Consider the following 112,416-nt stretch of genomic DNA (forward strand, 5'->3'; position numbering starts at 1 on the left):
CCGCGCAGGTGCTCGTGGCCGGTGACGGTCACGCGCACGAGGCGCCAGACGACGGGCCGCAGCAGTCCGCGCTGCGCGACGAAGCGCGCCGCGGTGAGGGCGGGTGATCGGAACCGGCGGACGGGGTCGTTCATCCGCGGGTCTGCTCGCTCGAATGCTCCACGGCAGATGATTCGGAGCGGCGAGCGGATGAGATGCGTCCCGAGATCGCGCGGATCGCACCGCGGGGCAGGTGACGGCAGAAGAACAGCAGCGTCTTGAACTTCGCGGACGGGGTGGAGATGACCCGGCCGCGCCGCGCATCCCGCAGCGCCGTCGAGATCAGCTGGTCCATGTCGACCCAGAGGATCGACGGGATCGACGAGGTGCCGATGCTGGCCCGCTCGTGGAACTCGGTGCGCACCCAGCCCGGGTTGAGCCCGGTGACCTGCACCCCCGTGCCGCGCAGCTCCACCGCGAGGCCCTCGCTGTAGGAGGCGACCCAGGCCTTGACGGCGGAGTAGGACCCCATGGTGATGTAACCGGCCACGCTGGCCACGTTGATGATGGTGCCGGCGCCGCGCGCCTTCATGGTGCGCCCGGCCGCGCCGCCGAGCACGAGCACCGCGCGGATCATCACGTCGATCGCCAGCTCGTGCACGCTCGTGTCCTTCGACAGCAGCGACTTGTGCACGCCGAAGCCGGCGTTGTTGACGAAGAGGTCGATGGGCCGGTCGGCCGACTCGAGCCGCTCGACGACGGTCTCGACGGCTGCACGATCGGCCAGATCGGCGGAGATCGTCTCGACCGCGACGCCGTGCTCTGCCCGCAGCCGCTCGGCGGTCTCGGCGAGCCGCTGCTCGTTGCGGGCGACCAGCACGAGGTCGTAGCCGTCGCGCGCCAGAGCGGCGGCGAACGCGGCGCCGATGCCCGATGTACCGCCGGTCACAAGAGCCGTTAGCATGTGGATAACCCTACGGCACGGCCCTCGTGCCGCCGTACGCGCACGCGGATGACCAATGCGGATCGCACGACGCCTCCGAAGCACCGTTGACCGACCAGGAGGAGGCCGGATGACCCAGCTCGGAGACGCGGACGCGCCCGATCGCCAGCACGACGACGCATCGCTCGTCCCCGCCGCCGAGTTCACGGTGCGCGAGTTCGCCCGCACCGCGGCGGGCAGCCACCGCGACAGCCTCGACCTCGCCGCCTACGAGCGCGAGCCGCTCGACGGCGCCACGCTCGAGCTCGTCGACTTCCTGGCGCGCCTCGAGCGCTCGACCATGGCGCAGCTGCGCAGCGTGCTCGTCACGCCCACGCACAAGGACGCCCGCATCACCGCGTTCCTCGTGACCTGGGCGTACGAGAAGTACTGGATCGCGGATGCGCTCGAGGCCGTGCTGAGTGCGCATCCCGGATACGCGCCCGCCGAGTCCCGCGGGCCGGGCAGGCTGACCGCGCTGCGGCGCTCGCTGGCCGACCGCTTCGAGCCCATCCGCGAATCCGTCGTCGCGAATCTCATCGGCGAGGACGTCGTCGCGGTGCACACCACCACCGGCGTCGTCGACGAGTGGACCACCCGCGCCGCCTTCGAGGCGCTGCGCGACGGCAGCGCCAACACCGAGTTCCGCGCCATGCTCGAACGCCTGCTGGGCGTGAAGGAGCGCCACGGCGCGTTCTTCGCGGCGCAGACCCGCGACCGCCTGCGGCGCTCGCCGAAGGCCGCGAAGCTCACCCGCAAGCGCCTCGCCCGCCAGCACTGGCCGCTCGGCGCGATCGACGAGGACCCGCAGCTGGCCGCCCGCTTCTTCGACGCGCTGCTGCCCGACGCGACCATCGCCGCGATCGACGCGCGCGTCGAGGCCTATCCCGGGCTCGCCGGGCTCGGGCTGCTGCGGCGCGCGAAGTCCGGCCAGCCCGCCATCACCCGCGCCGCTGAGGCGCTCGGCCGTACGGCCGCCGACGTGAGGAACCGCATCCGATGACGTCCACGAACACCGACCTCGGCGAAGCCCATGTGCTGCTCACCGGCGCCACCGGCTTCGTCGGCCAGGCGATCCTCGAACGCCTGCTGACCGACCACGCCGGCACCCGCATCTCGGTGCTGGTGCGCCGCAAGGGCGCCACCACGGCGCAGCAGCGCGTCGAGAACCTGCTGCGCAAGACCGTGTTCCAGCCGTGGCGCGACGCCGTCGGCGAGGAGGAGGCGCGCCGCATCCTGCGCGAGCGCGTGTCGGTGCTGGAGGGCGACCTCGGCTCGGTGCCCGCGCTGCCCGCCGACCTCGACCTCGTGCTGCACAGCGCCAGCACCGTGAGCTTCGACCCGCCGATCGACAAGGCCTTCGAGACCAACGTCGGCGGCGCCACCGGTCTCTACGGCGCGCTGCTCGCCGCCGGCGCCGACCCGCACGTCGTCCACATCTCGACCGCCTACGTGAACGGCGCCCGCAAGGGCATCGTCGCCGAGCGCGCCGTCGACCACGACGTCGACTGGCGGCTCGAGGAGGCCTCCAGCAAGCAGGCCCGCGAGCGGGTCGAGTTCTCGAGCCGCCGACCGGAGGCGCTGCGCCGCTTCCTGCACGAGGCCCGCGGCGAGGTCGGCAAGGTCGGCCCGCAGGCCGTCGCCGAGGCGGCGGAGGCCGCCCGCAAGCGCTGGGTCGACGCGCAGCTCGTCGACCGCGGCCGCCTGCGCGCCGAGAGCCTCGGCTGGACGGACGTCTACACGCTCACCAAGGCGCTCGCCGAGCGCGTCGCCGAGGAGCTCTGGGCCGGCGACGGCCACCGCCTCTCCGTGGTGCGCCCGTCCATCATCGAGAGCGCCGTCAGCCACCCGTATTCCGGATGGATCGATGGCTTCAAGGTCGCCGACCCGCTGATCCTGGCCTACGGACGCGGCCAGCTGCCCGAGTTCCCGGGCGTGCCCGACAGCGTGCTCGACATCATCCCCGTCGACTACGTGGTGAACGCGATCCTGGCCGCCGCGGCGAACCCGGCGCCCGCATCCGAGCCGCAGTACTTCCACGTGGCCAGCGGCAAGAGCAACCCGCTGCCGTTCCACGAGATGTACGAGAACGTCAACGAGTACTTCACCGCCAACCCGATCCCGGCGGAGGAGGGCCCGATCGCGGTGCCCAGCTGGCGCTTCCCGGGCGTGCGCCGCGTGGAGCGCGCGCTCGCGAGTCGCGAGCAGCGCACTGCGCAGGCGGAGCGGCTCGTCTCGCGCCTGCCCGCGACCACCCGTTCGCGCAAGTGGCTCGACCTCATCCAGTCGGCCAAGCACGAGCTCGAGACAATGCGCGGCTACACCGACCTGTACCGCGCCTACGTGCAGACCGAGATCATCTTCGACGACAGCCGCGCCAAGGCGCTGCACGCCGGCCTGCCCGACGCGCTGCGCGAGGATCGCGGCTTCGACGTCTCGGTGATCGACTGGCACCACTACTTCCAGCAGGTGCACTTCCCATCGATCACGACGCTGACGAGGGCCTTCGCCAACCGCAACGCCGGCGGCGCGAAGGCCCGCAAGGCGCTGCCCGAGCGCACCGACGTCGTCGCGGTCTTCGACCTCGAGGGCACGGTGCTCGAGGCCAACCTCGTCGAGCAGTACCTGTGGCTGCGCCTCGCGGACAAGGGCGCGGCGCTCTACCCGCGCGAGGCTGCGCGCATCCTCGCCACCTTCCCCACCTACCTGGCGGCGGAACGGCGAGCGCGCGGCGAGTTCATCCGCTCGTTCCTGCGCCTGTACAAGGGGATGCGCACCGCCGACATCCAGCGCCTGGTCGAGGGCCGCGTCGGCCGGCAGCTGCGCGCGCACCTGCTCACCGAGGCGCTGCAGCGCGTGGCCGAGCACCGCGCCGCCGGCCACCGCACCGTGCTGGTGACCGGCGGCATCGACCTGGTGACCGCATCCGTCGCCCCGTACTTCGACGAGGTCATCGCGGGACGGATGCACGAGCGCGACGGCGTGCTCACCGGCTACCTGGCGACCCCGCCGCTGGTCGACGAGGCGCGCGCGGCGTGGCTCAAGCACTACGCGGCCGAGCACGGGCTGAACCTGGGCAAGTCGTACGGCTACGGCGACAGCCACGCCGACCGGGCCTGGCTGTCGCTGGTCGGCAACCCGACGGCGGTCAACCCGGACGCGCATCTCTATCGATACGCTCGCAGCAAGCGCTGGGACGTCGCGGACTGGACCCGCAAGGGCGCCACCCCACCCGCCGCCGCCGCGGCTCCGAACAACGACTGACCCGCTCGCACGCCCGAAGGACCGCACACCATGGCATTCGACATCGACCAGTACACCGAGACCAGCGAGGGTGTGGGCTGGGACGATCTGGACTTCGACGCGTTCAAGACGCATCCGCTGCCGGAGCAGACGCTGCGCAGCCTGCGCTACATGTGCGACGTCGAGTACCACACGGTCTGCTACCTGCGCGATCTGCTGGTGACGCCATCGCACAAGGAGCGCGACGTGAGCGCGTTCATGACGATGTGGAACCGCGAGGAGTTCTGGCACGGCGAGGCGCTCGCCGCCGTGCTCGGCATGCACGGCATCACGGTCGACTTCGACCAGCTCAAGGCCACCCGCCTCAAGCTCGGTTGGCGCGACAAGATCGCCCCGCTGAAGCAGGCGATCGCGGGCAACCTCATCGGCGACGACTTCGTGGCCGTGCACATGAGCTGGGGCGCGGCCAACGAGTGGAGCGCGGTCGCGGCCTACCGCCGGCTGGCGAAGCTCGAGGACCACCCCGCGCTCTCCCCGCTGCTCAAGCGCATCGCGCAGCAGGAGACCCGCCACGTGGCGTTCTACGCCTCGCAGGCCCGCGAGCGGCTCGCCAAGAGCAAGGTCGCGCAGAAGCTGACCCGCCTCGCCCTGTCCAAGGCATGGGGCCCGGTCGGCTCGTCGATCAGCTCCGACGACGACGTCAAGCACGTGATGGGGCACCTCTTCGGCTCGGAGGAGGGCGTCAAGGAGGTCGCGCGCATCGATGCCAACATCGCCAAGCTGCCCGGCATGGAGGGGCTTACCATCGTGGGCGACTCGCTGCGCAAGCGCGGGGTCGTCGCGGCGTAGGTGGTTCCACCCGGCTCCCCTGGAACGGGGAGTTCGTCGTGCCCGCCGGCTCCGTAGCCTGAACCGGCGATACGAGCAGGGGGATGCACATGGCCGCTCAGGCTGGATGGTACGACGACGCGACGGTTCCGGGGCAGGAGCGCTACTGGGACGGCGAGGCCTGGACCGAGCAGGTTCAGCCGAAGGCGCAGCCGCACCCGCAGCGCCGCAAGCGCGCCGTGCGGCTGCCCTTCGTGATCGCGATCGGCGTCGGTGCCCTGCTGCTCGGCGTGGCGATCGGCGGCGCCGGCAGCGACCCGACCCGCAGCGCCGAGTACCTCGCGGTGTCCGAGGAGCTCGTCGTGGCCGAGGACGCCTCGGCGGAGCTCGCGGAGGAGACCGCGGCGCTCGAGGAGGAGCTCGACGCGCTCTCCGACGAGGTGGCGCAGCTGGCCGAGCAGCAGCAGGCGGTGGTCGACGCGGAGACTGCGGTGGCAGCGCGTGAGACGGCGGCCGACGAGCGCGACGCTGAGCTGCAGCAGCGCGAGAGCGACCTGCAGGGGCGGGAGACGGCGGTGCAGACCCGGGAGAGCTCCGTCTCGCAGCCTGCGCCCCCGGCGGCTCAGCCCAGCGCGTCCGCGCCCTCCGCGTACTACGAGAACTGCACCGCGGCGCGCAACGCCGGCGCTGCGCCCGTGCGGTCGGGTGACCCGGGCTACGGGCGGCATCTCGACCGCGACGGCGACGGCGTGGGCTGCGAGTAAGCTCAGCCGGCCTGCATGGGCCCGACCTCGAGCAGCTCGACGCCGGTCGTGCAGGCGATGAGGTCGTCGGTCTCGATGAACAGCGAACCCTCGTCGCCGGGCGGGTAGACGCGGAAACCGTCCGCGTCACGCGACTGGCAGTCGGCGTTGGAGTAGTTCAGCGCCTGCTCGACCATCAGGGGCGCGTAGGCGGAGCCGCCCGGTTCCAGCACGACGGTCGCATCGCCGTAGCGCCCGCTGCGGTCCTGCGTGGCCGGTTCGCCGAGCTGCGTGCCGTCGCCGCCCCCGACGAACGAGACGCCCGGCCAGCCCTGCAGGGAGCAGGAGGCTGCGCCCTCGTTGACGAGCACGAGGCGCAGGCCGAAGGAGCCTGCGGCGCCGCCGCCCTCGTCCGTCACGGCGGTACCGCTGAGGTCGCTCGCGAGGCAGCGGGGCGGCTCTCCCTGCGACGTCGCGCTGGGGGACGGTGTCGGACTCGCGGTCGGGGAGGTGCTCGCGGGCGGAGGGCTCGACGACGCAGTGGGTTGCGGAGCGGCGGCTCCCGAGCAACCTGCGAGGGCGAGGGCGAGCATCGTGGCGGCAGCGGCCGTCGGCAGCATTCTGCGCATGCTCCGACGCTGCCACCGCAGCGGATGCGCGCCGCCGGCTCCCGGCGCGCATCCACGCAGCGCCGATGCGGTGCTCAAGCAGCGCCTGGCGACGAGCTCGACTCGGTGGGCCCCACTTCGGCGATGCAGTACGCGGACGACTCTGGAGCATCGGCCGCGGTACGGCTTTGTCGTGGCGGTACTGCTTCCCGCGACTCGGCGGTGCTCGGGCCGCGGTGACCGTGCGGCGCGACTCGGCGGTCCTTGCTTCGGCGATGCAGTACGCGGACGACTCTGGAGCATCGGCCGCGGTACGGCTTCGTCGTCGCGGTACTGCTTCCCGCGACTCGGCGGTGCTCGGAGCGCCGTGACCGTGCGGCGCGACTCGGCGGTGCTCGGGGCGCGGTGACCGCGGGCACGGACGAGGGCGACGCGCGGTTCAGGCGAGCGCGTCGAGCGCCGCGCGCGTCGACGCGGTGAGCGGATGCGGCAGGTCGTCGAGCGCGAACCATCCGATCGCCGCGTGCTTGGCCGGCTCGAGGTTGCGCGGCTCGCCCTCGACCGCGGTCGCCAGCAGCACCGGCGAGACCCAGTGCGTGCCGCGCTCGGCGTCGATCTGATCGGTCACTGCCAGCAGCCGCAGCGGGCCGAGCCCGATCCCGAGCTCCTCGCGGATCTCGCGGCGCGCGGCCTGCTCGACCGTCTCGAAGAGCTCCACCTTGCCGCCGGGGATGCCCCAGCATCCGCTCTCCGGCTCGCGGAGACGTTGCAGCAGCAGGATACGGCCGTCCGCGACGATCGCGGCCCCGCATCCGCTCCTCGGCTCGACCTGGCTCACGCTGCGACGGTAGCAGCGCATCCGCTCCTCCCCAGGGGGTCGGGCGCAGGGAGGGACGAGTGCAGGGGGCCGGGCGCAGCGACGCCCCCTCGCCGCGGACGGCGAGGGGGCGTCGAGTGATGCCGGAGCGGGTCAGCCGCGGTTGCGGCGCTTGTTCCAGACGTCGAAGGCGACCGCGAGCAGCAGCACGAGGCCCTTGATGAACTGCTGGGTGTCGGTGCCGATGCCCATGAGCGACATACCGTTGTTGAGCACGCCCATGATCAGACCACCGGTGATGGCGCCGACGACCGTGCCGACGCCGCCCGAGACCGCCGCGCCGCCGATGAAGGCCGCGGCGATGGCGTCGAGCTCGAACAGGTTGCCCGCGCCCGGACCGGCCGAGTTCAGGCGTCCGGTGAAGACGAGGCCCGCGAGCGCGGCGAGCACGCCCATGTTGACGAAGAGGTAGAAGTCCACCTTCTTCACGTTGATGCCCGAGAGCTCCGCCGCGTGCTGGTTGCCGCCGCGGGCGTAGACGTGGCGGCCGAAGACGCTGCGGTTCATGACCGCGGTGTAGACGACGATGAGCACGCCGAGCACGACGAGCACGATCGGGGTGCCGCGGAAGCTCGCGAGCAGGAACGTGATGGCCAGGATGATGCCGCCGAGGAAGAGCAGCTTGATGAGGAACCAGGCCAAGGGCTCGTCCTCGAGGCCGAGCTTCACGCGGTGGGCGCGGGCGCGCACCTGCTGCGAGACGAGCAGCACGGTCGCGATCACACCGAGACCGACGGTGATCCACTCCATCGGCGAGGTCGCCGCGGGGAAGAGCTCCGGGAAGACGAAGCCGCCGCCGAGCTGGCGGTACTCGGTCGGGAACGGGGTGATCTGCTGGTTGCCGAGCACCATCTGGGTGAGGCCGCGGAAGAGCAGCATGCCCGCGAGCGTGACGATGAACGCCGGGATGCCGATGTACGCCACCCAGAAGCCCTGCCACGCGCCGACGAGGGCGCCGACGACGAGGCCGCCGAGGATGCCCGCCCACCAGGGCCAGCCCCACTGCGTGATCATCACACCGGACATGGCGCCGACGAAGGCCGCGACCGACCCGACCGACAGGTCGATGTGGCCGGCGATGATGATCATCACCATGCCGATCGCGAGGATCAGGATGTAGCTGTTCTGCACCACGATGTTCGTGACGTTGGCGGGCTGCAGCAGCGATCCGCCGGTCAGCACCTGGAACAGCGCGATGATCACGATCAACGCGAGGAAGATGCCGATCTGGCGGAGACGGCTCGCGAGGAAGTCCACGCCGTCCTTGATGGTAGCCATGGGCTGTCAGTCCTTTTCCTTGGTCATGTACTGCATGAGCACTTCGGGGTTGGCCTCGGCGATGGGGACGTCAGCGGTGATGCGTCCCTCCGAGAGGGTGTAGATGCGGTCGCAGATGCCGAGCAGCTCCGGCAGCTCGGAGGAGATGACGATGACCGCCTTCCCCTCGCTCGCGAGCTTGTTGATGATCGTGTAGATCTCGTACTTCGCCCCGACGTCGATGCCGCGGGTGGGCTCGTCGAGGATCAGCACGTCGGGGTCGCTGAACATCCACTTCGACAGCACGACCTTCTGCTGGTTGCCGCCGGAGAGCTTGCCCGTCACCGCTTCGACGTTGGGCGCCTTGATGTTCATGCTCTTGCGGTAGTCGTTCGCGACGACCGTCTCGCGGCCGGCGTCGACGAAGCCGCCGCGGGCGAGCTTGCCGAGGGCGGCCATCGAGATGTTCCGCTTGATGTCCTCGATGAGGTTGAGGCCGAACTGCTTGCGGTCCTCGGTCGCGTAGGCGAGGCCGTGGCCGATCGCCTCCTTGACGGAGTGGGCGCGGATCTCGGAGCCGTTCTTGTAGAGCTTGCCGGTGATGCCCTTGCCGTACGAGCGGCCGAAGACGCTCATGGCGAGCTCGGTGCGGCCGGCGCCCATGAGGCCCGCGATGCCGACGACTTCGCCGGCGCGCACGTTGAGGTTCGCGTGGTCGACGATCACGCGGTTCGGGTCCTGCGGGTGGTGCACGGTCCAGTCCTCGATGCGCAGCACCTCGTCGCCGATGGCGGGGGTGCGGTCGGGGTAGCGGCTCTCGAGGTCGCGGCCGACCATGCCCTTGATGATGCGTTCCTCCGAGATCTCGTCCTCCTGCAGGTCGAGCGTCTCGATGGTGCGGCCGTCGCGGATGATCGTGACCTTGTCGGCGATGGCTTTGATCTCGTTCAGCTTGTGGCTGATGATGATCGACGTGATCCCCTGCCCGCGCAGGTGCGAGATGAGGTCGAGCAGGTGGGCCGAGTCGTCGTCGTTGAGCGCAGCGGTCGGCTCGTCGAGGATGAGCAGCTTGACGTCCTTCGAGAGCGCCTTGGCGATCTCGACGAGCTGCTGCTTGCCGACGCCGATCTGCGAGACCGGGGTGATCGGGTTCTCCTTCAGGCCGACCCGGGCGAGCAGCTTGGCCGCCTCCTGGTTGGTGCTGTCCCAATCGATGAAGCCGCGCTTGGACTGCTCGTTGCCGAGGAAGATGTTCTCGGCGATCGACAGGTAGGGGCTCAGCGCGAGCTCCTGGTGGATGATGACGATGCCCGACTTCTCGCTGTCGCGGATGCCGCTGAACGACATGACGTCGTTCTCGAAGACGATGTCGCCCTCGTAGGTGCCGTGCGGGTAGACCCCGGAGAGCACCTTCATGAGGGTGGACTTGCCGGCGCCGTTCTCACCGCAGATGGCGTGGACCTCGCCGCGGTTCACCTGCAGGTTGACGTTCTGCAGCGCCTTGACGCCGGGGAACGTCTTGGTGATGTCCTTCATCTCGAGGATGGTGTGGGCCATGCCCTGCCTCACTTCGCTGTGTTCGGGTGATGCTGCTGGTCGGGATGCGTCCCGACCGGGGTCAGGCCCGGTCGCCGAGGGCGACCGGGCCCGCGAGGGAGCCGATTACTGCAGCTCGTCCTCGGTGTAGTAGCCGGAGTCGACGAGGACCTCGGTGATGTTGTCGGCGGTCACGACCACCGGGTCGAGCAGGAACGCCGGGACGACCTTCTCGCCGTTGTCGTAGTCCGTGTCGTTGTTGGTCTCGGGCTCCTCACCGTTGAGCAGGGCGTCCACCATCTCGACGGCCACGGTCGCGAGCTCGCGGGTGTCCTTGAAGATGGTCGAGTACTGCTCGCCCGCGAGGATGGACTTGACGGCGCCGAGGTCGGCGTCCTGACCGGTGACGATCGGGAAGTTGTCCGCGTTGTACTGGCCCGAGCTGTTCAGACCGGCGATGATGCCGACCGAGAGCACGTCGGCGGCCGAGAGCACGCCGTCGAGCTGGGCGCCGCCACCGGCGGTGACCAGGTTCTCCATGCGGTCCTGGGCGTTCTCCGGCAGCCAGCGCAGGATCGAGGCCTGCTCGAACTCCGTCTGGCCGCTGGGGACGACGAGGGTGCCGTCCTCGAGGTAGGGCTCGAGCACCGACATGGCGCCGTCCCAGAAGAAGGTGGCGTTGTTGTCGTCGTTGGAGCCGGCGAAGAGCTCGACGTTGTACGGGCCGGCCTCGCCGGTCTCGTTGCCCTCGGCGTCGAGCACGCCCAGGCCGGTCAGCAGCGAGGTGCCCTGCTGCACGCCGACGCGGAAGTTGTCGAAGCTCGCGTAGTAGTCGACGTTCTCGGTGCCGTTGATGAGGCGGTCGTAGGCGATGACCGGGATGCCCTGCGAGGCGGCCGACTCGAGCACGTCGGTGAGCGTGGTGCCGTCGATCGAGGCGACGATGAGCGCCTTGGCGCCCTGGGCGATCATGTTCTCGATCTGCGAGACCTGCGTGGGGATGTCGTCGTTCGCGTACTGCAGGTCGGTCTCGTAGCCGAGCTCCTCGAGCTGCGAGACGACGTTGTTGCCGTCGTCGATCCAGCGCTCGGAGGACTGGGTCGGCATGGCGATGCCGACGAGGGCTCCGTCGTTGCTGCCCGGCTCGGCCTCGGTGCCGGCGCCGCCACGGCCGCCGGAGCAGGCTGCGAGGGTCGTCGCGAGACCCAGCGCGGCGATGCCGATGAGGAGCTTGCGTGCTTTCACTGTGTGTCCTTCCAGACGTCGTTGTCATGCGGCACGGGATGCGATTCCTGGTGCGGAGCGCTCCGGTCGCCGGGTCGCCGTGAGGCTGGCGGTGCAGGGGAGGGGCGGAGATCGCATCCGAAGGGCGCGCGGTGATGCCGCTGCACTTCGTCGTGGTCTTCACCCCGGGTCTTCATCGCCCGGCCGTGTGATGCGGCCGGCCCAGTTGCAATGTGAACGGTCACATTGCGTGAGGCCACTTTACTCACGGCGTCGGGGGTGTCAAGCCGGGTGGCCGATCCGTGATAACCGACCGCTGGAAGGGGATGCGCGGCGGTCGGATCCCGCGCCGCAGGGGCGGCGGCGCAGCGGCGAGCTCAGCGCACTGCACCGCAGGGGCGGCGGCGCAGCGCCAAGCTCAGCGGAAGCGGCGGAAGGCGCGGTCGGGGTCGTGCGGCGGCGGGGGTGCGGTCGATCCGCGCACCACCAGCTCGGCGGCGATGAGCTCGTGATAGCGCTGCTCGTCGCCCTCGATCTGCCCCAGCAGCATGTCCACGCACCGCGCGCCGAGCAGCTCGAAGCGCTGCCGCACCGTCGTGAGCGGCGGCCAGAAGTGCCGCGCGTCGGGCACGTCGTCGAAGCCGACGACGCTGACGTCGCCCGGCACGTCGAGCCCGGCATCGCGGAAGGCATGCAGCACGCCCAGCGCCATCTGGTCGTTCGAGGCGAACACGGCCGTGAAGTCGAAGCGCCCCAGCATCTGCGTGCCGGCGTAGTAGCCGAAGTCCGCGGTCCAGTCGCCGAGGATCGGCGGCCGGGTGCCCAGGTCGTTCTCGCGGATCTCGGCGAGGAAGCCGTCCATCCGCGTCTGGGCCTCGATCCAGTCCTGCGGCCCGGCGAGGTGCTCGATCTCGGTGTGGCCGAGCTCGATGAGGTGCCGGGTCGCGAGGCGCGCGCCCTGCTCCTGGTCGATGGCGATCGTGTGCCCGTCCTTGCGACCGGAGGCCTCGAGGGTGACGAGGGGCAGGTCGGGCGAGAGCTGCTGGATCGCGTCGAACACCCGCGTCTGCGGCGCGATCACCACGAGCCCGTCGATGTTCTGCCGCATCAGGTGGTCGAGCGCCGAGCGGATGGAGGGCGGGTCGGGCAGCGCGATCGTGGCCGTGCTGACGAAGTAGTCCTTGGCGCGCGCGGCGACCTCGATGCTCTGCAGCGTGAACGACGGCCCGTAGCTGCGGGCGTCGGAGAGCAGCACGCCGATCACCCGGCTGCGGCTCGTCACGAGCGCGCGGGCCGCCTGGTTCGGCCGGTAGCCGAGCTCGTCGATGGCGTCGAGCACCTTCTGCCGCGTGGCGGGGCGGATGCTCGGACTGCCGTTGATCACGCGCGAGACGGTCTGGTAGCTGACCCCGGCCTCGCGGGCGACGTCGCGGATGTTCGGGGCGCGGCTCTGACCGGAGGTCGCGGGCGGGCCCGGATCGGTCATCAGCGTCGTCGCTCTCGTGGGGATGTGGCGGGATGTGTACGGTCACATCCGGTGGGGTGACCATCATCATGCCACCACCGACGCGCAGCGGGGACGACGGAGGAGCGGATGCCCTCTAGCGTGGTCTCACCCCCGCACCTCCATCCGCCCGCATCGCTGCGCGCCCGCATCCGCTCGAGGACACGATGACCCACGCCCCGCTCACGCGACCGGAACGCCTGGACCGGCTGCCGTTCACCCGTCGGCACGGCCGCCTGCTCGGCGGCTCGGGCATCGGATGGGCGCTGGACGCCCTCGACGTCGGGCTCATCTCGTTCGTCATCGCGGCGCTGCGCGTGCAGTGGCCCGAGAGCGTCGACCAGCTCGGGCTGGTCGCCTCGGCCGGCTTCGCGGGCATGGCGATCGGCGCCGCCGTCGGCGGTCTGCTGGCCGACCGGCTGGGCCGCAAGAACGTCTTCGCCATCACGCTGCTGGTCTTCGGACTGGCGACGGGCGCCTCGGCGCTGGCGATGAGCGTGCTGGCGCTGATCCTGCTGCGCTTCGTGGTGGGCCTCGGCCTCGGCGCCGAGCTGCCGGTGGCGTCCACGCTGATGAGCGAGTTCGCGCCCAAGCGCATCCGCGGGCGCGTGCTCGTGATCCTCGAGGCCTTCTGGGCGATCGGATGGATCGGCGCGGCCCTGGTCGGCTACCTCGTGATCCCGGCCGGGGGCGAGCACGGCTGGCGCTGGGCGCTGGCGATCGGCGCGCTGCCCGCGATCTGGGCCGCGGTGGTGCGCTTCGGGCTGCCCGAGTCGGTGCGCTTCCTCGAGAGCCGGGGGCGCAGCGACGAGGCGGAGCGCATCGTGCGCGACTTCGAGCGGTCGGCGGGTGTGGAGATCCCCGCCGAGACCGCCCCCATCCCGCCGGCGGCGAAGGCCGGCACGGTGGCGGAGCTGTTCCGCGAGCGACGCACCCGCCGCACGGTCGCGATCTGGACGGTCTGGTTCACCGTCAACTTCTCGTACTACGGCGCCTTCATCTGGCTGCCGTCGATCCTCGTCGCCGAGGGCTACAGCCTCGTGCAGTCCTTCGAGTACACGCTGCTCATCACCCTCGCGCAGCTGCCCGGCTACGCCGTCGCCGCGTGGCTCATCGAGGCGTGGGGGCGTCGCGCGACGCTTGCGACCTTCCTCGCCGGCTCGGTGCTCGCGGCGGTGCTGTTCGGCTACGGCGCGGTCAGCGGCAGCGAGACCCAGATCATCCTCAGCGGCATGCTCATGTCGTTCTTCAACCTCGGCGCCTGGGGCGCGCTGTACGCGGTCACGCCCGAGCTGTACCCGACGTCGCTGCGCGGCACGGGCAGCGGATGGGCGGCCGGCGTCGGCCGCATCGCCTCGATCATCGCGCCGCTGGTCGCCGGCGCGCTCATGGTGAGCGCGGGCCCGACTCCGCTCTTCCTGCTCTTCGGCGGCGTCTTCGCGGTCGCGGCGCTGGCGGCGCTGGCGCTGCCCGAGCTCAAGGGCAGGGCGCTGGCGGAGTAGCCCGTGGCGCGCGGCTCGTGGCCCGCGGCGCGCGGCGCGCAGCCCGCAGCCGTCGCCGAGCGTCGAGGCAGTACGCGAGCGACACGGCGGTACCGGGATGCGTGCGGCTTCGACGTTCGCGTACTGCATCGGCGGGTTGCGCGGCTGCTCGCCGGGTGCGGGTTGTGCGGCTGCCCGCCCGGCGCCGGCGTGCGGCTACTCGCCCGGCGCCGGCGTGCGGCTCGAAAAGCTGACCGGCTGCTCCAGCGAGCCGCCGACGCTGTTCTCGGTCGCGACCAGGAAGAGCACGCCGAGCACCGCGACCACGAGGATCGCGATGAGGATGCCGATCAGCCAGCGCAGGCCCTCGAAGGACGAGTGCGAGGCCTCCTCGGTCGGGTTGACCCCGCCCACGCGCAGCACGCCGGAGTCGACCGGGTCGCGCCGCGCACCGGTGCCCTGCTGCACCAGCGGGTCCTCATCCGCTCGTTCGTCGGGCGAGCTCATGTCAGGTGAGCATCCCGACGAGGCCCGAGCCGATCATGCCGACGCCGAGCAGGCCGATGATGATCCAGATCGCGATGCGCTGGATGCCGGGGCCCTTGTCCTTCGGGTCGAGGCTCACGGCAGCAGGCGGTTCGGTCCGCGGAAGAGGTAGGTGACCTCGCGGATGGAGGGCTGGTGCAGCATGAGCATCATCACGCGCTGCAGGCCCATGCCGAAACCGCCGTGCGGCGGCACGCCGTGGCGGAAGAAGTCGAGATAGAACTCGAGCTCCTTCGGGTCCATGCCCTTCTCCTCGGCCTGCGCGATGAGCACGTCGACGCGGTGCTCGCGCTGCGCGCCCGTCGAGATCTCGACGCCGTTGAACAGCAGGTCGTAGCTGTTGGTCAGCGACGCGTCGTCGTCGTGGCGGCGGTGGTAGAACGGCCGGATGCCCGTGGCGTAGTCGGTGACGAACACGAACTCGTGGCCGTACGTCTCCTTGACGTGCTCGCTGAGCTGGCGCTCGCCCTCGGGGTCGAGGTCGCCGTCGGCGCGGGGCACCTCGTAGCCGTGGGCCTTCAGGATCTCGTGCGCCTCGGCGAGCGGGATGCGCGGGAACGGCGCGGTGGGCACGACGATGTCGACGTCGAACGCGGCCTTGATCGCGTCGCCGTGCTTGTCCTTGACGGCCTGCAGGCCGGCGACGAGCAGCTGCTCGTGCATGGCCATGACGTCCTCGTGCGAGTCGACCCAGCTGATCTCGGCGTCGACCGAGGTGAACTCGGTGGCGTGCCGCGAGGTGAACGAGGGGTCGGCGCGGAAGGCGGGCGCGATCTCGAAGACCTTGCCGAAGCCGGCCGGCTGGGCCATCTGCTTGAAGAACTGGGGGCTCTGCGCGAGGTACGCCTTGCCCTCGAAGTACTCGATCTCGAAGAGCTCGGCGCGGCTCTCGCTGGCGCTGGCCATGAGCTTGGGGGTGTGGATCTCGATGAAGTCGTTGTCGACCCACCAGGTGCGCAGCGCGTGCTCGAAGGTGGTCTGCGCGCGGAAGACGAGGTTCTGCTCGGGGCGGCGCAGGTCGATGAAGCGCCAGTCGAGGCGCTTGTCGATCGAGCTGTCGTCGGCGATGGGAGGCTCGGGGAACGCGAGCGAGGCGACCTCGAGCGAGGCCAGCTTGACCTCGATGCCGCCGAGCTTGACGCGCTCGTCGTGCTTGAGCTCGCCGGTGACGCGCACGAAGGAGCCGGTGGTCAGGCCGGAGATCGCCTCGGTCGTCGCGACCGCGGCGTCGTTCGTGCCGTCGCTCTCGCGGGTGGCCGGGTTGACGACCTGCACGGAGCCGGTCTCGTCGCGCAGGATGACGAACTGCACCTTCTTCTGATCGCGCACCGTCTCGACCCATCCGGCGATGGTGACGGTGCCGTCTTCACGGGCGGCGAGGTTCTTGACGAGGGTGCGTTCGGTCACGGAGCACGAGTCTACGCGGGGGCCGTCGCGCCCGCTGAGCCGCTGCTCAGGGGCGCGATCGGCCGTCAGCGCCGCTTCGCCGGGGTCGGCTCGCCGAGCAGCGAGACGAGCTCGAAGCGCCGACGGCTGGGCCGGCGTCCGGCGCGGGCGGATGCGGGCGGCCCGACGAGCGCGGACTGCGCCGCCGCGAGGGAGCGGAAGCGGCCGAGCTCGCGAGCGACGTGGTCGGTGAGCCGGAAGCGGTCGGAGGCGGTGCGCTCGGCCATGCCGGCGAACTCGCCGTCGACGGTGGCCACCCAGACGCCGTCGTCGACGACGGACCAGGAGTGCGCGGGCAGGTTGGAGGGACGGAGGGATGAGGTCATGCGAGTACTGCAATCCGGGCGGCGCCCTCGGTGCATGAAGGGGGCCCGTTCGATGATGGAGCTGCTCTGCGAGCGACGTGTCACAGCCGACGATGCACGATCGGGGCGTCACGAGAACAGCGTGTTCGAACAAGTGTACGGCATGCCGCATCCGGCCTCTCAAGGAACGTCCAGGCATGGCGTACGCTCGCCACCATGGCGAGACGACGGACGGATGCGACGGGCCCGGCCCCGGAGCGTCGTGACCGCTTCGGCGACTTCTTCCGGGGCCTCGACGGACGCCTGCTGCCCTGGCTCGGACCGCCGCCCCTCGGCCCCTACGACGAGCCCGAGCCGCCCGCCGTCGCCGTGCGCGCCTGCCCGATGTGCGGCCAGCCGATGTCCGAGCACGAGTACGGCCAGGTGGGGCAGCGGGTGACGGTGCGCTGCCCTGCGCGTAACGATTCCGCCTGAGCTTCTACGCATGGTCGAACGCCCTCCGGGGCCGACCTACACTGGAGCGCGTGCCTGCCGACCGCCTCCATCTCGTGCGCCACGGCGAGGTCCACAACCCCGACGGCGTGCTCTACGGTCGGCTCGAGGGGTTCCGCCTCTCCGAGCGCGGGCAGGCCATGGCCGCCCGCAGCGCCGAAGCGCTCCTCGGGCGCGGCGCGTCCGTCACCCGGCTCTACGCCTCGCCGCTGCAGCGCGCGCAGGAGTCCGCTGCCCCCTGGGCCGAGCGCACGGGTCTCGAGATCCGCACCGAGCCGCGCATCATCGAGCCCACCAACGTCTTCGAGGGCAAGGCCTTCGGGTTCGGCCCCGGCCTGCTGAAGCACCCCGCGCACTGGCGGCACGTGCTCAACCCGTGGAAGCCGAGCTGGGGCGAGGCCTACGCCGACATCGCGCAGCGGATGCTCGCCGCGATGGCCGACGCGTGGGACGAGGCCGACGGCGGCGACGTCGTGATGGTCAGCCACCAGCAGCCGATCTGGATGGCGCACCGCTTCATCGCGGGCGAGCGGTTCATCCACGATCCGCGCAAGCGCCGCTGCGCGCTCAGCAGCATCACCTCGTTCGAGCGACCGGGGGCCGCTTCGCTGAGATCCGCTACCAGGATCCGAATGCAGACTCGGGCGACACCCCCATCGACCGAGGAGCAGTGTGAACGCACGCGCCCGTCTCGTCGCCGTGCTCGCGGCCGTCGCCCTCCTGGCGACCGGCTGCACGAGCGCCAACGACGAGCTCGCCGACCAGTACCGGTCCGGCGAGAACCTGAACTACATCTCCGGCGACGGCACCGTCACCGAGTTCGACGCCGAGGAGCGGCAGGAGCCCGTCACGTTCGAGGGCGTCGTCGAGGACGGCTCGGAGGTCTCGAGCGAGGACTACGCCGGCGAGGTGCTCGTCGTCAACTTCTGGTACGCCGAGTGCCCGCCCTGCCGCGCCGAGGCGGAGCTGCTCGAGCAGACCCACCAGGCCTACCGCGAGCAGGGCGTCGAGTTCCTCGGCGTCAACGTGCGCAACCAGGCCGACACGGCGCTCGCGTTCTCGCGCACCTTCGGCATCACCTACCCGTCGATCATGGATGCGGACACCGGATCCGCGCAGCTGGCCTTCGCGGGCACGGTCGCGCCGAACGCGGTGCCGACCACGCTCATCCTCGACCGCAAGGGGCGCGTCGCGGCCCGCATCCTCGGTCAGGTGACCGACGAGAGCACCTTCAACACCCTCATCCGCGACACCATCGCCGAGGACTGACCATGGGCGGCAACCCCTTCGCCGAGACGATGCTGCAGGGCTCGCTGCTCGTCGGCGTGCCGATCGCGCTGCTCGCGGGCCTCGCCGCCTTCCTCTCGCCCTGCGTGCTGCCGCTCGTGCCCGGCTACCTCGGCTTCGTCGGCGGGCTGAGCTCCGGCCGGAAGGACCGGCGCCGGCTGCTGCTCGGCGTCGCCCTCTTCGTGCTCGGCTTCTCGGTCGTCTTCGTCGCGATGAACACGGCCTCCGGCGCGGTCGGCTTCTGGCTGGGGCGCTGGGAGGAGGTGATCACGCGCGTGATGGGCGTGATCGTCATCCTCATGGGCTTCGTGTTCCTCGGCTTCTTCGGCCTGCTGCAGCGCACCGTCAAGCCGAACCTCTCGCCGCGCGCCGGGCTCATCGGCGCGCCGCTGCTCGGTTTCGTCTTCGGCATCGGCTGGGCGCCCTGCATGGGCCCGGTCCTCGCCACCATCGTGCTCATCAGCCTCGACGGCGGATCGCCCGCCGCGGGAGCCCTGCTCGGTCTCGCGTACTCGCTGGGGCTCGGCATCCCGTTCCTGCTCGTCGCGCTCGGCTTCGGCTGGGTCTCGAGCTCCGTCGCGTTCGTCAAGCGGCACATCCGCATCGTCAACATCATCGGAGGCGCGCTGCTCGTGGTCATCGGTCTGCTCATGGTCTCGGGGGTCTGGTCCGCGATCATGCGGAGCCTGCAGGGGGTGATGGCGAGCTATGGCACGATCCTCTGACGGTTCCAAGGCCACCGAGGGCGTGCTGCGGCCCTCGGACCACATCGACTCGACGCCGGCCGACGGCGGCGGGCTCAACGAGCCCAAGCTCGGCGTGCTCGGCTACCTGCGCTTCTTCTGGCGGCAGCTCACGAGCATGCGCACCGCGCTCGTGCTGCTGCTGCTGCTCGCGGTCGCGGCCGTGCCGGGCTCGCTCGTGCCCCAGCGCAGCGCCGACCCGAACGGCGTCGCGCAGTACTTCGTCACGAACCCCGACCTGGCGCCGATCCTCGACTCCATCCAGATGTTCGACGTCTACACGTCGGCGTGGTTCTCGGCCATCTACCTGCTGCTGTTCGTCTCGCTCGTGGGCTGCATCATCCCGCGCATCCGCCACCACTGGCAGGCGATGCGCGCGCGGCCGCCGCGCACGCCGAAGCGCCTGTCGCGCCTCGAGGGCTTCGTGCGCGACGAGCGCGCGGAGGGCACGGTGGCGGATGCGGTCGACGCCGCCGAGAGGACGCTCAAGCGGGCGGGCTACCGCACCGAGCGCTACGGCGACTCGGTCAGCGCCGAGCGCGGCTACCTGCGCGAGACCGGCAACCTGGTGTTCCACTCCGCCCTCGTCGGCGTGCTCGTGACGGTCGGCGTCGGCGGCGGCTTCGGCTACCAGGGCCAGAAGATCATCGTCGAGGGCCAGACCTTCGTGAACACCCTGCTGGCCTACGACTCGTTCAGCCCGGGGCGCTTCTTCGACCAGGACGCCCTCGACCCGTACTCGATCACCCTCGACCAGCTCGACGTCGTCTACGAGGAGGAGAACCTCGACGCGCTCGGGCAGCCCACCGACTTCACCGCGCACGTCGACCTGCTCGACCAGGACGGCACGACCAGCGACGGCGAGATCAAGGTCAACCACCCGCTGCGGGTGCACGGCAACGACGTGTTTCTGCTCGGCAACGGCTACGCGCCGGTCATCACGGTGCGCGACGGCGAGGGCAACATCGCCTTCAGCGAGGCCGTGCCCTTCCTGCCGCAGGACGCCAACCTCACCTCGCTCGGCGTCGTCAAGGTGCCGGATGCGCTGCCGGAGCAGCTGGGGCTCGTGGGCTTCGCGTACCCGACCCAGGGCTACCTCGACTCCGGAGCGATGACCTCCGTCTACCCGGACGACATCCGTCCCGTGGTGAGCTTCAACGTCTTCACGGGCGATCTCGGCGTGGACGACGGCATCCCACGCTCGGTCTACGAGCTCGACACCCGCGACATGACCCAGGTCGCGGGCCGTGGTACCGACGTCGACGCGATCATCCTCGAGCCCGGGCAGACGCAGGATCTGCCAAACGGTTTGGGCAGCGTGACCTTCGAGTCGATGCCGCGCTTCGTCTCGGTCGACGTGCACCACGACCCGAGCCAGCTGTGGGTGCTCGTGTTCGCCGTGCTCGTGCTGCTCGGCCTGCTGAGCTCGCTCTTCATCCCGCGCCGTCGCGTCTGGATCCGCGTGACCGCGGGTGCCGACGGCGGCATCGTCTCCGAGTACGCCGGGCTCGCCCGCGGGGAGGACCCCGGCCTGAGCGCCGCCGTCTCGGCCCTCGCGAAGCAGCACGCGGATAGGCTGTGACACCGTGACCCCATCGCTCGACACCGTCTCGGTGATCCTCGTCTACTCGGCCATCGCCGTGTACGCGCTGGCCTTCATCGCGTTCACCATGGACCTGGCGCGCCGTGCCGGCGAGGTGCGCACGGTCGCCGCAGCCTCGGTGGGCACCGCTGCCTCGAGCGGCTCGGGCGGCACCGCGCTGCTCGACCGCGAGCAGATCGAGGCGGGCGACGCCACGGCCTCGCGCGGGCGCCTCGTCTGGCTGCGCATCGGCCTCTCGCTGACGATCATCGGCTTCGTGGTGCACCTGGTCGCGACGGTGCTGCGCGGCCTCGCCGCCGAGCGCGTCCCGTGGGCCAACATGTACGAGTTCTCGCTCACGGCGACGCTCATCATCACCGCGGTGTTCCTCGGCGTGCAGCTGCGTCAGGACCTGCGCTTCCTCGGCACCTTCATCATCGGCCTCGTCACCGTGCTGCTCGGCCTCTCGACGGTCGGCTTCTACGTGAGCGTCGTGCCGCTGCCGCCATCGCTGCAGTCGATCTGGCTGATCATCCACGTCTTCGTCGCCTCGCTCGGCACGGCGTTCCTGGGCCTGGGCGCGGCGCTGTCGATCATGCAGCTGCTGCAGCACCGCCGCGAGGGTCTGCCGGTCGAGTCGCGCTTCACCCGGATGCGGGCCTTCGCCTCGCTGCCGGACGCGGAGAAGCTCGAGAACCTGGCGTACCGGCTCATCATCGTCGGCTTCGTGTTCTGGACCTTCACGCTCATCGCCGGCGCGATCTGGGCCGAGGCGGCCTGGGGCCGCTACTGGGGCTGGGACGTCAAGGAGGTCTGGACCTTCGTGATCTGGACCATCTTCGCCGGGTACATCCACGCCCGTTCCACCCGCGGCTGGCGCGGCGTGCCGAGCGCCTGGCTCGCGATCGTGGGCTTCAGCTCGGTGCTCTTCAACTACACGGTCGTGAACCTCTTCTTCAACGGCCTGCACTCCTACTCGGGGCTCACAGAGTAGGTCGCGCACGCTCCGCCGCGGGCCACGAACGGCACCTGCTTCCACCTCGGCACGAGCGTCTCCGGGCGGGAGAGTCCCGGGCGGGGCCCGAGCATCCCCGGGAGCGCGCGCCGGGTGCGCGAACCTAGAGCAGCGCGCGGGCGCGGCGCAGGCGCTCGCGCCACCAGGCGTCGCGCTCGGGCGAGGCCGCGTGCGCCGCGAGCAGCGCGGGGTCCGGGGTCACACGCGCGACCGGGATCGCGCCGGCGACGGGCACGAGCGGATGCGCGGTCACATCCGCCGCCAGGAGCGCCGCCGTGCCGAGTCCACAGGCCGCCGCCGTCTCGTGCGCGAGGCCGAGCGCCGCGGCGAGGTGCGCGCCCTGTGCAACGCCGACGGAGCTCTCCAACGCGCTCGACACCACGGCCGGCAGGCCGGCCTCGGCAACGATCGCGGCGGCCCGCCGGACGCCGCCGAGCGGCTGCGCCTTGATCACGAGCAGATCGGCCGCACCGGCACGGGCGACCGCCAGCGGGTCCTCGGCCTTGCGAACGCTCTCATCGGCCGCGATGCGCACGAGCCCGCCGAGCCGTTCGCGTACCGCTGCCAGCTCGGGCACGGTCGCGCAGGGCTGCTCCGCGTACTCGAGGCCGACCTCGGCCAGCTCGGTGAGCGCCGCCGTCGCCACGTCGACCGTCCATCCGCCGTTGGCGTCGACGCGGATGCGCCCCTCCGGGCCCAGCGCGATGCGCACCGCGCGCACTCGGGCCAGGTCGTCGGCGAGGGACTGGCCGCGTTCGGCCACCTTCACCTTCGCGGTGCGGCAGCCGGGGAAGCGCGCGAGCAGCTCCGGCACGTCGGCGGCGGGGATCGCGGGCACGGTGGCGTTGACGGGGACGGAAGCGGCCGCGGCTGGTGCGGGGGAGCCGTGCGCCGCATCCGCTCGTCCGTTCCCGCCCGGCGTCGCGATGCCGCCCCAGCCGAACTCGATCGCGGCGGCGAGCCAGTTCGCGGTCTCGGCGTCGCCGTACTCGACGAAGGGCGAGAACTCCGCCCAGCCGTCCGGGCCCTCCAGCAGCAGCAGCTCGCGGGTCACGATGCCGCGGAAGCGCGTGGTGAGGGGCAGCGAGACCACACGCGCTCGTTCGAGCAGGACGTCGGCGGAGGGCAGCATCCCACCAGTCTGCCCCGCGCGTTCCGCGCACCGCCCCGGGCACCCTGCAAGCGTGGGGCGGCCGAGCCGCGCGTAGGCTGGCCGCATGCCCGTCTCCGACCTCTTCGACGAGACGCAGTGGACCGAGGCGCCCGTCGCCGCGGACTTCACCGACGTCACGTACCACCTCGACACGACGGGCCGCATCGCCCGTATCGCCTTCGACCGCCCGGAGGTGCGCAACGCCTTCCGCCCGCACACGGTCGACGAGCTCTCCGCCGCGCTCGACGACGCCCGGCAGAACCCGCGGGTCGGCGTGGTGCTGCTCACCGGCAACGGGCCGAGCCCGAAGGACGGCGGATGGGCGTTCTGCTCCGGCGGCGACCAGCGCATCCGCGGGCGGGCCGGCTACCAGTACGCATCGTCCGACGAGGCGGCGGGCGTCGACCCCGGCAAGGCCAGCCGGCTGCACATCCTCGAGGTGCAGCGCCTCATCCGCTTCATGCCGAAGGTCGTCATCGCGGTCGTGCCGGGCTGGGCGGCCGGTGGCGGCCACTCGCTGCACGTCGTCTGCGACCTGACCGTCGCCAGCCGCGAGCACGGTCTGTTCAAGCAGACGGATGCGGACGTCGGCTCCTTCGACGCCGGCTACGGCAGCGCCTACTTCGCCCGCCAGATCGGGCAGAAGTTCTCCCGCGAGGTCTTCTTCCTCGCCGAGACCTACGACGCGCAGCGCGCCTACGAGATGGGCGCGGTCAACCGGGTCGTGCCGCACGCCGAGCTCGAGTCGACGGCGCTCGAGATGGCGCGGACCATCCTCACGAAGAGCCCCACGGCCATCCGCATGCTCAAGTTCGCGTTCAACGCCGTGGACGACGGGCTCGTCGGCCAGCAGGTCTTCGCGGGCGAGGCCACCAGGCTCGCCTACGGCACCGACGAGGCCGTCGAGGGTCGCGACTCGTTCCTCGAGAAGCGGGAGCCCGACTGGTCGCCGTTCCCCTGGCAGTACTGATGCTGCGGGTGCTGCCGGACGATCCGGCGGTGGTGCTGCCGGCGCTGCGCGAGGCGCTCGACGCCGGGCCGGCGATCATGGTGCGCCCGGCGCGCCTGCCGGCTGATGCCGCGCCGGCACCGGCCGAGGTGCCGGAGGGCGTCGCGGTCGTCGTCGAGACCAGCGGCAGCACGGGCCGCCCGAAGCGGGTGCTGCTGACGGCGGAGGCGCTGCTCGCCTCGGCCGCCGCATCCGCTGCGGTCATCGGCGAGGGCCGCTGGCTGCTCGCCCTGCCGCTCACCTACATCGCCGGGCTGCAGGTGCTCGTGCGCTCGATCGCGGCCGGTACCGACCCCGCCGTGCTCTCGGGCGGACCTTTCGATCCGCGCGTCTTCGCCGCGTCCGCGGAGGGCGCCCGCTACGTCTCGCTCGTGCCCGTGCAGCTGGCACGCCTCGTGCAGTCGGCGCAGTCCCGCCCCGAGGTCGCGGCGGCGCTCGTGGGCTTCGACCGCATCCTCGTCGGCGGCCAGCGCAGCGACCCGCGGGTGCTCGAGCAGGCCGCGGCCCTCGGCGCCCGGGTCACCCGCACCTACGGATCGAGCGAGACCGCCGGCGGCTGCGTCTACGACGGCGAGCCGCTGCCCGGCTACCGTGCCGAGGCGGTCGCGGGCGAGCTGCAACTGACCGGGCCGAGCCTCTTCGCCGGCTACCTCGACGATCCGGACCGCACCGGGGCCGCGCTCGTCGAGCGCGACGGTGCGCGCTGGTACCGCACCGGCGACGCGGGCTCCGTCGACGACGGTCGAGTCGCAGTGGTGGGCCGGATGGACGACGTCATCATCTCCGGCGGCGTGAAGGTGGCGCTCGGCGAGGTCGAGCAGGTCGTGCGCGAGGAGTTCCCCGCGCTCGGCGACGCCGTCGTGCTGCGCATCGAGGACGCCGAGTGGGGCGAGGGCTCGCTGGTGGTGGCGGATGCGCGCTTCTGCGGGCGCCGACCCTCCCTCTTCGCGGTGCGCGAGGCCGTCACGACGCGGCTCGGCCGGGCGGCTGCGCCGCGCCGCATCCACTGGCTGGAGCAGGACCTGCCGCGCCTCGCGAGCGGCAAGCCGGACCGCGTGGCCATCCGGGCGCTGGCCGGCGGCTGACCGGGCCGCCCGGTCGCGTCCGCTCGTCCGCTCGGCTACCCGCATCCGCTCGTCTGCTCGGCTTCCCGCGTCCGCTCGGTCGCTCGCGAAGACGTCCCCCTCGGCTTCGGGGCGCCTCGGCGACGATGGGGCATGCGCCCGCGCGCCCCGATGTCGCCGAGGCGCCCCGAAGACAGCGGCCGAGGCGAGCGGCGGCATCGCGGCACCGAAGCGCCGCGGCACCGCGGCCGGAGGCATCGCCGAAGGCCCGGCGAGCCCCGCTGCGGCCCGGAGCACCGCGCGAACGCTCCTAAGATCGATGACCGTGGCGCAGAAGCAGACCAAGAAGCCCAAGGGCAATCCCTCGAAGAGCGGCAACCCCGCGCTGCGCGGACGCATCGAGCAGGGCGCCCCGCCACGCCGCGACGCGAACGCCCGGGACTGGATCGCCGGCGCCCGGCTGCGCACGCTGCCGCTGGCGATCGCCCCCGTCGCGCTCGGCACCTCCGCTGCCTACGTCGCCAACAGCTTCGTCTGGAGTCTCGAGAACCGCGTGATCGCCGCGCTCTGCCTGGTGCTCGCGCTCTTCCTGCAGATCGGCGTCAACTACGCCAACGACTACTCGGACGGCGTGCGCGGCACCGACCGGCACCGCGTCGGCCCCGGCCGTCTGGTCGGCTCGCAGCTCGCGAAGCCGCGCACGGTGCTCACCGTGGCGCTCGTCTTCTTCGCCCTCGCCGCGGCGGCCGGCGTCGCCATCACCGTGCTGAGCGGGCACTGGTGGTTCCTGGCTGTCGGCGCCGCGAGCATCGTCGCGGCCTGGTTCTACACCGGCGGCAAGCGCCCCTACGGCTACATGGCGCTCGGCGAGCTCTTCGTCTTCGTGTTCTTCGGGCTCGTCGCCGTCGCGGGCACGACCTACGCGCAGGCCGACACCGTCAACTTCGAGGCCTGGGCGCTCGCGGTCGCCGCCGGCAGCTTCGCCACCGCCGTGCTGCTGGCCAACAACCTGCGCGACATCGAACAGGATCGCGAGGCCGGCAAGCGCACCCTCTCGGTGCTGATCGGCTCGGCGGCGACCCGTGCGCTGTACGGCGTGCTCATGGCCCTGCCGTACGGCGTGCTGGTCGTGCTCGGGTTCTTCTACACCGGCACCGGCTTCGTGTTCTTCACCCTGCTGCTCGCGCTGCCGGCGATCGTCATCACGGCCACGGCGCGCACGGCGAGGAGCTCGTCCTGGTGCTCAGCCTCACGAGCATCACGGCGCTCGTCTGGGCGATCGGCACCGCGGCGGCCATCGCGCTCTGAGCGGGACGGCATCACGCGCTGAGCACGGCGGCATCGCCGCGACGAGCGGATGCGGGCGGATGCGGTCCCGGCGTCCCCCCCGGGAGGGTTCAGCCCTCGCGTCGCCCCAGCTGCTCGTCCTCGACCTCGTCGTCGCTGCGCTCCGGCTCGCGCCGGCGGCGCGCGGCGATGCTGGCCGCCATGTCCTCGCGCGGCTTGCGCAGCACGAGCAGGCTGATGCCGAGTCCGGCCAGCGCGGCGACCAGCGCCGAGATCCAGACGTCGAGCCCTGCGACGAGGAGCACCGCCAGGATGACGCCGAAGATGATCACGCGCGCAGCGCTGTAGAGGATCCAGGACCGGGCGTTCACCCGCCCAGTGTACGGCCGCCTCCCGGGCCATTCGCACAGGCCCGAGCGCTAGAATCCGGGGATGGCCAGACTGCTCCTCATCCTCCCGGTGGTGGTGCTCGGCTTCATGATCTACGCCATCGCCGACCTGGTGCTCATCGATGAGAACCGGGTGCGCGCCCTGCCGAAGTGGGGCTGGGCCGTGCTCATCGTCCTGCTGCCCGGCATCGGCGCCGTGCTGTGGCTCGTGCTCGGTCGCGAGCGCCGTGGACGTGACCAGCCCGCCCGCCGCGGCCCCACCGCTCCCGACGACGACGCGGACTTCCTCGCCAAGCTGGGCAAGGACGCCGATCAGGACGAGCGCATCCGCCGCCTCGAGGAGCAGCTGTCGCTGCTCGACGACGACGAGGACCCGAACGGCGACGCCGACAAGCCCGGCCGCCGGTGACCGCGCGGGAGGACTCGCCCGCATCCGTCGCCGCGCTGACGCTGCTGGCGCAGCTGCGCGCGCAGGGACTGCGCGACGTGGTGGTGAGCCCCGGCTCGCGCTCGCAGGCGCTCGCGCTAGCCGCGGCCCAGCTGGCGGATGAGGGGCTGCTGCGCCTGAGCGTGCGCATGGACGAGCGCGTCGCCGGCTTCCTGGCCCTCGGCCTGGCCGTCGGCACGGAACGGCCCGTCGCGGTGGTGACGACCTCGGGCACCGCGGTCGCCAACCTGCATCCGGCCGTCCTCGAGGCGCGCCATGCCGGCGTGCCACTGCTGCTGCTCACCGCCGACCGTCCGCAGGAGGCGCGCGGCATCGGGGGCAACCAGACCACGGTGCAGCCCGGGCTGTTCGCGCCGGCGGTGCTCGCCGAGTGGGACGTGCCGGCGCCGACCGCGCAGGACGACCCGTCCGTGCTACGTGGGCTCGCCGCCGAGGCCTACGCCGTCGCCGAGCGCGGGCCCGGCCCGGTGCAGCTGAACCTGGCGTACCGCGAGCCGCTGAGCTCCGCGGGCCTGGCGACACCGCGGCTCGAGGCCGTCGCGGTGCCCGCGCCGCCGACGGATCCCGACTACGTGCGCCTCGCGCCCGAGGAGGGCACCGTCGTGATCGCCGGAGCGGATGCGGGACCGCGCGCCGAGCAGCTCGCCCACGAGCTCGCCGCCCCGCTGCTGGCCGAGATCTCGAGCGGCGCCCGCTTCGGCCCGAACCTCGTCGGCGCCTACCGCGAGCTGCTGGCGGATGCGGGCTTCGGTGGTCGGGTGCGCCGCGCCGTGGTGCTCGGTCACCCCACGCTGAGCCGCGAGGTGCCCGCCCTGCTCGCCCGCGACGACCTCGACGTCATCGTCGAGCGCGGCCGCGCCGGCGAGGACTACCGGCCGTCGGCGCACGCGATCGTCGTCGACGAGGTGCGCGTGCTCCAAGCCTCCCCGGAGCCGTGGATGCGCTCGTGGCCCGGACGCTGGACCCGCGCGAGCCGCGCCCTGCTCGATCGCCCGATCGCGGCGCCCGACCTCACCGCGGCGCGCTCGCTCGACAAGGAGGTGCGCAGCCGCTTCGCCCGCGAGGAGCTGGCGATCGCGCGTCGTCCCGTCGACCGCCGCGGGCTCGTCGAGAGCATCTGGGCCGCGACCTGGCCGCACGACCGCCTGGTGCTGGCGGCCAGCCGCCTCATCCGCGTGGCCGACGGGGCCGTGCCCGGCAAGAAGCTGGTCGTGCACGCCAACCGCGGGCTCGCCGGCATCGACGGCACCATCGCCACGGCGGTCGGCATCGCCACGGCGCAGCAGGCGGATGCGGGCCCCGGCGTCACGCGCGTGCTGGTCGGCGACCTCGCCCTGCTCCACGACGCGGGCGCGCTGCTGCTGCCGCCCGGCGAGCCGCGGCCGCGCATCCAGGTCATCGTGGGTGACGACCGCGGCGGCACCATCTTCGACGGACTCGAAGTGGCCGCATCCGCCCCCTCCGACGCCTTCGACCGCGTGCTGCGCACGCCGCACGAGGTCGACCTCGCCGCGCTCGCCGCGGCCTACGGCTGGAAGCACGTGCGCATCGCCCACCAGCGCGACCTCGACTCGGCGCTCACCGACACCGCGGGCCCGCTCCTCATCGAGGTACCCCTGCCCCGCTGACCCGCGCCGCGCGCCGCCGACGCGCGCCACGCGACGCCGCCCCGCTGACCCGCTGACCCGCGCCACGCGCCGCCGCCGTGCCGCTACCGCGCTGCCGTGCTGCCGTGCCGCTGCCGCTGCCGTGCCGCTGCCGCGCCGCTTCTCAGTCTCGAGGCGACGAGTCAGTCCCGTCGGCGGGCATGAGTTGTCGCTTGGGTACTGAGTCGGGCGCTGCGCTGCGTCCGGAGTCGGGCGCGGCGCGACCCGCGGCGTCACGCGAGGGCGCCGACTCGCGCGCGACCCGCGGTGCCACGAGCGGGCGGCGGCTCAGGCGAAGGCGTCCGCGATCGGGCGGAACTTCATCGCCGTCTCGGCCCGCTCCTGCACGGGCGACGACGCCGCGACGATGCCGGCGCCGGCGTGCGCGGTGATGCGGCCGTCGTCGTCGACCTGGGCGCCGCGCAGCGCGATGGCCCACTCGCCGTCGCCGTGCGCGCCGAGCCAGCCGACCGGGCCCGCGTAGCGTCCGCGGTCGCTCGGCTCGAGCTCGGCGATCAGCGCGCTCGCGACTTCGGTCGGCGAGCCCGCGACGGCCGCGGTCGGGTGCAGCGCGGCGACCAGGTCGAGCGCGGTCGTGCCGGGCTCCAGCGTGGCCTCGAGGTCGCTCGCCAGGTGCCACAGATTCGGCAGCTTCAGCGCGAAGGGCTGCTCGCTCACGGTGACGGTCGCGGCGCGGGCGCGCAGCGCGGTGAGCGCGCTCTGCACGGCGAAGCGGTGCTCGTCCTGATCCTTGGCGCTGGTCGCGAGGGCGACGGCCGCGGCCTGGTCCTGGCCCGCATCCGCTCCTCGCGCACTGCTGCCGGCGAGCACGCGGGTGCGGGCCAGGCCGTCGCGCGCCTCGACGAGGGTCTCGGGGCTGGCGCCGACGAGGCCGTCGACGGCGTAGGTCCAGCAGTCGGCGTAGCTCAGCGCGAGGTCGCAGAGCACGCGGCGCAGGTCGGCGCCGTCGGGCAGCTTGCCGACGAGGTCGCGCGCCAGCACCACCTTCTCGAGCTCGCCCGCGGTGATGCGGCCGATCGCATCCGCCACCGCCGCCTCGTAGCCCTCGCCGTCGAGCGCCCCGGGCAGCAGCGCGATGCGGTACTCCGCGCCGTACGGGCGCACGCGCGGCACGATGGGCGGCCCGGCGAACGGCTCGGTCGAGATCTCGGTGAGGAAGGCGCGGCCCTCGCGCACGCCGATGACGGTGCTCGGCACCTCGAGCACGCTCGGGCGGGCGGAGTCCGGCGAGAAGGCGAAGGCGCCGAAGGCGATCAGCCCCGAGCCGGGCAGCCGCACGGCGTCGTCGACGGTCGCGCCGGCCACGAGCGAGGCCCAGGCGGCGGCGGCCTCGGCGAAGCGGCGACGGCCGTGGAACTCCCAGCGCAGCGTGCGGCCCAGCCCGACGACGCCCTCGCCGCGGCGCTGCACGACGAGCGGATGCACGGGGTCGGCGAGCCCGATCAGCTGCGGGCGGATCTCGAGCGGCGTGGTGCGCACGTGCAGCGGGGGACGGGCAGGGCCTGAGTCACCGGGGGAGTCTACGCCGCCGCCGCCGCACGGGATCGCGGACGGGACGGATCATCCGGCCACGGCACAGCCGCCCGGGCATAGGATCATCCCTGTGAGTCAGGCGGACATGAGCAAGCGACCCGAGGAGGTCGCCGGCATGTTCGACGGCGTCGCCAAGGGCTACGACCGCACGAACAACGCCCTCTCGGGCGGCAACGCCGTGCTGTGGCGCGTGGCGACGGTCAAGGCCGTCGACCCGAAGCCCTCCGAGCGCGTGCTCGACATCGCCGCCGGCACCGGCACGAGCTCCGCGGCGCTCGCGAAGTCGGGTGCGGCCGTGACGGCCCTCGACTTCTCGGCGGGCATGGTCGCGGTGGGCCGCGAGCGCCACCCGGAGATCGAGTTCGTCGAGGCCGACGCCACCGAGCTGCCGTTCGAGGACGAGATCTTCGACGCCGTCACCATCAGCTTCGGCCTGCGCAACATCGTCGACGTGCCGAAGGCGCTCAGCGAGATGTACCGCGTGCTCAAGCCCGGCGGTCGCCTCGTGATCTGCGAGTTCTCCACCCCGCCGGCCCCGATCGTGCGCGCCGGCTACTGGGCCTACCTCGACGTCGTAATGCCGCTGGTCGCCAAGGTCACCAGCACCAACACCGGCGCCTACGACTACCTGGGCGAGTCCATCAAGGCCTGGCCCGACCAGCTCGAGTTGAGCGTGCTCATCCGCAGCGCCGGCTTCACCCGGGTGGCGTACCGCAACCTCACCGCGGGCGTCGTCGCCCTGCACCGCGGCCGCAAACCGGCCGCCTCCCTCCGTCGCTCCTGATCCCGAGCGGATGAGGCCGGAGCGGATGAGCGAACCGCGCGCGTGACGACGACGAACCACCACGGACATGAAGGCAGAACAGTGAACCCGAGCACGCCCCTCGCGCGCCGCAGCACGCTGAGCGGTTCGCTCGGGCTGGGCGAGAAGCTCTTCGCGTCCTCGGACGAGCGCCGCTTCGTGCGCGACATCGAGGACGGGCTCGAGCGGGTCGAGGCGGGGCTGGTCGAGGAGGTGCGCTTCGCCGACGACCTCGCCGACGTGACCACCCGCTACCTGCTCGAGGCTGGCGGCAAGCGCGTGCGCCCCACCCTGACGCTCCTGGTCGCGCAGCTCGGCACCGGGGTGAACGAGCGGGTGCTCCAGGCGGCCCGCGCCATCGAGCTCACCCACCTGGCCTCGCTGTACCACGACGACGTCATGGACGAGGCGCAGCAGCGTCGAGGCGTGCCGACCGCGCAGCACGTCTGGGGCAACTCGGTCGCGATCCTCACCGGCGACCTGCTCTTCGCCCGCGCCTCCAGCCTCATCGCCGGTCTCGGCGAGAAGGCCATGCTCATCCAGGCGAGCACCTTCGAGCGCCTCTGCCTCGGCCAGCTGCACGAGACGATCGGCCCCCGCGACGGCGAGGACCACATCGAGCACTACCTCGGCGTGCTCGCCGACAAGACCGGCTCGCTGATCGCGGCGGCCGCCCAGGTCGGCGTGCTCTTCTCCGACGCCGACGACGCCTACGAGGCCTGCGTCGTGGAGTTCGGCGAGAAGATCGGCATCGCCTTCCAGCTCGTCGACGACGTGATCGACCTCGCCGAGCGCAAGGACGGCACCGGCAAGACCGCGGGCACCGACCTGCGCGCCGGGGTCGCCACCCTGCCCGTGCTCTACCTGCGCCGCGATGCGCAGACGGATGCGGATGCGGCCGCCTTCCTCGAGCGCATCGAGGCGGGCATCGCCTCGGGTGACGACGCGCTGCTCGCGTCGCTCGTCGCCGAGCTGCGCGGGCACGAGGTGACGCAGCGGACGATGACGGATGCGCGCCGCTGGGCCGCGGAGGCCGTCGCCGCGCTCGACCCGCTGCCCGCCGGGCCGGTGAAGAAGGCGCTGACCCGCTTCGCCGACACCATCGTCGAACGATCCCGCTGAACCGCGCGCCCCATCCGCTCGGCTGGGGCACCACCCTGGAAGGAACTCCCGTGACCAAGCTGAGGCTTGCCATAGTCGGCGCCGGTCCCGCCGGCATCTACGCCGCCGACATCCTCATGAAGTCCGAGCGCGCCTTCGACGTGTCGATCGACCTCTTCGACCGGCTGCCCGCCCCGTACGGGCTCGTCCGCTACGGCGTCGCGCCCGACCACCCGCGCATCAAGGGCATCATCAACGCCCTGCGCGAGGTGCTCGACCGCGGCGACATCCGCATCTTCGGCGGCGTCGACTTCGGCACCGACATCACCATCGACGACCTGCGCGAGCACTACCACGCGGTCATCTTCACGACCGGCGCGATCCGCGACGCCGACCTCGAGATCCCGGGCATCGACCTCGACGGCAGCTACGGCGCCGCCGACTTCGTCAACTGGTTCGACGGGCACCCCGATGTGCCGCGCGAGTGGCCGCTCGAGGCGAAGGAGATCGCGGTCATCGGCAACGGGAACGTCGCGCTCGACGTCGCCCGCATGCTCGCCAAGCACGCCGACGACCTGCTGCCGACGGAGATCCCCGACAACGTCTACCGGGGGCTCAAGGCCTCGCCGGTCACCGACGTGCACGTCTTCGGACGCCGTGGCCCCATGCAGGTGAAGTTCACGCCGCTCGAGCTGCGCGAGCTCGGCGAGCAGCACGACGTCGACATGGTGCTCCACGACGAGGACTTCGACTACGACGAGGCCTCGAAGAACGCCATCGCCACGAACAAGCAGGTCATGGTCATCGACCGCATCCTGGGCAAGTGGCGGAAGGAGGCGGAGGAGGAGCGGACCCCTGCGAGCCGCCGCCTGCACCTGCACTTCTACGCGAAGCCCGTCGAGGTCGTCGGCGAGGACGGCAAGGTGGTCGGGTTCCGGTACGAGCGCACGCGTCCGGATGGGCAGGGCGGCGTGGAGGGCACGGGCGAGATCCGCGAGCTGCCGATCCAGGCGATCTACCGCGCGGTCGGCTACTTCGGCTCGCCGCTGCAGGGCATCCCGTTCGACGAGCACCGCGGCGTGATCCCCAACATCGAGGGTCGCGTGCAGCAGGAGGACGAGAGCTCGCCCGGCCAGTTCAACGAGCAGCTGCCCGGCGTCTACGCCAGCGGCTGGATCAAGCGCGGACCCGTCGGTCTCATCGGCGCCACCAAGAGCGACGCCATGGAGACGGTGCAGCACCTCATCCGCGACCAGGCGCACTGGTGGACCCCGGCGCACCCCGAGGAGCAGGCCGTCGTCGACCTGCTGGACTCGCGCGGCGTGCGCTACACCGACCTCGCCGGCTGGCAGCGTCTCGACGCGCACGAGATCGCGCTCGGCGCCGAGCAGGAGCGCGCGCGGGTCAAGGTCGTGCCGCGCGACGAGATGGTCGAGATCTCGCGCGGCGAGGCCTGAGCCTCAGCAGCGCAGCGAACGGCGGTCCCTCCGGGGGCCGCCGTTCCGCGTCAGTACGGGGTCAGCCGTACGACGATGCCGGGCGACTGCCACTGGAGGGCCAGCTGCACCTGCGCACCTCGGCCCAGGCGTGCGCGCGCGTCGTCGAGCAGGGCCGCGGCGACGCTGCCGAGCAGCGCGTCGGCGTTCGCCGCGATCGCGAATCGGTGGCCCTGGTCGGACGGCTGGACCAGCAGGCCGCCCTCGCGGGCGCGCTCCACCGCCTCCGGCACGGCGCGCAGCGGCCGCACCATGCCGACACCGGAGACCGTCGCGATCGACACGCTCGTCACCGGGCCGCGGGGGCCGTCGGTCGAGCTGAGGCTCGCCGCCGGAGCGAGGGAGCGCAGGCGCTCGTGCAGCGCCGTGGTGTCGCCGTCCGCCGGTCCGCTGGGGGAGGGCCCCTCCTCCGCCTCGCGCAGCCGCACGAGCAGTTCGGCGCGCTCCTCGGTGAGCCTGGCGCTCTCGCGGGCGAGACGGTCGGCCTCCGCCCCGCGCTCGTCCGCCACCCGGCGCCAGTGGTCGCGATCCTGCTCGGTGGCCTCGACGCGCTGCTGCCGCACGCGCGCCTGCACGAGCGCAGCGGATGCGGTGGCGACGAGGAGCGCGCAGCTCGCGATCGCCGCGACGATCCACCATCCTTCGCCCGTCATGGCACGACAGTAACCCGCTCGGCAGGGGTTGAGGTGGCAGGGATGCTCAGCTATTGCACGCTGGCTGTGAGGCGCGCGACGTTGTCGAGCACCTGCACCGGGAACGGCCGCCCCAGCCACTCGTCGAGGGTGAGCTCGCGGCACTCGGCGCGGTAGGCGTCCTCGAGCTCGTGGAGCCGGCGGGCGAAGTCCGCTCCGCGCACCAGCACCGAGATCTCGAGGTTGAGGCTGAAGGAGCGCATGTCGAGATTGCTCGAGCCGATCACCGCGACCTCGTCGTCCACCGAGAAGTGCTTCGCGTGCAGGATCGTCGGCGCTCGGTAGAGCCAGATGCGCACGCCGGCCCGCAGCAGCGCCTCGTAGTAGGACCGCTGCGCGTGGAAGACGACGGGCTGGTCGCCGATCTCGCTGACGATGAGGTCGATCTCCACGCCGCGCTGCGCGGCGGTGGTCACCGCGTAGAGCATCGACTCGTCGGGCACGAAGTAGGGGCTGGTCAGCACGATGCGCTGCTGCGCGCTGTAGATCAGCGCGTTGAAGAGCCGCAGGTTGTTCTCGCCGTCGAAGCCCGGCCCGCTCGGCACCACCTGGCAGTCCAGCGACTGCGCCTTGCGCACCGAGGTCATCGGCTCGGTCTCGCGCAGCAGCAGCTCGTCGGTCTCGCTGTACCAGTCGGTGACGAAGAGCGCGTTGATGCCCGCCACGATCGGGCCCTCGAAGCGCACCATGAGGTCCTTCCAGGCGAGGCCGCGCTTGAGGTTGCCGGGCTTGTCGTAGCTCTTGTCGATCATGTTCTGCGAGCCCGTGTAGGCCACGATGCCGTCGATGACCAGCAGCTTGCGGTGGTTGCGCAGGTCGGGGCGCTGGTACTCGCCGCGCCACGGCCGCACCGGCAGCATGAGCTGCACCTGCGCACCGGTGCGCCGCAACCGGCGCATGGTCTGGCGGTACTTGGGGTACCGCCACGAGGCGATGTGATCGAGCAGGTACCGTACGGTCACGCCGCGCTGCACGGCCTCCTCGAGCGCCTGGAAGAAGGGCTCGGTCGTGTCGTCGAGGTGCGTGATGTAGAACTCGGCGTGCACGTAGCGCTTCGCCTCGCGCACCGCCTGCGTCATCGCCCGCAGCGAGGCGTCGTAGTCGGGCAGCAGCTCCGCGCTGTTGCCGCCGACCAGGGGCATCGCGCCCAGCTCGCGGTTGAGCGCGACGGCGCTCGCGAACCAGGCCGGGGGCGGGTCGTCGTCGCGCACCTTCTCGATGCCCTCGGTGGTCTCGAGGATGTACGCGTTGATGTCGCGCTGCTTCTCGCGCCGCCGCTTCGGCAGGTGGTTGCTGCCGAGCAGCGCGAAGAGCAGGAAGCCCACGGTGGGGATGAGGAAGATCGCGAGCAGCCAGGCCGTGGCGGTCTGCGGCCGCCGGTTGCGCGGCACCACGATGACGGCGACGACGCGCAGTGTCCAGTCGACGACCAGCAGCGCGATCGTGAGCGCCAGGCTCCAGTCCACGCCGCGCAGCCAGTCCACCCGATCGACCCCCTCAGCGCGCCGGGATCAGCGGAAGTTGATGAACTGCAGCGCCACGTCGAGGTCCTTGCCCTTGAGCAGCGCCATCGTGGCCTGGAGGTCGTCGCGGCTCTTCGACGTGACCCGCAGCTCGTCGCCCTGGATCTGGCTCTTCACGCTCTTGGGGCCCTCGTCGCGGATGATCTTCGAGATCTTCTTCGCGTCCTCGCTCGAGATGCCCTGCTTGAAGCTGGCCTCGATGCGGGTCTCCTTGCCGGAGGGGTAGGGCTCGCCGGCGTCGAGCGAGCGCAGCGAGATGCCGCGCTTGATGAGCTTCGCCTCGAACACCTCGAGGATCGCCTTCACGCGCTCCTCGGCGTTCGCCTTCATGAGCACCTTCTCACCGCTGAACTCGATCGAGGCGCCGACGTTCTTGAAGTCGTAGCGCTGCGCGATCTCCTTCTGGGCCTGGCTCAGTGCGTTCTGGGTCTCCATGGTGTCGACCTTGGAGACGATGTCGAAGGAGGAATCTGCCATGCCTCCGAGTCTACCGGGGCGCCCCCGCGCGTCCAGGCGGCTCCGACCGCGCACGCAGGGCCGAGCGGATGCGGTCGCCGTGGTCGTCGGCGCCCCGCGGATCGGGTACTGTGGTCCGGTGGCCAAGGCGGACTCCACTCCGCCCTGGCCCGACCGGCGAGTTACCCTAGCGGCCAAAGGGATCTGACTGTAAATCAGACGGCTCAGCCTTCGGGGGTTCGAATCCCTCACTCGCCACAGTGATCTCGCTCACCGAGCTCCTGTGCACGAAGCCCCGCCTCGAGCGGGGCTTCGTCGTTTCCCGCATCCGTCTCCGAATGGACCCGTCATGCCGCTCCGCAGCCTGCTGCGCACCATCCCCATCGAGCCGTCCCCCGAGGGCGAGAAGGGCGGACTGCAGCGCCGGATGGGCACCATCCCGCTCATGATGCTCGGCATCGGCGCCACGGTGGGCACCGGCGTGTTCTTCGTCATGCACGAGGCCGTGCCGGCGGCGGGCCCGGCGACCGTGCTCGCCTTCCTGCTCGCCGCCCTCGCGGCCGGGCTCTCGGCCCTCTGCTACGCCGAGATGGCCTCGGCCGTGCCGGCGAGCGGCTCGACGTACACCTACGCCTACGCGACGCTCGGCGAGCTCGCCGCCGTGATCGTGGCGGCCTGCCTGCTGCTCGAGTACGGGGTCTCGACCGCCGCCGTGGCGGTCGGCTGGAGCGGCTACCTCAACCTGCTGCTCGACAACACGGTCGGTGTCTCCTTCCCGGCGATCCTGTCGGCGAACCCCTGGGACAGCACGCCGGGCATCCTCAACCTGCCGGCCGTCCTCCTCGTGCTGCTCTGCGCGCTGCTGCTCATCCGCGGCGTCTCCGAGTCGGCGAAGGTCAACACGGCCATGGTCGTCATCAAGGTCGCCGTGCTGGTGCTCTTCGGCGCCGTCGCGTTCACCGGCTTCCAGGCCGACAACTTCGCCGACTTCGCCCCGTTCGGCGCCGCCGGCGTGACCGCGGCGGCCGGCACGATCTTCTTCACCTTCATCGGTCTCGACGCGGTCTCGACGGCGGGTGGCGAGGCGAAGGACCCGCGACGCAGCCTGCCGCGCGCGATCCTCGGCGCGCTCGCCGTCGTCACGGCGCTCTACCTGTTCGTGGCCGTCGCGGCCATCGGCAGCCAGCCCTGGCAGGCCTTCTCCGACCCGGAGCAGCAGAGCGTGGGCCTCGCGGTGATCATCGAGAACATCACCGGTGCCGCCTGGCCCGGCACCCTGCTCGCGCTCGGCGCGGTGATCTCGATCTTCTCGGTCACCCTCGTCGTCATGTACGGCCAGACCCGCGTGCTCTACTCGATGGGCCGCGACGGTCTCGTGCCCGGCTTCTTCGCGCGGGTGAACCAGCGCACCGGCACCCCGGTGAACACCACGATCGTCGTCGCGGTGGCGGTCGGGCTGCTCGCCGCCTTCGTGCCGCTCGGCGGGCTCTGGGACCTCGTGTCGATCGGCACCCTCGTGGCGTTCATCGTGGTCGCCGTCTCGGTGCTCGTGCTGCGGCGCAAGCGCCCCGACCTGCCGCGCGGCTTCCGCGTGCCGTTCGGCCCGGTCATCCCGGTGCTGTCGATCATCACCTGCCTCGTGGTGCTCTCGGGCCTCGGGCTCGTGACCTACGCGTGGTTCGGCGCGTGGGTCGGAGCGGCACTGCTGTACTACGCGCTGTGGGGCCGCAAGTCGGCCGCGCGGGCCCGCGCGCGGGACTGACGTGCCCGACCGGCTCGCCGGGTTCGACCCGCTGCTCCTGCTGGCCGTCGCGGCCCTGGTGTCGCTCGCGGCGCTCGTCGCGGTGCTCCGGCGGGCGCGTCGACGTCGGCTGCCGCGGCGGTGGACCCGCCACATCGAGCAGCGGATGCGCCAGCGCCGCATCGCGCGCGCCGACGTCGAGCGCGTGGTCGCAAATCCCGCCCGCGTCACCCGCGACCGCGACGAGCGCAGCGTGCGCCTCGACGGCCGGGTCGGCGGCCGTCCGCTCAAGGTGTGGGTCGCGGAGCCGTGGCCGCCGCGGCGCGAGATCGTGCTGAAGTCCGCGGCCTGGGGCGACGTCGACGGCTGACGCGCCACCGGCGCGTGTGAGGATGGGCGGCGCCGTGCATCCGATCGAAGGAGCCCCCGTGAGCCACGACCACCTGATCGAGCTGGCGACCTCCGTCGCCGTGGGGGCCGGCGAGCTGGCGCTGGCGCGGCGCCGGGCCGGCGTGACCGTCGCGGCCACGAAGTCGAGCGCCGAGGACATCGTCACCGAGGCCGACCGCGAGGTCGAGGCCCTCATCCGCTCGCGCATCGCCGCCGCGCGGCCCGACGACGGCTTCCTCGGCGAGGAGGGCGACGAGGCCGAGAGCCGCACCGGCCTCACCTGGGTGGTCGACCCGATCGACGGCACCGTCAACTACTTCTACGACCGGCCCGCCTGGTCGGTGAGCGTCGCGCTCGTCGAGGGCGACCCGCGGGCCGGTGGCCGCGCCGTGGTGGGCGCCGTGTTCAACCCCGTCGGCGGTGAGCTCTTCCGCGCCTCCCGCGGCGGCGGCGCGTGGCTGGGGGAGCGGCGGCTGCAGGTCAACGCCGACGTTCCCCTCGAGCTGGCCCTCGTCGCGACCGGCTACGCCTACCAGGCCGAGACGCGCATCCGCCAGGCGTCCATCGTGGAGGGCGTGATCGGCCGCGTGCGCGACGCCCGCCGCATCGGCAGCGCCGCGCTCGAGCTCTGCGACGTGGCCGCGGGCCGCACCGACGTGTACTACGAGAACGAGCTGAGCCCGTGGGACTACGCGGCCGGCGCGCTCATCGTCGAGGAGGCGGGCGGCAGCTTCGACATCCATCCCAGCGACGGCATGGCGTTCATGGTCGCCGGCGAGCCCGCCCTGGCGGAGCGGCTGCGCGCGCTGCTCGTCGAGCTCGGGCAGTAGCGCCGGGCGCCATTCGTCCGGGCGCGGCTGCGCGGGTGTGAAGCAGTACCGGGGCGACGATGCGGTACCGCGTTCGGTGCTGCGCTGTCGTTCGGGTACTGCCGAGCGGATGGGAGGCCCGGCGGTGGGGCGCCGAGCGGACGGGTGCTCCGAGCGCATGCGCGGATGAGGCGATCCGCCACACCGGCTCAGCCCGCCAGCACGCCGTCCTCGAGCCGCAGCACGCGGTCGGCGGCGGCGAGCAGCTCGGGCTCGTGGGAGACCGCGAGCACGGCGACGCCGCGGCGCGCCTCCTCGCGCAGCACGGCGAGCACGGCGGCGCGCTGCTCGGCGTCGAGGCCGGTGGTCGGCTCGTCGAGCAGCAGCAGCTCGGCGCCGCGGGCCAGGCCCTGCGCCAGCAGCACGCGCTGGCGCTGGCCGCCGGAGAGCTCGGCGAACGGCCGCGCGGCGAGGCCGTGCATGCCGACCCGGGCGAGGGCGTCGTCGACGAGCAGCCGCTCGATCGCGCGACGGCGCAGCAGCGGGGCGCGCTGCGCCCAGGCGCCGATGGCTGCGACGTCGCGCACGGTCACGGGCAGCCGGTCGGGCGCGGCGCTGCGCTGCGGCACGAAGGCGTGCGCGTCGACGGCCAGCTCCACGCTGCCGCCGCTCGGCGCGAGCACGCCGGCCAGCGCCTCGAGCAGGGTCGACTTGCCGGCGCCGTTCGGTCCGGCGATGACGGTGAGCGCGCCGCGCGGCACGCGCAGGTCGATGCCGCGCAGCACCTCGCGACCGCCGAGGTCGACGCGGAGGGCGCGGGCGGTGACCGCATCCGCTCGTCCGACGGCGGCCCGGTCCGCGGCATCGGGATCGGAGCGGCGCGCGGCAGCGCGCTCTGCGGCGTCGCGCTCTGCGGCGTCGCCGAAGCCGGCGTCGCGCGCGGCGTCCGGTGAGACGGATGAACGGAACGGCACGTCCCCACCATAGCATTTGATAATCGTTATCAGTTAACGCTACGGTCGCTCCTCGTGACCTGGCTCCTCGATCCGCTCTCCCTCGACTTCGTGCTGCGTGCCCTCATCGGCGGCGCGCTCGTGGCCGCGATCTGCGGCGTCGTGGGCACCTGGGTGGTCATCCGCGGCATGGCGTTCCTGGGGGAGGCGCTCGCCCACGGCATGCTGCCCGGCGTCGCGCTCGCCACGCTGCTGGGCGCGCCCGTGCTGCTCGGCGCCGCGGTGAGCGCGGCCGCCATGAGCTTCGGCATCGGCGCCGTGCAGCGCCGCGCGAAGCTCTCGTACGACACGAGCATCGGCATGCTCTTCGTCGGCATGCTCGCGCTCGGGGTGATCGTCATCTCGCACTCGGCGAGCTTCGCGACCGACGCCACGGCCATCCTGTTCGGCGACATCCTCGCCATCTCGACGGCCGACGTCGTGCAGCTCGCCGTCGCGCTGCTCGTCACCCTCGCGGTCGCGGCGCTCTGCCACCGCGCGCTCGTCGCCGAGGCCTTCGACCCTCGGGTGGCGAGCGTCCTGAGGCTGCGGCCGCGGCTCGCCCGGGTCGCGCTCGTCGGGCTCGTCACGATCGCGGTCGTGGCCTCGTACCAGGCGGTCGGCTCGCTGCTCGTCGTGGGCCTGCTGCTCGCGCCCGCCGTGGCCGCCGGGCACTGGACCCGTCGCATCCCGGCCACCATGGCGCTCGCCGCGATCATCGGCGCGGCCGCCGTGCTCGTGGGACTGCTCGTCTCCTGGCACGCGGGCACCGCTGCGGGCGCCTCGATCGCGGCCGTCGCCATCCTCGGCGCCGGCGTCTCCGGGGCGCTGCGCGCGGCGCTCGCGGCGGTGCGACGCCGTTCGACTCCGCTCCGGGATGCGGGGGTGCCCGCCGTGGCCTGACCCGCGCCCGCCCGCGCCCGCCCGTCCGCCCCCGAATGCATCGAGTTGCCGCATATGGCTGCCTCGAGTCCGTCGAAGCAGCCATACGCGGCAACTCGACGCGGCGGACGGCGTCGAGGGCCCGCATCCGCTCCAACCCACCGCCCCTGAAAGGCACCATGCTCCACCGCACGACCCTGCTGATCCCGGCCATCGCCCTGGTCGCCCTCACGGGCTGCGCGGGCTCCGCCGAGCCCGTCGAGACCCCCGAGCCCACCGACGGCGCCGGCCACGGCGCCGTCGCCGGTGCGGCCGAGGTGAGCGAGCCGCAGCTGCACCTCACGACCATCGACCCCGCGGGGTCGGTGTCGCAGCTCGACCTGCTCGACGAGTCGGTCACCGAGATCGGCGCCATCGAGCCCGCGAGCGCGATGACCACCGACGGGCGCTACCTCTTCGCGAGCGGATCGGAGGGGGTCACCGTCGTCGACAGCGGCATGTGGACCTGGGATCACGTCGACCACTTCCACTACTACCGGGCGACCCCGAGCATCGTCGGCACCGTGCCGGGGAGGGTGACGCGGTCGTCGCGACCACGAACCTCTCGACCACCGGATCGACCGGCCTGTTCTTCGCGGAGAGCGGTGAGGCCGTGCTGCTCGACACCGAGGCGCTGTCGAAGGGCGAGATCGTGGAGCGCTTCCGACGCGAGCTCGACCCGCAGGCCGGCGTGCTGGCGCCCATCGGCTCGCACGCGGTGCTCGCCGCCGACGGGCTCGCGCGGGTGCTCGACGAGGACGGCGAGCCGAGCGGCGCCGAGGCGGCCTGCATCGACCCGGAGGGCACCATCGCCACCAGGGTCGGCGTCGTGATCGGCTGCGCGGACGGCGCACTGCTCGCCACCGCCGACGGCGACGACGTGACCCTCGAGGCGATCGCCTACCCGGACGGCGCGGAACGCGCGACGAGCTTCGCGAACCGCGAGGGGCGGCCGACCGCAGCCGCCCTCGCGGGCGACCGGGGCATCTGGCTGCTCGACACCCGCGAGCGCAGCTGGACCCTGCTGCCCGCACCCGCGCCGCTCGTGCAGGTCACCGCCGTGGACGACGACGCGGAGCACGTGCTCGCGCTCGCCGCCGACGGACGGGTGCTCGTGCTCGACGGCAGCGGCGCGCAGCTCGCCGCCACGGAGCCGCTCGTCGACGCGTCCCAGCCCGGCGTCGCGCTCATCGCCGATCAGCAGCGCGCGTACCTCGCGGCGCCCGCCGAGCAGCGCCTCGTGGAGATCGACTTCGCCGACGGCGCGCGCATCGCGCGCACGTTCGAGACGCCGACCGAGCCCGCCTTCACGGCGCTGACGGGGCGGTGACCGGCATGCGCATCCGCTCCTCCGTGGCCCTCGGCGTCGCCGGTCTGCTCGCGCTCTCCGGCTGCGGTGCCGTCGCCGGCGACGACCGGCCGCTGGTGGTCGTGACGACGAACATCCTCGGCGACGTGGTCGGCGAGCTCGTCGGCGATCAGGCCGAGGTGATGACCCTCATGAGGCCGAACGCCGACCCGCATTCCTTCGAGATCTCGGCGCAGGAGGCGGCCCGTCTGCGCAGCGCCGACCTGCTCGTCTCGAACGGGCTCGGACTCGAGGAGGGCCTGCAGCAGCACCTCGACGCGGCCGACGACGTCGAGCAGTTCGTCGCGGGCGACGCGATCGAGGTGCTGGACTATGCCGAGGGCGACGCCGCGGGCCAGCCCGACTCGCACTTCTGGACCGACCCGCAGCGGATGCTCGACGTCGTCGACGCGCTGGTGCCCGTGCTGCAGGATCTCGGCATCGCCGACCCGGACCCGCAGTACCGCGCGGCGATCGAGCAGCTCGACGCCGAGATGACCGAGGCCTTCGCCGGCATCCCGGACGACCGCCGCGCGCTCGTCACCAACCACCACGTCTTCGGCTACCTCGCCCAGCGCTTCGACTTCGACGTGATCGGGGCGATCATCCCCGGCGGCACGACGCTCGCCGCGCCCAGCGCATCCGATCTGGCCTCGCTCGTCGGCGCGGTGGAGGAGGCGGGCGTGCCCGCGATCTTCGCCGAGTCGTCGTCGCCCGACCGCCTCGCCCGAGCGCTCGCCGAGGAGGCGGACGTGCACGTCGAGGTCGTGGAGCTGTTCACGGAGTCGCTGACCGAGGCGGATGGCGGCGCCCCCGACTACCTGACCATGATGCGCGTCAACACCGAGCGCATCACCACCGGGCTCTCGTCCTGAGACCCCGAAACCCACTGGAAAGAGAAGGACACAGCATGCGCGCACAGCAACTGCGACGGGCCGGATTCCTGGCCCTCGCGACCGGAGCGGTATTCGGCCTGGCGGCCTGCAGCAGCACGGCCACCGGCGGCACCGGCGACGGCGAGGCGGCCGGCGCCCGGGTCGCGATCTCCGTGCCGAACGGCATCGTCGTGCTCGACGGCGAGACCCTCGAGGTGGTCGACGAGTTCGACACCGAGGAGTTCACCCGCCTCAACCCGGCCGGCGACGGCCGCGGCGTGATGGTGACGATGAGCGAGGGCTTCCAGGTGCTCGACACCGCGGCGGGCACCACCGGCGCGGCCGAGCTCACCGACCTCGTGTTCGAGGCCGACACCGCCGGCCACGTCGTGAGCCACGGCGGCAAGACCGTGCTCTACGCCGACGGCACGAGCGACTCGACGATCTTCGACACCGAGGACCTCTTCGCGGGCGAGGCGCTGCCCGAGACCGAGACGATCCCCGGCGAGGAGGCGCACCACGGCGTCTCGGTCGTGCTCGAGGACGGCTCGTTCCTGACGACCCGCGGCAACGCCGACGGGCGCAGCACCGTCGAGGTGCTCGACGCGGACGGCGAGCGGATCGCGATCAGCGACCAGTGCCCGGGCGTCCACGGCGAGGGCACCGCCGAGGGCGAGGCCGTCGTGTTCGGCTGCGAGAACGGCGCGATCCTCGTCAAGGACGGCGCGATCACCAAGCTCGACGCCCCGGACCAGCCGTACGGCCGGATGGGCAACGCCTACGTCAGCGAGACCAGCCCGTTGATCGTCGGCGACTACAAGCACGACCCGGACGCCGAGGGCTACCTGCTGCACGAGGTCGTCGTCATCGACACCGAGGCCGAGACGTACGAGGTCACCGCCCTGCCGGAGGGCGTCGAGTACACCTTCCGCGACGTCGCGCGCGGCCCGGGCGACCTGGCCTACATCCTCGCCACCGACGGCTCGATCCACGTCTTCGACCCCGCCACGGGCGAGCTGACGGACGAGTTCCCGGTCATCGGGGCGTGGGAGGGCCCGGCCGAGTGGCAGGACGCCCACCCCGCCATCAAGATCGACGGCGACATCGCCTACGTGACCGAGCCGGCCACCGACGAGGTGCACGCCGTCGACCTCACCACCGGCGAGGTCGTCGCGAGCGTGACGCTCGACGCGGCGCCGAACGAGATCGCGGTGGCCTCGGGCCGCTGATCCACCGCATCCGCTCGTCCGGCTCCACGGCCGAGCGGATGCGCGGCAGTACCGAGACAACACGGCAGTACCGGTACCGGTACTGCCGTGTCGTGCGCATACTGCCGAGCGGATGCACGGAGGGCCGGGGCGTATCGCCCCGGCCCTGTCGTGCGGGGCGGAGCTCGTTCCCGTGCTCGTAGGCTGATCGAATCAAGGGCCGGGGAGGGGTCGATGCTGATCACCTATGTCGACGAGTCGGAACGTGGCCGACAGATTTACTTCATCGGCGCGCTCACGGTGGACACCGCCGCTGCAGTGGCGATCGAGGAGAGTCTCGACGGGATCGTCATGGAAGCGTCGGGTGCCTGGCCTGCTCTCTCGCCGGAGGCCGAGCTGCACGGGCGTGACGTATTCCAAGGTGAAGCAGATTGGGCCGGAGTGCCGCCGCGTCTTCGAGCGAACGTCTGCGTGCAGGCGATCGAAGCGATCGCAGCATCAGGCGCACGATTCGTCATCCGCGGCACAGACCGACCAGCTCTGCTGAGGAAGTACCCGGAACCGCATCCGATTCACGAGTTGACCTTGTCGCATGCGTTGGGAAGGGTGAACGGACTTCTGCTCGATCGCGAGAGTGCGCTGGAACGCACACTCGTCATCGCTGATGAGCACCACGCGGCGGAGGACAGCCGCAGGCGTTTCAAGCAGATCCGACGGCTTTCGGGTGATGGCTACTCGCAGGAGCCGCTGACGCAGCTGATCGACACGGTCTACTTCGGTCCTTCGCATCACAGCCGCCTGCTGCAGGCGTCCGACATGGCCACCTTCTTCAGCAACCGGATCTTGACCATGCAGGAGAGCGACCCCCGGTCGGCGTCCACGATGTCGACGATCGACTCGCTGCTGCTGAGGTTCACCGATCAGCGTTACATCTGGGTCCCGAAGGCTGAGACGCCCGGTTAAGCACGAAACCCTCGCGTCAGCGAGGGTTTCGGCGGCTGCGGAGGCCTTTCGGCATCCTGCAGAGTCAAGCTAACACCCGGAGCCGACATTCGGCCGGACGGCCTGGGTCTACGGCGTCGCGATCCACACCGTCGTGTCGCTGGGCAGCCCTGCGCGCGAGATCTCGCCGGAGCAGAGCAGCGTCTCGCCGGCGGGCAGCGCCACCGGCTCCTCGCCGAGGTTGGCGATCACGGTGACGTCGCCGTTGCGGAACGCGAGCACCGACGGTCCGTAGCCGCCCAGCCACTCGAGCGAGCCGTGGCCGAGCGCGTGGGCGCGGCGCACGCTGAGCGCGCGGCGGTAGAGCTCGAGCGTCGAACCCGCCCTGCCCTCCTGCAGGTCCCTGGACATCTCGCGGTACCCGGCCGGCTGCGGCAGCCAGCTCGCGCCGGTCGCGTTGAAGCCGTAGGCCGGCGCATCCGCCTCCCACGGGATCGGCACGCGGCAGCCGTCGCGGCCGTAGCGCTCGCCGCCGGTGCGGAACCAGGTCGGGTCCTGCCGCGCCTCGTCGGGCAGGTCGATGGCCTCGGGCAGCCCGAGCTCCTCGCCCTGGTAGAGGTACGCGCTGCCCGGCAGGGCGAGCATGAGCATGGTCGCGGCGCGGGCGCGGCGCAGGCCGAGCAGCGGCTCGGGCAGCCCCTTCGACTTGGGCCCGATGCCGTCGCCCTGCGGATTCTCGGCCGTCAGGGCCAGCCGCGAGGCGTGCCGCACCACGTCGTGGTTCGAGAGCACCCAGGTGCTCGGCGCACCGACCGAGCCGAACGCGGCCAGCGAGTCGTCGATCACGGTGCGCTGCGCATCCGCCGTCCACGGGGTCTCGAGGTAGGCGAAGTTGAAGGTCTGGTGCATCTCGTCCGGGCGCACCCAGTCGGCCAGCTTCGCGAGCGGGTCGACCCAGGCCTCGCCGGCGAGCATCCGATCGCCCTCGTAGCCGTTCAGCAGCTCGCGCCACTCGCGGAAGATCGGATGCACGCCCGGCTGCGCCCAGTACGGCGGCGTCTCGCCCGCCTCCTGGCCCCCGCCCATGCTGCCGGCCTCGGCCGGCGGCGTGTAGTCGGGCAGCCCGTCGGCCTTGATCATGCCGTGCGCCACATCGACCCGGAAGCCGTCGACGCCGCGGTCGAGCCAGAAGCGCAGCACGTCGAGGAACTGCTCCTGCACCTCGCGGTTCGACCAGTCGAAGTCGGGCTGGCTGGTGTCGAAGAGGTGCAGGTACCACTGGCCTGGCGCGCCGTCGGCCTCGGTGATGCGGGTCCACGCGGGGCCGCCGAAGACCGACTGCCAGTTGTTGGGCGGCACGCTGCCGTCGGCGCCCAGGCCGTCGCGGAAGAGGTAGCGGGCGCGCTCCGGGGAGCCCGGGGCCGCCGCGAGGGCCTCCTGGAACCAGCGGTGCTGATCGCTCGAGTGGTTCGGCACCAGGTCGACGATGATGCGCAGCCCCAGCTCGGTGGCCTCGGCGCGCAGCGCGTCGAAGTCGGCGAGCGTGCCGAAGAGCGGATCGATGTCGCAGTAGTCGGCGACGTCGTAGCCGGCGTCCTTCTGCGGCGAGCGGAAGAACGGCGAGAACCAGACCGCATCCACTCCCAGCCGGGCGAGGGCCGGCAGGCGGGTCGTGATGCCCGCGAGGTCGCCGATGCCGTCGCCGTCCCCGTCCGCGAAGGAACGGGGGTAGACCTGGTAGATCACTGCGGAGCGCCACCATTCGGCGCCGAGGGTTGTGGTCATGGGGCCACGCTATCGACGGGCCCCTGCGAGTGCGAGAGGAGCGGCGGATGGAGGACTCGTCATTGCGCGCCTGGCGCTACCGCCTGCGACGCGACGACCCGACGGCGGCCGGCGAGGAGGCCGAGGAGCGGACGGCGGATGCGGGCGCACCCGGCATCGAGGCCCGCGCCGCCTACGTCGAGACGGTGATCCAGCAGGCGATCCGCCGCGGCGACTTCGACAACCTGCGCGGTGCCGGCAGACCGCTGGAGGGTCTCGACCGCGGGCACGACCCGGACTGGTGGATCCGCCGCAAGATCGAGAGCGAGCGCATCACCGGCCTCGGACCGCCCGCGATCCTGCTGCGCACCGAGGACGCGGAGCTCGACGACCGGCTCGACCGCCTGCACCGCGAGGGCGAGGTGCGCGAGGCGCTCGAGGACTTCAACCGCCGCATCGTCGACGCCCGCCGCCAGCTGCTCGGCGGCCCGCCCGTCGTCACGCCGCTGCGCGACGTGCCGTCCGAGCTGGCCGCCTGGCGCGCGCGTCGCGAGGAGCGGCAGCGGGCCGTCTCCGAGCGGGTCGAGACCGAGCGGATGCGCTGGGCGGCCATGACGCCGAGGGAGCGCCGCGCGGCCCGCCGGGCGGGGAGCGGCCGCCGGTCTGAGGGGCGGGGCCGCCCGCATCCGCTCCGCCTGCCGCTCAACCGAGCGCGTCGACGATGCGGTCCTGCGCGAGCCGCGCCGCGACGGGCCCGGCGTTCATGAAGAACGGGTCGAGGTCGACCTCGACGGCGCTCCCGCCGCGCACCGCCCCGAGCGACGGCCACAGCGGCGCCTCCAGCAGCGCCGCGGCTCCGTCGCCTTCCACGGCGTAGAACAGCCAGTCCGCATCCGCCGCCTGCAGCTGCTCCGGGCTGAGGTCCTGCGAGGTCTCGTCGAAGCGCTGCGACTCGGGGCGGCCGAGGCCCAGGTCCTCGGCGATGCCGCCGGTGAAGGAGGGCAGCCCCATGATGCGCATGCGCAGCCCCGCGGACTGCAGGAAGGAGACGGTCGGGGCGTCGTCGAGTCCTGCCGCGAAGGCGTCGGCGTCGCGATGCAGGCCGTCGAGCACGTCCTGCGCGTCGCCCTCCATGCCGAGGGCGTCCGCGAGCAGCAGGAAGTCGCTCTTCCAGTTCACGCCGTTGCCCAGCGTGACGACGGTCGGCGCGATCGTGGAGAGCCGGTCGAACAGCTCGGCGCCCCGCACCGAGTTGATGAGGATGAGGTCCGGCTCGGATGCGGCGATCGCCTCGAGCGACGGCTCGGTGCGCTCGCCGATGTCCTCGAGGTCGTCGAGCGCCTCGGCCCGCTCGGGGAAGGCCTCCGCCAGGTATGCGGGCACCAGGGCGCTCGCCTCCGCTCGGGTGGCGGCGACCGGCACCGTGCCGAGCGCGAGCAGCGCATCGAGCTGGCCGGTCGAGACGACCGCGATGCGCTTCGGCGCGGTCTCGAGCTTGGTGCTGCCCGCGTCGTGCTCCACGGTGCGCGGGAAGGCGCCGTCCGGCTCCGACGCCCCCATCCCCTCGGCCATCTCGCGCGCGACGACGTGCTCGCCGGCGCTGCCGGCCTCGGCGTCGGGAGCGGAGGCGGTCGGCGTCCCGGAGGGCTGCGCGGAGGCGCTGCATCCGCTCGTGAGGAAGGCGAGGGCAGTGGCGACGACGAGCAGGCGGCGAAGAGGGGTGGAGCTCATGAGGCAAGGCTAACCTCATCCGGTCCCGGCGGCGTTCGCGTGGCATCGAGCGCTCCGATCCCGTGCTAGTCTCTCCTGGTGCCTCGGGCGCGGGTCATCCGCGCGTAGGTCACGCCCCGATAGCTCAGTGGTAGAGCACTTCCATGGTAAGGAAGGGGTCGTCAGTTCAATCCTGACTCGGGGCTCAGGCTTCACCCCGGCGGTTCCGCCGAGGCGCTGCCCGTGGCGGGATAGCTCAGTTGGTTAGAGCACACGACTCATAATCGTGAGGTCGCGGGTTCAAGTCCCGCTCCCGCTACAGATCATGAAAGCGGCTCCTCGGAGCCGCTTTCGTTGTTCCGGCATGGAATGCGGAGCGGATGAGGGGCGTTGCGACCAGCGTGATCGCAGACCTCGCCGAGCAGTTCAAGACCGCCTTCCGCGCGCATCCCGCGGGCGTCGCCGTCGTCGCCGCTCGCGATGCCGAGGGACCGGTGGGGCTCACCGCCTCGAGCGTCTCGTCGGTGTCGGTCGAGCCGGCAGCGCTCGTCTTCTCGGTGACCCGCGCGCGAGGATCGGCGGGCCGGGTGCTCGCGGCCGAGGAGATCACCGTCAACCTGCTGACGACGGCCGACGTCGGCACCGCCAAGTCGTTCGCGGTCTCGGGTGCCGAGCGCTTCACCGCCGCCGAGCAGTGGCGGGACCTCGACGGGCTGCCCTGGCTGGCGAGCGCGGGCTCGGCCCTGCGGTGCCGGCCGATCACGACCCACCGGGTCGGCGACTCCACCGTCGTCGTGGCCGAGGTGCTCGAGGTGCTGGCGCAGAACGCCGGCGAACCGCTCGTCTACCACGACCGCGCCTTCCACCGGCTGTCGGACGACTCGCTGCTCTGAGTTCATCGCTGCGCCGCCGCTCCTGCGGCGCAGCCCCTGCGGTGCCGCCCCCTGCGGTGCCGCCCCCTGCGGCGCCGGTCCTGCGGCGCCGTGCTTCCGCGGGCCGAGTCCCCAGCCGCGGGTTGGGGCGCTTCGGCGACATCGGGGCATGCGTGCGCGCGCCCCGACGTCGCGGAGCCGCCCCAAAGCGGTGACGGGCGGCTGTGAGCCCGAGCGGATGCGCGCCCCGATGTCGCCGAGGCGCCCGAGTCAGCCCGCCGCAGCCGACCGCCGCGGACGCGCCGAGCAGCCCGCCTGCTGACCCCGAGCGGATGCGCGGGCCCCGCCGCGTAGGATCGTCGGGTGCCAGCCAACCCCGACAGCGCCGTGAACCCCGAGATCCAGGGCCGCACCTACCCGGCCACCGAGCCGTACCTGGTGGGCCGCGAGAAGGTGCGCGAGTTCGCCCGCGCCGTGCTCGCCACGAGTCCGCTCTCGCTCGATCCGGCGGCCGCGCAGGCCGCGGGCTTCGCCGACGTGATCGCGCCGCCGACCTTCCCGGTCGTCGTGCAGGAGCACTCCCTCGCGCAGCTGCTGGCCGATCCCGAGGCGCGGATCGACTTCAGCCGCGTCGTGCACGGCGACCAGCGCTTCAGCTACAGCCGCCCGATCGTCGCCGGCGACGAGCTCACCGCGACCCTCACGGTCACGAGCGTCAAGAGCCTCGGCGGCAACTCGATGGTCACCGCCGAGTCGGCGATCGTCGACGCCTCCGGCGCCCACGTCGTGACCGCCATCTCGACCCTCGTCGTGCGAGGAGAGGACTGATGAGCACCCTGCAGAACCTCGAGAAGGGCCAGGTCGTCGCCGAGGCGACCTTCACGCTCGGCCGCGACACGCTCGTGCGCTACGCCGGCGCCTCCGGCGACTTCAACCCCATCCACTACCGCGACGACGTCGCCGCCTCCGTCGGGCTGCCGGGCGTGCTCGCCCACGGCATGCTGACGATGGGCTTCGCCGTGCAGCCGGTCGTCGACTGGCTGGGCGCGGACGGCTACGTCAGCGACTACCAGGTGCGCTTCACGCGGCCCGTGGTCGTCGACCCGGCCGAGGGCGCATCCGTCACGGTCACCGCGACGGTCGGCGCCGTGAACGACGACGGCACCGCGCGCATCGACCTCAAGGTCGTCGTCGGCGAGCAGACCGTGCTCGGCAAGTCGCAGGCCGTGGTGTCGCCGTGGCCCGGAGCCTGAGCGACCTCACCACCCTGCGCGTCGGCGGCGAGCCGCGGCTGCTGCTCGAGCCGGCGACGCGCGACGAGATCGTCGAGTCCGCCCTCGAGACGTGGGGCTCGGGCGAAGAGTGGCTGCTGCTCGGTGGCGGCTCGAACACCGTGATGGCGGATGAGGGATTCGACGGCACGGTCATCCGCATCCGCTCGTCCGGCATCGCCGAGATCGAGAGCGGATCGGAAGCAGTGCGCCTGCGCGTCGAGGCCGGGCACGACTGGGATGCGCTGGTCGCGCACACCGTGCAGCTCGGGCTGAGCGGGATGGAGGCGCTGAGCGGCATCCCCGGATCGGTCGGCGCCGCGCCCGTGCAGAACATCGGCGCCTACGGGCAGGAGGTGGCCGAGACGCTCGTGGCGATCGACTTCCTCGACTACCTGAGCGGCGACGTGGTGCGGCTCTCGCGTGACGAGCTCGAGCTCGGCTACCGCTGGAGCGCGCTCAAGGCCGGCCGGCAGGGCGTTGTGCTCGCGGTCGAGTTCGACCTGACCCCGGGCGGGGCCGCGCCGGTGCGCTACGCGCAGCTCGCCAACGCCCTCGGCGTCGAACTGGGCACCCCGGTCGACCCGGCGGAGACGCGGGAGGCCGTGCTGCGGCTGCGCGCGTCGAAGGGCATGGTGCTGGATGCGGCCGATCCCGACACCGCGAGCGCGGGCAGCTTCTTCACGAACCCGATCGTCAGCGCGGCGTTCGCGGCCGACCTGCCGGAGGGGGCTCCGCGGTTCCCGGTGGACCCCGCATCCGCTCCGGTCGACCGCATCGTGCCGCTCGACGGCTCGGGCGGCTCGCTGCAGGTCGACCCGGTGCCGCGCGAGCTGCCGCAGGTGAAGCTCAGCGCCGCGTGGCTCATCGAGCACGCCGGCATCTCCCGCGGCTTCCGGCTGCCGGGCTCGGGCGCGGCGATCAGCTCGAAGCACACGCTCGCGCTCACCAACCAGGGCGGCGCGACCGCGTCGCAGGTGGCGGAGCTGGCGCGCTACGTGCAGACCCGCGTGCTGGCCGAGTTCGGCGTAATCCTGCATCCCGAGCCCGTGCTGGTGGGGGTCTCGCTGTAACCGCCGGGCCCGCCCCGCCCGCCCGACCTCGCCCTGCCCTGCCCTGATGCGGAATGCAGTGGATGCGCCGAGATGGTGTGCGGTCCGCACTGCGAGGACGGGCGAGACCGGCTGAGGCACTGCGTTCGGCATCGAGCGGATGTGCGGACGAGTGGGCGAGCGGACGCGCGGCCCCGGGCCCGCCGGCCCGGGCGCGCGCCCGAACCGGCGGGTGACGGCGTCGGTGGTGCGGAGTACGCTCCGAGCAGGTTGCCGACTCCCACCCCGAGGAGACCCATGATCCACGCGCGCGGGCTCTCCCGCACCTTCGATACCAAGCACGGCCGCGAGAAGAAGCAGGTGCAGGCGGTGCAGGGCGTCGACCTCGACGTCGAGGCCGGCGAGATCGTCGGGTTCCTCGGCCCGAACGGCGCCGGCAAGACCACCACGCTGCGCATGCTCACGACGCTGCTCAAACCCACCGCCGGCACCGCCACGGTGGCCGGATTCGACGTGGCGACGCAGCCCGTCGACGTGCGCCGCAGCATCGGCTACGTCTCGCAGTCGGGCTCGACGAGCCCGGAGGCGCTGGCCGGCGAGGAGATCGTCGACCACGGCATGCTCTACGGCGTCGGCAAGCAGCAGGCGGAGCGCCGCGGTCGCGAGCTCTTCGAGCAGCTCGACCTCGACGGGCTCTGGACCCGCCAGCCGCGCACCCTCTCCGGCGGCCAGCGCCGCCGCCTCGACATCGCCATGGGGCTCGTCCACGACCCCGGCCTGGTGTTCCTCGACGAGCCCACCACGGGCCTCGACCCGCAGGCGCGCGCCAACCTCTGGACCCACATCTCGGCGTTGCGCTCCGAGCGCGGCAGCACCGTCTTCCTCACCACGCACTACCTCGACGAGGCGGATGCGCTCTGCGACCGCATCCTCGTCATCGATCACGGCGAGATCGTGGCCAGCGACACACCCGAGTCGCTCAAGCGCCAGGTCGCCGGCGACCTCATCGAGCTCATCGTCCTCTCCGCCGATCAGGTCGCCCCGGCAGCGGCGAGGCTCTCCGCGCTGGCGGGAGCGGATGCGGAGGTCGCCGACCGCACGGTGAGCGTGCGCGTGCCCCGCGCCGGCACCGAGCTGCCGGGCCTGCTGCGGTCCCTGGACGCGGACGGCATCGCGCTCGAGTCGATCGAGGTGCGCCGCCCCACGCTCGACGACGTCTTCCTCGAACTCACCGGACGCTCGCTGCGCGAGCACGCCTGAGAGGCGCGACCATGACCTTCCTGCGCGAGACGTCCATCGTCTTCAACCGCCAGCTGCGCATGAACCTGCGCAACCCCGCCTGGGTGATCATCGGCCTCATGCAGCCGGTGCTCTACCTGGCGCTCTTCGGCCCGCTGCTCGAGAGCTTCGCCCCGATGCTCGGCACCGACAACGCCTACATGGTGTTCGTGCCCGGCCTGCTCATCCAGCTCGGCATCTTCGGCGCGCTCTTCGCCGGCTTCAGCCTCATCTCCGAGTGGCGCTCGGGCGTCATCGAGGCCGAGCGGGTCACCCCGGCCAGCCGCACCGCGCTGCTGCTGGGCCGTGTGCTGCGCGACTCGGTGCAGCTCGCCGTGCAGGGCATCGTGCTCATCGCGCTCGGTTTCGCCTTCGGCCTGCGAGGTTCGATCGGCGGCATGCTGATCGGCCTGCTCATCACGATCGCCCTCGGCACGGCCTGCGCCTCGGCGTCGAACGCCCTCGCGCTGACGACCAAGAGCGAGGACGTCATGGCCCCGCTCATCAACTCGGTGGCGCTGCCGGTGCTGCTGCTCTCGGGCATCCTCATCCCCATGTCGGTGGGCCCGCAGTGGCTGCAGACGATCAGCGATTTCGTGCCCACCAAGCACATCGTCGAGGCGGTACGCGCGGTCTTCGCGGGCGACTTCGCGAACGGCGTCGTCTACTGGGGCATCGGCTGGACCGCGGTGCTCGTGGCGCTCGGCCTCTGGGCCGGCACGCGTACGTTCCGCAAGGAGAACGCCTGATCGGCGCCCTAGCCTGAGGGCATGAGCACCGCTGCACCGTCACTCGAACGCTGGGAGTCCTGGCGCGCCGCACGCTGGCGCTGGGTGAGCGCGTCACACGGCCCCGCGGCCCTGCTGACGACCGAGTGGCTCACCGCCGAGCCGCGCGCGATCGACGGGCTGCCCGGAGTCTGGTCGGCCGTCGGCGGCGCCGCGCGCAGCGACGCCGGCATCGAGGTCGCACCCGGGCAGGAGGTGCCGCACGGCGACGCGGTGCTGCGCGTGATCGAGCGCGACGGTGCGGTGGGCCTGCGGGTCTTCGATCCCGCATCCGCTCGCCGTGCCGCCCTGACCGCGCTCGAGGCGTTCCCGTACGACGAGCGCTGGCTCGTGCCGGGCCGCTTCGTGCCGGCGCCCGACGGCGCCACGCGTGTGGTCGAGTCGGTCGACGGCTACCGCGCCGAGAGGCCGCACGCGGGCGCGGTCGAGGCTCGCATCGGCGATGAGGACGCCTCGCTCGTCGTCAGCCAGGCGGCTGACGGCACGCTCAGCGCGGTGGTGCGCGACGGCACGAGCGGTGTCGAGTCGTACCGCTTCCGCTTCGTGCCGATCAGCGCGCCGGACGCGGATGGGAACGTCGTCATCGACTTCACCCGCGCCTTCTCGCCGCCCTGCTCCTTCAGCGACTGGTTCGTCTGCCCGCTGCCGGCGCCGTCGAACATCCTCGCCACCCGCATCGAGGCCGGCGAGCACGCACCGCGCTTCGCGGCGTAGCGCCGCCGACCGAACGATGAGGGGACCGGATGCGCGCATCCGGTCCCCTCCGCAGTCACGAGGTCACGCCAGCGCGGCGCCCACCACCTCGCGGGCCTCGGCCAGCACCTGCTGCAGGTGCTCGGGGCCCTGGAACGACTCGGCGTAGATCTTGTAGACGTCCTCGGTGCCCGAGGGGCGCGCGGCGAACCACGCGCTCTCGGTCGTGACCTTGAGGCCGCCGATCTTCGCGCCGTTGCCCGGCGCCTCTGTCAGCTTGCCGGTGATGGTCTCGCCGGCCAGGGTCGTGGCGGTCACCTGCTCGCCGCTGAGCTTGCCGAGCTTCGCCTTCTCCTCGCGGGTGGCGGGGGCGTCGACGCGCGAGTAGGACGGGTCGCCGAACTGCTCGGTGAGCCCGCGGTAGAGCTCCGACGGGGTCGAGCCGGTGACGGCGGTGATCTCGCTCGCCAGCAGGGCGAGGATGATGCCGTCCTTGTCGGTCGACCAGACGCGGCCGTCCTTGCGCAGGAACGACGCTCCGGCGCTCTCCTCGCCGCCGAAGCCCACGGAGCCGTCGAGCAGGCCCGGTACGAAGAACTTGAAGCCGACCGGCACCTCGAGCAGCGTGCGGCCGAGCGAGCCCGCGACCCGATCGATCATGGCGCTGGAGACGAGGGTCTTGCCGACCGCCGCATCCGCTCGCCATCCCTCGCGGTTGCGGTAGAGGTAGTCGATCGCCACGGCCAGGTAGTGGTTCGGGTTCATCAGGCCGTCGCGGGTGACGATGCCGTGGCGGTCGCTGTCGGCGTCGTTGCCGGTGGCGATGTCGTACTCGGCGCCGCCGGTCATGCGCGTGATGAGCGAGGCCATGGCGTTGGGGCTGGAGCAGTCCATGCGGATCTTGCCGTCCCAGTCGAGCGTCATGAACGGGAAGCTCGGGTCGACCTCGGGGTTGAGCACGGTGAGGTCGAGGCGGTGGCGCTCGGCGATGGCGGCCCAGAAGTCGACGGCCGCGCCGCCGAGGGGATCGGCGCCGATGCGGATGCCCGCGTCGCGGATCGCGTCGAGGTCGAGCACCGAGGGCAGGTCGTCGACGTAGGTGCCGAGGAAGTCGTAGCCGTGGGTGGCGCCCTGCGCCTGCGAGAACGGCACGCGCCGCACACCGGCGAGGCCGGCCTCGAGCAGCTCGTTGGCGCGGTTCGCGATCCAGCCGGTGGCGTCGCTGTCGGCGGGCCCGCCGTGCGGCGGGTTGTACTTGAAGCCGCCGTCGCGGGGCGGGTTGTGGCTGGGGGTGACGACGATGCCGTCCACCTGGCGTCCGGCGGGCGCGGCGCCGCCCGGGCCGAGCCGCAGGATGGCGTGCGAGACCGCGGGGGTCGGCGTCCAGCTCTCGCGGTCGTCGACGAGCACCTCGACGCCGTTGGCGACGAGCACCTCGATCGCGGTGCGCCAGGCGGGCTCGCTGAGCGCGTGGGTGTCGCGGCCGATGAGCAGCGGACCCGTGATGCCCTGCGACGACCGGTACTCGACGATCGCCTGCGTCGTCGCGGCGATGTGCGCGTCGTTGAAGGCGCCGTCGAGGGCGCTGCCCCGGTGCCCGGAGGTGCCGAAGGCCACCCGCTGCGCGGGGTCGGAGAGGTCGGGCTGGATGTCGTAGTAGGCGCTCAGCAGGGCGTCGACGTCGATGAGGTCGCTGGGCTGGGCGAGCTGGCCGGCACGAGGATGCATGGCACGATCCTGCCAGCATCCGCTCCGCCGCGGCGCCGCCTCGTGGCCGACGTTCGGGCTACGCCCCCGCGGCGTCCTCCTCCGCGACCCGCTCGCGCACGGCGACCCGCTCGATGCGGTGGCCGTCGACCTCGATCACCTCGAGCAGGTGCCCCTCGAGCTCGATCGCATCGCCGGGCTTCGCGAGCTGGCCGAGGTGCTCGAGCACGAGACCGGCGACCGTGTCGTAGCGGCCCTCGGGCAGCTCTGCGCCCAGCATGTTCGCGAGCTCGTCGGCCGCGAGCCCGCCGTCGACCTCGAGCACGTCGCCGCGGCGCAGGCTCGAGTCCTCCGGGTCGCGGTCCCGGTCGTACTCGTCGTAGATCTCACCGACCAGCTCCTCGACGAGATCCTCCATCGTGACGATGCCGTCGGTGCCGCCGTACTCGTCGATGACGACGGCGATGTGGTTGCCCTCGCTGCGCATGCGATGCAGGGCGTCGAGCACGGTGTTGCTGGCGGGCAGGGCGAGGATGGGGCGCAGCAGCGTCTCCACGGCCGTCGTCTCGGTGGTTTCGGGCCGGTCGGCGGATGCGGCCATGAGATCGCGCACGTGCACGAAGCCGCGCACGTGATCGGCGTCGTGGTCGATGAGCGGGAACCGCGAGTAGCCGAGCTGCAGGCTGAGCCGGTAGACCTCGGCGATGCTGGAGCGCTGCTCGACGAACGTGACGTCCGGCCGAGGGCGCATGACCTCGCTGATGCGGCGGTCGCTCGCGCGGAAGACATCGGTGAGCAGCAGCTTGCGCTGCTCGGGCAGGTGCTCGTTGCTGTCGATCATGTGCCGCACCTCCTCCTCCGTCACCTGGTCGCTGGCGGCGTGTGGGTCGCTGCCGAGCAGGCGCACCACGAGGTTCGTCGAGACGGAGAGCAGCCAGATGGCCGGGCGCATGAGCGTGGCCAGGGCGTTGAGCGGAGGCGCCAGCACCTTCGTGAAGGCCACCGGGTGCTGCATGGCGAGGCGCTTGGGCACGAGTTCGCCGAAGACCAGCGAGAAGTACGCGATGACGAGGGTGAGGCCGATGAAGGCGGTCGTGCCGGCCGCGCTCGCCGACAGCCCCCATCCCTCCAGCACCGGGGTGATGCTTGGTGCGATGGTCGAGGCGCCGTAGGCGGAGGAGAAGAAGCCGGCCAGGGTGACGCCGATCTGCACGGCGGAGAGGAAGCGGTTCGGATTGCCGACGAGCGCGGCGATGCGGGCCCCGCCCTTGCCGCCCTGCTCGATCGCCTTGACCTGCGACTCCCGCAGGCTGACGATGGCCAGCTCGGTGCCCGCGAAGACACCGCCGATCAGGATGAAGAGGAGGACGAGGGCGATGTCGACGAGTGTTCCAGGCTCCATGCGCAGCGACGCTACCGGCATCCGCTTCGGGAACGCCCCCAAGCACTCAGCGAGCGCCGTGCGGTCAGCGAGCGCCGAGCGGCCAGCGCGCGCCGAGCGCTCAGCGCTGCAGCAGCCCCAGCTCCATCGCCCGGGTCACCGCCCGCGTGCGGTCGCGCACGCCGAGCTTGTCGAAGACGTGCCCGAGGTGGCTCTTCACGGTCGCCTCGCCCAGGAACAGCCGTTCGGCGATCTCGGGGTTGCTGAGCCCGTCGGCGACCAGCGCCAGCACCTCGCGTTCGCGCGGCGAGAGCGAGGGCGTCGAACCGCGGTCGGCCATGCCGCGCACGAGGCTGGCGGCGAGTGCCGGCGCCAGGGCCGTGCCGCCCTGCGCGACGGCGCGCACACCGGCCACGATCTCCTCGGGCGGAGCGGCCTTCAGCAGGTAGCCGCTGGCCCCGGCCTCGATGGCGCGCAGGATGCTGTCGTCGGTCTCGTAGGTCGTCAGCACCAGCACGCGCACGGTCGGCGAGGACGAGCGGATGCGGGCGGTCGCCGCGTCGCCGTCCAGTCGCGGCATGCGCAGATCCATCACCACGACGTCGGGCCGCAGCGCGTCGGACATGGCGACCGCCTGCTCGCCGTCCGCCGCCTCGCCGACGACCTTGATGCCGGGCTCGGCGGCGAGCAGCCCGGCGATGCCGGCGCGCACGACGGGATGGTCGTCGGCCACGAGCACGCGCAGGGTCACGGGGTCGATCCTGCCCGTGTCGCTGTGCTTCGGGGCGTGTTGGCGACGTTGGGGCGTGCGCCCGCATGCCCCAACGTCGCCGAGGCACCCCAAACCTGGTCGCGGGCAGCCCCGGAGCCGTCCTCATCTCGGTGATCTGCGTGCTGCACTCCCGTCGGTAGCCAGGCCGCGAGCTCCGTGCCGCGCGCCCCGCTGGTCACCTCGAGCCGGCCGCCCGCGAGGGCCAGGCGCTCCCGCATGCCGGCCAGTCCGAATCCGCTGGTCGGGGCGTCGGGATCGAAGCCGGAGCCGTCGTCGGCGACCACCAGGCGCACGCCGCCGTCGCGTTCGGCGATGCGCAGCCGCATCCGCTGGGCGCCCGCGTGCTTGCGGGCGTTGGCGAGGCCCTCCTGCGCCACGCGCAGCAGCACCACCTCGAGGTCGCGCGGCAGGGCCGGGGAGCGCCCTCGACCTCGACGTCCAGGCCCGTCTCGCGCGCGAAGCGGTCGGCCAGGCGATCGAGCGCCGGCCCGAGCCCCGCGTCGATGCCGAGCGGAGCGGATGCGGCCACGAGCGCGCGGGTCTCGTCGAGGGCGCGGCGCGCGGACTCCTCGAGCAGCGCCAACGCGTCGGCCGGATCGGCCTCGCGGCGCGCCCGTTGGGCGAGCAGCACGACGCCGGTGAGGTCCTGCGCGATGGTGTCGTGCAACTCGCGGGCCCAGCGCTCGCGCTCGCCGGTGGCGCCGGCCTCGCGGCTCAGCGCGGCGACCTCGGCCTGGGCGCGCTGCAGCTCGTCGACCAGGGCGGCGCGCTCGGCGCTGATCTCGTGGACGCGACTGATCCACAGACCGAAGGCGATCGAGAACGTGAGCGAGAGGCCCTGCACGATCGCGATCTGCGTGAAGGTCTCCGCCCGCCAACCGAGGCTCGCTGCGTAGCCGATCGTGACAGCGGCGACGACCGCGACGTTGGCGATGAGCGCTTTCCGCACCCCGTCGACCAGCGACCATGCGAGCGGCAGAGCGATGCTCTGCACGACCGCGAGACCGGGGTAGCCGGCCGTGATCAGGCCGCTCGCGACGACCGTCGCCGCGACGAGTGCGACGCCGCGGCGTTCGTCGGAGAAGGCGCGCCGGTAGCCCACCAGCCAGGCGGTCAGCAGCAGCGCGATCCCGCTCAGACCCACGGCCAGATGCGCTGTGCTGAATGCCGATGGCAGCAGCACGGCGGTCATCAGCGCGCTCAGGCCGATCACGGCGACATGCCACCAGCGCGAGTACGGCATCGGGTCTCCTCCTGCTCCGATTTCCATCGTCGCAGTCGCTCAGCCGTCCTTGCGGATCCAGCGGAACGTCAGCAGGCAGAGCACGAGCCCGCCCACGAGCCAGGCGCCCGAGACGAGCGCGACGCCGGGCAGGTTCCACGCCTCGCCCTGCTCCAGCACCGCCAGGGTGTCGGGCAGCAGCGCGGCGCGCATGCCGTGCGCGGCCCACGCCACGGGGAATACGTTCGCGATGCTCTGCAACCACTCCGGCAGCAGCGAGAACTGCAGGTACACGCCGGAGACGAACTGCAGCACGAGCACGATCGGGATCACGACGGCCGTGGCGCTCTTGCCGCTGCGCGGCACCCTGCTCAGCGCGATGCCGAGCACGGCGCTGGTCAGCACGCCGAGCAGGAACACCCACAGCACCGTCAGCCAGGCCTCCGGGGTCGTCGGTAGCGGCACCCGGAACGCGATCGCCGCTACCCCGATCACGAGCACGGCCTGCGTGGCGCCGGTCACGAGCACCTGCCCGAGCTTGCCGATGAAGTAGCTGACGACCGGCAGCGGCGTGCCGGCCAGGCGCTTGAGGGTGCCGTCGCCGCGCTCCACCGCGATGTCGATGGCGAGATTCTGCAGCCCGCTGAGCAGGATGCCCGCCGCCAGCATCGAGGGCAGGTAGTACGCCGCGGCGGTCACGACCTCGCCGTCGGCGTCGCGCCCGAATTCCTGCTCGGCGAACGCCGTGGCGAAGATCGTGAGCAGCAGCACGGGGAACAGGAACGTGAAGAACACGCTGTCCGGCTGCCGGAAGTACGCGCGCACCTCGTAGCCGATGCGCGCGGCGCCGAGCGCGAGCGCGCCGGGGTGCTGCTGCCGCCGAGCGGATGCGGTGAGCGAGGTCATGAGCGGACCTCCCGGTCGGTCGCGGCGTCCGGCGCCGTCGTTGGTTCGGCGGCCCCGATCAGCTGCAGGTACACGTCCTCGAGGGTCGGCCGCACGATCTCCAGCCCCTGGGGCTCGACGCCGAGGCGCGACTGGAGCGCGGCGACGACCGCGCCGGGCGTCGTGGTGCGGTGCTCGTGCATCCGCCCCTCCTCCCGCCAGCGCACGGCCGGGGTCCACGCCTCCGCGCCGCCGAGCTCGTGCACGGCGCCGATGGCGACGATCGAACCGCCGGCGATCACGCCCGCGCGGTCGGCCAGCTGCGCCGCCTCGTCGAGGTAGTGGGTGGTGAGCAGGATGCTCGTGCCCTCCGCCTTGAGCGAGCGGATGAGGTCCCAGAACCGGCGCCGCGCCTCCGGGTCGAAACCCGTGGTCGGCTCGTCGAGGAAGAGCAGCTCGGGGCGGCCGATGATGCCGAGCGCCACGTCGACGCGTCGGCGCTGCCCACCCGAGAGTTTGCGGATCAGCTGGCCGGCCTGCGCTTCGAGCCCGACCGCGGCGATCACCTCGTCGACGTCGCGCGGTGCCGGATAGAAGCGCGCGAAGTGCCGCAGCTGCTCGCGCACGGTGGCGTTGCCGGTCTCGCCGCTGCTCTGCAGCACGATGCCGAGGCGCCGCTTCCAGTCCAGGCTGCCCTTGCCGGGGTCGGTGCCGAGCACCTCCGCGACCCCGGACGTGCGGTCGCGGTACCCCTCCAGGATCTCGATCGTGGTCGACTTGCCGGCGCCGTTCGGGCCGAGCAGGGCGAAGGTCTCGCCGCGGGCGATCTCGAAGCTCGCGCCGTCGACCACTGCGCGCTCGCCGTAGCGCTTGACGAGCTCGTGCACCCGCACGACGCTCTGGTGGTTGTCCATGCCCTCAGCCTGCTCCTCACGGGCGCGGGGCGACAGCGCCCGTTCGGCTCGACCTCGCATCCCCCGATCGGTGGATGCGGGGTTGCTCGCCCAGCCCAGCCCAGCCCAGCCCTGTCCTGCCTCCCCGCAGCATCCTCCCCCTCCGCAGATCGGCGGGTCCCTGCCGCTTCGACGTCGCGCGAGCAGCAGGAACCCGCCGATCTGGGCGGTGCAGGGAGGGGTCAGGCGTCCGCGCGGCTCCGCTGCAGGCGGCGCACCGAGGCGAGCAGCGCGCCGAGCACCAGCACGGCGCCGAGCACGAGCGCCAGGATGATCGCCGCGGTGTCGCCCTCGAGCGACCCCAGCCACTGGGCGGCCGTGCGGCGGCGCACCGGGTCGGTCACCACGCCGAGCAGCACCAGGGCGGCGGTCGCGAAGACGACGCCCCAGGCGATGCCGGCGAAGCGGATGCGCGGCCGCGGGTCCGCGACGCCGGCTGCGGTCGCCGGGGCGGTCGCGTCGTCAGGCACGGTCGCCCGTGCCGAGGGCGCGGCCGCGTCGAGCGGCGCGGTCGGGGTGTCGAGTCGCTCGGTGTCGGCGGTCTCCGCGCTCGCAGGCGCGGCCGGGTCGGAGGCCCGGGTGCCGGTCGCGTCGTCCGGCGCCGAGTCGAAGACCTCGGTGCCGAGCGGCTCGGTGCGGGCGTCGTCCTCGTGGTTGCTGCGCTCGGTCACGGCTGGACCTCCTCGGTCTGGGGTGCTTCGGGGCGGTCGGATGCATCGGACGACGCCCGGGAGATCTCGACGTGGCTGTTCCCGAGCCAGCCGGTGATGATCGCGTCGACGCCGGCGCCTTCGCCGATCGTCTGCGTGAACCTCCCGTCGTCCGGGAGGAGGGTCTCGTACCGTGCATCGCCGTTCAGCGGGTACTCGACGTAGCTGCCGGAGGCCGCCGGGTCGACCTCGAGATCGAGCTGCACGACCGCATTGGCCGGCAGCGACAGGTACACCGTGCCGGCTGCCTGCCAGAGATCGATACGCGCCGTGCCGAGCGAACCGGGCACGTGCAGCGAGGGTTCGGCGCTGATCTCGCCAACGCCCATCTCGAGGGCGCGGTTCCGCTCGTCCCAGGGGCCGGACCATCCCAGGTACGTCGATCCGATCACCTGCGAGTACCGTCCGCTCTCCGTCAGATCGAGGCTGGCGTCGATCCCGACCAGCTCCCGATCTGTCGGCACCAACGACCCCACCCCCGCCACGACGAGCGACCCCGCCGCCAGGAACGCCAGGAACCCGCTGCGCCGCCGCGCAGCACCCGCGACGATCATCGCCACGCCGAACACGCCGCTCGCGGTCGCGAAGCCCGCGGCCAGCGACACCTCGGCGAGCCCCGCCTGACGCACCCCGAGCACGACCGCGGCGGCCGCGATGAGCGCCGCGCCGAGCACCAGCACGGTCAGGGCGAAGCCGATGCGCGGGTTGGCGAGCCGGCGGCGCCGCTGCGCCTCGCGCCAGGCGGCGTGCCGCTGCTCGCGCTCGGCGGCGCGCTGCGCGGCGAGCTCGCTGCGGATGCGCGCATCCACCCCCTGGCGCTGCTGCGCCGCCCAGGCGGCGTGGTGCAGCTTCCACGACTCCTGCTGCTGCCGCCAGGCGGCGAGCTGCTCGGCCGGGGCGTCGGCGGCCGGCGGCGCCGGGGCCACGGGCTCGCCGTGCTGCGGGGGAGCGGCGGATGCGGTCGCTGCGCCCTCGGCGCCCGGTGCCGGCGTCGAGCCGGCCTCGGCGCCCGCGGACGAGCCGCCGGCCGCGGGCGCCGGGAATCCACCCGGCGCGCCCGGCGCACCATTCGCATCCGCAGCCTGAGCGCCCTCGGCGACGGTGCCCGTCGACGACGCGACCCACGCGGCCGACGTGGGGCCCGCATCCGCTCCGCCCGCGGAGCCCGCTGCCGGCGCGGTGCCGGCGGTGTACGCCGCCCGCTGCTCGGCGGTGCGCGCCCGACGCGCCATCCACAGGATGAACAGCACCACGGCCGTGAGCATGAAGCCCGTCCAGAGCACGCGGAGGAACCAGCCCGCGCCGCCGTACGGCTCGCTCCAGTAGGAGTAGCCGAGGAACCAGAAGCCGGCCGTCAGCGGGGTCAGCTGCAGCAGCAGCATGACGCCGGCCCCGACGACGGCGGGGTCGAAGCGGCCGCGCAGCAGGCGCTCGAGGTGGATGCGGTCCTCCGCGTCGGGCAGCAGCAGCCAGGCGGCCGCGTAGAGCAGCAGCGCCGGCGCGCCGAGCACGGCGAGCACGACGGCGACGCCGCGCACGATGAGCGGATCGATGCGGATGCGGTCGGCGATGCCGGCGCAGACGCCGCCGATCCAGCCGGCGCGGCGGGGCACGTCCATGCCCCGCATCCAGCGGAAGAAGCGCCAATCGGTGGCGGCGGAGGTGTCGGTCATGGCTCCGAGCCTGTCGCAGGCGGGCTGCGGGCCGCGATGGGGTGATCCCCTGATCCGTCCCTGACCGGCCGGGGTCGGAGTGCTCGCGCGTGCTTGGATGCAGAGGTGACGACCGCCGTGATCGAGCCCAGACCCCCGCTGCTTCGGCCGCGGCGGGTGCTGCTCGCGGGCGTCGCCGCGGGGCTCGCCCGGCACCTGGGCCGCTCGACCGCGACGGTGCGCTGGTGGTTCGTGCTGCTCGCCCCGCTCGGCGGCGCCGGTGTGCTGCTCTACCTCTGGCTGTGGGCCCTCGTTCCCGTCGCGGAGCCGGCGGACGCGGAGGAGGCGAAGGGCCTGCGTCGCGCGACCCCCGTCGCGCTGCTCCTGCTCGTGGCGCTGCCGATCACGGCGCTGCTCGGCTCGGTCGTCGCGGACCTCGGCGCGATCGGAGCGCTCGCGGGCGCCGCGCTCGTCTGCTGCGCCGTGATCGCCTGGTCGCTCGGCGTCGACCGGCTCGACCCGTCGTGGCCCGCCGCCTACACGAACGGCACGCGGCTGCTCGCGGCCGGCATCCTGCTGCTCTGCGCCGTGCTGGCCGCCCTCGGCGTCACGAACCCGCAGGGGGTCATGACCGTCCTGCTGGCGAGCCTGCTCGCCCTCGTCGCCCTCGGCACCCTCTTCGCGCCGCGCCTCGTCAAGCTCTGGAGCGAGCTCGGATCGGAGCGGGTCGCCCGCGTCAAGGAGGAGCAGCGCGCCGAGATGGCCGCCCACCTGCACGACTCGGTGCTGCAGACCCTCGCCGTCATCCAGAACCGCGCCGGGGCCTCCAGCGAGGTCGCCCGACTCGCCCGCGCCCAGGAGCGCGAGCTGCGCGAGTGGCTCTTCGCCGGACCCGCGCCCGTCGGCGCCGACCTGGCCGCCCGCCTGCGCGAGGTCGCCGAGACGGTCGAGCTCGAGCATCCGGTCGTTGTCGACGTCGTCGCGATCGGCGAGGCGGAGCTTCCGGAGGACGCCGGCCAGGCGCTCGTCGCCGCCACCCGCGAGGCCGTCGTCAACGCCGCCCGGCACGCGGGCGGCGACATCAGCGTCTACGTCGAGATCGCAGTCGCGCAGACCGAGGTCTTCGTGCGCGATCGCGGCGCCGGTTTCGACCTCGCCGCCGTGCCGGACGGCCGGCTCGGCGTGCGGGAGTCCATCATCGGACGGATGCAGCGCGCCGGCGGCGCCGCCACCGTCCGCAGCGGCGAGACCGGCACCGAGATCGTGCTGCGCTGGCCTGAGACGAGGAGAGCATGACCGAGCGACTCACCGTGGTCATCGTCGACGACCACTCGATCTTCCGCTCCGGCCTGCGCGCCGACCTCGACGACGCCCTCGAGGTGCTCGGCGAGGCGGCCACGGTCGACGAGGCGATCGAGACGATCGAGCGGCTGCAGCCCGACGTGGTCCTGCTCGACGTGCACCTGCCCGGCGGGCAGGGCGGCGGCGGGGCCGAGGTGCTGCGCCGCGCGAAGCTGGGCCGCACCAGGGCGCTCGCGCTGAGCGTCTCCGACTCGGCGGAGGACGTCGTCGGCGTCATCCGTGCCGGCGCCCGCGGCTACATCACCAAGGGCAGCTCCGGGCCGCAGGTCTCCCGGGCGGTCGCCACGATCGCCGGCGGCGATGCCGTGTTCTCGCCGCGGCTGGCCGGCTTCGTGCTCGACGCGTTCGGCGCGCCGGCCGGCGAGCAGGCGGAGACGGATGCGGAGCTCGACCGCCTCTCGAAGCGCGAGCGGGAGGTCATGCGCTTCATCGCCCGCGGCTTCGCCTACAAGGAGGTGGCCGCGGAGCTCTTCATCTCGATCAAGACGGTCGAGACCCACGTCTCGGCGGTGCTGCGCAAGCTGCAGCTCTCCAGCCGCCACGAGCTCACGGCCTGGGCCCTGGAGCGCAAGCTGCTGTAGCCCGGCTGCGGCGCGCTGCGCGGTCCCTCGACCGCCACGCCGGCCCCTCCGTGACGCAGCGCACCTCCCCAACGCTGCCCCCTCCCCGACAGCGCTCTTCCCGAAAGACGGAGCATCAGTCCAAGAGAGGCCCCTTGGGCTCCGGAACGAGCGGATGCAGCGCTTGACGCGCGCAAGTCTCCGTCGTTTGGCAAACGGGTCGAGGGCGGGCTCGCGCGGCAAGGGAGTCGAGGCGGGCTCGCGGCTGGGAGACGGGCCGAGAGCGGCCCGGGCCTGCAGCCCCTACTTCGTACCGAAGAGCGCCTGCAGGCGGCGCACGCCCTCGAGCAGCGGCTCGTCGCCGAGCGCGTAGCTGAGACGCAGGAAGCCGCTCGGGCCGAAGGCCTCGCCCGGCACCGCCGCGACCTCGGCCTGCTCGAGGACGAGGTCTGCCAGCTCGAGCGAGCTCGTCGGCGTCACGCCGCCCCACTCGCGCCCGAGCAGCCCGCTCACGTCCGGGTACACGTAGAAGGCGCCCTCGGGTGTGGGCGTCACAACGCCCGGGATGCGGTTGAGCTCCTCGACGATGAGCTGGCGGCGGCGGTTGAAGGCCTCGCGCATCCGCTCGACGGGCTCCTGCGTGCCGGTGAGGGCCGCGATCGCCGCGCGCTGCGACACGTTGGAGACGTTCGACGAGAGGTGCGACTGCAGGTTCGCGGCGCCCTTGATCACGTCGGCGGGGCCCACCATCCATCCGACCCGCCAGCCGGTCATCGCGTAGGTCTTCGCGACGCCGTTGACGAGGATGGCCTGCTGTGCCAGCTCGGGCACCGCCTCGACGATCGACAGCGCGCGCTCGACGGAGCCGTAGACGAGGTTCTGGTAGATCTCGTCGGTGATCACCCAGATGCCGTGCTCGAGCGCCCATTCGCCGATGGCCTTCGTCTGCTCGTCGCTGTAGACGGCGCCGGTGGGGTTCGAGGGCGAGACGAAGAGCAGCACCTTCGTGCGCTCGGTGCGGGCAGCCTCGAGCTGCTCGACCGTCACCCGGTAACCCTGGTCGGCGCCGGCGAAGACCTCGACGGGCACGCCGCCGGCCAGCTTCACGACCTCGGGGTAGGTGGTCCAGTACGGCGCGGGCAGCAGCGCCTCGTCGCCGGGGTTCAGCAGCGCCGCGAAGCTCTGGTAGACCGCCTGCTTGCCGCCGTTGGTCACGATCACCTGCGACGGCGCGACCTCGAGGCCGCTGTCGCGCAGGGTCTTCGCCGCGACCGCCTCGCGCAGCTCGGGCAGGCCGGCGGCGGGCGTGTAGCGGTGGTTGCGCGGGTCGAGCACGGCGGCGGATGCGGCCTCGACGATGTGCTCCGGCGTCGCGAAGTCCGGCTCGCCCGCGGCGTAGCTGATGACCGGGCGACCGGCCGCCTGCAGCGCCTTCGCCTTCGCGTCGACCTTGAGGGTCGCGGATTCGGCGATGGCGGCGAGGCGGGTGGAGAGACGCTGCTGCTGGGTCACGCACCCAGCCTACTGAGGCTGGTCCCGACGCGGGCCGCTGCCTAGGCTGAGCGGGTGACCGGGGGCGAGATGGATCAGCAGGGCGGCAGCGCGCAGCCGAACGGCGGCGTGCAGCGGATACGGCGGCGCCGCTGGCCCTGGATCGTGACGCCGGTCGTCGCGATCGTGGCGATCGCCGGGGTCGTCGCGGCCATCGTGGTGCCGAGGACGTTGGCCCGGGACGAGGCCGCACGCGACCTTGCCTCGATCGCCGCGCTGGTGCCCGAGCACGGCGAGCGGCTCGAGACGGCGCTCGCCGAGCGCGGTGCCGCCGACGAGGCGCTGCTCGCGCTGACCGGGGCGGTGGACGCGGTGCTCGCCGCCGAGGTCGGCGAGCGGGTCGCGCCCGAGACCGTGGCCGCGCTGCGGCAGGCCCGCGACGCGGTGCCGCAGGCTCCCGCTGCGGGGGCGGTCGACGTCGTCGCCGTCGCGGAGGCGCAGGGCCTCGACATCGACGAGCTGCGCGCCGAGACCGCCCGCATCGAGCGCGCCAACGCCGAATCCGAGGCGGCGGCGGAGCGGGCCGGCGTGGACGCGGCCGTGCTCCACGAGGCCGCGGAGGCGTTGACGGCCGCCAGCGCCGCCTACGCCGCGGCGCTCGGCGAGAGCGGCGCCGCGCTGCTCGAGGAGCGGGCGGATGCGGAGGAGGAGCCCCGCGCGGCCCTGCAGTCCGTGCTCGACGCGCTGCCCGCGACCGAGACGGCCGGGCTCGCGGAGCAGCTGACCCGCTTCCTGGAGTCCGCGGATGCCCTGGTCGCCTCCTCCGACGCCGTGCGCGAGGCCGCGCTCGTCCGGGAGCGGGCCGCGCCCGCACCACGCGCGCCGTCCGCATCCGCCCCGCCGCACTCGACCGGCGGCTCGGTGAGCGCCCAGATCGACTACCTGCTGCGGCACGCCTACGACTACAACACCGCCGAGTGGGGCGACTACAACCCCTCGGGTGGCGACTGCGCCAACTTCGTGAGCCAGGGGCTGCTGCAGCGGGGCATCCCGATGGACTCGACCTGGCGCAGCGGTGGCCCCGGCCAGGCCTCGACGGCCTGGGTCTACGTGCCGGCGATGGACCGCTGGCTCGCGGGCAAGGGCTACGAACGGCTCGGCCTCGACCAGCTCGACCGGCTGAAGGTCGGCGACGTCGGCATCTTCGACTGGGAGCCCAACGGCAGCGGCAACCACACGATGACGGTGTCGCGCATCGAGCAGGGCGCCGACGGTCCGATCGTGTACTTCGTCAGCCACAACCGCGACGGCGAGTACCGCGAGCTGCGGCACGTCATCGAGGTGGAGTGGCCCGGCGCGAACGCCTGGTTCTACTCGATCCCGTGACCGTACGGCGCGCCCGCGCTTTGCGGTGCCGTGCGGGGTGACCTACACTGGCCCAGGCGGCCCTGAACCTCCATGATTCGGCGCGCCCTTCCGGGGGTGCACGATTCGGGAACCGGGGCCCATAGGGCGGTGGCTCAATTGGTAGAGCAGCGGTCTCCAAAACCGCAGGTTGCAGGTTCGAGTCCTGTCCGCCCTGCACTTCGGTCGTCGTGAAACTCGCGGCGAGCGGCGTACGGACGCCGGGCCTTCCGCCTCGGCGCTCCGAGAACCTGGAAGGTCGGAGCCTTGGCGAGAAGAGTGGTCGACGAGCAGCCCAGCGAGGATGTCGTCGAGAACGCGAAGAAGGAGCGGGCGAAGCGCCGCAACCCCTTCTCACGGATCACCCTGTTCCTGCGCCAGGTGCTCGGCGAGCTGAAGAAGGTCGTCACGCCGACCCGCAAGGAGCTCTTCAGCTACACCGGCGTTGTGCTGGTCTTCGTGATCATCATGATGGCCCTGGTCTCGCTGCTCGACCTCGTGTTCGGCACCGCGGTGTCGTACGTGTTCGGCACCGGGAACGACCTGTTCTGACCGGCTCCGGCTCGTCGAACCGCGGCAGCGCCCATTGCCTGGCCAACGCTCCGCAACCTCCTGAACGGCGGCCCCACGAGGGCGGCCACTCGAACGGAAAGAGAAGCTGTGTCTGACATCGAACGCGACGAGCCCATCGAGGAGACCCTCGAGACGGCCGACGGCTCGACCGAGGTCGAGGAGACGACCGACGAGGCCGTCGCCGCCGAGGCCGTCGACGCGCCCGTCGAGGACGAGGCCGAGGTCGAGATCGACCCCTACGAGGACTTCCGTGCCGAGCTGCGCGGCAAGCTCGGCAAGTGGTACGTCATCCACTCCTACGCCGGCTTCGAGAAGCGCGTCAAGCAGAACATCGAGAACCGCCGCGTCAGCATGGGCATCGAGGACGACGTCCTCGAGGTGCAGGTGCCGATGGAGGACGTCGTCGAGATCAAGAACGGCCAGCGCAAGCTGGTCAACCGCGTGCGCATCCCCGGCTACGTGCTGGTGCGCATGTTCCTCAACGAGGACAGCTGGTCCGTCGTGCGCCACACGCCCGGCGTCACGGGCTTCGTGGGCAACGCCCACAACCCGACGCCGCTGCGGTTCGAGGAGGCCTTCAACATGCTGAAGAGCCTCGTCGAGCCGAAGGAGGTGCCGGTCGCGAAGGGTGCCACCGCCGCGAAGGGCTCCGCCACGCAGGCCCGCTCGATCCCGGCCGAGGTCGACTTCGAGGTCGGCGAGACCATCACGATCAAGGAGGGCTCGTTCGCGGGCCTCCCCGGCACGATCAGCGAGATCAAGCCCGAGAGCGGCAAGCTCACCGTGCTCGTGTCGCTCTTCGAGCGCGAGACTCCGGTCGAGCTCACCTTCGACCAGGTCACCAAGCTCTGATCCGAACGGATCGGAAGGGCGCCCCGTCTTCCGACGGGGCGCCCTTCGCTTTAAGGTGCGCTCTCGCGTACACTCAAGAGGTTGCCCGTGCTCCGTCGCGGGGACACCACCATTCCACCGCGTCCGGGATTCGCCCGGAAGTGCGGGAGCGCCGCCTCCGGGCGGCTCGACAGTAAGGAAGACGAATGGCACCGAAGAAGAAGGTCACGGGTCTGATCAAGCTGCAGATCCAGGCCGGCGCCGCCAACCCCGCCCCGCCCATCGGCCCGGCGCTCGGTCAGCACGGCGTCAACATCATGGAGTTCTGCAAGGCTTACAACGCCGCGACCGAGTCGCAGCGCGGCAACGTCATCCCCGTGGAGATCACCGTCTACGAGGACCGCAGCTTCACCTTCATCCTGAAGACCCCGCCGGCGGCGGAGCTCATCAAGAAGGCCGCGGGCGTCCAGAAGGGCTCCGCGACCCCCCACACCGTCAAGGTCGCCACGCTGACCAAGGACCAGGTGCGCGCCATCGCCGAGCAGAAGGCTCCCGACCTCAACGCGAACGACGTCGAGGCCGCGATGCTCATCATCGCCGGCACCGCCCGCTCCATGGGCATCACGGTCGAGGCCTGAGCCTCCTCATCACTGCACGCGGGGCGCTGACCGCCCCGCACTCACGCACGTAAGCCGCGGGAGAGCCAGCCAGGCTCGATGACCGCGCACTCACTTCAGGAGAAACTCATGGCACAGAAGTCCAAGGCGTACCGCGCCGCGGCCGACAAGATCGAGGCCGGCAAGTACTACACCGCTACCGAGGCCGTCGCGGTCGCGAAGGAGACGGGCTCGGCGAAGACCGACAGCACCGTCGAGGTCGCGCTCAAGCTCGGCGTCGACCCCCGCAAGGCGGACCAGATGGTGCGCGGCACCGTCATCCTGCCGCACGGCACGGGCAAGACCGCCCGCGTCATCGTCTTCGCCACCGGCCCCGCGGCCGAGGCGGCCATCGCCGCCGGTGCGGACGAGGTCGGCGGCGACGAGCTCATCGCGAAGGTGGCCGAGGGCTGGGTCGACTTCGACTCCGCCGTCTCGACCCCCGAGCTCATGGGCAAGGTCGGCCGTCTGGGCAAGGTCCTCGGTCCGCGCAACCTCATGCCGAACCCGAAGACCGGCACCGTGACGCCCGACGTCGCGAAGGCCGTCTCCGACATCAAGGGCGGCAAGATCGCGTTCCGCGTCGACAAGCACTCGAACGTGCACTTCGTCGTCGGCAAGGTCTCGTTCTCGGCCGAGCAGCTCGACGAGAACTTCCAGGCCGCGATCGACGAGGTCGTCCGCCTCAAGCCGTCGTCGGCGAAGGGCCGCTACATCCAGAAGGGGTCGATCTCGACCACCTTCGGCCCGGGCATCCCGCTCGAGGTCAACAACTACTGATCCGTTCGGATCGGATGCAGGAGGGGCTCGCGCTGGCGGGCCCCCTTCGGCGTTCCCGAACCGTGCCAGGATCGACCGCAGGAGGTCCGCCCCATGAGCATGGTCATCCGCCCCGCCGTCGTCGACGACGCCCCCGCCCTCGCCGCGCTGGCGGAGGCGACCTTCGTGCTCGCCTGCCCGGCCGGCACGACCGAGGAGGAGCTCGAGACGCACCTGGCGCTGCACCTCGCGGTCGACAGCTTCGAGCGCTACCTCGCCGACCTGCGGCACCACCTGCTCGTGGCCGAGCTCGACGGCACCGGCGGGGGTCGCCGCTGGGCGCGCGTCTGCTCGGCTACGCCATGCTCGTCGACGGGCCGCACGAGGGCGCCATCGCCGCGCAGCTGACCGCCGCTCCGAGCATCGAGCTCAGCAAGTTCTACGTGCTGCAGGAGCACCACGGCGGCGGCGTCGCCGCGGGCCTCATGACCGCCACCCTCGCCGCGGCCGCCGAACGCGGCGCCTCCGGCCTCTGGCTCGGGGTGAACGAGTTCAACGCGCGCGCGCAGCGGTTCTACGGCAAGCACGGCTTCGTCGCCGTGGGCCGCAAGTCGTTCCTGCTCGGCACGAGCCCGCAGAACGACCACGTCATGGAGCTCGTGCTCGGAGCCTGAGGGCCGAGCCGGTCGCCGCGCACCCCACGCGCGCGGCGACCGGCGGTCTCAGCCCTCGCGCACCCGCAGCACGCGCTTGCCGCGCGTGCGTCTCGTCTCCCCTGCGGCGTGCGCCTCGGCGGCCTGCTCGAGCGGATGCACGGAGCTCACGTGCACCGTCACATCGCCGGAGTCGATGAGCCGGCCGATGACGGCCAGGGTCTGCGCGTTGCCGGCCACCTGGAATCCGCTCGCCCGCACGCCCGCCGCGGCGGCCTCGTCCGCCATCGTCGGCCAGCTGCCCGTGGGCGCGTTGACGAGGATGCCGCCCGGGCGCAGCAGCGCCAGCGAGCGACTGCCGGTGTCGGCGTGCACGTTGCCGATCAGGTCGATCACGACGTCGACCTCGTCGAGCACCTCGTCGAAGCGCTCGGCGCGGTAGTCGATCACCCGATGGGCGCCGAGCGAGTGGAGCCAGGCGGCGTTCTCGGCGGAGGCGGTGGCCGTCACATGGCCGCCGAAGTAGGCCGCGAACTGCACCGCGAAGTGGCCGACGCCGCCAGCGCCCGCGTGCACCAGCACCCGGCTGCCCTCGTGCACCTTGGCGACCTCCACGACCATGCCCCAGGCCGTGAGCGCGGCGCACGGCACCGCCGCGGCCTCGACGTGCCCGAGGGACGCGGGCTTGCGCGCCACGGCCAGGCTGGGCGCGCTCACGAACTCGGCGTACGAGCCCGTGCCGCGCGGGAACGGGAGCAGACCGTAGACCTCGTCGCCGGGCTGCAGCGGATGCGCCGCGTAGGGCGCCTGCACGACCACGCCGCTGAAGTCGAGGCCCAGCACCGCGGGGTAGTCGGTGATCCCGGGGGTCACGCCGCGACCCGCGCGCGTCTTCACGTCGAGCGGGTTCACGCCGGCGGCGACCACCTCGACCAGCACCTCGTCGCGCAGGCGCAGCACGCGCGGCACCTGCGCCGCGCGCAGCACCTCCGGCCCGCCGGGGCCGTCGTACACGGCGGCGCGCATCGTCTCCGGCAGCTCGGACGCTGCGACGACGGCAGCGGTGCTGGTGGTGGGCGTCTCGGGCATGGTGTCTCCCCGCTCATCGAAGGCTGCGCGGGCGTCTCGCGTCCCGGCCCGCACGCCTCCATCCAATCGTGCGGATGCTTCCACGGCGTTACGGGCAGGTCACCGTGTCGTGCGCGGTGCGTCCGATCAGTAACCGCGGCTGCGAGCGACCTCGAGGCCGTCGAGCACCATCTCGGCGTAGCGGATGAGCGTGCTGATCTGGGCTTCGTCGCGCTCGATCCAGCGGCACTGCGGCACCTCGTCGAGCACTCGGAAGTCCTTGTGCTGCTCCCAGACGAGCAGGGTGCGCTCGGCGCCGAGCACGTACTGCTGCCACCAGATCTGCCGCAGGTAGCCGCGCGGGATGCTGCGCCACGGCTTGCTCGTGGTCTTGATCTCGGCGAGCTCGACCGAGCCCGAGCCGCGCGAGACCACGCCGTCGGGGGTCGCCAGGTGCTGCGGCGCCTCGAAGGCGTGGAACAGCGCGTTGCTCGCGGCGATGCCGTGCTCGTCGAAGACCCAGCGGGCGATCACCGGCTCGCGGCGACGGCCGTGCTCGGTGTAGGCGTTGCCGCCGAAGCCCGAACCGTTGAGCTTCTCCCACAGCACCGACTTCACGGCGCTCTCGCTCGTGAGCTTCGCGACATCGGTGGCGGTGATGCCGCGGCTGCGGGCGCGGATCCACGACACCCGGTCGTCCGAGTAGGCGACGATGCGCGAGCGGTGGTCGACCATCGCCGACGGGTCGAGCGACTGCCGAGCCTGCTGCTCGCGGATGCCCTCCGGCTGCGGCGCACTCACGATCAGCAGCGGCGCGGCGGCGGCGGCCGCGCGCTGGGCGATGCCCGGGTCGAGGTCCACGGGGGAGACGGGAGCGGATGCGGGCTGCGGCGAGGCGTTGCGGACGGGCGCCGCCTCGAGCACGGCCTCGGCCACGTCGAAAGGACCGGACGCGGGGCCGAAGAGGGGGACCGAGCCCGCGCCGGCGTCGAAGGCGCTGCTCGAGGTCATCCATCCATTGTGCGCCCTCGCCGCGCGCAGCCCGTCCGCCCGCCCGCGCGTCGTGCATCCGCTCGCGCTCCTCGTGCCGATCCGCTCGCCCTCGTCCTCCAGCCGCCTCCCCCTCTCCGCCCCCAGCAGGCAGATCGGCGAGTTCGTGCCGCTACGACGAGCGGGATGCGACCCGGAGGCGCCGATCTGCGGTCAGAGAGCTCCGCGAGCGGCGAGGATGCGAGCGATCTCGCGGGCCATGACCCGCAGATCGTCGCTTGCGGTCACCCGGATGAGCAGCCATCCGTCGGCCATGAGGCGGCGGTGCCGTTCGACGTCCCGCCGCCATTGCGCCGGGTCGGTCCGATGCTGGTCGCCCTCGTACTCGATGGCGGTCCGCCGCAGCTCGTCCACGAGGTCCACGCGTCCGATCCGCCGGCCCCGCCGGTCGTGCACGGTCGGATTGACGTGCAGCCAGGTGATGCCGACGGTCACCAGCTCGTACCGCAGCAGCGACTCCTTGCGCGAATCGCTGCCTCCGTCGAGCAGCGGGAGCGCCTCGCGGAGCCGTCGCACCCCCACGGTGCCGCGGGGCAGCCCGGCGAGCGCATCGGCGAGCTCGGACCGCGTCGCCAGCGCCGGGCGCTCGCGGTCGCGCAGGAGGTGGTCGCCCGCCGCCACCAGGTCGGCCGTGCCCAGGCTCGCCGCGAGGTCGCACCACGTCCGAGCCGGCGACGTCACGGGCGCGCCGGAGACGGTCCGTCGCTCGTGCGGATCGAGCCGGCGCGAGTGTCCGGCGAATCCGCGCGCCTGCTTCGCGCGAGCCGGCGCAGGTGTCGTGACGTGAAGGACCTCCGAACGCTCGAGTCGCGCCGGCAGCGGGATGCCGTAGAGGATCGCGGCGGTCTGGTGCGAGAAGACGGCGCCCTCGGGGATCAGCGGCGCGGCGGCGATGGCGAGATCCCTCGGGGTCCGAGGGGTGCCCCGACGCCATCGGACCCCGCGCAGCGGAGCCTCGAGATCGGCGCGGCGCAGCCTCCCGGCCGGGAGCCCTGCGACGCGGGCTCGTCGGACGGTCAGCGGCAGGCGCACGGACGGTGGCAGCGGTCGCGGGGTTCTCATGCTCGACGATGTGCGAGGCCGCGCGTGCTCGGACCGCCCTCCACCGCGCGTGCTGCCTGCGACTGACTGTGGAGGGATGCTGCTCTGCGGCTCCTCCATCCGTCCCGTCACCAGCCCCCTGTGCGCATGCCCCTTACCCCGACTCCACCTCCCTCACCCCGCCTCCACCTCCCTCATCCCGACTCCACCTCCCCCATCGCAGATCGGCGGCTTGATGCTGCTCCCACAGGGGTAGAGCAGCGCGAAGTCGCCGATCTGCGAGTTCCAGGTGCGGTCCCGCCCGGGGCGCCGCGCCCGCCTGCCACACCTGCGCCCCGCCCCTCGCCTCGCGCCCTCGCAGATCGGCGGGTTCGTGACGCTCTCGGCGGAAGAGAGCAGCACGAAGGCGCCGATCTGCGGACTTCGAGGCAGTCTCGGCTGAAGCGCACCCAGCGACCGACCGGCCGCCGAGCGCGGGCTATGAAGCGCATATGAGCCACGATGCGGCATAGCCTCACCACAGCCGGTTCATAGGAATGCGCGGATACTCGGAATCGTGACCGAAGCGACCGATTCCCGACACCTCGCCCCCAGTGCGCCGCGCGCGGCGCTCACGCGCGCCGACGGCACCCCCATCCGCGTGCTCGTCGTGGACGACGAGGCGAGCCTCACCGACCTGCTCTCGATGGCCCTGCGCTACGAGGGCTGGGAGATCAAGGCGGCCGGCGACGGGCACTCGGCGCTCGCCGCCGCGCGCGAGTTCAAGCCCGACGTGGTGGTGCTCGACATCATGCTGCCCGACATCGACGGGCTGACCGTGCTGCAGCGGATGCGCCAGAACGGCCAGGACGTGCCGGTGCTGTTCCTCACCGCGAAGGACTCCGTGGACGACCGCATCACCGGCCTCACCGCCGGCGGCGACGACTACGTGACGAAGCCCTTCAGCCTGGAGGAGGTCGTGGCCCGGCTGCGCGGCCTCATCCGCCGCTCGACGCTGCTCGGCGTGCGCGAGGACGACCCGCAGCTCATCGTCGGCGATCTGGTGCTCGACGAGGACAGCTACGAGGTGCACCGCGGCGGGGTGCCGGTGGAGCTCACCGCGACCGAGTTCGAGCTGCTGCGCTACCTCATGCGCAACCCGCGCCGCGTGCTCAGCAAGGCACAGATCCTCGACCGGGTCTGGAGCTACGACTTCGGCGGCAAGTCGAGCGTCGTCGAGATCTACATCTCCTACCTGCGCAAGAAGATCGACACCCTGGGTGAGCCGATGATCCGCACCGTGCGCGGCGTCGGCTACATGATCAAGGCGCCGGAGTGACGACGGAGGCGCCGCGACGGCGGGTGCGCTGGACGCTGCGCCGGCGCCTCGTCGTGAGCATCGTCGCGCTGCTCGCCGTCCTGGGCGCCGCCATCGGCACCGTCAGCGTCGTGACGCTCGAGAGCGTGCTGGTGAGCCGCTTCGACCAGCAGCTCGCCGCCGCGGTCGCCCTCAGCCGCGACAACGTCGGCCCATACGGCTACGGGGGATCGCTCCCCTCCGCGGACGAGCTGCTCGCCCGGCAGCCGCTGGGCACGATCGCGGTGATCGACAGCGAGGGCTACGGGATGCGCGGCTTCATCGTCGCGCCGAAGGGGGCCTCGGTCGGCACCGCTGACCAGATGGAGCTGGCCCTGCACGCCGCCCGCGACGGCCAGCCCGTCTCGACGGACCTCGGCGGCGAGCTCGGCGAGTACCGCCTGCTCGCGGCGACCACGGAGAACGGCGACTCGCTCGTCGTCGGGCTCCCCATGCGCGACGTCAACGCGACCGCTGCGGCGCTCACGACCGCCATCGTGCTCGTCATCCTCGCCGGCCTCATCCTGGCCGCCATCGCGGCCACCGTCATCGTCCGGCTCGCACTGCGCCCCCTGCAGCGCGTGGCCGAGACGGTCTCGCACGTCGCCGAGCTGCCCCTCGACCGCGGCGAGGTCGCGCTCAGCGTGCGGGTGCCCGAGGGCGACACCGATCCCGGCACCGAGGTGGGCCAGGTGGGCGCCGCGGTGAACCGCATGCTCGGTCATATCGGCAGCGCGCTCGAGGCGCGGCAGGCGAGCGAGAACAAGGTGCGCCGCTTCGTGGCGGATGCGAGCCACGAGCTGCGCACGCCGCTGGCGTCGATCCGCGGCTACAGCGAGCTGACCCGCCGCGGCGGCCACGAGCTGCCGGACGACGTCGTCTACTCGATCGGCCGGATCGAGAGCGAGTCGCTGCGCATGACCGAGCTCGTCGAGGACCTGCTGCTGCTGGCCCGCCTCGACGAGGGCCGCGAGATCCGCCGCGCCGAGGTCGACCTCACGGCGCTGCTCATCGACGCGGTGAGCGACGCGCAGGCCGCCGGCCCCGACCACGTCTGGCAGCTCGACCTGCCGGAGGAGCCGCTCACCGTCACCGGCGACGGCCCGCGCCTGCAGCAGGTCGTCGTCAACCTGCTCACGAACGCCCGCGTGCACACCCCCGAGGGCACGACGGTGCGCGTCGGGCTGCGAGCGGATGCGGACGAGGTGGTCGTCAGCGTCGCCGACGACGGTCCCGGCATCCCCGAGGGCATCCTCCCCTCGCTGTTCGAGCGCTTCGTGCGCGGCGACGCCTCCCGCTCGCGCAAGGCGGGCAGCTCCGGCTTGGGCCTCGCGATCGCCGCGGCCATCGTGCAGGCGCACCACGGGCGCATCGACGTGGACTTCGAGCCCGGCGCCACCGAGTTCCGCATGGCGCTGCCGGCCGGGTGAGCGCGCCGGGGCGACTTGCGCTCCGGCCCGGGCGTGTCGTATAGTGCTCGAAGCCAAAGACCGCCGGTCTCCGCTGCGCTCGCGCAGAGGAGCGAAGGTCCGAATCGAATCGGACGCCTGCGCAGGTGGAACAGAACGTCGAAGACCTCGTGTCATCCTCAGCCCTGAGCCTCTGCGCCGGGGCTTTTTCTTTGCCCAGTCCTTCGAAGCGGACCGGTCGGCGGCCACCAGCGGCATCCGCCGCGGGTGACAAGGAAAAGGAGTGCCATGGCGAACAAGGAAGCTTCGGTCGCCGAGCTCACGGAGAAGTTCCAGAGCTCGACCGCCGTACTGCTCACCGAGTATCGCGGTCTCACGGTCGCGCAGCTGAAGACGCTGCGCAAGTCGATCGCTGCAGACGCGACCTTTGCCGTGGTGAAGAACACGCTCACGAAGATCGCGGCGAACAACGCCGGCATCTCGTCGTTCGACGACGAGCTCGCCGGTCCCTCCGCGATCGCCTTCGTGCACGGCGACCCCGTCGCCGTCGCGAAGTCGCTGCGTGACTTCGCCAAGGCCAACCCTCTGCTCGTGATCAAGAGCGGTTACTTCGACGGTAACCCGCTCTCCGCGGACGAGGTGAACAAGCTCGCCGACCTGGAGAGCCGTGAGGTGCTGCTGGCCAAGCTGGCCGGTGCCTTCAAGGCGTCGCTCTTCGGTGCCGCGTACCTGTTCAACGCTCCGCTCGCCCAGGCCGTTCGCACGGTCGACGCGCTGCGTGAGAAGCAGGAGGCCGGCAACTAGGCATCCGCCTGGTCCGGTCCCACGACAACAAACCCCCTATCTAAGGAGAACACGATGGCGAAGCTGTCGACCGACGAGCTGCTCGAGGCGTTCAAGGAGCTCACCCTCATCGAGCTCAGCGAGTTCGTGAAGAAGTTCGAGGAGACCTTCGAGGTCACCGCCGCTGCCCCTGTCGCCGTCGCCGCCGCTGGCGCCCGGCCGCCGCCGCCGAGGAGGTCGAGGAGAAGACCGAGTTCGACGTCGTTCTCGAGTCGGCCGGCGACAAGAAGATCCAGGTCATCAAGGCCGTGCGCGAGCTCACCTCGCTGGGTCTGGGCGAGGCCAAGGCGCTCGTCGACGGCGCCCCGGCGACCGTCCTCGAGGCGGCTGCCAAGGACGCCGCCGAGGCTGCCAAGGCGAAGCTCGAGGAGGCCGGCGCGACGGTGGGCCTCAAGTAAGGACCCCCGCGCACCAGCGCATCGTGGAAGGGCCCCCGCTCCGGCGGGGGCCCTTTTCGCGTTCCCGGGCGCATCCCCCAGGTCGCGTGCAGCGTTCGTTGCCCGACCGTGATCGGCGGATGGTCGCGCTCTCTTGCCCCCTCCGGCGGGCGCAATAGCCTCGACCAGAGGGGTCACGCCGGCGTGATGCAGCAGGTCGCATCACGGCTTCTACCGGCGAAGACTCGAGGACCGCGCACACCCGGCACCGAATCGCACCACCGGGGTGGCGGTCTCGCTCGAGCTAGAGGAGAACGTCAATGAAGACCACCCGAATCCGTCGCACGGCCGTCCCGGTCGTCGGCATCGCCGTCGCCGCGCTCGCGCTCAGCGCCTGCGCGCCGCCCACGGGCCCCGGCGGCGAGGAGATCGACTGCGCCGACTACGAGGCGTACGGCACGCCCGGCGGCGAGGTCGAGCTCTACACGACCATCGCGGGCGTGGAGGCGGACCAGCTGCAGGAGAGCGTCGACGCCTACAGCTTCTGCACCGAGACCGAGGTGAACCTCGTCAGCTCGCAGGAGTTCGAGACCCAGATCAACGTACGGGTGCAGGGCGGCGACGCCCCGGACCTCGCGATCTTCCCGCAGCCCGGACTGCTGCAGCGCATCGCGAGCACCGGCGCGGTCGTGGCGGCCCCCGCCGAGGTCGAGGCGAACGTCGACGAGTACTGGACCGAGGCCTGGAAGGAGTACGGCACCGTCGACGGCACCTTCTACGCGGCACCGCTCATGGCCAGCGTGAAGGGCTACATCTGGTACTCGCCCGCGCAGTTCGAGGAGCTCGGCGTCGAGGTGCCCACCACCTGGCAGGGCCTCATGGACCTGACCGCCCAGCTCGCCGAGAACAACACCGACACCTACCGCCCCTGGTGCGTGGGCTTCGGCTCCGGCGACGCCACCGGCTGGCCGGGCACCGACTGGATCGAGGACCTCGTGCTGCGCGAGGCGGGCCCGGACGCCTACGACGCCTGGGTCGCCGGCGAGCTGCCCTTCGACAGCCCCGAGATCTCGGCGGCCTGGGAGAGCGCGGGCGAGATCCTGCGCAACCCGGAGTACGTCAATGGCGGCTACGGCGGCGTCGAGTCCATCAACTCGACCACCTTCAACGACGGCGGCCTGCCGATCCTCGAGGACAACTGCTCGCTGCACCACCAGGCCTCCTTCTACGAGGCGCAGTGGCCCGAGGGCACCACGGTGGCCCCCGACGGCGACATCTGGGCCTTCCTCACCCCGCCGGTGAACGAGGGCGACCCGGCATCGGTGACCGGCGGCGGCGAGTTCGTCGCGGCGTTCAACGACAACGAGGAGACCGCGGCGCTGCAGGCGTTCCTCTCCTCCTCGGAGTGGGCGAACATCCGCGTGGAGCTCGGCGGCGTGATCAGCGCCAACAACGGCCTCGACCCGGCCGTCGCGGGCAGCGACATCGGTCGCCAGTCGATCGAGATCCTGCAGGGCGAGGACACCGTCTTCCGCTTCGACGGATCGGACCTCATGCCCGCCGCGGTGGGCAGCGCCTCGTTCTGGACCGGACTCGTCGACTGGATCGGCGGCAAGGACACGACGCAGACGCTGCAAGACATCGACGCCACCTGGCCGTAGCGAGCGTCCGGGGCGCCCGACCGTCGATGCGACGGTCGGGCGCCCCGCGCTCTCCTCTTGGAAGGAGCACCATGGACCTCGCAACGTACCGACTGCTGCAGGACATCGGCGAGAAGCTGGGCCTGCTGGGCATCGGCGTCGCCGTCTTCCTCGCGGTGGTCGGCCTGATCCTCTTCCTCGCCGACAAGGCGCCCAAGCGCGGGCGCGACAAGGTGCAGCTGGCCGTCTTCGTGGCGCCCGCCCTCATCCTGCTCGCGATCGGCCTCGTCTGGCCGGCATTGCAGACCGGATGGACCGCCTTCACCGACGGGCGCGGCACCTTCATCGGCCTGCAGAACTTCGTCTGGATGTTCACGCAGTCCACCATCCTCACGACGCTGCTCAACACGGTCGTCTGGGTGGTGCTCGTGCCGACGCTCTCGACGGCGATCGGCCTGGCCTACGCCGTCTTCATCGACAAGTCGCACGGCGAGAAGATCCTCAAGTCGCTCGTGTTCCTGCCGATGGCGATCTCGTTCGTGGGCGCCGGCATCATCTGGCGATTCGTCTACGAGTACCGCTCGCCCGGCTACGAGCAGATCGGCCTGCTCAACCAGATCCTGGTCTGGACGGGCGCCGAGCCGCAGCAGTTCCTCATCAACTCGCCCTGGAACACGCTCTTCCTCATCGTCGTCATGATCTGGATCCAGACCGGATTCGCCATGGTCGTGCTCTCGGCCGCGATCAAGGGCGTGCCGCCGGAGATCGTCGAGGCGGCCCGTCTCGACGGCGCCGGTGCCTGGAAGATCTTCTGGAACGTGACCGTGCCCGGCATCCGCTCGTCGCTCGTCGTCGTCGTGACGACGATCACCATCGCGACCCTCAAGGTCTTCGACATCGTGCGCACGATGACCGGCGGTCAGTACGAGACCAGCGTCGTGGCGAACGAGATGTATTCGCAGGCGTTCCGGCTCGGCGAGCCCGGGCAGGGCGCCGCGCTCGCGCTCGTGCTCTTCGTCATGGTGCTGCCGATCGTCATCTACAACGTGCGCGTCATGCGCAAGCAGAAGGAGGTGCGCTGATGGCCACGACCGTGCCGAACGTCTCCCGTCGCGCCGCCCGTGAGACGACCGTCGACGCCAAGCCGCGCACGAAGACGGGGCGGGTGAAGCAGAAGCTCACGAGCAGGTGGGCGACGACCGCAGCGATCGTCATCGCCGTGGTGTGGACGCTACCCACCTTCGGCCTGCTGATCAGCTCGTTCCGCCCCGAGTCGGAGGTGAACTCGAGCGGATGGTGGACGATCTTCGCCAACCCCGCGTTCACGCTCGAGAACTACGGATCGGTGCTGTTCTCGCAGGGCGCGAGCTCCGCGAGCCTCGGCTCGTACTTCGTGAACTCGCTCGTGATCGCCATCCCGGGCACGCTCATCCCGCTCGCCCTGGCGCTCATGGCGGCGTACGCCTTCGCGTGGATCCCGTTCAGGGGGTCCGGTCCGCTGTTCGTGACGGTGTTCGCGCTGCAGATCGTGCCGCTGCAGATGGCGCTCATCCCGCTGCTGCAGATCTTCACGAACATGGGCATCAACGGCTCGTTCATCGGCGTCTGGATCGCGCACGCGATCTTCGGCCTGCCGCTGGCGACCTTCCTGCTGCACAACTTCATCTCGGAGATCCCGGGCGATGTGATCGAGGCGGCGCGGGTGGACGGCGCGAGCCACACGCAGATCTTCACCCGCATCATCATCCCCCTCTCCCTGCCGGCGATCGCGAGCATCGGCATCTTCCAGTTCCTCTGGGTGTGGAACGACCTGCTGGTGGCGCTCGTCTTCTCGGGCGGCACGGTCGACGTCGCGCCGCTCACGCAGCGCCTCGCCGAGCTCTCGGGCAGCCGGGGCAGCGACTGGCACCTGCTCACCGCGGGCGCCTTCGTCTCGCTGATCGTGCCGCTGCTGGTGTTCTTCGGTCTGCAGCGCTACTTCGTGCGCGGCCTGCTGGCCGGCTCGACGAAGGGCTGACGCCGGGAACGGCGGAGGGGCCGGATGCACTGCATCCGGCCCCTCTCGCGTGCGGTCAGGAGACCGAGGGTTCGACCCTAACCCCGCGCTGATCGAGCAGGTCGCGCATCGCAGCGAGGTCGCCCTCCTGCGTTCGGATCATCTGGCTGGCCAGCGTGACCACCTCGCGCTGATCGGAGCGCTCCAGGATCGCTTGCGCCATCTCGATGCCGCCGACGTGATGCGCGGTCATGAGCTGCAGGAAGAGGACCTCGGCGTCGACCCCGGTCGCGTCGCGCAGCGCCTGCATCTGCGTGAAGGTCGCGAGGCCGGGCATCGGCTCGTCGGCGGCCGTGCTGTGGCCGTGGTCGCCCATCGAACCATCGCGCGTGGGCCGGCTCATCCAGGTCATGGAGGGCTCGGACGGCGCCTGCTGCAGCCCCCAGGTGTCGAGCCAGGCGTACATCTGGCCCATCTGCTGGGTCTGGCCGGTCAGGATGTCGTAGGCCAGCAGCCTGATGCCCTCGTCGTCGCTGCGGTCGTAGACGAGCTGCGCCATCTCGACGGCCTGCGCGTGGTGCTCCTGCATGTCGCGGGCGAAGCCGGCCTCGGCGCTGGTGTCACCGGGCACGGAGATCTGCTGCGGCAGGCTCACCCGGCCCAGCAGCAGACCGCCGGCGAAGAGCAGCACCCCGACCACCGCCACGGCGATGACGCGGCGGAGCCGCCGGTCGGATCGACCGGCGGCTCCCTCGTCGATCGCGGCGTCGAGTTCGGCGTCGCTGAGCGACTCGGGATCGACCCGCGGGGTCATCAGGCGACGCGTCCCGGGCCCTCGAGCGCGCCGGAGCACGAGGCACCCGGCTCGGGCACGAGGCCCGACTGCCAGTACTTCGTGATGAACTCCTCGAGGCGCGGATCCTCCGGTCCGTCGAGCAGCACGTCGGCGCCCCAGGCGGAGGCGGCCATCGGGGCCTGCAGGTCCTCGACCGGCGAGATGATGATCTTCGAGGACGGCACCTGGCGCCCGTACAGGTCCTCGACCGTGGCGGCATCGACCTCGTCCGGGTTGTACATGATCCAGACGGCACCGTGCTCCAGCGCGTGCACGGCGTTCTCGGGGGTCTGCGGCTCGGAGTAGACGCCGCAGTTGAGCCACGCCGAGAGGTGGTCACCGCCGGCGGGCACCTCCATGCCCCACTTCTCGGCGTAGTCGACGGTGCCGTCCGGGTACTCGGTGAGCCCCTCGCCGCCGTCGATGTGCATGTTGGTGAGGTTCGCGTACGTCTCCTCGCCGGCGATCGTGATGGCGGCGCGCTCGTCGGCCGCGAGGCTCGCGTCGTAGTTGACGCGGGTGGCGTTCGAGACCACGATGCCGATGACGACGGCCACCACGGCGACGGCCGCCACGGAGCCCGTGGCGATCGCGATGACGCGGTTGCGGCGCTCCTTGGCCTGCTGCTTCTTCAGCTGGGCGACCTTCTGCTGGCGGCGCGCCTCGCGCTGCTGCTTGACGGTCAGGTTCTCGTTCTCGGCGCTGCTCTTGGCCACGTTCGCGATCTCCGGATGGGGTGGGGTGGGGTGTCGGGATGTCATCCCATTCAATCGCATGGGGCCGGGACCTATTCCGAGAGGACGCCGAGGGGTTCCGAAGGCTATGCTCGACCCGTGCTCGCACTGCGCTGTTGTCGTTCCTGACGCCCCGACCCTCACATCCCGTCGGCGGCGTGAACCGCGCATCCTCCGCAGTGGCGGAGCCCGGAAGCCGCAGCCATCAGCAGCACAGGAGCATCCTCCATGCAGTACGCAGAATCCGTCGTCGACCTCGTCGGCGACACCCCGCTGGTCAAGCTCAACCGCGTGACCGAGGGCATCGCCGCCACGGTGCTCGTCAAGGTGGAGTACCTCAACCCCGGCGGTAGTGCGAAGGACCGCATCGCGACCCGCATCATCGACGCGGCCGAGCGCGAGGGCACCTGCGGCCCGGCGGCACGATCGTCGAGCCCACGAGCGGCAACACCGGGGTCGGCCTGGCGCTCGTCGCGCAGCAGCGCGGCTACCGCTGCGTCTTCGTCGTGCCCGACAAGGTGGGCGAGGACAAGCGCAACGTGCTCACGGCCTACGGCGCCGAGGTCGTCGTGACCCCCACCTCCGTCGCCCCCGACAGCCCCGAGAGCTACTACTCGGTGAGCGACCGGCTCGCGCGCGAGATCCCCGGCGCGTTCAAGCCGAACCAGTACGCGAACCCGAACGGGCCGCTGAGCCACTACGAGAGCACCGGCCCGGAGATCTGGCGCGACACCGAGGGGCGCGTGACGCACTTCGTGGCCGGCGTCGGCACGGGCGGCACCATCAGCGGCACCGGGCGGTTCCTCAAGGAGACCTCGGCGGGCGGCGTGCGGGTCATCGGCGTCGATCCCGAGGGCAGCGTCTACTCGGGCGGCACCGGCCGGCCCTACCTCGTGGAGGGCGTCGGCGAGGACTTCTGGCCCGGCGCCTACGACCCCGCGGTGCCCGATGAGATCATCGCCGTCGACGACGCCGCGGCCTTCGCCATGACCCGCCGGCTCGCCCGCGAGGAGGGCCTGCTCGTGGGCGGCTCCAGCGGCATGGCCGTGGTCGGCGCGCTCGAGGCGGCGCGCGGGCTGGGACCCGACGACGTCGTGGTCGTGCTGCTGCCGGACGGCGGGCGGGGCTACCTCGGCAAGATCTTCAACGACCGCTGGATGCAGTCCTACGGCTTCGCGCCGGTCGGCGAGCAGGTTACGGTGCGCGACGTGCTCGACGCGAAGGCACCGGGCGTGCCGGACCTGGTCTACGTGCATCCGTCCGAGACCGTGCACGACGCCGTCGAGGCGATGGGCCGCTACGGCGTCTCGCAGCTGCTCGTGCTCAGCGCCGAGCCGCCCGTGGTGATGGGCGAGGTCGCGGGCGCGCTCAGCGAGCGCGAGCTGCTCGACCTCGTGTTCACCGGCACGGCGGCGATGGGCGACGCCGTCTCGCAGCACCTCGGCACGACGTTCCCGCTCATCGGCATCAACGCCTCGCTCGAGCAGGCCCGCGAGGCGCTGGCCTCGGCCGACGCGCTGCTCGTCACGGAGGACGGCAAGCCCGTCTCCGTGCTCACCCGACCCGACCTGCTGGCCTTCCTCTCCCACGGGGAGCGGCCCTCGAACGGAAAGCGACTCGCATGACCCAGGACTTCTCCACCCGCGCCATCCACGCCGGGCAGGACTTCGACCCGACGACCGGGGCGGTCATCCCTCCCATCTACCAGTCCTCCACCTTCGTGCAGGACGGCATCGGCGGCTTCCGCGGCGGCTACGAGTACGCGCGCGGCGGCAACCCCACGCGCGACTCGCTGCAGACGCAGCTGGCCTCGCTGGAGGGCGGCTCGCACGCGCTGAGCTTCGCGACCGGCCTCGCGGCGGAGGATGCGCTGCTGCGCGCGATCCTGCGCCCCGGCGACCACGTGCTGATGGGCAACGACGTCTACGGCGGCACCCACCGCCTCGTGAACCGCATGTTCACGCCCTGGGGCGTCGAGCTCGAGACGACCGAGTTCAGCGACCTCGAGAGGGTGCGCGCGGCCATCCGCCCGTCCACGAAGGTGCTCTGGGTCGAGACGCCGAGCAACCCGCTCATGAAGATCAGCGACATCGCGGCGCTCGCCGAGATCGGCCACGCGGCCGGCGCGGTCGTGGTGGTCGACAACACCTTCGCCTCGCCGTACCTGCAGAACCCGCTCGCGCTCGGCGCCGACGTGGTGGTGCACTCGACGACGAAGTACCTCGGCGGGCACTCCGACGTGCTCGGCGGCGCCCTGGTGACCTCGGACGCCGAGATCGCCGAGAAGGCCGGCTTCGTGCAGTTCGCGGCCGGGGCGATCTCCGCGCCGATGGAGGCATGGCTCACCGTGCGCTCGATCAAGACGCTCGCGGTGCGCATGGAGCGCCACAGCGACAACGCCGAGGTGATCGCCGCGCGGCTGGCGCAGCACCGCGCCATCGAGCGCGTCTACTACCCGGGCCTGCCCGAGCACCCGGGCCACGAGCTCGCGGCCAAGCAGATGCGGCGCTTCGGCGGCATGATCTCGCTCGCCATCGCAGGCGGACCCGAGGCCGCGCGCCGCTTCGCCGAGTCGACCTCGGTCTTCCAGCTGGCCGAGTCGTTGGGCGGCGTGGAGTCGCTCATCAGCTACCCGCACGAGATGACGCACGCCTCGGTGCGCGGCACCGAGCTGGCGGTGCCGGAGCACGTGGTGCGCCTCTCGGTCGGCATCGAGGGCGTGGACGACCTGCTCGGCGATCTGCTCGAGGCGCTCGACCGGCTCTGAGACCGCGCGAGCGGATGCGGGCCGCCGGCCTGCATCCGCTCGTCCCCTCGCGGCCGCCTGCTCGGCGAGCCCCGCCTATGGCACGCTGAGGGCATGACCTCAGCGCGGATCGTCATCGCCCCCGATTCGTTCAAGGGCAGTGCCAGCGCCCTCGAGGCCGCGGAGGCGCTGCGGCGCGGCTGGCTCGCCGGGCGCCCCGGCGACGAGGTCGTGCTGCTGCCGATGGCCGACGGCGGCGAGGGCAGCGTGGACGCGTTCGCCGCGGCGGTGCCCGGCGCGGAGCGCCGTCCGCTCGCCGTCACCGGCCCGGACGGTCGCACGCTGCGGGCGGAGTGGCTGCTGCTGCCGGACGGCACCGGTGTCGTCGAGCTCGCGAACGCCAGCGGCATCACCCTGCTCGACCCGCTGCTGCCCCACGACGCGCACAGCCTCGGCTTCGGGCAGCTCATCGCCGACGCGCTCGACGCGGGGGTGCAGCGGCTCGTGCTGGCGATCGGCGGCAGCGCGTCCACCGACGGCGGCGCGGCGGCGCTCGCGGCGCTGGGCGCTCGCTTCCTCGACGCCCGCGGCGCGCCCGTGCCCCTCGGCAACCGCGGCCTGGCCGAGCTCGCGAGCGTCGAGCTCGAGGGCCTGCGCCCGCCGCCGGTCGGGGGCGTCACCGTGCTCAGCGACGTGACGAGCCCGCTGCTCGGGCCGGACGGCGCTGCCGCGGTCTTCGGGCCGCAGAAGGGCGCGACGCCCGAGGACGTGCCCGTGCTCGACGCCAACCTCGCGCGCTTCGCCGGGCTGCTGCACGCGGACGCCGAGGCTCCCGGCACCGGCGCGGCGGGCGGCGCCGGCTACGGCCTGCTGGCCTGGGGGGCGCACCTGACGCCGGGGTCCGGCGCCGTGGGCGAGGCGCTCGGCGCGGCGGAGGCGATGCGCGGCGCCCGGGCCGTCGTCACGGGGGAGGGGCGCTTCGACCTGCAGTCCGCGGTGGGCAAGGTGCCCAGCTACATCCGCTCGATCGCCTCGGACGCGGGCGCTGCGACCCTGCTCGTCGCCGGCGCCATCGAGGCGCCCACCGAGGGCTTCGCTGACGCGCTCTCCCTCACCGAGCTGGCCGGCTCGGGCGATGCAGCCCGAGCGGATGCGGTGCGCTGGCTGGAGCGCGCCGGTCGCGATCTCGCCGCCCGCTTCGAGCGGTGAGGATCGCGCCGAACCGGGTAGCGGACGGGGACGCGTCACCTGTCGCGCCGAACCGGGTGCCGTCGACGCCGGCCGGTCAGCGCAGCCGCGCCCGGTAGGCCGCCGGCGCGCTGCCCGTGGCCCGGGCGAAGTGCGCGTAGAAGCTGCTCTGCGAACCGAAGCCCGCGGCGTGCGCGATCTCGGAGGCCGTCAGCGAGGTGGTCATGAGGAGGCGTTGCGCCTCGGCGACACGACAGCGCGTGAGGTACTCGACGATCGTGCTGCCGACGTCGTGCCGGAAGACCGTCATGGCGTAGTGCGGGTTGAGGTGCTCGGCATCGGCGACCTCGGCGACGCCGATCGGCTCGCGGAAGCGCTCGACGATGAACCGCACCATGCCGACCACCCGCTGCATCGTCTCGGCGGTGCCGTGGGGCGCATCCGCTCGCAGATCCAGCCGCTCGCGATGGTGGCGGAGCAATCGCCGGACGAGCGCCTGGGCCTCGAGCGTCGCGATGATCTCGGCGCCCTCGTCGGCGAAGTCGCGCTGCCAGGAGCCCATCATCGACTCGACGTCGCGGCCCGCCGCGCTCGTCGGCACCACGATGGGCCGGTTGAGCAGCATGGCGCCGAGGTCGGGGTCGGGCAGGCCCCAGGCGAGCACCTCGGCGAGCGGGATGTGCACCCAGCGGAACTCCCCGGCCAGGTCGTCGACCAGCTGGTGGGCCGTCCAGCCCCAGAACAGCGCGATCTCGCCGGCGTGCACGCTCACCGGCGCGCCGCCGAAGACGTAGTCGAGCCGCCCCTGGAGCACGAGGTTGATCTCGAGGTCGTCGTGCCGATGCGAGCTCGGCATGTGCGGCGCCGGGCCGCGGTGACTCCAGAAGGCGGGTTCGACCGTCACGACGCCGGCAGCCGGCGCGTGAGGGAGCGTCGGCGCGTCCTCGGGCACGCAGCCGAGCCTAGGCGAGGACCTGAGGATCCTGGAAGGGCGCGCTCGGAAGCCGGAGGACCGCATCCGCTCGCGATTCCTAGCGTGGCCGCATGGCAACGACGCGCACCCCCAAGATCACGATCATCGGAGCCGGCGGCTTCGTGTTCCCGTTCCGCCTCATCGGCGACCTGGTCAGCTTCCCGGCCCTGCGCTCTGTGACGCTGCACCTCATGGACCTCGACGCGGGCAGGGTCGCCCGCACCGCGAAGGCCGCCCGCGAGCTGGTGGCGCACCACGGCTTCGACACCACGGTGCTCGAGACCACCGATCGGCGGGAGGCGCTCGACGGCGCCGACGTCGTGATCATCACGTTCCAGGTGGGCGGGGTGGACTCCTACCGGCACGACGTGGAGATCCCGCGCCGGTACGGGGTCGACCAGACCGTCGGCGACACGGTCGGGCCGGGCGGCGTCTTCCGCTTCCTGCGCTCGGTCGACGCCTACGCGGGCATCGCCGCCGACGCGCTCGAGCTCTGCCCGGACGCGCAGTTCATCAACTACGCCAACCCGATGGCCATGGCCACCGCCTACCTCAACGCCAAGGGGCTGCGCACCGTGGGCCTCTGCCACAGCGTGCAGGGCACCACCCGCATGCTCGCCCGCACCCTCGGCGTCGACTACGACGAGGTCGAGTACGTGTGCGCCGGCATCAACCACCAGGCCTGGATCCTCGACTTCAAGCAGCGCGGCGGCGAGGACCTCTACCCCCGGCTGCGCGAGGTGATGGGCCAGCGGCACCGCCGGGGCATCGCTGCCGCCGACCTGCTCGGCGACGACGGCGACCACAGCGAGGCGGCCGCCGCGGCCAGCAACTACGAGGGCGGCAACGAGCAGGTGCGCACCGCGATCATGCAGGCATTCGGCTACTTCCAGACCGAGTCGAGCCACCACGCCAGTGAGTACCTGCCCTACTTCCGCAAGGACGCCGGGACGGTGCTCGAGTACATCCCCGAGCGCTGGGACTACTACGAGATCTGCGTCGCGCACGACGAGCAGGGCGACGTCGACCAGCAGCTCGAACGCCTCAAGGCCGATCTCAAGCCCTCCGTGGAGTACGGCGCCAGCATCGTCAACGCGATCGTCACCGGCGTGCCGACGGTCGTCTACGGCAACGTGCCCAATACCGGTCTGATCGGCAACCTGCCCGACGACGCCTGCGTCGAGGTGCCGTGCCTGGTCGACGCCAACGGGGTGCAGCCGACCGCCGTCGGTCAGCTGCCGCCGCAGCTCGCGGCGCTCAACCGGACCAACGTCAACGTGCAGACGCTCGCCGTCCGGGCCGCGCTCGAGGGCAGCATCGAGCACGTGCACCACGCCGTGGCGCTCGATCCCCTCACCGGCGCGCTGCTGACGCTCGACCGCATCCGCTCGATGACGGACGAGCTGCTCGAGGCGCACGCGGCGCTGCTGCCTGAACCGCTGCGGCCCGCCACCGCGTGATCACCACGCGGGGCGGCCGAACGGTCGCCCCGCATCCGACGCTCACACCTCAATGGAGAGGCAGGACATGCGCGCATCCCATCCGCTCTCCGCGACCGCCATGGGCCGTCGCGGCTTCATCGCCCTCGCGGGCATCTCGATCGCCGGGGCCCTGGCCGCCTGCTCGGGCTCGCCGCCCAGCGGCACCAAGCACATCCGCCTGTCGACCTGGAACATCCCCACCGACATCGCCAGCTACCAGGCCATCGCCGACGCCTTCGTGGCGAAGCATCCCGGCACGAGCGTGGCCGTCGAGGTGACCACGGGGCAGTTCCACCAGTGGTTCATCACCCGGCTGGCCGCCGACCTGGCGCCCGACGTGATCCGCATCACCCCGCAGCAGATCGGCCGCTACGCCGCCAACGGCAGCCTCGTCGACATCAGCGGCGCGATCCCCGACGACTACCGCGGCGACTACAGCGACCCCTTCTGGGCGATCGGGGCGCGGGAGGACGGCGTCTACGGCGTCTTCCAGCACACCGACAACTTCATCACCTACTTCAACCGCGGCGTCATGGATCGGATCGGCGTGACCCCGCCGACCGCGCTCGCCGACGCCTGGACCTGGGACGAGTTCCTCGAGATCGCGACCGAGACGAAGAAGGTGACGGGCCGCTACGGCTTCGGATACGGATGGACCGGCCCCGAGACCGCCTACCGCTGGATGCCGCTCGTCTACCAGAACGGCGGCGCCTTCCTCGGCGAGGACGGCGAGACCCCGTCGATGGACACGGAGGAGGCCGTCGGCGCCCTCGCCTTCGGCCGGCGCTGGTACGAGGAAGGCCTGGTGAGCACCGGCAACCTCAGCAAGACCGGCGGCGGCGACGTGGCCCGCAACCTCTTCCTGACCGGGCAGATCGGCATGATGCTGAACAACCCCGAGTCGATGGCGCAGCTCGACGAGGAGATGCCGGGCGAGTGGGGCACGGCCCCGATGATCCGCAACGCGGGCGAGGCGAGCGACCTGGGCGGCAACGCCCTGGCCGTGACGAAGTCGAGCAGGCACCCGGAGCTGGCGGCCGAGCTGGTCGCCATGATCACCAGCCGCGAGCAGATGCGGTTCTTCTGCCACGAGGGCAACTGGCTGCCCGCGCGCAGCTCGCTCGACGCCGAGGACATCGGCTACGCCGCCAACAGCGACACGATGCAGCGCTTCATCGACCAGGGCGCCACCATCCCGCTGCCCATGGTGCGGGCGCAGAGCGGCGAGTACTTCAGCTCGCTCAACGCCGTCTTCGCCGACTACCTCGACCTCTGCCTGATCGGTCAGCTCAGCCCGCGCGACGCCTCGCGCCAGATGATGGAGGCGATGCGCAGTGTCACTGCGAACTGAGCGGGCAGCCGACCGCCGCCGCGGCGGACGTCTGGTGCCCTACGTCTTCGCCGGACCGGCCGCGCTGCTGTTCCTCGCGTTCTCGCTCATCCCGATCGTCATTGCGATCGGCCTGAGCTTCCAGGACACGGCCTCGCTCGGCGACGGGGAGTGGATCGGCGGCGGCAACTTCGCCAGCATGACCTCCGATCCGCTCATCGGCACCGCCCTCATGAACACGCTCGTGTTCACGGTCGGCACGGTGCCCACCTCGATGGCGATCGGCCTCGCACTGGCGATCGCGCTGAACCGGCCGCTGCCCGGTCGTTCGGTGTTCCGCGCGCTGTTCTTCGTCCCCATGGTCGCCGCGGGCGTCGTGGTCGGCGTGATCATGTCGTGGATCTTCAACGGCGACTACGGCGTGGCCAACAACCTGCTCGAGGCGCTCGGCCTCGGTCGGCTGCCCTGGCTGACCGCGCCCGGCTGGGCGATGGCCACCCTCGTGATCGTGGTGGTCTGGACCCGGATCGGATTCTGCATGGTCATCTACCTGGGCGCGCTGCAGTCGATCCCGAGCGAGCTCAAGGAGGCTGCCGCGATCGACGGCGCCAGCCGCTGGGCGCGCTTCCGCACGATCAGCTGGCCGATGCTGCGGCCGACCACCTCGATCCTGCTGATCCTCAACGTCGTGTTCTCGCTGCAGGCCTTCGACGTCATCTACGTGATGACCGGCGGCGGGCCTGGCTTCTCGACGACCGTGCTCATCCAGTACGTGTTCCGCTCGGCGTTCGTGGACGCCCGGATGGGGTACGCGGCGGCCCTCGGGCTCGTGCTCGTCGCCATCCTGCTCGTCTTCACGCTGCTGCGGCAGCGCGCCAACCGCAAGGCCGAGGAGATGCTGTGACCGCGACCGCCCCCATCCGCTCGTCCACGTCCTCTCGGCGGCGGCGCCGGCCGCGTCCGGCGCGCTGGCTGCTCGTCGCGGCGATGGCGGCGCTGGCCGTGCTCATGGTGTTCCCGCTGTACTGGATGCTCGTCTCGGCGCTCACGCCGGGCGGCCAGTCGCAGAGCGGCAGCTTCTACCTGCTGCCGGAGGCGCCGACGCTCGACAACTACACGGAGGTGTTCGCGCAGCAGCCCGTGTGGCGCTGGCTGGGCAACTCGGTGCTGATCGCCTCGGTCGGCACGGCGCTGAGCGTGGTCGTCTCGCTCATGGCCGGCTACGCGCTGGCGAAGTACCGCTTCCGCGGGCGCGGGGTGCTCTACGCGGCGTTCCTGGTGACGATCATGATCCCGATCCAGGTGACCCTCGTGCCGAGCTTCCTCGTGGTGGCGCGCATCGGGCTCGTCGATTCGCCCTGGGCGGTGATCCTGCCGACGCTCTTCGACGTGGTGGGCATCTTCATCGCCCGGCAGTTCCTGCTCGGCGTGCCCGACGCGCTCATGGAGGCCGCACGGCTCGACGGCGCGGGGGAGTTCGCGACCTTCTTCCGCGTCGTGCTACCGTCCTGCGGTCCGCTCGTCGGCGTGCTCGTGATCCTGGGCTTCATGACGCGGTGGAACGACTTCCTCTGGCCGCTCGTCGTGCTGCAGGGCAACGAGAACCTCACGGTGCCGGTGGCGCTCTCGACGCTGACCAACAACCCGGCATTCAGCTCGCCCTACGGCGCGGTCATGGCGATCGCGACCATCACGGTGCTGCCGCTGCTCGTGGTGTTCCTGGCATTCCAGCGGCAGTTCGTGCAGGGGATCGCTTCCACGGGGATCAAGTGAACGATGCCGCGACGGCCGCGGAGGGCTGACGTGCCCGTGGCGGGGTTCGTCGGAGCCGGCGTCGCAGCGACGGCGGCGATGCGATGCGGCTCGGTCTTGCGAAGCGCTTCGACAGGGCGTAACGTCACTGCTCGTTCAGTGTAGAAGCGTTTCGACGATGGAGTCCCCGATGGTCACGATCCACGATGTCGCCAAGGCGGCCGGCGTGTCGATCAGCACCGTCTCGTACGCCCTCTCCGGCAAGCGCTCGATCTCCGCGACGACCCGCACCCGCATCGACCGCGCGATCGCCGACCTCGACTACCGGCCGCACGCGGCGGCGCGGATGCTGGCCGGGGCCCGCACGAACATCCTGGCGCTCAGCGCGCCGCTGCGTCAGGACGGCCATCTGCCGACGCACATGCGCTTCGTCAGCGCGGTGGTCGCCGCCTCGCGCGCGCACGACTACGACGTGCTGCTGCTCGCCACCGACGACGAGGTCAGCGGCATCCGACGCGTCGGCTCGAGCTCGCTCGTCGACGGCGTGGTGATGATGGGCGTCGCCACGGGCGACGAGCGCCTGCCGATCGTGCGCGACCTGGCCCTGCCGGCCGCCTTCATCGGCGTGCCCGGCGACGTCGACGACATCGCCTGCGTCGACCTCGACTTCGCCGCCGCGGCGCGCGAGGCGGTCGACCGCATCGCCGACCTCGGGCATCGCGTCGTGGGCATGATCGGGCACCCGCCGAGCTACCTCGAGCGCCAGACCGGCTTCATAGAGCGCTTCGACCAGGCGCTCGAGCGCGAGGCCGCCGCCAAGGGCGTGCGCATCGTGCGCCGCTGGGCCGGCCTCGAGCGCGGTGCCGGCCGCAGCGCGGTCGACGAGCTGCTCGCCGAGGCGCCGCAGCTGACCGCGGTGCTGTTCCACTGCAACGAGCCCGTGGTCGAGGAGGCGGAGCGCCGCCTGCTCGAGCTCGGGGTCGACGTGCCGGGGCAGGTCTCCCTGTTCGCGGCCGCCGCGAGCTACGACCCGTCGCGGCTCGAGATCCCCCTCAGCGGCATCACCCTGCCGCTCGAGGACATGTGCCGGCGCGCGGTCGAGGCCGTGTTCGCCGCCGTGGACGGGCGTCCGGCGCCGGACGTCACGCTCCTCGAGCCGCGGTTCGAGGACCGCGGCTCGCTCATCCCCGCCCCCTAGACCCCACCGGAGAACGACCCATCCACAGCGGCATCGTCGAAGCGCTTCGATAGCTTCGCGCGATGCTCGGGCCGCTGGCCCACCTACAAGGAGGTAGACACCATGTCCCTGCGACGCACCGCATCCGCTCTCGGCGTCCTCGCCGTCGGCGCCGGCCTGCTCACGGGCTGCGCGCCCGGCGAGCAGGAGTCGGACGACACCCTGACGCTCTGGCACTACGAGGGCGAGAACTCGGCGATGGGCATCGCCTGGAACCGCGCGATCGAGATCTTCGAGGAGGAGACCGGAGCCACGGTCGACTTCGAGGAGCGCTCCTTCGAGCAGATCCGCCAGACCGCCAGCCAGGCGCTCAACTCCGACGAGGCGCCCGACCTGCTCGAGTACAACAAGGGCAACGCCACCGCGGGCCTGCTCGCGAGCCAGGGCCTGCTCGAGCCGCTCGACGACGCGGTCGCCGAGTACGGCTGGGACGAGAAGCTGGCCGACTCCGTCGCCACCACCTCGCGCTACGACGGGAACGGCGTCATGGGCTCGGGCTCGTGGTACGGCATCCCCAACTACGGCGAGTACGTGCAGTTCTACTACAACGTCGACATGTTCGAGGAGTACGGCATCGCGGTGCCGACGTCGGTGGACGAGCTCGAGACCGCCATGCAGGCCTTCGCGGATGCGGGCGTCACCCCGCTCGCCGAGGCCGCCGCCGAGTACCCGCTCGGCCAGCTCTGGTACCAGCTCGCCCTCGCCGAGGCCGACCGCGAGTGGGTCGACGCGTACCAGACCTACACCGCCCCGGTCGACTTCGAGGGCGCTGAGATCACCGCCGCGACGCAGACCGTCGCGGACTGGGTCGACGCCGGCTACATCTCCAGCGACGCCACCGGCCTCGCGGCCGAGGACGCCGGCACCGGCTTCATCAACGGCACCTACCCGATGTTCTACTCGGGCAGCTGGTGGTACGGCCGCTTCATCGACGAGATGGATGCGAACTGGTCGACCTTCCTCTACCCGGGCAGCGACATGGCGCCGGGGTCCGGCGGCAACCTCTGGGTCGTCCCGGCGCGCGCCGGTGACAAGGACCTCGCCTACCAGTTCATCGAGATCACGCTGCGCCCCGAGATCCAGGCGCTGATCGGCAACAACGGCGGCGTCCCCGTCGCCGCCGATGCCTCGGAGATCACCGACGCGAAGAGCCAGGAGCTCATCACGAACTTCAACACGCTCCTCGAGCGGGACGGCCTGGCCTTCTACCCGGACTGGCCCACGCCCACCTTCTACGACGAGCTCAACGCGGGTCTGCAGGGCCTCGTGAACGGCACGCTCGACCCGGCCGCCATGAACCAGCAGATCGGCGCCGACTACGAGGCCGGCCTGCCGGCCGTCGCCCAGCAGTAACCCCACCGGGCCCGGCCGCCATCGACGGCCGGGCCCTCCACCGGGAGGACCCCCGTGACCACGATCACCCCACCCGCCTCCGAGGCGCCGGCCACGCCGGTACGCCGTCGGCGGCCCCGCTCCGGCGGCGGCGTCATGCCGTTCGCCAGCGGACGCAGCTACTGGTGGTACCTGCTGCCCGGCCTCGCGCTCATCACGGTCATCGTCCTGGTGCCGCTGGTGTGGAACGTGTACCTCAGCTTCACCGAGTACCGCGGCATCATCGCCCCGCGGTGGATCGGCCTCGACAACTGGACCCGCCTCTTCGAGGACGAGCGCTTCTGGATGTCGTTCCGCAACAGCATCGGCATGGTCATCGCCATGGTGGTCGTGCCGACGCTGCTGGGCCTGGTGCTCGCGGCAGCGCTCTTCGACGTCGTCGGCCGCAAGTTCGGCGGCAGGCTCGCCAGCTTCCTGCGCGCCACGTACTACCTGCCGCAGATCCTGCCGTCGGTCGTCGCCGCCATCGTGATCGGCTGGATCCTGCGCCCCGAGAACGGCGCGCTCAACACGATCCTCGAGGCCGTCGGCCTCGGCTCGCTCGCCGGCAACTGGCTCGGCAACCCCGACACGGCGCTGCTCAGCATCATGGTCGTGCTCGTCTGGATCCAGATCGGCTACCCCGTCGTCATCTTTATGGCAGCGCTCCAGCGCGTCGACCCGGAGCTCTACGAGGCCGCCGAGCTCGACGGCGCCGGCTGGTTCCACCGCTTCCGCGCCATCACCCTGCCGATGATCCGTCCCGAGGTGTTCGTGGTCGCCCTGACCTGCACCATCGCGGCGCTCAAGGTCTTCGGTCCCGTCTACGCCCTCACCGGCGGCGGACCGAACAACGCCACCATCGTGCCGAGCTACTACTCGTACCAGCAGTTCTTCCAGAGCCAGCAGGTCGGCTACGGCGCCGCCATCGCGACGGCGCTCACCGTCGTCATCGTGATCGTCTCGATCGTCTTCGTGTGGGCGCAGAACCGCTCCGAGCGCAAGGAGGCGCAGCTGTGACCGCCATCGTCGACCGCCCCAGGGCGGCCAAGCCCCGCGGGCGCAAGCGCACCGTCGGCGACTGGATCGTGCTCGCCTTCGCGGTCGTCATCGCGGTGATGATCGTGTTCCCGTTCGCCGTCATCCTCATCAACTCGTTCAAGAGCCCCGGGGACTACGCGAACGGCGGTCCGCTGACGCTGCCCACCGGCCTCTACGTCGACGGCATCGTCAACTTCTGGAACCGCGTCGACTTCCCCGAGAAGCTCTGGAACAGCTTCTTCATCAGCGGCGTCGTCGCAATCCTCGCGGTCGTCGTCTCGGTGATGAACGCCTTCGCGCTCGGCATCGGGCGCGTCAAGGGCCGTGTGCCGCTCATCCTCGTCTTCCTGCTGGCGAACATGCTGCCGCAGGAGGTGCTGCTCTACCCGCTGTACTCGATCTTCCGCGCGGTCGGCCTGTACGACAACGTGTGGGCGGTCATCATCACCTTCGTCGTGATCCAGAGCGCCTTCGGCACCTACCTGCTCGCATCCGTCTTCGGCACCTTCCCCAAGGAGGTGCTCGAGGCCGCCGCGCTCGACGGCGCCGGCCGCTGGCGCATCCTCTGGCGGGTCATCGTGCCGATCAGCCGGCCGACGCTCGGCGTGCTCATGGTCTTCTTCTTCATCTGGACGTGGAACGAATTCCTCATCCCGCTGACCTTCCTCATCAGCAACGCGAACCAGACCGTGCCGGTCGCGATCAGCGTGCTGCAGGGCGACCGGCTCATGGACGTCACGACCACCAGCGCCTCGGCGCTGCTGGGCCTCATCCCCACCCTCGTCTTCTTCCTCATCTTCCAACGCACCCTCACCCGGGGCATCACCGCAGGAGCAGTCAAGTAATGAAGTTCACCGACGGTTTCTGGCAGCTCAGGCCGGGCGTCGACGCGCTGTACGGCCGCGAGACGCACGACCTCGAGCAGCAAGGCCGCACCATCGTGGCCACCGTGCCCACCAAGGTCATCGAGCGCCGCGGCGACACCCTCAACCGGCCGGTCCTCACGGTCACGCTGCACGCGCCGCTGCCCGGCGTCATCGGGGTGCGCGTCGAGCACCACCGCGGTGGAGCGGATGAGGTCGGCTTCGACCTGATCGGCGCCGAGGACGGCCACGGCGAGGTCACCGTGACGGATGCGGGCGCCACGCTGGTCAGCGGCGAGGTCACCGCGACGATCACCCGCGGGGCCCCGTGGAGCCTGGTCTTCACCGAGACCGCCACCGGTCGCGTGCTCACCTCGAGCGGCGAGAAGTCGCTCGGCTACATGACCCTCGCCGAGAACGCGCAGGTCGACGGCGCGCCCGTCGGCAACGCCCGCGGCGGCACGGCACGGCAGCACTCCCGCCACTACCTGCACGAGCAGCTGGCGCTCGGCGTCGGCGAGCTCGTCTACGGACTCGGCGAGCGCTTCGGGCCGCTGGTCAAGAACGGCCAGGTCGTCGACATCTGGAACGCCGACGGCGGGACCAGCAGCGAGCAGGCCTACAAGAACGTGCCGTTCCACCTCTCCAATCGCGGCTACGGCGTGCTGGTGAACCACCCGGGCCACGTCTCGTACGAGATCGGCTCGGAGGCGGTCGAGCGCGTGCAGTTCTCGGTCGCGGGCGAGAGCCTCGAGTACTACGTGGTCGGCGGCGGCACCCCGGCCGGCGTGCTCGAGCGCTACACCGCCCTCACCGGCCGCCCGGCGCGGCTGCCGGCCTGGTCGTACGGTCTCTGGCTCTCGACGAGCTTCACGACCGACTACGACGAGACCACCATCAACTCGTTCATCGACGGCATGGCCGAGCGCGAGCTGCCGCTCAGCGTCTTCCACTTCGACTGCTTCTGGATGCGCGAATTCAACTGGTGCGACTTCGAATGGGACCCGCGGGTGTTCCCGGACCCCGACGGCATGCTCGCCCGCCTGCACGACAGGGACCTCCGCGTCTGCGTCTGGATCAACCCCTACATCGGCCAGCGCTCGCCGCTGTTCGACGAGGGCAAGGCGGCCGGCTACTTCGTCAAGCGGCCCGACGGCTCCGTCTGGCAATGGGACCTCTGGCAGTCGGGCATGGCGCTGGTCGACTTCACGAACCCCGAGGCGACGGCCTGGTACCAGGGGTACCTGCGCAGGCTCATCGCGCAGGGCGTCGACGCGTTCAAGACCGACTTCGGCGAGCGCATCCCGCTCGAGGTCGACTACTTCGACGGCTCGAGCCCCGAGCGCATGCACAACCTCTACACCCAGCGCTACAACGAGGCCGTCTTCGAGGTGCTCGAGGAGCTGCAGGGCGAGGGCGAGGCCATCGTCTTCGCGCGCTCCGCGACCGCCGGCGGGCAGACCATGCCGGTGCACTGGGGCGGCGACAACACGTCGAGCTACGAGTCGCTCGCCGAGACCCTGCGCGGCGGCCTCTCGCTGGCCCTCAGCGGCTTCGGCTACTGGAGCCACGACATCGGCGGCTTCGAGGGACTGCCCGACCCCGGCGTCTTCAAGCGCTGGCTGGTCTTCGGCCTGCTCTCGAGCCACACCCGCCTGCACGCGAGCCAGAACTACCGGGTGCCGTGGCTCTTCGACGAGCGCGAGGGCCGCGACGAGGCCGACCCGCAGTCGGCCGTCTCCGTCACCCGGCGGTTCACGCAGCTCAAGCACCAGCTCATGCCGTACCTGCACGCCGCCGGGCTCGAGGCGCACCGCACGGGCACGCCGATCATGCGCCCGATGCAGCTCGCCTTCCCCGGCGACCCCGCGGTGGCCTACCTCGACCGCCAGTACCTGCTCGGCCCGGACCTGCTGGTCGCGCCGGTCATGTCGGCCGACGGCGAGGTCGAGCTCTATCTGCCGGACGGACGCTGGACCGACTGGTGGACCGGCGAGGTCGTCGAAGGCGGTCGCTGGCGCCGCGAGACGCACGGTTTCGACACCGTGCCGCTCTACGTGCGCGAGGGTGCGGTGCTGCCGCTCGGCGCCCGCGTCGACCGCCCCGACTACGACTACCTCGACGGCCTCGAGCTGCGGCTGTTCCCGAGCGGCGAGGGGTCGACCGAGCTGACGGTGACGACGCCGGAGCGGACGGAGGCGGTCTTCCGCGTCGTGCGCTCCGCCGACGGCGCGGTGCAGATCACGTCCGACGGCGCATCCGCCTTCTCCGCGCGGCTGGCCGGCGGCGAGGTCGTCACGAGCGCGGACGGCTCGCTGACGCTGTAACCCCTGACGCGGTCGCGCAGCTCAGCCCTGGAGGTCGAGCTGCGCGATCGTCGGGCCGGGCTCGAAGCCGAAGCGCTCGTAGAACGCCGCCGCATCCGGCGTCGCGTGCACGGTCAGGTGCTCGGCGCCCTCGGCTCGCGCCAGCTCGATGGCGGCCTGCACCAGGCGCACGCCGAGGCCGGCGCCGCGGTGCTCCGGCCGCACGAAGACGCTCTGGAGGTCGGCGGAGCGGCGCCCGGTCGTGCCGATGATCGGCGGTCTCGCGGTGAACGCCACCCACGCCATGGCCACGAGTGCGCCGTCGCGCTCGGCGACCACGCAGCGGTGCGAATCCGCGGTGCTGCTCATGAAGGCCACGAAGTCGCGGGCGAGGCGGTCGGGATCGCGATCCTCGGGCGTCGCACTCCACGCCCAGCGCAGCGCCGCGAGCGCCGCGGCATCGGAGGAGTCGGCGAGGCGGATGGCGGCGTCGCCGAGGGCGACCGGAGGGGAGCGGGCTCGGTCATGGCGGCAGTCTGGCGCATCCGCTCGTCCGGCGACCGCGATCCTTGCGCAACCTGCAAAATCATCCACTGGTCGGGGTTACGCTGGAGCGACGTCGTCCGACGTCATCGACCATCCCCCACCCACAGCCCGCGCGATGCCGCGCGCAGGAACAGGAACCCTCCCCGTGACCACCGTCGTCCATCCCGGAGACTCGCTCACCCGCCGCCAGCGCCTCACCTACGTGCTGGTGCTCGGCGCGCTCACCGCACTCGGGCCGTTCACGATCGACCTGTACCTGCCCGCGTTCCCGCACCTCGCCGAGGACTTCGGCGCCACCGAGGCCGCGGTGCAGCTGACCCTCACCGCCACGCTGATCGGCTTCGCGGTCGGTCAGCTCGTCATGGGGCCGTGGAGCGACAAGGTGGGCCGCCGCATGCCGCTCATCATCGCCACCGCCGTGCACATCACGGCGAGCATCGCCGTGGCGCTCGCGCCCACCATCGAACTGCTCACCGCGTTCCGCGTGCTGCAGGGCATCGGCGCCGCGGCCGGCGGCGTGGTCGCGATGGCGACCGTGCGCGATCTCTTCGGCGGGCGTCCGCTCGTCCTCATGCTCTCGCGCCTGGCCCTCGTCAACGGCCTCGCACCCATCCTCGCCCCGCTCATCGGCTCGCAGCTGCTGCTGGTCATGGAGTGGCAGGGCATCTTCGGCTTCCTGGCCGGCTACGGCGCACTGGTGCTGCTGGCCGCGGTGCTCTTCATCCGCGAGACCCTGCCGCCGGAGCGCCGCCACGAGGCCGGCCACTCGTCGCTGGGCGAGCGCTACCGGTCGCTCTTCTCCGACCGCGTGTTCGTGGGCGTGGCGCTCATGGGCGGCATGATGTTCAGCGGGCTGTTCGTCTACCTCTCGGCCTCGTCGTTCCTGTTCCAGGACGTCTTCGGCCTCGACGCGCAGCAGTACGGCCTGCTCTTCGCCGTCAACTCGATCGGCGTCGTCGGCGGCGTGCAGATCGCCTCGCGCATCACCCGCGTGCTCGCGCCGCAGTGGATCCTCGCCTGCTCGACCACGCTCGGCTTCCTCGCCGCCGGGGGCATCATCGTGCTCTCGCAGCTCGATGCCGGCCTGTTCGGGGTGCTCGTGCCGCTGTGGTTCTTCATCTTCGCGTTCGGCCTGTCGATGCCCTGCATCCAGGTGCTCGCCCTCGCGCACCACGGCAAGGAGGCGGGCACGGCGGCCTCGCTGCTGGGCGCGCTCAACATGGGCCTGGCCGGGCTGCTCTCGCCGCTGGTCGGGCTGCTCGGCATCTCCTCGGCGCTGCCGATGGGCCTGGTCATGATCTGCGCCGTGTCGGTGGCGATCGTGCTGCTCTGGGTGGTGGTGCGCCCGCGCACGGTGCCCGAGCTCAGCCGCTGAGCCTGCTCGCGGGCGGACCTGCTGCGCTTCGCGGGTGCTCGCGGGTGCGGGCCTGGTCGCTCTCGTGATCGCAGCCCCGGGCGGGCTCGCAGACGCGGGCGCGGGCTTGGGCGCTCTCCTGATCGCAGCCCCGGGCGGTCTCGCGGGCGCGGCCCCGGGCGGTCTCGCGGGCGCGAGCGCAGGCCTGGTCGTTCCTATGACCGCAGCCCCGGCCGGGGTCGTCGAGGCTACCGGTGACGGCGCGGGCCTCGACCTCCACGGACCGCACGATGACGCCGATCGCGGATGAGCGCCCGGCCCGGCTCGTGCGACTCAGCATCGTGACGACGTCTCAGTCCGGTGTACGGGGCCGAGACGTCGCCACGGTGCTGAGTCACGGAGCGGGTGGTCCGCGTGCGACTCGGCGGCACAGCGCAGCGGGCGGAGCCTCGCCGGGTGCTGCCGCCGCCCGCGTCGCCGCGTCGCCGCGTCGCCGCTGAGCCGATCGGTCGCCCGGGCGCTGAGTTGCGATGACGCATCCGCATCCGTATCCCCCCGATCCGCTTGGCCCGACTCGTGCGAATCAGCGTCGCGGCGACAAGTCAGTGCCGCGCGCGGGGCTGACATGTCGCCTCGATGCTGAGTCGGGCGCGGGCGCGGGCGTGGGTGCGGGCGCGGGCCGCGCCGCGCGAGCGGGTGCGCCGCTGCCCGAGCGTGTGCGCCGCGCCGCGATGCCGTTTCCCGCCCCGATCCACTCGGCCCGACTCGTGCGAATCAGCATCGCGGCGATAAGTCAGTGCCGCGCGCGGGGCTGACATGTCGCCTCGATGCTGAGTCATGCGGGGCGGCAGGCCGCGCCGCGCGAGCAGGTGCGCTGCTGCCGTCCGAGCGGGCAGCGCCGTCCGCGAGCAGGCCGCGCCGCACCACGCCAGAGCGGACGCACCGCGCCAGAGCGGACGCACCGCCCCCAGCGCGATCGGACGCGCCCCGCCCGTCGCGTACGCTGATCCGGTGCGCCGCGGGCGGCGCGGGCGGAGGACCACGGATGCGGATGCGGCAGGAGCGCATGGCGCGCGCCGTGCTGTCCGCGGGCGTCGGCACCCTGCTCACCGCGGCCGCGCACTCGGTCGGCGGCGGCGCGTTCCCGGCGCCGCTGGTGCTCGCCCTGGTCTTCGCGCTCAGCGTGCTGCTGAGCTTCGCGCTCGCCGGTCGCCGGGTGACCGTGCCCTGGCTGCTCGCCTCGGTGGGCGCCACCCAGCTGCTGCTGCACGCCGCGTTCACCGCCACCGGCGACGGGGCGACGCTCACCGGCGACACGGTCGGCCACGCGCACCACGCCGTCGCCGGCATCCCCGCGGGCGCGGCCGCGCACCACGCCGTCGCCGGCATCGTCGCGGGCACGGCCGGGCACCACGAGGGCATGCTCTGGGCGCACGTGGCCGCCGGTCTCGTGACCGTCGCCTCGATGCGCCTCGGCGCCGGCGCCCTGCGTCGCGCCCTCGCCGCGGTCGCCCCCGCGCTCGCCCGCCGCATCGCCCTCGCGCTGTCGCTCCTGCGGCAGCCCGTGCTGCGCCCCGCACCCGTGCGCGCGCACGCGGCGACGGCGTCCCCGCATCCGCTCGTGGCACTGCTCGCCGCCGCGGTCGAGGCCCGGCGCGGCCCGCCGTCGGCCGCGTCCGCCCGCTAGCCCGCGCACCCGGCTCCCGGCCGAGTCGGGCTGGCTCGATCGCTTCGAGCCCGCCCGACCTCGGCCCCGGCCGCACGCGCCCGCCGGCGGTCCGCCGCCGCGCCCGATCGGGTCGCGGCGCGCCTCATCGACGCGCGTCCGGGCACCGCCCCGGCCCCATCCGAAGGACCACCATGCGCTCTCGCGCCACGCTCACCACCCTGCTCGCCGGCGCCGCCGGCCTCACCCTCGCCCTCGCGGCGCCGACCGCCGCCTCCGCCCACGTCGGGGTCGCCTCCGCGACCTCCACGGCGCCCGGCACCGTCAGCGTCATCACCTTCTCGCTCGGTCACGCCTGCGACGGCTCGCCGACGACGTCGGTGGCGATCGACCTGCCGGCGCCGATGAGCGGCGTCGTCCCCACCGCGAAGGCCGGCTGGCAGATCGCCGCCGAGACCGACGCCGACGGCACGACCGTCACCTACACCGCCGACGAGCCGCTCGCGGACGGCATCCGCGACACCTTCGACGTGCAGGCCTACCTGCCCGAGGGCGTCGACGAGCTCGTCATGCCGGCGAGCCAGACCTGCGTCGAGGGCGGCTACGCCTGGGACGGCTCGGACGCCGACCACCCCGCCCCGACGCTGGCGCTCACGAGCGCGGAGCCGGAGGCGCCGACGGCCGCCGAGGCCGGCATCGACGCCACCGCCCGCGGCGTGGGCATCGCCGGCCTCGTCGTCGGCGCGGTCGGCGTGCTCGTCGCGACGATCGCCACCCGCCGCGCGCAGCGGGCCGCCCGATGACCGCGACGCTGGAGCGACCCGTCGTGCGGCGCCAGCGCTGGCTCGCCCCGCTGCTGCTGCGCCTGCACTTCCTCGCCGGCCTGCTGGTCGGCCCGTTCATCCTGGTCGCGGCCCTGAGCGGTGCCGCCTACGCGATCACCCCGTCCCTCGAGCCCATCGTCTACGCGGACGAGCTGAAGGCCCCGGTCACGACCGCGACCGTGCCGTTGGCGGAGCAGATCGAGGCGGCGGAGGAGGTCGTCGGCGACGACGGCGAGCTCGTCGCCGTGCGCCCCGCGCCGGAGCCCGGCGACACGACGCGCGTCATGTTCACGGGGGAGGGGCTCGGCGAGAGCGTCACCCGCGCGATCTTCGTCGACCCCGGCACGGCCGAGGTCCGCGGCGACCTGCCGGTGTACGGCACCAGCGGGGCCATGCCCATCCGCCATGCCGTCAGCGACTTCCACCGCAGCCTCGGGCTCGGCGACGTCGGGCGGTTCTACAGCGAGCTCGCCGCCAGCTGGCTCGGCGTGGTGGCCCTCGCGGGCCTCGCGCTGTGGGTGATCCGCTTCCGCACGGCGCGGCGGCGCAAGGAGCTGCTGCGGCCCGAGCCCGGCACGACGGGTTATCGGCGCACGTTCTCGTGGCACGCTTCGACCGGCGTCTGGTTGCTGCTGGGCGCGCTGTTCCTCAGCGCCACGGGCATCACGTGGTCGCAGTTCGCCGGCGAGAACGTCACGGGGCTGCGCGCGGCGCTGAGCTGGCAGACGCCGTCGGTCTCCACGGCGCTGGGGGCGGCGGATGCGGGCGCCGCCGATCCCCACGCTGGTCACCACGGCGCCGCGCAGGCCGCGGCGGGCGTGGACGACCTCGGCACGTTCGACGACGTGCTCGCCGTCGCGCAGACGGTCAACGTGAACAGCGGACTCGTCGAGATCAAACCGCCGGCCGATGCCGCCTCGGCGTGGACCGTCACCGAGATCCAGCGCTCCTTCCCGACCGAGGTCGATGCCGTGGCGGTCGACGGCGCCACGCTCGAGGTCGTCGACCGGGTCGACTTCGCCGACTACCCGTTCATGGCCAAGCTGGCCCGCTGGGGCATCGACACCCACCAGGGCTCGATGTGGGGCCTGCCGAACCAGATCCTGCTCGTCGTCACGGCGCTCGGCGTCGTGGCGATGGTGGTCTTCGGCTACGTCATGTGGTGGCAGCGCCGCCCGGCGAGCGGTGGACGGATGCGGATGGGCCGCCCCGCCCCCGCCGGCGCCCTCGCGCAGACCCCGTGGTGGGGTCTCGCCGCCGTCGTCGCGGTCGGCGCGGCCGTCGGCCTGTTCCTGCCCCTGCTCGGATGGACGCTCGTCGCCTTCGTGGTCATCGATGCGCTGCTGACGACGGCGCGCCGCCCGGTGCCCTGACGCGCCGCCGCGCGGTCGCCCCGGACGGGGGCGGCCGTGCGGCCCTCTGCCCACCCGGCGTCCAGCGAGGGATCATGCATCTGCCGGTAGGCTCCTGTCAACCCCCGCGCCGTCGACACGGAGGAGATGCGTATGGTCCTGGTGCTCGCCCTGTTCGGTGTGCTGGCACTGGTGACCCCCGCGATTTCGGCCAAGCTCGGCCCCAAGGTCTTCCCCCTCCTGGCACTGCTGCCGGCCGGCGTCTTCGCCTGGACGCTCGCGCAGGCGCCCCTCATCCGGTCCGGCGGCGAGCTGCGCGAGACGTACGCATGGCTGCCGGAGCTCGGCATCTCGCTCGCGTTCCAAATGGACCCGCTGGCCTGGGTGCTCGCCCTGCTGGTGACGGGTGTCGGCACCCTCGTGCTGCTCTACTGCACCTGGTACTTCACACCGGAGGAGCCGAACCTCGGGCGCTTCGCGGCCTTCCTGCTGCTGTTCGCGGGCGTGATGTGGGGGCTCGTGCTCGCGGACGACGTCATCGTCATGTTCGTGTTCTGGGAGATCACGAGCGTGCTCTCCTACCTGCTCATCGGGCACTACACCGAGAAGCGCTCGAGCCGTGGCGCCGCGCTGCAGGCGCTGCTGGTCACGACGCTGGGCGGACTCGCGATGCTGGTCGGCATCGTCATGCTCGCGGGCTTCGCCGGCACGACCTCGCTGCAGGGCATCGTCGAGTCCACCCCGCCCGGGGTCGGCACGTCGGTGGCGATCGGGCTCGTGCTCGCCGGCGCGGTGAGCAAGAGCGCCCTCGTGCCGTTCCACTTCTGGCTGCCGGCGGCGATGGCCGCCCCGACGCCGGTGAGCGCCTACCTGCACGCGGCCGCGATGGTGAAAGCCGGCGTGTATCTGGTGGCCCGGCTCGCGCCCGGCTTCGCCGAGGACCCGGTGTGGATCCCGATCGTCATCGGCCTCGGTCTGCTGACGATGCTCATGGGCGCGTACCGCTCGCTGCGGCAGCACGATCTCAAGCTGATCCTCGCCCACGGAACGGTCAGCCAGCTCGGCTTCATCATGGTCGTGGTGGGCTTCGGCACGGCCGACACGGCCGTCGCCGGCCTGGCGCTCCTCTTCGCTCACGCTCTGTACAAGGCGGCGCTGTTCCTCGTGGTGGGCATCATCGACCACTCCACGGGCACGCGCGACATCCGCGAGCTCTCCGGGCTCGGTCGCCGGCAGCCGGTGCTCGTGGCCATCGCCGCACTCGCCGCCGCCTCGATGGCCGGGGTGCCGCCGCTCGCCGGCTTCGTGGCCAAGGAGGCGGTGTTCACGACGCTGCTCGAGGCGGACACGCCGCGCGGCTGGGTGGCCCTCGTGGGCGTCGCGCTCGGCTCCATCCTCACCGTCGCCTACACGGCGCGCTTCCTGTGGGGGCGTTCCGCACGCGTGAGGGCGCCGACGACACTCCGCTGCACCGTCCGTCGCCGTGGTTCCTCGTCTCGCCCGCGGTGCTGGTCCTCGCGAGCCTCGCCTCGGGCATCGCGTCGGAGTCGCTGGATCCGGTGCTGGCCGAGCACGCCGAGGACATCGGCACACCCGACTACCACGTCGCGCTCTGGCACGGGCTCGAGCCGGCGCTCTTCATCTCCATCGGCGTCCTCGCTCTCGGCGGCCTGCTCTTCGTCGCCAAGAAGAAGGTCGCCAAGCTGCAGGCGGCCGCGCACGAGCTGCCGGGCCGACCGGATGCGGCACGCGCCTACTGGGCCACCACGCGCAGCATCGACCAGGGCTCGGCATGGATCGCCAAGCTCGGCCAGCGGGCCGGCCTGCCCGGCTACCTCGGCACCATCCTCGTCTGCGTCATCGTGCTCATCGGCGGCGCGCTGCTCTTCACCCGCAGCTGGCCCGAGGGCGTCGTGCTCTGGGACCACCCGGCGCAGATCGTCATCGCGGTGCTCATGGGCGTGGCCGCGGTCTCGGCGGCCCGCGCCGCGCACCGGATGACGGCGGTGCTGCTCGCCGGCGTGACCGGCTACGGCATGGTCGCCCTGTTCGCGATGCACGGCTCCCCGGACATCGCGCTCACCCAGGCGCTCGTCGAGACGCTCACGCTCGTGGTCTTCGTGCTGGTCTTCCGCCGGCTGCCCAAGAAGATCGCGCAGCGCAACAAGCCCTCGCACCGCACCGTGCGCCTCGTCATCGCCAGCCTCGTCGGCATCGTCATGGCGATCGTCGGCGTGGTCGTGCTGGGCGCCCGCAGCGACGACCCCGTCTCCCTCGCCATGCCCGAGCTGGCCTACGAGGAGGGGCACGGGCGCAACGTCGTCAACGTGCTGCTCGTCGACATCCGCGCCTGGGACACGATGCTCGAGATCAGCGTGCTCGTCGTCGTCGCCACCGGCATCGCCAGCCTGCTCTTCCTGGACAGCCGTGCGGGCTCCGCGCCGCGTCTGGCGGGCATCCGCGAGCGCCGCAGCTGGAGCTCGCGACGCAAGGTCGGCGCCGAGCCGAGCCGCGGCGACGGCGGCACCCAGCAGACATGGCTCGTGGCGGGCCGCACGCTGTCGGCCGAGAACCGCTCGATCATGGTCGAGGTGGTGGTGCGGCTGCTCTTCCACCCCGCCATCCTCGTCTCGATCTACCTGCTGCTCGCCGGTCACAACGACCCCGGCGGCGGCTTCGCGGGCGGCCTGCTCGCCGGCCTCGCGCTCGTCGCGCGCTACCTCGCCGGCGGTCGCTACGAGCTGGGCGAGGCGCTGCCCGTCGACGCCGGCAAGGTGCTCGGCGTCGGGCTGATCCTCGCCGTCGGCACGGCGCTCGTGCCGCTGCTGTTCGGCCAGGAGGCCCTCGAGTCCACCTACTGGGCGGCCGAGCTGCCCGTGCTGGGCTACGTGTCCTTCACGACCTCGATGATCTTCGACGTCGGCGTCTACCTGGTCGTCATCGGCCTGGTGCTCGACGTGCTGCGCAGCCTCGGCGGCGAGGTCGACCGGCACGCCGAGATCGCCGCCGACCGCGACCGCGAGACCCGCCCGACCGGGCTCGAGACCGACACCGAGAACCTGCCGACCGAGGAGGGCGCACGATGAACGCATCCCTCGTGCTCGTGCTGCTCATGGCCGTCATGTACGCCGCGGGCGTCTACGTGATGCTCGAGCGCAGCATCACCCGCATCGTCATCGGCTTCGTGCTGGTGGGCAACGCCACGAACATCCTGCTGCTGCTCATGACGGGGCGCCCCGGCGCGCCGGCCTTCTGGGACGACGGGGCGACCGCCGCCTCCGAGATGACGGACCCGCTGCCGCAGGCGCTCATCCTCACCGCCATCGTCATCAACATGGGCATCACCGCCTTCCTGCTCGCGCTGATCTACCGCGCCTGGTGGCTCGCCCGCACCGAGGCGAAGGATGCGCAGCCCGACGAGGGCGACGTCGTGGACGACGGCGACGACCTGCCCGAGCAGGTGGAGGACGCCGACCGGGTCTTCGAGGAGACCGGAGCGGACGCCGACGCCATCAAGGAGGAGCAGGACGAGGGCGAACGCGACGACACCGACGCCGAACCCGGCGCCAGAGCCGACGGACCAGCCGACATCGATCAGCGAGGAGTGCAGCGATGAGCGCCAACCTCGTGCCCCTCGTCGTCGGACTGCCGCTCCTCGGCGCGGCGCTGACGCTCGTGCTGGGCCGCAACACCCGCCTGCAGGTGCTCGTGAGCACCGTCGTGCTGACTGCGGTCGCCGTCATCGCCGCCATCCTGCTCGCCCGCGTGGGCGAGGAGGGCACCGCCGTCGTGCGCGTCGGCGGGTGGGAGAGCCCCATCGGCATCGTGCTGGTCGCCGACCGCCTCTCGGCGCTCATGGTGCTCGTCTCGGCCGTCGTGCTGCTCGGCGTGCTCGTCTTCGCCGTCGGCCAGGGCCTCGCCGACGAGCACCGCGACACCCCGGTGTCGATCTTCCACCCGACCTACATGATCCTGGCGACCGGCCTCTTCAACGCCTTCGTCGCCGGGGACCTCTTCAACATGTTCGTCGGCTTCGAGGTGCTGCTCGCGGCCAGCTACGTGCTGCTCACCCTCGGCGGCACCGGTGCGCGCATCCGGGCCGGCGTCACGTACATCATCGTCAGCCTGATCAGCTCGGTCTTCTTCCTCAGCGCCATCGCGCTCGTCTACGGCGCGACCGGCACCGTCACGATCGCGAACGTCGCGCAGCGGGTGGCCGAGCTGCCGGACGACGTGCAGCTGCTGCTGCACCTCATGCTGCTCATCGCCTTCGGCATCAAGGCCGCGGTGTTCCCGGTGTCGTTCTGGCTGCCCGACTCCTACCCGACCGCGCCCGCGCCGGTCACCGCGGTGTTCGCGGGCCTGCTCACCAAGGTCGGCGTCTACGCGATCATCCGCACCGAGACGGTCATGTTCCCGGGCGACGTGCTCGAGGACTTCCTCATGGTGCTCGCCACGCTCACGCTGCTGATCGGCATCGCCGGCGCGATCGCGCAGGCCGACATCAAGCGCCTGCTCTCCTTCACGCTGGTCAGCCACATCGGCTACATGATCTTCGGCATCGCCATCGGCACCGAGCAGGCGATGACGGCCACGATCTACTACGTCGTGCACCACATCACCGTGCAGACGACGCTGTTCCTGGTCGTCGGCCTGATCGAGCGGATGGGCGGGGCCACGTCGATCACGCGCCTCGCCGGTCTGCTCAAGGCCTTCCCGGTGCTCGCGGTGCTCTTCTTCATCCCCGCGTTGAACCTGGGCGGCATCCCGCCGTTCTCCGGCTTCCTCGGCAAGGTCGGCCTCTTCCAGGCCGGCGTCGAGCTGGGCACGCCGCTGAGCTACATCGCCATCGCGGCCGGCGCGGCCACCAGCCTGCTCACCCTGTACGCCCTGGTGCGCGTCTGGAACCTCGCGTTCTGGCGCTCGCGCGAGGAGATGGAGAGCGGCCACCAGTCGCGCCTCGTGTCGTCGCTGCAGGAGGACCCCGACTACTCGGGTGGCACGAGCACCCGCACCACGCCGCGCATCATGATCGCCACGACCGCCGCGATGGTGGTGCTGTCGGTGGCGCTGACGGTGGTCGCCGGACCGCTGCTCGAGATCTCCGCCGAGGCGGCCCGCAACGTCATCGATCCGAGCGCCTACATCGAGGCCGTGATGGGAGGTGCGCGATGAGCGAGGACCGGCACCCGACGCCCGAGGGCGCCGACGCCCAAGCCGCCGCGGCGCCGCAGTCCGCCGGCAAGGGCGGTGCGAAGCGGGCCAGCCTCTGGCGGCAGCTGCCGCTGCTGCTCGTCCTGGTGGTCGTCTGGGTGCTGCTCTGGGACACGATCGGCTGGCTCAGCCTGCTCGGCGGCGTGCTGCTGGCGATCTTCGTGGTGAGGGTCTTCCACCTGCCCGCGGTCGAGCTCGGCGGGCGGGTCAACCTGCCGCGGCTCGTCTGGTTCCTGCTGCGCCAGGCCGGTCAGATGTTCGGCGCCTCGCTCCAGGTGGCCTGGCAGGCCGTCGACCTGCGCTCGAACCCGCGCAACGCG

The 112,416-nt window shown here is 72.0% G+C and carries 105 protein-coding genes, 4 tRNA genes and 4 pseudogenes (2 of these 113 cut by a window edge); 76 read left to right on the forward strand and 37 right to left on the reverse strand.

Features of this window, described 5'->3' with window-relative positions:
- Nucleotides 1-134, reverse strand: partial view of a lysophospholipid acyltransferase family protein gene (locus tag QQK26_RS12000; RefSeq protein WP_284233064.1) — the beginning only. Its footprint begins 538 nt before the window's first position; the window shows 134 of its 672 coding nt (coding positions 1-134); the start codon lies at nt 132-134; the stop codon falls past the left edge of the window.
- Nucleotides 131-943 carry an SDR family NAD(P)-dependent oxidoreductase gene (locus tag QQK26_RS12005; protein ID WP_284233066.1) on the reverse strand — a complete coding sequence of 271 codons (813 nt, stop codon included), beginning with the start codon at nt 941-943 and terminating at the stop codon, nt 131-133. Before QQK26_RS12005 ends, QQK26_RS12000 begins: the two co-directional genes overlap by 4 nt.
- Before the next feature lie 109 nt (nt 944-1,052).
- Here QQK26_RS12005 and QQK26_RS12010 point away from each other — a divergent pair, with 109 nt between their 5' ends.
- The 4 genes from QQK26_RS12010 (at nt 1,053) to QQK26_RS12025 (ending at nt 5,796) form a co-directional block, all read left to right on the forward strand.
- Complete coding sequence (locus QQK26_RS12010) at nt 1,053-1,964, forward strand: hypothetical protein (RefSeq protein ID WP_284233068.1); 912 nt, start codon at nt 1,053-1,055, stop codon at nt 1,962-1,964.
- The gene (locus QQK26_RS12015; protein WP_284233070.1) at nt 1,961-4,225 is read left to right on the forward strand and encodes an HAD-IB family hydrolase; all 2,265 of its coding nucleotides are present in this window, start codon (nt 1,961-1,963) and stop codon (nt 4,223-4,225) included. The genes QQK26_RS12010 and QQK26_RS12015 overlap by 4 nt, the downstream gene beginning before the upstream one ends.
- Nucleotides 4,226-4,255: 30 nt before the next feature.
- Nucleotides 4,256-5,053 (forward strand): ferritin family protein, encoded by a 798-nt coding sequence (locus QQK26_RS12020; RefSeq protein WP_284233071.1) that lies wholly within the window; start codon nt 4,256-4,258, stop codon nt 5,051-5,053.
- A gap of 89 nt (nt 5,054-5,142) precedes the next feature.
- Complete coding sequence (locus QQK26_RS12025) at nt 5,143-5,796, forward strand: excalibur calcium-binding domain-containing protein (protein ID WP_284233073.1); 654 nt, start codon at nt 5,143-5,145, stop codon at nt 5,794-5,796.
- 2 nt (nt 5,797-5,798) lie between these two features.
- Here the strand turns inward: QQK26_RS12025 and QQK26_RS16245 are convergent, their stop codons facing one another.
- From QQK26_RS16245 to QQK26_RS12055, 6 genes are all read right to left on the reverse strand, one after another.
- Nucleotides 5,799-6,686, reverse strand: a complete 888-nt coding sequence (locus QQK26_RS16245) for a DUF4232 domain-containing protein (RefSeq protein WP_348520013.1) — start codon at nt 6,684-6,686, stop codon at nt 5,799-5,801.
- A gap of 136 nt (nt 6,687-6,822) precedes the next feature.
- Nucleotides 6,823-7,221: an NUDIX hydrolase gene (locus QQK26_RS12035; RefSeq protein ID WP_284233076.1), complete on the reverse strand. Its 399-nt coding sequence runs from the start codon at nt 7,219-7,221 to the stop codon at nt 6,823-6,825.
- Between the two features lie 132 nt (nt 7,222-7,353).
- Nucleotides 7,354-8,538 carry a multiple monosaccharide ABC transporter permease gene (gene mmsB, locus QQK26_RS12040; RefSeq protein ID WP_284233078.1) on the reverse strand — a complete coding sequence of 395 codons (1,185 nt, stop codon included), beginning with the start codon at nt 8,536-8,538 and terminating at the stop codon, nt 7,354-7,356.
- 6 nt (nt 8,539-8,544) lie between these two features.
- The gene (gene mmsA / locus QQK26_RS12045) at nt 8,545-10,074 is read right to left on the reverse strand and encodes a multiple monosaccharide ABC transporter ATP-binding protein (RefSeq protein ID WP_284233080.1); all 1,530 of its coding nucleotides are present in this window, start codon (nt 10,072-10,074) and stop codon (nt 8,545-8,547) included.
- Nucleotides 10,075-10,179: 105 nt separating this feature from the next.
- Nucleotides 10,180-11,298, reverse strand: coding sequence for a multiple monosaccharide ABC transporter substrate-binding protein (chvE, locus tag QQK26_RS12050; RefSeq protein WP_284233083.1), 1,119 nt, complete (start codon nt 11,296-11,298; stop codon nt 10,180-10,182).
- A 397-nt stretch (nt 11,299-11,695) separates the two neighbouring features.
- Nucleotides 11,696-12,763 carry a LacI family DNA-binding transcriptional regulator gene (locus QQK26_RS12055; protein ID WP_284233085.1) on the reverse strand — a complete coding sequence of 356 codons (1,068 nt, stop codon included), beginning with the start codon at nt 12,761-12,763 and terminating at the stop codon, nt 11,696-11,698.
- 185 nt (nt 12,764-12,948) lie between these two features.
- Here QQK26_RS12055 and QQK26_RS12060 point away from each other — a divergent pair, with 185 nt between their 5' ends.
- The gene (locus QQK26_RS12060; RefSeq protein ID WP_284233088.1) at nt 12,949-14,283 is read left to right on the forward strand and encodes an MFS transporter; all 1,335 of its coding nucleotides are present in this window, start codon (nt 12,949-12,951) and stop codon (nt 14,281-14,283) included.
- A 195-nt stretch (nt 14,284-14,478) separates the two neighbouring features.
- Here QQK26_RS12060 and QQK26_RS12065 read toward each other — a convergent pair whose 3' ends face one another.
- From QQK26_RS12065 to QQK26_RS12075, 3 genes are all read right to left on the reverse strand, one after another.
- Nucleotides 14,479-14,769, reverse strand: a complete 291-nt coding sequence (locus QQK26_RS12065; RefSeq protein ID WP_284233090.1) for a hypothetical protein — start codon at nt 14,767-14,769, stop codon at nt 14,479-14,481.
- Nucleotides 14,770-14,883: 114 nt separating this feature from the next.
- Entirely contained in the window at nt 14,884-16,215 is a 1,332-nt protein-coding gene (gene aspS, locus QQK26_RS12070; protein WP_284233093.1) for an aspartate--tRNA(Asn) ligase, read from the reverse strand.
- A gap of 65 nt (nt 16,216-16,280) precedes the next feature.
- Nucleotides 16,281-16,580, reverse strand: coding sequence for a hypothetical protein (locus QQK26_RS12075; RefSeq protein WP_284233094.1), 300 nt, complete (start codon nt 16,578-16,580; stop codon nt 16,281-16,283).
- A 195-nt stretch (nt 16,581-16,775) separates the two neighbouring features.
- Here QQK26_RS12075 and QQK26_RS12080 point away from each other — a divergent pair, with 195 nt between their 5' ends.
- The 6 genes and pseudogenes from QQK26_RS12080 to ccsB all read left to right on the forward strand — a co-directional run bounded on the left by QQK26_RS12080 (nt 16,776) and on the right by ccsB (nt 21,657).
- The gene (locus tag QQK26_RS12080) at nt 16,776-17,033 is read left to right on the forward strand and encodes a hypothetical protein (protein ID WP_284233096.1); all 258 of its coding nucleotides are present in this window, start codon (nt 16,776-16,778) and stop codon (nt 17,031-17,033) included.
- A gap of 107 nt (nt 17,034-17,140) precedes the next feature.
- Nucleotides 17,141-17,581, forward strand: a pseudogene (locus tag QQK26_RS16525) (histidine phosphatase family protein); the annotation flags it as partial.
- A gap of 142 nt (nt 17,582-17,723) precedes the next feature.
- On the forward strand, nt 17,724-18,320 hold the full coding sequence (locus QQK26_RS12090; protein ID WP_284233100.1) for a TlpA disulfide reductase family protein: 597 nt from the start codon (nt 17,724-17,726) through the stop codon (nt 18,318-18,320).
- 2 nt (nt 18,321-18,322) lie between these two features.
- Nucleotides 18,323-19,063 (forward strand): cytochrome c biogenesis CcdA family protein, encoded by a 741-nt coding sequence (locus QQK26_RS12095; protein WP_284233102.1) that lies wholly within the window; start codon nt 18,323-18,325, stop codon nt 19,061-19,063.
- Nucleotides 19,047-20,663 (forward strand): cytochrome c biogenesis protein ResB, encoded by a 1,617-nt coding sequence (resB, locus tag QQK26_RS12100; protein WP_284233104.1) that lies wholly within the window; start codon nt 19,047-19,049, stop codon nt 20,661-20,663. Before QQK26_RS12095 ends, resB begins: the two co-directional genes overlap by 17 nt.
- A 4-nt stretch (nt 20,664-20,667) precedes the next feature.
- A complete protein-coding gene (gene ccsB, locus QQK26_RS12105) occupies nt 20,668-21,657 on the forward strand; it encodes a c-type cytochrome biogenesis protein CcsB (RefSeq protein ID WP_284233106.1) in 990 nt (329 codons plus the stop codon).
- 124 nt (nt 21,658-21,781) lie between these two features.
- Here ccsB and QQK26_RS12110 read toward each other — a convergent pair whose 3' ends face one another.
- On the reverse strand, nt 21,782-22,810 hold the full coding sequence (locus QQK26_RS12110; RefSeq protein WP_284233108.1) for an o-succinylbenzoate synthase: 1,029 nt from the start codon (nt 22,808-22,810) through the stop codon (nt 21,782-21,784).
- An 85-nt stretch (nt 22,811-22,895) separates the two neighbouring features.
- Here QQK26_RS12110 and QQK26_RS12115 point away from each other — a divergent pair, with 85 nt between their 5' ends.
- From QQK26_RS12115 to QQK26_RS12125, 3 genes are all read left to right on the forward strand, one after another.
- On the forward strand, nt 22,896-23,801 hold the full coding sequence (locus QQK26_RS12115; protein ID WP_284233110.1) for a 1,4-dihydroxy-2-naphthoyl-CoA synthase: 906 nt from the start codon (nt 22,896-22,898) through the stop codon (nt 23,799-23,801).
- The gene (locus QQK26_RS12120) at nt 23,801-24,925 is read left to right on the forward strand and encodes an AMP-binding protein (protein WP_284233111.1); all 1,125 of its coding nucleotides are present in this window, start codon (nt 23,801-23,803) and stop codon (nt 24,923-24,925) included. The genes QQK26_RS12115 and QQK26_RS12120 overlap by 1 nt, the downstream gene beginning before the upstream one ends.
- Nucleotides 24,926-25,229: 304 nt before the next feature.
- Nucleotides 25,230-26,234 carry a 1,4-dihydroxy-2-naphthoate polyprenyltransferase gene (locus QQK26_RS12125; protein ID WP_431308005.1) on the forward strand — a complete coding sequence of 335 codons (1,005 nt, stop codon included), beginning with the start codon at nt 25,230-25,232 and terminating at the stop codon, nt 26,232-26,234.
- A 67-nt stretch (nt 26,235-26,301) separates the two neighbouring features.
- On the opposite strand, the gene QQK26_RS12130 is transcribed toward QQK26_RS12125, so the two are convergent.
- Nucleotides 26,302-26,562, reverse strand: coding sequence for a DUF4229 domain-containing protein (locus tag QQK26_RS12130; RefSeq protein ID WP_284233113.1), 261 nt, complete (start codon nt 26,560-26,562; stop codon nt 26,302-26,304).
- A 61-nt stretch (nt 26,563-26,623) separates the two neighbouring features.
- Here QQK26_RS12130 and QQK26_RS12135 point away from each other — a divergent pair, with 61 nt between their 5' ends.
- Together QQK26_RS12135 and menD are read left to right on the forward strand one after the other, a co-directional pair.
- Nucleotides 26,624-26,989 carry a PLD nuclease N-terminal domain-containing protein gene (locus QQK26_RS12135; RefSeq protein WP_284233114.1) on the forward strand — a complete coding sequence of 122 codons (366 nt, stop codon included), beginning with the start codon at nt 26,624-26,626 and terminating at the stop codon, nt 26,987-26,989.
- Nucleotides 26,986-28,656, forward strand: coding sequence for a 2-succinyl-5-enolpyruvyl-6-hydroxy-3-cyclohexene-1-carboxylic-acid synthase (gene menD / locus QQK26_RS12140; RefSeq protein WP_284233115.1), 1,671 nt, complete (start codon nt 26,986-26,988; stop codon nt 28,654-28,656). Before QQK26_RS12135 ends, menD begins: the two co-directional genes overlap by 4 nt.
- Before the next feature lie 306 nt (nt 28,657-28,962).
- Here menD and QQK26_RS12145 read toward each other — a convergent pair whose 3' ends face one another.
- The gene (locus QQK26_RS12145) at nt 28,963-30,180 is read right to left on the reverse strand and encodes an isochorismate synthase (protein ID WP_431308037.1); all 1,218 of its coding nucleotides are present in this window, start codon (nt 30,178-30,180) and stop codon (nt 28,963-28,965) included.
- Nucleotides 30,181-30,313: 133 nt separating this feature from the next.
- Between QQK26_RS12145 and ubiE the strand changes: the two genes are divergently transcribed.
- The 3 genes from ubiE (at nt 30,314) to QQK26_RS12160 (ending at nt 33,588) form a co-directional block, all read left to right on the forward strand.
- A complete protein-coding gene (ubiE, locus tag QQK26_RS12150; RefSeq protein ID WP_284233119.1) occupies nt 30,314-31,012 on the forward strand; it encodes a bifunctional demethylmenaquinone methyltransferase/2-methoxy-6-polyprenyl-1,4-benzoquinol methylase UbiE in 699 nt (232 codons plus the stop codon).
- Between the two features lie 81 nt (nt 31,013-31,093).
- Nucleotides 31,094-32,152, forward strand: coding sequence for a polyprenyl synthetase family protein (locus QQK26_RS12155; RefSeq protein WP_284233121.1), 1,059 nt, complete (start codon nt 31,094-31,096; stop codon nt 32,150-32,152).
- Between the two features lie 50 nt (nt 32,153-32,202).
- Nucleotides 32,203-33,588: an FAD-dependent oxidoreductase gene (locus QQK26_RS12160; RefSeq protein ID WP_284233123.1), complete on the forward strand. Its 1,386-nt coding sequence runs from the start codon at nt 32,203-32,205 to the stop codon at nt 33,586-33,588.
- A 50-nt stretch (nt 33,589-33,638) separates the two neighbouring features.
- On the opposite strand, the gene QQK26_RS12165 is transcribed toward QQK26_RS12160, so the two are convergent.
- The 3 genes from QQK26_RS12165 to QQK26_RS12175 are packed head-to-tail and all read right to left on the reverse strand — an operon-like array spanning nt 33,639 to nt 36,319.
- Entirely contained in the window at nt 33,639-34,280 is a 642-nt protein-coding gene (locus QQK26_RS12165; protein WP_284233125.1) for a diguanylate cyclase, read from the reverse strand.
- A gap of 50 nt (nt 34,281-34,330) precedes the next feature.
- Complete coding sequence (gene cls / locus QQK26_RS12170; RefSeq protein WP_431308006.1) at nt 34,331-35,803, reverse strand: cardiolipin synthase; 1,473 nt, start codon at nt 35,801-35,803, stop codon at nt 34,331-34,333.
- 27 nt (nt 35,804-35,830) lie between these two features.
- A complete protein-coding gene (locus QQK26_RS12175) occupies nt 35,831-36,319 on the reverse strand; it encodes a YajQ family cyclic di-GMP-binding protein (protein WP_284233127.1) in 489 nt (162 codons plus the stop codon).
- Between the two features lie 155 nt (nt 36,320-36,474).
- Here QQK26_RS12175 and QQK26_RS12180 point away from each other — a divergent pair.
- The 4 genes from QQK26_RS12180 (at nt 36,475) to QQK26_RS12195 (ending at nt 39,259) form a co-directional block, all read left to right on the forward strand.
- Nucleotides 36,475-36,556 (forward strand) — tRNA-Tyr (locus QQK26_RS12180).
- Nucleotides 36,557-36,647: 91 nt separating this feature from the next.
- Nucleotides 36,648-38,060 (forward strand): amino acid permease, encoded by a 1,413-nt coding sequence (locus tag QQK26_RS12185; RefSeq protein WP_284233129.1) that lies wholly within the window; start codon nt 36,648-36,650, stop codon nt 38,058-38,060.
- 1 nt (nt 38,061) lies between these two features.
- Nucleotides 38,062-38,409, forward strand: a complete 348-nt coding sequence (locus tag QQK26_RS12190) for a DUF4258 domain-containing protein (protein ID WP_284233131.1) — start codon at nt 38,062-38,064, stop codon at nt 38,407-38,409.
- Nucleotides 38,410-38,431: 22 nt separating this feature from the next.
- Entirely contained in the window at nt 38,432-39,259 is an 828-nt protein-coding gene (locus QQK26_RS12195) for an inositol monophosphatase family protein (RefSeq protein WP_431308007.1), read from the forward strand.
- A gap of 188 nt (nt 39,260-39,447) precedes the next feature.
- On the opposite strand, the gene aztA is transcribed toward QQK26_RS12195, so the two are convergent.
- On the reverse strand, nt 39,448-40,212 hold the full coding sequence (gene aztA / locus QQK26_RS12200; RefSeq protein ID WP_284233136.1) for a zinc ABC transporter ATP-binding protein AztA: 765 nt from the start codon (nt 40,210-40,212) through the stop codon (nt 39,448-39,450).
- Nucleotides 40,213-40,266: 54 nt separating this feature from the next.
- On the opposite strand from aztA, the gene aztB reads away from it, so the two are divergent.
- The 5 genes from aztB to QQK26_RS12225 all read left to right on the forward strand — a co-directional run bounded on the left by aztB (nt 40,267) and on the right by QQK26_RS12225 (nt 45,545).
- Nucleotides 40,267-41,133 (forward strand): zinc ABC transporter permease AztB, encoded by an 867-nt coding sequence (gene aztB / locus QQK26_RS12205; protein WP_284233138.1) that lies wholly within the window; start codon nt 40,267-40,269, stop codon nt 41,131-41,133.
- A gap of 478 nt (nt 41,134-41,611) precedes the next feature.
- Nucleotides 41,612-42,481 carry a hypothetical protein gene (locus QQK26_RS12210; RefSeq protein WP_284233140.1) on the forward strand — a complete coding sequence of 290 codons (870 nt, stop codon included), beginning with the start codon at nt 41,612-41,614 and terminating at the stop codon, nt 42,479-42,481.
- Nucleotides 42,482-42,486: 5 nt separating this feature from the next.
- A complete protein-coding gene (gene aztC / locus QQK26_RS12215) occupies nt 42,487-43,374 on the forward strand; it encodes a zinc ABC transporter substrate-binding protein AztC (RefSeq protein WP_284235318.1) in 888 nt (295 codons plus the stop codon).
- A gap of 35 nt (nt 43,375-43,409) precedes the next feature.
- The gene (gene aztD / locus QQK26_RS12220; protein WP_284233142.1) at nt 43,410-44,603 is read left to right on the forward strand and encodes a zinc metallochaperone AztD; all 1,194 of its coding nucleotides are present in this window, start codon (nt 43,410-43,412) and stop codon (nt 44,601-44,603) included.
- Nucleotides 44,604-44,816: 213 nt separating this feature from the next.
- A complete protein-coding gene (locus QQK26_RS12225; protein ID WP_284233144.1) occupies nt 44,817-45,545 on the forward strand; it encodes a DUF3800 domain-containing protein in 729 nt (242 codons plus the stop codon).
- 108 nt (nt 45,546-45,653) lie between these two features.
- Here QQK26_RS12225 and QQK26_RS12230 read toward each other — a convergent pair whose 3' ends face one another.
- The gene (locus QQK26_RS12230; RefSeq protein WP_284233147.1) at nt 45,654-47,309 is read right to left on the reverse strand and encodes a glycoside hydrolase family 13 protein; all 1,656 of its coding nucleotides are present in this window, start codon (nt 47,307-47,309) and stop codon (nt 45,654-45,656) included.
- Between the two features lie 47 nt (nt 47,310-47,356).
- On the opposite strand from QQK26_RS12230, the gene QQK26_RS12235 reads away from it, so the two are divergent.
- Nucleotides 47,357-48,055, forward strand: a complete 699-nt coding sequence (locus QQK26_RS12235) for a DnaJ family domain-containing protein (RefSeq protein ID WP_431308008.1) — start codon at nt 47,357-47,359, stop codon at nt 48,053-48,055.
- On the opposite strand, the gene QQK26_RS12240 is transcribed toward QQK26_RS12235, so the two are convergent.
- A complete protein-coding gene (locus tag QQK26_RS12240; RefSeq protein WP_284233150.1) occupies nt 47,991-49,019 on the reverse strand; it encodes an ABC transporter substrate-binding protein in 1,029 nt (342 codons plus the stop codon). The genes QQK26_RS12235 and QQK26_RS12240 overlap by 65 nt on opposite strands.
- 113 nt (nt 49,020-49,132) lie before the next feature.
- Between QQK26_RS12240 and QQK26_RS12245 the strand changes: the two genes are divergently transcribed.
- From QQK26_RS12245 to QQK26_RS12285, 9 genes are all read left to right on the forward strand, one after another.
- Nucleotides 49,133-49,204, forward strand: a tRNA-Thr gene (locus QQK26_RS12245).
- A gap of 39 nt (nt 49,205-49,243) precedes the next feature.
- Nucleotides 49,244-49,317: transfer RNA gene (locus QQK26_RS12250), tRNA-Met, on the forward strand.
- Between the two features lie 61 nt (nt 49,318-49,378).
- A complete protein-coding gene (locus QQK26_RS12255) occupies nt 49,379-49,891 on the forward strand; it encodes a flavin reductase family protein (protein ID WP_284233151.1) in 513 nt (170 codons plus the stop codon).
- Nucleotides 49,892-50,257: 366 nt separating this feature from the next.
- Nucleotides 50,258-50,698, forward strand: a complete 441-nt coding sequence (locus QQK26_RS12260; protein ID WP_284235320.1) for an FAS1-like dehydratase domain-containing protein — start codon at nt 50,258-50,260, stop codon at nt 50,696-50,698.
- The gene (locus QQK26_RS12265) at nt 50,698-51,123 is read left to right on the forward strand and encodes a MaoC/PaaZ C-terminal domain-containing protein (RefSeq protein ID WP_284233153.1); all 426 of its coding nucleotides are present in this window, start codon (nt 50,698-50,700) and stop codon (nt 51,121-51,123) included. Before QQK26_RS12260 ends, QQK26_RS12265 begins: the two co-directional genes overlap by 1 nt.
- The gene (locus tag QQK26_RS12270) at nt 51,108-52,214 is read left to right on the forward strand and encodes a UDP-N-acetylmuramate dehydrogenase (protein ID WP_284233155.1); all 1,107 of its coding nucleotides are present in this window, start codon (nt 51,108-51,110) and stop codon (nt 52,212-52,214) included. The genes QQK26_RS12265 and QQK26_RS12270 overlap by 16 nt, the downstream gene beginning before the upstream one ends.
- A 276-nt stretch (nt 52,215-52,490) precedes the next feature.
- Complete coding sequence (locus QQK26_RS12275; RefSeq protein ID WP_284233157.1) at nt 52,491-53,453, forward strand: ATP-binding cassette domain-containing protein; 963 nt, start codon at nt 52,491-52,493, stop codon at nt 53,451-53,453.
- 11 nt (nt 53,454-53,464) lie between these two features.
- Nucleotides 53,465-54,220, forward strand: a complete 756-nt coding sequence (locus QQK26_RS12280; protein ID WP_284233162.1) for an ABC transporter permease — start codon at nt 53,465-53,467, stop codon at nt 54,218-54,220.
- Between the two features lie 21 nt (nt 54,221-54,241).
- A complete protein-coding gene (locus QQK26_RS12285) occupies nt 54,242-54,973 on the forward strand; it encodes a DUF1684 domain-containing protein (RefSeq protein WP_284233164.1) in 732 nt (243 codons plus the stop codon).
- Nucleotides 54,974-55,036: 63 nt separating this feature from the next.
- Here QQK26_RS12285 and pgm read toward each other — a convergent pair whose 3' ends face one another.
- The 9 genes and pseudogenes from pgm to QQK26_RS12325 all read right to left on the reverse strand — a co-directional run bounded on the left by pgm (nt 55,037) and on the right by QQK26_RS12325 (nt 64,255).
- Complete coding sequence (pgm, locus tag QQK26_RS12290; protein ID WP_284233166.1) at nt 55,037-56,680, reverse strand: phosphoglucomutase (alpha-D-glucose-1,6-bisphosphate-dependent); 1,644 nt, start codon at nt 56,678-56,680, stop codon at nt 55,037-55,039.
- A 58-nt stretch (nt 56,681-56,738) separates the two neighbouring features.
- Nucleotides 56,739-58,061 carry a hemolysin family protein gene (locus QQK26_RS12295; protein WP_284233168.1) on the reverse strand — a complete coding sequence of 441 codons (1,323 nt, stop codon included), beginning with the start codon at nt 58,059-58,061 and terminating at the stop codon, nt 56,739-56,741.
- Between the two features lie 100 nt (nt 58,062-58,161).
- Entirely contained in the window at nt 58,162-58,791 is a 630-nt protein-coding gene (locus tag QQK26_RS12300) for a response regulator transcription factor (protein ID WP_431308009.1), read from the reverse strand.
- A complete protein-coding gene (locus QQK26_RS16530) occupies nt 58,788-59,204 on the reverse strand; it encodes a sensor histidine kinase (protein WP_431308010.1) in 417 nt (138 codons plus the stop codon). The genes QQK26_RS12300 and QQK26_RS16530 overlap by 4 nt, the downstream gene beginning before the upstream one ends.
- Nucleotides 59,205-59,344: 140 nt before the next feature.
- Nucleotides 59,345-60,082: pseudogene (locus QQK26_RS12305) on the reverse strand (histidine kinase); the annotation flags it as partial.
- A gap of 12 nt (nt 60,083-60,094) precedes the next feature.
- Nucleotides 60,095-60,940 carry an ABC transporter permease gene (locus QQK26_RS12310; RefSeq protein ID WP_284233172.1) on the reverse strand — a complete coding sequence of 282 codons (846 nt, stop codon included), beginning with the start codon at nt 60,938-60,940 and terminating at the stop codon, nt 60,095-60,097.
- Entirely contained in the window at nt 60,937-61,833 is an 897-nt protein-coding gene (locus QQK26_RS12315; RefSeq protein ID WP_284233175.1) for an ABC transporter ATP-binding protein, read from the reverse strand. The genes QQK26_RS12310 and QQK26_RS12315 overlap by 4 nt, the downstream gene beginning before the upstream one ends.
- A gap of 221 nt (nt 61,834-62,054) precedes the next feature.
- Nucleotides 62,055-62,543 carry a hypothetical protein gene (locus tag QQK26_RS12320; protein WP_284233177.1) on the reverse strand — a complete coding sequence of 163 codons (489 nt, stop codon included), beginning with the start codon at nt 62,541-62,543 and terminating at the stop codon, nt 62,055-62,057.
- On the reverse strand, nt 62,540-64,255 hold the full coding sequence (locus QQK26_RS12325) for a PspC domain-containing protein (RefSeq protein WP_284233179.1): 1,716 nt from the start codon (nt 64,253-64,255) through the stop codon (nt 62,540-62,542). Before QQK26_RS12325 ends, QQK26_RS12320 begins: the two co-directional genes overlap by 4 nt.
- Nucleotides 64,256-64,360: 105 nt before the next feature.
- Between QQK26_RS12325 and QQK26_RS12330 the strand changes: the two genes are divergently transcribed.
- Nucleotides 64,361-65,530 (forward strand): ATP-binding protein, encoded by a 1,170-nt coding sequence (locus tag QQK26_RS12330; RefSeq protein ID WP_284233181.1) that lies wholly within the window; start codon nt 64,361-64,363, stop codon nt 65,528-65,530.
- Complete coding sequence (locus QQK26_RS12335; RefSeq protein WP_284233183.1) at nt 65,527-66,177, forward strand: LuxR C-terminal-related transcriptional regulator; 651 nt, start codon at nt 65,527-65,529, stop codon at nt 66,175-66,177. Before QQK26_RS12330 ends, QQK26_RS12335 begins: the two co-directional genes overlap by 4 nt.
- A gap of 282 nt (nt 66,178-66,459) precedes the next feature.
- Here QQK26_RS12335 and QQK26_RS12340 read toward each other — a convergent pair whose 3' ends face one another.
- Nucleotides 66,460-67,668, reverse strand: a complete 1,209-nt coding sequence (locus QQK26_RS12340) for a pyridoxal phosphate-dependent aminotransferase (RefSeq protein ID WP_284233185.1) — start codon at nt 67,666-67,668, stop codon at nt 66,460-66,462.
- A gap of 54 nt (nt 67,669-67,722) precedes the next feature.
- Between QQK26_RS12340 and QQK26_RS12345 the strand changes: the two genes are divergently transcribed.
- From QQK26_RS12345 to QQK26_RS16255, 8 genes are all read left to right on the forward strand, one after another.
- Nucleotides 67,723-69,033, forward strand: a complete 1,311-nt coding sequence (locus QQK26_RS12345) for an amidase domain-containing protein (protein ID WP_284233188.1) — start codon at nt 67,723-67,725, stop codon at nt 69,031-69,033.
- A 123-nt stretch (nt 69,034-69,156) separates the two neighbouring features.
- Nucleotides 69,157-69,229, forward strand: a tRNA-Trp gene (locus QQK26_RS12350).
- Between the two features lie 89 nt (nt 69,230-69,318).
- Nucleotides 69,319-69,603 (forward strand): preprotein translocase subunit SecE, encoded by a 285-nt coding sequence (secE, locus tag QQK26_RS12355; RefSeq protein WP_284233190.1) that lies wholly within the window; start codon nt 69,319-69,321, stop codon nt 69,601-69,603.
- Nucleotides 69,604-69,663: 60 nt separating this feature from the next.
- Nucleotides 69,664-70,476, forward strand: coding sequence for a transcription termination/antitermination protein NusG (nusG, locus tag QQK26_RS12360; protein ID WP_431308038.1), 813 nt, complete (start codon nt 69,664-69,666; stop codon nt 70,474-70,476).
- 185 nt (nt 70,477-70,661) lie between these two features.
- The gene (rplK, locus tag QQK26_RS12365) at nt 70,662-71,093 is read left to right on the forward strand and encodes a 50S ribosomal protein L11 (RefSeq protein WP_284233194.1); all 432 of its coding nucleotides are present in this window, start codon (nt 70,662-70,664) and stop codon (nt 71,091-71,093) included.
- A 108-nt stretch (nt 71,094-71,201) separates the two neighbouring features.
- Entirely contained in the window at nt 71,202-71,891 is a 690-nt protein-coding gene (gene rplA, locus QQK26_RS12370) for a 50S ribosomal protein L1 (protein ID WP_284233196.1), read from the forward strand.
- Nucleotides 71,892-71,984: 93 nt separating this feature from the next.
- The gene (locus QQK26_RS16250) at nt 71,985-72,278 is read left to right on the forward strand and encodes a hypothetical protein (RefSeq protein ID WP_348520014.1); all 294 of its coding nucleotides are present in this window, start codon (nt 71,985-71,987) and stop codon (nt 72,276-72,278) included.
- Entirely contained in the window at nt 72,233-72,544 is a 312-nt protein-coding gene (locus tag QQK26_RS16255) for a GNAT family N-acetyltransferase (RefSeq protein ID WP_348520015.1), read from the forward strand. Before QQK26_RS16250 ends, QQK26_RS16255 begins: the two co-directional genes overlap by 46 nt.
- Nucleotides 72,545-72,592: 48 nt before the next feature.
- On the opposite strand, the gene QQK26_RS12380 is transcribed toward QQK26_RS16255, so the two are convergent.
- The 3 genes from QQK26_RS12380 to QQK26_RS12390 form a co-directional block, all read right to left on the reverse strand.
- Complete coding sequence (locus QQK26_RS12380; protein WP_431308011.1) at nt 72,593-73,612, reverse strand: NADP-dependent oxidoreductase; 1,020 nt, start codon at nt 73,610-73,612, stop codon at nt 72,593-72,595.
- 126 nt (nt 73,613-73,738) lie between these two features.
- A complete protein-coding gene (locus QQK26_RS12385) occupies nt 73,739-74,602 on the reverse strand; it encodes a YqaJ viral recombinase family protein (RefSeq protein ID WP_348520016.1) in 864 nt (287 codons plus the stop codon).
- Nucleotides 74,603-74,794: 192 nt separating this feature from the next.
- Nucleotides 74,795-75,703: a hypothetical protein gene (locus tag QQK26_RS12390; protein WP_284233197.1), complete on the reverse strand. Its 909-nt coding sequence runs from the start codon at nt 75,701-75,703 to the stop codon at nt 74,795-74,797.
- 535 nt (nt 75,704-76,238) lie between these two features.
- On the opposite strand from QQK26_RS12390, the gene QQK26_RS12395 reads away from it, so the two are divergent.
- The 7 genes and pseudogenes from QQK26_RS12395 (at nt 76,239) to QQK26_RS12425 (ending at nt 83,304) form a co-directional block, all read left to right on the forward strand.
- Nucleotides 76,239-77,000, forward strand: coding sequence for a response regulator transcription factor (locus tag QQK26_RS12395; RefSeq protein WP_284233200.1), 762 nt, complete (start codon nt 76,239-76,241; stop codon nt 76,998-77,000).
- Entirely contained in the window at nt 76,997-78,448 is a 1,452-nt protein-coding gene (locus QQK26_RS12400) for a sensor histidine kinase (protein WP_284233202.1), read from the forward strand. The genes QQK26_RS12395 and QQK26_RS12400 overlap by 4 nt, the downstream gene beginning before the upstream one ends.
- Nucleotides 78,449-78,715: 267 nt before the next feature.
- The gene (gene rplJ, locus QQK26_RS12405; RefSeq protein ID WP_284233204.1) at nt 78,716-79,231 is read left to right on the forward strand and encodes a 50S ribosomal protein L10; all 516 of its coding nucleotides are present in this window, start codon (nt 78,716-78,718) and stop codon (nt 79,229-79,231) included.
- 54 nt (nt 79,232-79,285) lie between these two features.
- Nucleotides 79,286-79,668: pseudogene (rplL, locus tag QQK26_RS12410) on the forward strand (50S ribosomal protein L7/L12).
- A gap of 299 nt (nt 79,669-79,967) precedes the next feature.
- Nucleotides 79,968-81,308 carry an ABC transporter substrate-binding protein gene (locus QQK26_RS12415; protein ID WP_284233206.1) on the forward strand — a complete coding sequence of 447 codons (1,341 nt, stop codon included), beginning with the start codon at nt 79,968-79,970 and terminating at the stop codon, nt 81,306-81,308.
- A gap of 71 nt (nt 81,309-81,379) precedes the next feature.
- Complete coding sequence (locus tag QQK26_RS12420) at nt 81,380-82,369, forward strand: carbohydrate ABC transporter permease (RefSeq protein ID WP_284233209.1); 990 nt, start codon at nt 81,380-81,382, stop codon at nt 82,367-82,369.
- Nucleotides 82,369-83,304 (forward strand): carbohydrate ABC transporter permease, encoded by a 936-nt coding sequence (locus QQK26_RS12425; protein WP_284233211.1) that lies wholly within the window; start codon nt 82,369-82,371, stop codon nt 83,302-83,304. The genes QQK26_RS12420 and QQK26_RS12425 overlap by 1 nt, the downstream gene beginning before the upstream one ends.
- Before the next feature lie 55 nt (nt 83,305-83,359).
- Here QQK26_RS12425 and QQK26_RS12430 read toward each other — a convergent pair whose 3' ends face one another.
- The gene (locus tag QQK26_RS12430; protein WP_284233213.1) at nt 83,360-84,097 is read right to left on the reverse strand and encodes a DUF305 domain-containing protein; all 738 of its coding nucleotides are present in this window, start codon (nt 84,095-84,097) and stop codon (nt 83,360-83,362) included.
- The gene (locus QQK26_RS12435) at nt 84,097-84,834 is read right to left on the reverse strand and encodes a thioredoxin-like domain-containing protein (RefSeq protein ID WP_284233214.1); all 738 of its coding nucleotides are present in this window, start codon (nt 84,832-84,834) and stop codon (nt 84,097-84,099) included. The genes QQK26_RS12430 and QQK26_RS12435 overlap by 1 nt, the downstream gene beginning before the upstream one ends.
- A gap of 246 nt (nt 84,835-85,080) precedes the next feature.
- Between QQK26_RS12435 and QQK26_RS12440 the strand changes: the two are divergent.
- The 3 genes and pseudogenes from QQK26_RS12440 (at nt 85,081) to QQK26_RS12450 (ending at nt 88,807) form a co-directional block, all read left to right on the forward strand.
- Nucleotides 85,081-86,477 (forward strand): annotated as a pseudogene (locus tag QQK26_RS12440) (cystathionine beta-synthase).
- Nucleotides 86,474-87,619, forward strand: a complete 1,146-nt coding sequence (locus QQK26_RS12445) for a cystathionine gamma-synthase (RefSeq protein WP_284233216.1) — start codon at nt 86,474-86,476, stop codon at nt 87,617-87,619. Before QQK26_RS12440 ends, QQK26_RS12445 begins: the two are co-directional and overlap by 4 nt.
- Before the next feature lie 93 nt (nt 87,620-87,712).
- The gene (locus QQK26_RS12450; RefSeq protein WP_284233218.1) at nt 87,713-88,807 is read left to right on the forward strand and encodes a glycerate kinase; all 1,095 of its coding nucleotides are present in this window, start codon (nt 87,713-87,715) and stop codon (nt 88,805-88,807) included.
- Nucleotides 88,808-88,883: 76 nt separating this feature from the next.
- On the opposite strand, the gene QQK26_RS12455 is transcribed toward QQK26_RS12450, so the two are convergent.
- The gene (locus QQK26_RS12455; protein WP_284233220.1) at nt 88,884-89,738 is read right to left on the reverse strand and encodes a helix-turn-helix domain-containing protein; all 855 of its coding nucleotides are present in this window, start codon (nt 89,736-89,738) and stop codon (nt 88,884-88,886) included.
- Nucleotides 89,739-89,830: 92 nt separating this feature from the next.
- Between QQK26_RS12455 and melA the strand changes: the two genes are divergently transcribed.
- The 9 genes from melA (at nt 89,831) to yicI (ending at nt 101,161) form a co-directional block, all read left to right on the forward strand.
- The gene (gene melA, locus QQK26_RS12460) at nt 89,831-91,219 is read left to right on the forward strand and encodes an alpha-galactosidase (RefSeq protein ID WP_284233222.1); all 1,389 of its coding nucleotides are present in this window, start codon (nt 89,831-89,833) and stop codon (nt 91,217-91,219) included.
- A 67-nt stretch (nt 91,220-91,286) separates the two neighbouring features.
- Nucleotides 91,287-92,591, forward strand: coding sequence for an ABC transporter substrate-binding protein (locus QQK26_RS12465; protein WP_284233224.1), 1,305 nt, complete (start codon nt 91,287-91,289; stop codon nt 92,589-92,591).
- Nucleotides 92,575-93,474, forward strand: a complete 900-nt coding sequence (locus QQK26_RS12470) for a carbohydrate ABC transporter permease (protein ID WP_284233226.1) — start codon at nt 92,575-92,577, stop codon at nt 93,472-93,474. Before QQK26_RS12465 ends, QQK26_RS12470 begins: the two co-directional genes overlap by 17 nt.
- Complete coding sequence (locus QQK26_RS12475) at nt 93,471-94,343, forward strand: carbohydrate ABC transporter permease (RefSeq protein ID WP_284233229.1); 873 nt, start codon at nt 93,471-93,473, stop codon at nt 94,341-94,343. The genes QQK26_RS12470 and QQK26_RS12475 overlap by 4 nt, the downstream gene beginning before the upstream one ends.
- 157 nt (nt 94,344-94,500) lie before the next feature.
- Nucleotides 94,501-95,520, forward strand: a complete 1,020-nt coding sequence (locus QQK26_RS12480) for a LacI family DNA-binding transcriptional regulator (RefSeq protein ID WP_284233231.1) — start codon at nt 94,501-94,503, stop codon at nt 95,518-95,520.
- A 102-nt stretch (nt 95,521-95,622) separates the two neighbouring features.
- Nucleotides 95,623-96,912, forward strand: a complete 1,290-nt coding sequence (locus QQK26_RS12485; RefSeq protein ID WP_284233233.1) for an ABC transporter substrate-binding protein — start codon at nt 95,623-95,625, stop codon at nt 96,910-96,912.
- 135 nt (nt 96,913-97,047) lie between these two features.
- Nucleotides 97,048-97,950, forward strand: a complete 903-nt coding sequence (locus QQK26_RS12490) for a carbohydrate ABC transporter permease (RefSeq protein ID WP_284235327.1) — start codon at nt 97,048-97,050, stop codon at nt 97,948-97,950.
- Complete coding sequence (locus tag QQK26_RS12495; RefSeq protein WP_431308012.1) at nt 97,947-98,816, forward strand: carbohydrate ABC transporter permease; 870 nt, start codon at nt 97,947-97,949, stop codon at nt 98,814-98,816. The genes QQK26_RS12490 and QQK26_RS12495 overlap by 4 nt, the downstream gene beginning before the upstream one ends.
- Nucleotides 98,816-101,161, forward strand: coding sequence for an alpha-xylosidase (gene yicI / locus QQK26_RS12500; protein ID WP_284233235.1), 2,346 nt, complete (start codon nt 98,816-98,818; stop codon nt 101,159-101,161). Before QQK26_RS12495 ends, yicI begins: the two co-directional genes overlap by 1 nt.
- A 21-nt stretch (nt 101,162-101,182) precedes the next feature.
- Here yicI and QQK26_RS12505 read toward each other — a convergent pair whose 3' ends face one another.
- Nucleotides 101,183-101,734, reverse strand: coding sequence for a GNAT family N-acetyltransferase (locus QQK26_RS12505; RefSeq protein WP_284233237.1), 552 nt, complete (start codon nt 101,732-101,734; stop codon nt 101,183-101,185).
- Between the two features lie 97 nt (nt 101,735-101,831).
- Here QQK26_RS12505 and QQK26_RS12510 point away from each other — a divergent pair, with 97 nt between their 5' ends.
- The 9 genes from QQK26_RS12510 to QQK26_RS12545 all read left to right on the forward strand — a co-directional run.
- Nucleotides 101,832-103,061 (forward strand): multidrug effflux MFS transporter, encoded by a 1,230-nt coding sequence (locus QQK26_RS12510; RefSeq protein WP_284233239.1) that lies wholly within the window; start codon nt 101,832-101,834, stop codon nt 103,059-103,061.
- Between the two features lie 1,030 nt (nt 103,062-104,091).
- Nucleotides 104,092-104,727, forward strand: a complete 636-nt coding sequence (locus QQK26_RS12515) for a hypothetical protein (protein WP_284233241.1) — start codon at nt 104,092-104,094, stop codon at nt 104,725-104,727.
- 173 nt (nt 104,728-104,900) lie between these two features.
- Nucleotides 104,901-105,509, forward strand: coding sequence for a DUF1775 domain-containing protein (locus tag QQK26_RS12520; protein WP_284233243.1), 609 nt, complete (start codon nt 104,901-104,903; stop codon nt 105,507-105,509).
- Nucleotides 105,506-106,903 carry a PepSY-associated TM helix domain-containing protein gene (locus QQK26_RS12525; RefSeq protein ID WP_284233248.1) on the forward strand — a complete coding sequence of 466 codons (1,398 nt, stop codon included), beginning with the start codon at nt 105,506-105,508 and terminating at the stop codon, nt 106,901-106,903. The genes QQK26_RS12520 and QQK26_RS12525 overlap by 4 nt, the downstream gene beginning before the upstream one ends.
- Before the next feature lie 132 nt (nt 106,904-107,035).
- Nucleotides 107,036-108,883: a proton-conducting transporter transmembrane domain-containing protein gene (locus tag QQK26_RS16260; protein WP_348520017.1), complete on the forward strand. Its 1,848-nt coding sequence runs from the start codon at nt 107,036-107,038 to the stop codon at nt 108,881-108,883.
- Entirely contained in the window at nt 108,880-109,968 is a 1,089-nt protein-coding gene (gene mbhE, locus QQK26_RS16265) for a hydrogen gas-evolving membrane-bound hydrogenase subunit E (RefSeq protein WP_348520053.1), read from the forward strand. Before QQK26_RS16260 ends, mbhE begins: the two co-directional genes overlap by 4 nt.
- Complete coding sequence (locus QQK26_RS12535; protein WP_284233250.1) at nt 109,965-110,498, forward strand: sodium:proton antiporter; 534 nt, start codon at nt 109,965-109,967, stop codon at nt 110,496-110,498. The genes mbhE and QQK26_RS12535 overlap by 4 nt, the downstream gene beginning before the upstream one ends.
- On the forward strand, nt 110,495-112,057 hold the full coding sequence (locus tag QQK26_RS12540; protein ID WP_284233252.1) for a Na+/H+ antiporter subunit D: 1,563 nt from the start codon (nt 110,495-110,497) through the stop codon (nt 112,055-112,057). Before QQK26_RS12535 ends, QQK26_RS12540 begins: the two co-directional genes overlap by 4 nt.
- Nucleotides 112,054-112,416, forward strand: the 5' portion of a protein-coding gene (locus QQK26_RS12545) for a Na+/H+ antiporter subunit E (protein ID WP_284233254.1). The gene runs 285 nt beyond the window's last position; 363 of the gene's 648 nt are visible here — the first part of the coding sequence; the start codon lies at nt 112,054-112,056; its stop codon lies off the right edge, out of view. The genes QQK26_RS12540 and QQK26_RS12545 overlap by 4 nt, the downstream gene beginning before the upstream one ends.

Origin of the sequence: Arenivirga flava, from assembly GCF_030161575.1 — a bacterium.
Taxonomy (GTDB): domain Bacteria; phylum Actinomycetota; class Actinomycetes; order Actinomycetales; family Microbacteriaceae; genus Arenivirga; species Arenivirga flava.

What these genes read in the sequence shown, in the direction of transcription:
- QQK26_RS12005 (WP_284233066.1), bottom strand. Translation starts at nt 943, where the DNA reads ATGCTAACGGCTCTTGTGACCGGCGGTACATCGGGCATCGGCGCCGCG.
- QQK26_RS12010 (WP_284233068.1), top strand. Translation starts at nt 1,053, where the DNA reads ATGACCCAGCTCGGAGACGCGGACGCGCCCGATCGCCAGCACGACGAC.
- QQK26_RS12015 (WP_284233070.1), top strand. Translation starts at nt 1,961, where the DNA reads ATGACGTCCACGAACACCGACCTCGGCGAAGCCCATGTGCTGCTCACC.
- QQK26_RS12020 (WP_284233071.1), top strand. Translation starts at nt 4,256, where the DNA reads ATGGCATTCGACATCGACCAGTACACCGAGACCAGCGAGGGTGTGGGC.
- QQK26_RS12025 (WP_284233073.1), top strand. Translation starts at nt 5,143, where the DNA reads ATGGCCGCTCAGGCTGGATGGTACGACGACGCGACGGTTCCGGGGCAG.
- QQK26_RS16245 (WP_348520013.1), bottom strand. Translation starts at nt 6,686, where the DNA reads ATGCTCCAGAGTCGTCCGCGTACTGCATCGCCGAAGCAAGGACCGCCG.
- mmsB (WP_284233078.1), bottom strand. Translation starts at nt 8,538, where the DNA reads ATGGCTACCATCAAGGACGGCGTGGACTTCCTCGCGAGCCGTCTCCGC.
- mmsA (WP_284233080.1), bottom strand. Translation starts at nt 10,074, where the DNA reads ATGGCCCACACCATCCTCGAGATGAAGGACATCACCAAGACGTTCCCC.
- QQK26_RS12055 (WP_284233085.1), bottom strand. Translation starts at nt 12,763, where the DNA reads ATGACCGATCCGGGCCCGCCCGCGACCTCCGGTCAGAGCCGCGCCCCG.
- QQK26_RS12060 (WP_284233088.1), top strand. Translation starts at nt 12,949, where the DNA reads ATGACCCACGCCCCGCTCACGCGACCGGAACGCCTGGACCGGCTGCCG.
- QQK26_RS12065 (WP_284233090.1), bottom strand. Translation starts at nt 14,769, where the DNA reads ATGAGCTCGCCCGACGAACGAGCGGATGAGGACCCGCTGGTGCAGCAG.
- QQK26_RS12075 (WP_284233094.1), bottom strand. Translation starts at nt 16,580, where the DNA reads ATGACCTCATCCCTCCGTCCCTCCAACCTGCCCGCGCACTCCTGGTCC.
- QQK26_RS12080 (WP_284233096.1), top strand. Translation starts at nt 16,776, where the DNA reads ATGGCGAGACGACGGACGGATGCGACGGGCCCGGCCCCGGAGCGTCGT.
- QQK26_RS12095 (WP_284233102.1), top strand. Translation starts at nt 18,323, where the DNA reads ATGGGCGGCAACCCCTTCGCCGAGACGATGCTGCAGGGCTCGCTGCTC.
- resB (WP_284233104.1), top strand. Translation starts at nt 19,047, where the DNA reads ATGGCACGATCCTCTGACGGTTCCAAGGCCACCGAGGGCGTGCTGCGG.
- QQK26_RS12110 (WP_284233108.1), bottom strand. Translation starts at nt 22,810, where the DNA reads ATGCTGCCCTCCGCCGACGTCCTGCTCGAACGAGCGCGTGTGGTCTCG.
- QQK26_RS12115 (WP_284233110.1), top strand. Translation starts at nt 22,896, where the DNA reads ATGCCCGTCTCCGACCTCTTCGACGAGACGCAGTGGACCGAGGCGCCC.
- QQK26_RS12120 (WP_284233111.1), top strand. Translation starts at nt 23,801, where the DNA reads ATGCTGCGGGTGCTGCCGGACGATCCGGCGGTGGTGCTGCCGGCGCTG.
- QQK26_RS12135 (WP_284233114.1), top strand. Translation starts at nt 26,624, where the DNA reads ATGGCCAGACTGCTCCTCATCCTCCCGGTGGTGGTGCTCGGCTTCATG.
- ubiE (WP_284233119.1), top strand. Translation starts at nt 30,314, where the DNA reads ATGAGCAAGCGACCCGAGGAGGTCGCCGGCATGTTCGACGGCGTCGCC.
- QQK26_RS12165 (WP_284233125.1), bottom strand. Translation starts at nt 34,280, where the DNA reads ATGACGGGCGAAGGATGGTGGATCGTCGCGGCGATCGCGAGCTGCGCG.
- QQK26_RS12175 (WP_284233127.1), bottom strand. Translation starts at nt 36,319, where the DNA reads ATGGCAGATTCCTCCTTCGACATCGTCTCCAAGGTCGACACCATGGAG.
- QQK26_RS12185 (WP_284233129.1), top strand. Translation starts at nt 36,648, where the DNA reads ATGCCGCTCCGCAGCCTGCTGCGCACCATCCCCATCGAGCCGTCCCCC.
- QQK26_RS12195 (WP_431308007.1), top strand. Translation starts at nt 38,432, where the DNA reads ATGGGCGGCGCCGTGCATCCGATCGAAGGAGCCCCCGTGAGCCACGAC.
- aztC (WP_284235318.1), top strand. Translation starts at nt 42,487, where the DNA reads ATGCGCATCCGCTCCTCCGTGGCCCTCGGCGTCGCCGGTCTGCTCGCG.
- aztD (WP_284233142.1), top strand. Translation starts at nt 43,410, where the DNA reads ATGCGCGCACAGCAACTGCGACGGGCCGGATTCCTGGCCCTCGCGACC.
- QQK26_RS12225 (WP_284233144.1), top strand. Translation starts at nt 44,817, where the DNA reads ATGCTGATCACCTATGTCGACGAGTCGGAACGTGGCCGACAGATTTAC.
- QQK26_RS12230 (WP_284233147.1), bottom strand. Translation starts at nt 47,309, where the DNA reads ATGACCACAACCCTCGGCGCCGAATGGTGGCGCTCCGCAGTGATCTAC.
- QQK26_RS12235 (WP_431308008.1), top strand. Translation starts at nt 47,357, where the DNA reads ATGGAGGACTCGTCATTGCGCGCCTGGCGCTACCGCCTGCGACGCGAC.
- QQK26_RS12240 (WP_284233150.1), bottom strand. Translation starts at nt 49,019, where the DNA reads ATGAGCTCCACCCCTCTTCGCCGCCTGCTCGTCGTCGCCACTGCCCTC.
- QQK26_RS12255 (WP_284233151.1), top strand. Translation starts at nt 49,379, where the DNA reads ATGAGGGGCGTTGCGACCAGCGTGATCGCAGACCTCGCCGAGCAGTTC.
- QQK26_RS12265 (WP_284233153.1), top strand. Translation starts at nt 50,698, where the DNA reads ATGAGCACCCTGCAGAACCTCGAGAAGGGCCAGGTCGTCGCCGAGGCG.
- QQK26_RS12275 (WP_284233157.1), top strand. Translation starts at nt 52,491, where the DNA reads ATGATCCACGCGCGCGGGCTCTCCCGCACCTTCGATACCAAGCACGGC.
- QQK26_RS12280 (WP_284233162.1), top strand. Translation starts at nt 53,465, where the DNA reads ATGACCTTCCTGCGCGAGACGTCCATCGTCTTCAACCGCCAGCTGCGC.
- QQK26_RS12285 (WP_284233164.1), top strand. Translation starts at nt 54,242, where the DNA reads ATGAGCACCGCTGCACCGTCACTCGAACGCTGGGAGTCCTGGCGCGCC.
- pgm (WP_284233166.1), bottom strand. Translation starts at nt 56,680, where the DNA reads ATGCATCCTCGTGCCGGCCAGCTCGCCCAGCCCAGCGACCTCATCGAC.
- QQK26_RS12295 (WP_284233168.1), bottom strand. Translation starts at nt 58,061, where the DNA reads ATGGAGCCTGGAACACTCGTCGACATCGCCCTCGTCCTCCTCTTCATC.
- QQK26_RS12310 (WP_284233172.1), bottom strand. Translation starts at nt 60,940, where the DNA reads ATGACCTCGCTCACCGCATCCGCTCGGCGGCAGCAGCACCCCGGCGCG.
- QQK26_RS12315 (WP_284233175.1), bottom strand. Translation starts at nt 61,833, where the DNA reads ATGGACAACCACCAGAGCGTCGTGCGGGTGCACGAGCTCGTCAAGCGC.
- QQK26_RS12325 (WP_284233179.1), bottom strand. Translation starts at nt 64,255, where the DNA reads ATGACCGACACCTCCGCCGCCACCGATTGGCGCTTCTTCCGCTGGATG.
- QQK26_RS12335 (WP_284233183.1), top strand. Translation starts at nt 65,527, where the DNA reads ATGACCGAGCGACTCACCGTGGTCATCGTCGACGACCACTCGATCTTC.
- rplK (WP_284233194.1), top strand. Translation starts at nt 70,662, where the DNA reads ATGGCACCGAAGAAGAAGGTCACGGGTCTGATCAAGCTGCAGATCCAG.
- rplA (WP_284233196.1), top strand. Translation starts at nt 71,202, where the DNA reads ATGGCACAGAAGTCCAAGGCGTACCGCGCCGCGGCCGACAAGATCGAG.
- QQK26_RS16250 (WP_348520014.1), top strand. Translation starts at nt 71,985, where the DNA reads ATGAGCATGGTCATCCGCCCCGCCGTCGTCGACGACGCCCCCGCCCTC.
- QQK26_RS16255 (WP_348520015.1), top strand. Translation starts at nt 72,233, where the DNA reads ATGCTCGTCGACGGGCCGCACGAGGGCGCCATCGCCGCGCAGCTGACC.
- QQK26_RS12380 (WP_431308011.1), bottom strand. Translation starts at nt 73,612, where the DNA reads ATGCCCGAGACGCCCACCACCAGCACCGCTGCCGTCGTCGCAGCGTCC.
- QQK26_RS12385 (WP_348520016.1), bottom strand. Translation starts at nt 74,602, where the DNA reads ATGACCTCGAGCAGCGCCTTCGACGCCGGCGCGGGCTCGGTCCCCCTC.
- QQK26_RS12390 (WP_284233197.1), bottom strand. Translation starts at nt 75,703, where the DNA reads ATGAGAACCCCGCGACCGCTGCCACCGTCCGTGCGCCTGCCGCTGACC.
- rplJ (WP_284233204.1), top strand. Translation starts at nt 78,716, where the DNA reads ATGGCGAACAAGGAAGCTTCGGTCGCCGAGCTCACGGAGAAGTTCCAG.
- QQK26_RS12415 (WP_284233206.1), top strand. Translation starts at nt 79,968, where the DNA reads ATGAAGACCACCCGAATCCGTCGCACGGCCGTCCCGGTCGTCGGCATC.
- QQK26_RS12420 (WP_284233209.1), top strand. Translation starts at nt 81,380, where the DNA reads ATGGACCTCGCAACGTACCGACTGCTGCAGGACATCGGCGAGAAGCTG.
- QQK26_RS12425 (WP_284233211.1), top strand. Translation starts at nt 82,369, where the DNA reads ATGGCCACGACCGTGCCGAACGTCTCCCGTCGCGCCGCCCGTGAGACG.
- QQK26_RS12430 (WP_284233213.1), bottom strand. Translation starts at nt 84,097, where the DNA reads ATGACCCCGCGGGTCGATCCCGAGTCGCTCAGCGACGCCGAACTCGAC.
- QQK26_RS12445 (WP_284233216.1), top strand. Translation starts at nt 86,474, where the DNA reads ATGACCCAGGACTTCTCCACCCGCGCCATCCACGCCGGGCAGGACTTC.
- QQK26_RS12450 (WP_284233218.1), top strand. Translation starts at nt 87,713, where the DNA reads ATGACCTCAGCGCGGATCGTCATCGCCCCCGATTCGTTCAAGGGCAGT.
- melA (WP_284233222.1), top strand. Translation starts at nt 89,831, where the DNA reads ATGGCAACGACGCGCACCCCCAAGATCACGATCATCGGAGCCGGCGGC.
- QQK26_RS12465 (WP_284233224.1), top strand. Translation starts at nt 91,287, where the DNA reads ATGCGCGCATCCCATCCGCTCTCCGCGACCGCCATGGGCCGTCGCGGC.
- QQK26_RS12480 (WP_284233231.1), top strand. Translation starts at nt 94,501, where the DNA reads ATGGAGTCCCCGATGGTCACGATCCACGATGTCGCCAAGGCGGCCGGC.
- QQK26_RS12485 (WP_284233233.1), top strand. Translation starts at nt 95,623, where the DNA reads ATGTCCCTGCGACGCACCGCATCCGCTCTCGGCGTCCTCGCCGTCGGC.
- QQK26_RS12490 (WP_284235327.1), top strand. Translation starts at nt 97,048, where the DNA reads ATGCCGTTCGCCAGCGGACGCAGCTACTGGTGGTACCTGCTGCCCGGC.
- yicI (WP_284233235.1), top strand. Translation starts at nt 98,816, where the DNA reads ATGAAGTTCACCGACGGTTTCTGGCAGCTCAGGCCGGGCGTCGACGCG.
- QQK26_RS12515 (WP_284233241.1), top strand. Translation starts at nt 104,092, where the DNA reads ATGCGGCAGGAGCGCATGGCGCGCGCCGTGCTGTCCGCGGGCGTCGGC.
- QQK26_RS12520 (WP_284233243.1), top strand. Translation starts at nt 104,901, where the DNA reads ATGCGCTCTCGCGCCACGCTCACCACCCTGCTCGCCGGCGCCGCCGGC.
- QQK26_RS12525 (WP_284233248.1), top strand. Translation starts at nt 105,506, where the DNA reads ATGACCGCGACGCTGGAGCGACCCGTCGTGCGGCGCCAGCGCTGGCTC.
- QQK26_RS16260 (WP_348520017.1), top strand. Translation starts at nt 107,036, where the DNA reads ATGGTCCTGGTGCTCGCCCTGTTCGGTGTGCTGGCACTGGTGACCCCC.
- mbhE (WP_348520053.1), top strand. Translation starts at nt 108,880, where the DNA reads ATGACGGCGGTGCTGCTCGCCGGCGTGACCGGCTACGGCATGGTCGCC.
- QQK26_RS12535 (WP_284233250.1), top strand. Translation starts at nt 109,965, where the DNA reads ATGAACGCATCCCTCGTGCTCGTGCTGCTCATGGCCGTCATGTACGCC.
- QQK26_RS12540 (WP_284233252.1), top strand. Translation starts at nt 110,495, where the DNA reads ATGAGCGCCAACCTCGTGCCCCTCGTCGTCGGACTGCCGCTCCTCGGC.